At 43.0% G+C, this 106,986-nt stretch carries 85 protein-coding genes, 1 tRNA gene and 1 rRNA gene (1 of these 87 cut by a window edge); 55 read left to right on the plus strand and 32 right to left on the minus strand.

Annotated features, from left to right (window positions below; genetic code table 11):
• Position 1: 1 nt before the first annotated feature.
• The 6 genes from BET10_RS17285 to BET10_RS17310 all read left to right on the plus strand — a co-directional run bounded on the left by BET10_RS17285 (position 2) and on the right by BET10_RS17310 (position 12,184).
• Positions 2-2,824: a TonB-dependent receptor gene (locus tag BET10_RS17285; RefSeq protein WP_070986833.1), complete on the plus strand. Its 2,823-nt coding sequence runs from the start codon at positions 2-4 to the stop codon at positions 2,822-2,824.
• 78 nt (positions 2,825-2,902) lie between these two features.
• On the plus strand, positions 2,903-4,396 hold the full coding sequence (locus BET10_RS17290; protein WP_070986834.1) for a tryptophan halogenase family protein: 1,494 nt from the start codon (positions 2,903-2,905) through the stop codon (positions 4,394-4,396).
• A gap of 54 nt (positions 4,397-4,450) precedes the next feature.
• The gene (locus BET10_RS17295; protein WP_096348965.1) at positions 4,451-6,256 is read left to right on the plus strand and encodes a glycoside hydrolase family 13 protein; all 1,806 of its coding nucleotides are present in this window, start codon (positions 4,451-4,453) and stop codon (positions 6,254-6,256) included.
• A gap of 109 nt (positions 6,257-6,365) precedes the next feature.
• Positions 6,366-8,255 carry an alpha-amylase family glycosyl hydrolase gene (locus tag BET10_RS17300; protein WP_070986948.1) on the plus strand — a complete coding sequence of 630 codons (1,890 nt, stop codon included), beginning with the start codon at positions 6,366-6,368 and terminating at the stop codon, positions 8,253-8,255.
• Positions 8,256-8,257: 2 nt separating this feature from the next.
• Complete coding sequence (locus tag BET10_RS17305) at positions 8,258-9,751, plus strand: MFS transporter (protein WP_070986836.1); 1,494 nt, start codon at positions 8,258-8,260, stop codon at positions 9,749-9,751.
• A gap of 9 nt (positions 9,752-9,760) precedes the next feature.
• A complete protein-coding gene (locus BET10_RS17310) occupies positions 9,761-12,184 on the plus strand; it encodes a glycoside hydrolase family 15 protein (protein ID WP_070986837.1) in 2,424 nt (807 codons plus the stop codon).
• 72 nt (positions 12,185-12,256) lie between these two features.
• Here BET10_RS17310 and BET10_RS17315 read toward each other — a convergent pair whose 3' ends face one another.
• Complete coding sequence (locus tag BET10_RS17315) at positions 12,257-12,706, minus strand: YtoQ family protein (RefSeq protein ID WP_070986838.1); 450 nt, start codon at positions 12,704-12,706, stop codon at positions 12,257-12,259.
• A 222-nt stretch (positions 12,707-12,928) separates the two neighbouring features.
• On the opposite strand from BET10_RS17315, the gene BET10_RS17320 reads away from it, so the two are divergent.
• From BET10_RS17320 to BET10_RS17355, 7 genes are all read left to right on the plus strand, one after another.
• On the plus strand, positions 12,929-14,344 hold the full coding sequence (locus BET10_RS17320; protein WP_070986839.1) for an MATE family efflux transporter: 1,416 nt from the start codon (positions 12,929-12,931) through the stop codon (positions 14,342-14,344).
• Positions 14,345-14,852: 508 nt separating this feature from the next.
• The gene (vioA, locus tag BET10_RS17325) at positions 14,853-16,145 is read left to right on the plus strand and encodes a flavin-dependent violacein biosynthesis tryptophan-2 monooxygenase VioA (protein WP_070986840.1); all 1,293 of its coding nucleotides are present in this window, start codon (positions 14,853-14,855) and stop codon (positions 16,143-16,145) included.
• 47 nt (positions 16,146-16,192) lie between these two features.
• Entirely contained in the window at positions 16,193-19,228 is a 3,036-nt protein-coding gene (gene vioB, locus BET10_RS17330) for an iminophenyl-pyruvate dimer synthase VioB (protein WP_070986841.1), read from the plus strand.
• Positions 19,229-19,232: 4 nt separating this feature from the next.
• Positions 19,233-20,522 (plus strand): NADP-dependent violacein biosynthesis oxygenase VioC, encoded by a 1,290-nt coding sequence (gene vioC / locus BET10_RS17335; protein WP_070986842.1) that lies wholly within the window; start codon positions 19,233-19,235, stop codon positions 20,520-20,522.
• Positions 20,522-21,646 (plus strand): flavin-dependent violacein biosynthesis monooxygenase VioD, encoded by a 1,125-nt coding sequence (gene vioD, locus BET10_RS17340; protein WP_070986843.1) that lies wholly within the window; start codon positions 20,522-20,524, stop codon positions 21,644-21,646. Before vioC ends, vioD begins: the two co-directional genes overlap by 1 nt.
• 11 nt (positions 21,647-21,657) lie before the next feature.
• A complete protein-coding gene (gene vioE, locus BET10_RS17345) occupies positions 21,658-22,263 on the plus strand; it encodes a violacein biosynthesis enzyme VioE (RefSeq protein ID WP_070986844.1) in 606 nt (201 codons plus the stop codon).
• Between the two features lie 492 nt (positions 22,264-22,755).
• Complete coding sequence (locus tag BET10_RS17355) at positions 22,756-24,153, plus strand: pre-peptidase C-terminal domain-containing protein (RefSeq protein ID WP_070986846.1); 1,398 nt, start codon at positions 22,756-22,758, stop codon at positions 24,151-24,153.
• Between the two features lie 70 nt (positions 24,154-24,223).
• Here the strand turns inward: BET10_RS17355 and BET10_RS17360 are convergent, their stop codons facing one another.
• Entirely contained in the window at positions 24,224-25,243 is a 1,020-nt protein-coding gene (locus tag BET10_RS17360; RefSeq protein ID WP_070986847.1) for a LacI family DNA-binding transcriptional regulator, read from the minus strand.
• Between the two features lie 297 nt (positions 25,244-25,540).
• Between BET10_RS17360 and glk the strand changes: the two genes are divergently transcribed.
• From glk to BET10_RS17380, 4 genes are all read left to right on the plus strand, one after another.
• Positions 25,541-26,539, plus strand: coding sequence for a glucokinase (glk, locus tag BET10_RS17365; protein ID WP_070986848.1), 999 nt, complete (start codon positions 25,541-25,543; stop codon positions 26,537-26,539).
• Between the two features lie 21 nt (positions 26,540-26,560).
• A complete protein-coding gene (locus tag BET10_RS17370) occupies positions 26,561-27,574 on the plus strand; it encodes a LacI family DNA-binding transcriptional regulator (protein ID WP_070986849.1) in 1,014 nt (337 codons plus the stop codon).
• Positions 27,575-27,748: 174 nt separating this feature from the next.
• Positions 27,749-27,988 carry an HP1242/YdcH family protein gene (locus BET10_RS17375; RefSeq protein WP_070986850.1) on the plus strand — a complete coding sequence of 80 codons (240 nt, stop codon included), beginning with the start codon at positions 27,749-27,751 and terminating at the stop codon, positions 27,986-27,988.
• 227 nt (positions 27,989-28,215) lie between these two features.
• The gene (locus BET10_RS17380; protein ID WP_083330594.1) at positions 28,216-29,820 is read left to right on the plus strand and encodes a putative bifunctional diguanylate cyclase/phosphodiesterase; all 1,605 of its coding nucleotides are present in this window, start codon (positions 28,216-28,218) and stop codon (positions 29,818-29,820) included.
• A 62-nt stretch (positions 29,821-29,882) separates the two neighbouring features.
• Here the strand turns inward: BET10_RS17380 and BET10_RS17385 are convergent, their stop codons facing one another.
• A complete protein-coding gene (locus BET10_RS17385) occupies positions 29,883-30,854 on the minus strand; it encodes a LysR family transcriptional regulator (protein ID WP_070986851.1) in 972 nt (323 codons plus the stop codon).
• A gap of 122 nt (positions 30,855-30,976) precedes the next feature.
• Between BET10_RS17385 and BET10_RS17390 the strand changes: the two genes are divergently transcribed.
• From BET10_RS17390 to BET10_RS17405, 4 genes are all read left to right on the plus strand, one after another.
• The gene (locus BET10_RS17390) at positions 30,977-32,161 is read left to right on the plus strand and encodes an efflux RND transporter periplasmic adaptor subunit (protein ID WP_070986852.1); all 1,185 of its coding nucleotides are present in this window, start codon (positions 30,977-30,979) and stop codon (positions 32,159-32,161) included.
• Positions 32,162-32,164: 3 nt separating this feature from the next.
• Positions 32,165-35,332, plus strand: coding sequence for an efflux RND transporter permease subunit (locus BET10_RS17395; RefSeq protein ID WP_070986853.1), 3,168 nt, complete (start codon positions 32,165-32,167; stop codon positions 35,330-35,332).
• A 105-nt stretch (positions 35,333-35,437) separates the two neighbouring features.
• The gene (locus tag BET10_RS17400; RefSeq protein WP_170829174.1) at positions 35,438-36,433 is read left to right on the plus strand and encodes a zinc-binding dehydrogenase; all 996 of its coding nucleotides are present in this window, start codon (positions 35,438-35,440) and stop codon (positions 36,431-36,433) included.
• A gap of 283 nt (positions 36,434-36,716) precedes the next feature.
• The gene (locus tag BET10_RS17405) at positions 36,717-37,298 is read left to right on the plus strand and encodes an MlaC/ttg2D family ABC transporter substrate-binding protein (RefSeq protein WP_070986855.1); all 582 of its coding nucleotides are present in this window, start codon (positions 36,717-36,719) and stop codon (positions 37,296-37,298) included.
• Positions 37,299-37,359: 61 nt separating this feature from the next.
• Here BET10_RS17405 and BET10_RS17410 read toward each other — a convergent pair whose 3' ends face one another.
• Positions 37,360-38,160: a DUF2989 domain-containing protein gene (locus tag BET10_RS17410; protein WP_070986856.1), complete on the minus strand. Its 801-nt coding sequence runs from the start codon at positions 38,158-38,160 to the stop codon at positions 37,360-37,362.
• A 144-nt stretch (positions 38,161-38,304) separates the two neighbouring features.
• On the opposite strand from BET10_RS17410, the gene BET10_RS17415 reads away from it, so the two are divergent.
• The 6 genes from BET10_RS17415 to BET10_RS17440 all read left to right on the plus strand — a co-directional run bounded on the left by BET10_RS17415 (position 38,305) and on the right by BET10_RS17440 (position 46,195).
• Complete coding sequence (locus BET10_RS17415) at positions 38,305-39,750, plus strand: glyceraldehyde-3-phosphate dehydrogenase (RefSeq protein ID WP_070986857.1); 1,446 nt, start codon at positions 38,305-38,307, stop codon at positions 39,748-39,750.
• 162 nt (positions 39,751-39,912) lie between these two features.
• Positions 39,913-41,040: a M14 family metallopeptidase gene (locus BET10_RS17420; RefSeq protein ID WP_070986858.1), complete on the plus strand. Its 1,128-nt coding sequence runs from the start codon at positions 39,913-39,915 to the stop codon at positions 41,038-41,040.
• Between the two features lie 64 nt (positions 41,041-41,104).
• Positions 41,105-42,835, plus strand: coding sequence for an alanine/glycine:cation symporter family protein (locus BET10_RS17425; RefSeq protein WP_070986859.1), 1,731 nt, complete (start codon positions 41,105-41,107; stop codon positions 42,833-42,835).
• A gap of 78 nt (positions 42,836-42,913) precedes the next feature.
• Complete coding sequence (locus BET10_RS17430; RefSeq protein ID WP_070986952.1) at positions 42,914-43,240, plus strand: hypothetical protein; 327 nt, start codon at positions 42,914-42,916, stop codon at positions 43,238-43,240.
• 2 nt (positions 43,241-43,242) lie between these two features.
• Positions 43,243-43,524 (plus strand): YeaC family protein, encoded by a 282-nt coding sequence (locus tag BET10_RS17435; RefSeq protein WP_070986860.1) that lies wholly within the window; start codon positions 43,243-43,245, stop codon positions 43,522-43,524.
• A complete protein-coding gene (locus BET10_RS17440) occupies positions 43,514-46,195 on the plus strand; it encodes a DUF349 domain-containing protein (protein ID WP_070986861.1) in 2,682 nt (893 codons plus the stop codon). The genes BET10_RS17435 and BET10_RS17440 overlap by 11 nt, the downstream gene beginning before the upstream one ends.
• Positions 46,196-46,256: 61 nt before the next feature.
• Here BET10_RS17440 and BET10_RS17445 read toward each other — a convergent pair whose 3' ends face one another.
• Positions 46,257-48,623 carry a TonB-dependent receptor gene (locus BET10_RS17445; RefSeq protein WP_070986862.1) on the minus strand — a complete coding sequence of 789 codons (2,367 nt, stop codon included), beginning with the start codon at positions 48,621-48,623 and terminating at the stop codon, positions 46,257-46,259.
• Positions 48,624-48,897: 274 nt separating this feature from the next.
• Entirely contained in the window at positions 48,898-49,326 is a 429-nt protein-coding gene (locus BET10_RS17450) for an organic hydroperoxide resistance protein (protein WP_070986863.1), read from the minus strand.
• Between the two features lie 110 nt (positions 49,327-49,436).
• On the opposite strand from BET10_RS17450, the gene BET10_RS17455 reads away from it, so the two are divergent.
• The 3 genes from BET10_RS17455 (at position 49,437) to BET10_RS17465 (ending at position 52,586) form a co-directional block, all read left to right on the plus strand.
• Complete coding sequence (locus BET10_RS17455) at positions 49,437-49,865, plus strand: MarR family winged helix-turn-helix transcriptional regulator (RefSeq protein ID WP_070986864.1); 429 nt, start codon at positions 49,437-49,439, stop codon at positions 49,863-49,865.
• Positions 49,866-50,152: 287 nt separating this feature from the next.
• Complete coding sequence (locus tag BET10_RS17460; RefSeq protein WP_070986865.1) at positions 50,153-51,214, plus strand: hypothetical protein; 1,062 nt, start codon at positions 50,153-50,155, stop codon at positions 51,212-51,214.
• A 307-nt stretch (positions 51,215-51,521) separates the two neighbouring features.
• Positions 51,522-52,586, plus strand: a complete 1,065-nt coding sequence (locus BET10_RS17465; RefSeq protein ID WP_070986866.1) for a hypothetical protein — start codon at positions 51,522-51,524, stop codon at positions 52,584-52,586.
• 92 nt (positions 52,587-52,678) lie between these two features.
• Here the strand turns inward: BET10_RS17465 and BET10_RS17470 are convergent, their stop codons facing one another.
• On the minus strand, positions 52,679-53,584 hold the full coding sequence (locus BET10_RS17470; RefSeq protein ID WP_070986867.1) for a TIGR01777 family oxidoreductase: 906 nt from the start codon (positions 53,582-53,584) through the stop codon (positions 52,679-52,681).
• Between the two features lie 130 nt (positions 53,585-53,714).
• On the opposite strand from BET10_RS17470, the gene BET10_RS17475 reads away from it, so the two are divergent.
• Positions 53,715-54,734, plus strand: a complete 1,020-nt coding sequence (locus tag BET10_RS17475) for an AI-2E family transporter (RefSeq protein ID WP_070986868.1) — start codon at positions 53,715-53,717, stop codon at positions 54,732-54,734.
• Between the two features lie 8 nt (positions 54,735-54,742).
• Here BET10_RS17475 and BET10_RS17480 read toward each other — a convergent pair whose 3' ends face one another.
• The 5 genes from BET10_RS17480 to BET10_RS17500 all read right to left on the minus strand — a co-directional run bounded on the left by BET10_RS17480 (position 54,743) and on the right by BET10_RS17500 (position 57,773).
• Positions 54,743-55,153: a hypothetical protein gene (locus tag BET10_RS17480; RefSeq protein ID WP_070986869.1), complete on the minus strand. Its 411-nt coding sequence runs from the start codon at positions 55,151-55,153 to the stop codon at positions 54,743-54,745.
• Positions 55,140-56,480: an ATP-binding protein gene (locus tag BET10_RS17485; protein ID WP_070986870.1), complete on the minus strand. Its 1,341-nt coding sequence runs from the start codon at positions 56,478-56,480 to the stop codon at positions 55,140-55,142. Before BET10_RS17485 ends, BET10_RS17480 begins: the two co-directional genes overlap by 14 nt.
• On the minus strand, positions 56,474-57,148 hold the full coding sequence (locus BET10_RS17490; protein ID WP_070986871.1) for a response regulator transcription factor: 675 nt from the start codon (positions 57,146-57,148) through the stop codon (positions 56,474-56,476). Before BET10_RS17490 ends, BET10_RS17485 begins: the two co-directional genes overlap by 7 nt.
• 2 nt (positions 57,149-57,150) lie before the next feature.
• Entirely contained in the window at positions 57,151-57,396 is a 246-nt protein-coding gene (locus BET10_RS17495; protein WP_070986872.1) for a PepSY domain-containing protein, read from the minus strand.
• Positions 57,397-57,473: 77 nt separating this feature from the next.
• Entirely contained in the window at positions 57,474-57,773 is a 300-nt protein-coding gene (locus BET10_RS17500) for a YciI family protein (protein ID WP_070986873.1), read from the minus strand.
• Positions 57,774-57,946: 173 nt separating this feature from the next.
• On the opposite strand from BET10_RS17500, the gene BET10_RS17505 reads away from it, so the two are divergent.
• Positions 57,947-59,371, plus strand: coding sequence for a sodium-dependent transporter (locus tag BET10_RS17505; RefSeq protein WP_070986874.1), 1,425 nt, complete (start codon positions 57,947-57,949; stop codon positions 59,369-59,371).
• 81 nt (positions 59,372-59,452) lie between these two features.
• Here the strand turns inward: BET10_RS17505 and BET10_RS17510 are convergent, their stop codons facing one another.
• Both BET10_RS17510 and BET10_RS17515 read right to left on the minus strand, forming a co-directional pair.
• On the minus strand, positions 59,453-60,094 hold the full coding sequence (locus BET10_RS17510; RefSeq protein WP_070986953.1) for a CPBP family intramembrane glutamic endopeptidase: 642 nt from the start codon (positions 60,092-60,094) through the stop codon (positions 59,453-59,455).
• Between the two features lie 100 nt (positions 60,095-60,194).
• Entirely contained in the window at positions 60,195-60,782 is a 588-nt protein-coding gene (locus BET10_RS17515; RefSeq protein WP_070986875.1) for an inner membrane-spanning protein YciB, read from the minus strand.
• A 155-nt stretch (positions 60,783-60,937) separates the two neighbouring features.
• Here BET10_RS17515 and BET10_RS17520 point away from each other — a divergent pair, with 155 nt between their 5' ends.
• The gene (locus BET10_RS17520; RefSeq protein ID WP_070986876.1) at positions 60,938-61,222 is read left to right on the plus strand and encodes an HU family DNA-binding protein; all 285 of its coding nucleotides are present in this window, start codon (positions 60,938-60,940) and stop codon (positions 61,220-61,222) included.
• Here the strand turns inward: BET10_RS17520 and trpA are convergent.
• Genes trpA through BET10_RS17550 form a run of 6 tightly spaced genes read right to left on the minus strand, consistent with a single transcriptional unit; the run spans position 61,219 to position 67,753 of the window.
• Positions 61,219-62,025 (minus strand): tryptophan synthase subunit alpha, encoded by an 807-nt coding sequence (gene trpA / locus BET10_RS17525; protein WP_070986877.1) that lies wholly within the window; start codon positions 62,023-62,025, stop codon positions 61,219-61,221. The genes BET10_RS17520 and trpA overlap by 4 nt on opposite strands.
• Entirely contained in the window at positions 62,025-63,209 is a 1,185-nt protein-coding gene (gene trpB, locus BET10_RS17530; protein WP_070986954.1) for a tryptophan synthase subunit beta, read from the minus strand. The genes trpA and trpB overlap by 1 nt, the downstream gene beginning before the upstream one ends.
• Positions 63,210-63,216: 7 nt before the next feature.
• Positions 63,217-64,584: a bifunctional indole-3-glycerol-phosphate synthase TrpC/phosphoribosylanthranilate isomerase TrpF gene (trpCF, locus tag BET10_RS17535; RefSeq protein WP_070986878.1), complete on the minus strand. Its 1,368-nt coding sequence runs from the start codon at positions 64,582-64,584 to the stop codon at positions 63,217-63,219.
• Positions 64,577-65,584, minus strand: a complete 1,008-nt coding sequence (gene trpD / locus BET10_RS17540) for an anthranilate phosphoribosyltransferase (protein WP_070986879.1) — start codon at positions 65,582-65,584, stop codon at positions 64,577-64,579. Before trpD ends, trpCF begins: the two co-directional genes overlap by 8 nt.
• 8 nt (positions 65,585-65,592) lie before the next feature.
• Positions 65,593-66,183 (minus strand): aminodeoxychorismate/anthranilate synthase component II, encoded by a 591-nt coding sequence (locus BET10_RS17545; protein ID WP_070986880.1) that lies wholly within the window; start codon positions 66,181-66,183, stop codon positions 65,593-65,595.
• Positions 66,173-67,753 carry an anthranilate synthase component 1 gene (locus tag BET10_RS17550; RefSeq protein WP_070986881.1) on the minus strand — a complete coding sequence of 527 codons (1,581 nt, stop codon included), beginning with the start codon at positions 67,751-67,753 and terminating at the stop codon, positions 66,173-66,175. Before BET10_RS17550 ends, BET10_RS17545 begins: the two co-directional genes overlap by 11 nt.
• Before the next feature lie 433 nt (positions 67,754-68,186).
• Here BET10_RS17550 and rnm point away from each other — a divergent pair, with 433 nt between their 5' ends.
• The 5 genes from rnm to rluB are packed head-to-tail and all read left to right on the plus strand — an operon-like array spanning position 68,187 to position 71,964.
• Positions 68,187-69,035, plus strand: a complete 849-nt coding sequence (gene rnm, locus BET10_RS17555; RefSeq protein ID WP_070986882.1) for an RNase RNM — start codon at positions 68,187-68,189, stop codon at positions 69,033-69,035.
• A 1-nt stretch (position 69,036) separates the two neighbouring features.
• A complete protein-coding gene (locus BET10_RS17560) occupies positions 69,037-69,657 on the plus strand; it encodes an L-threonylcarbamoyladenylate synthase (RefSeq protein WP_070986883.1) in 621 nt (206 codons plus the stop codon).
• A 5-nt stretch (positions 69,658-69,662) separates the two neighbouring features.
• The gene (locus tag BET10_RS17565) at positions 69,663-70,466 is read left to right on the plus strand and encodes a segregation and condensation protein A (protein WP_070986884.1); all 804 of its coding nucleotides are present in this window, start codon (positions 69,663-69,665) and stop codon (positions 70,464-70,466) included.
• Between the two features lie 50 nt (positions 70,467-70,516).
• Positions 70,517-71,104 (plus strand): SMC-Scp complex subunit ScpB, encoded by a 588-nt coding sequence (scpB, locus tag BET10_RS17570; protein ID WP_070986885.1) that lies wholly within the window; start codon positions 70,517-70,519, stop codon positions 71,102-71,104.
• Positions 71,104-71,964: a 23S rRNA pseudouridine(2605) synthase RluB gene (rluB, locus tag BET10_RS17575; protein ID WP_070986886.1), complete on the plus strand. Its 861-nt coding sequence runs from the start codon at positions 71,104-71,106 to the stop codon at positions 71,962-71,964. Before scpB ends, rluB begins: the two co-directional genes overlap by 1 nt.
• 205 nt (positions 71,965-72,169) lie before the next feature.
• Here the strand turns inward: rluB and BET10_RS17580 are convergent, their stop codons facing one another.
• Complete coding sequence (locus tag BET10_RS17580) at positions 72,170-73,021, minus strand: hypothetical protein (protein ID WP_070986887.1); 852 nt, start codon at positions 73,019-73,021, stop codon at positions 72,170-72,172.
• A 162-nt stretch (positions 73,022-73,183) separates the two neighbouring features.
• On the opposite strand from BET10_RS17580, the gene BET10_RS17585 reads away from it, so the two are divergent.
• Positions 73,184-73,576: a tellurite resistance TerB family protein gene (locus BET10_RS17585; protein ID WP_070986888.1), complete on the plus strand. Its 393-nt coding sequence runs from the start codon at positions 73,184-73,186 to the stop codon at positions 73,574-73,576.
• A 25-nt stretch (positions 73,577-73,601) separates the two neighbouring features.
• Here BET10_RS17585 and BET10_RS17590 read toward each other — a convergent pair whose 3' ends face one another.
• Positions 73,602-73,922: a cupin domain-containing protein gene (locus BET10_RS17590; protein WP_070986889.1), complete on the minus strand. Its 321-nt coding sequence runs from the start codon at positions 73,920-73,922 to the stop codon at positions 73,602-73,604.
• Positions 73,923-74,092: 170 nt separating this feature from the next.
• On the opposite strand from BET10_RS17590, the gene BET10_RS17595 reads away from it, so the two are divergent.
• From BET10_RS17595 to metH, 3 genes are read left to right on the plus strand one after another with little or no spacing between them, the layout of a single operon-like run.
• The gene (locus tag BET10_RS17595) at positions 74,093-75,040 is read left to right on the plus strand and encodes a homoserine O-succinyltransferase (RefSeq protein ID WP_070986890.1); all 948 of its coding nucleotides are present in this window, start codon (positions 74,093-74,095) and stop codon (positions 75,038-75,040) included.
• A complete protein-coding gene (locus BET10_RS17600) occupies positions 75,030-76,085 on the plus strand; it encodes a homocysteine S-methyltransferase family protein (protein WP_070986891.1) in 1,056 nt (351 codons plus the stop codon). The genes BET10_RS17595 and BET10_RS17600 overlap by 11 nt, the downstream gene beginning before the upstream one ends.
• A 9-nt stretch (positions 76,086-76,094) precedes the next feature.
• Positions 76,095-78,725 (plus strand): methionine synthase, encoded by a 2,631-nt coding sequence (gene metH / locus BET10_RS17605; RefSeq protein WP_070986893.1) that lies wholly within the window; start codon positions 76,095-76,097, stop codon positions 78,723-78,725.
• Between the two features lie 92 nt (positions 78,726-78,817).
• On the opposite strand, the gene BET10_RS17610 is transcribed toward metH, so the two are convergent.
• Together BET10_RS17610 and BET10_RS17615 are read right to left on the minus strand one after the other, a co-directional pair.
• Positions 78,818-80,032, minus strand: coding sequence for an ABC transporter permease (locus BET10_RS17610; protein ID WP_070986895.1), 1,215 nt, complete (start codon positions 80,030-80,032; stop codon positions 78,818-78,820).
• 11 nt (positions 80,033-80,043) lie between these two features.
• Entirely contained in the window at positions 80,044-81,387 is a 1,344-nt protein-coding gene (locus BET10_RS17615; protein WP_070986897.1) for an ABC transporter permease, read from the minus strand.
• Positions 81,388-81,730: 343 nt separating this feature from the next.
• Between BET10_RS17615 and hrpB the strand changes: the two genes are divergently transcribed.
• The 10 genes from hrpB (at position 81,731) to BET10_RS17660 (ending at position 96,029) form a co-directional block, all read left to right on the plus strand.
• Positions 81,731-84,157 (plus strand): ATP-dependent helicase HrpB, encoded by a 2,427-nt coding sequence (gene hrpB, locus BET10_RS17620; RefSeq protein ID WP_070986899.1) that lies wholly within the window; start codon positions 81,731-81,733, stop codon positions 84,155-84,157.
• Positions 84,158-84,288: 131 nt separating this feature from the next.
• The gene (locus BET10_RS17625) at positions 84,289-85,491 is read left to right on the plus strand and encodes a hypothetical protein (RefSeq protein ID WP_070986901.1); all 1,203 of its coding nucleotides are present in this window, start codon (positions 84,289-84,291) and stop codon (positions 85,489-85,491) included.
• A gap of 277 nt (positions 85,492-85,768) precedes the next feature.
• Positions 85,769-88,492 (plus strand): leucine-rich repeat domain-containing protein, encoded by a 2,724-nt coding sequence (locus BET10_RS17630; protein ID WP_070986903.1) that lies wholly within the window; start codon positions 85,769-85,771, stop codon positions 88,490-88,492.
• A 302-nt stretch (positions 88,493-88,794) separates the two neighbouring features.
• Positions 88,795-88,953 (plus strand): hypothetical protein, encoded by a 159-nt coding sequence (locus BET10_RS21620; protein ID WP_158678175.1) that lies wholly within the window; start codon positions 88,795-88,797, stop codon positions 88,951-88,953.
• Positions 88,954-89,225: 272 nt separating this feature from the next.
• Positions 89,226-90,158 (plus strand): S41 family peptidase, encoded by a 933-nt coding sequence (locus tag BET10_RS17635; protein WP_070986905.1) that lies wholly within the window; start codon positions 89,226-89,228, stop codon positions 90,156-90,158.
• Positions 90,159-90,538: 380 nt separating this feature from the next.
• The gene (locus BET10_RS17640) at positions 90,539-91,273 is read left to right on the plus strand and encodes a glutaredoxin (protein WP_240503714.1); all 735 of its coding nucleotides are present in this window, start codon (positions 90,539-90,541) and stop codon (positions 91,271-91,273) included.
• Positions 91,274-91,549: 276 nt separating this feature from the next.
• The gene (locus tag BET10_RS17645) at positions 91,550-92,815 is read left to right on the plus strand and encodes a site-specific integrase (RefSeq protein WP_070986907.1); all 1,266 of its coding nucleotides are present in this window, start codon (positions 91,550-91,552) and stop codon (positions 92,813-92,815) included.
• Between the two features lie 81 nt (positions 92,816-92,896).
• Entirely contained in the window at positions 92,897-94,090 is a 1,194-nt protein-coding gene (locus BET10_RS17650) for a DUF262 domain-containing protein (protein WP_070986909.1), read from the plus strand.
• Positions 94,090-95,157: a DUF3696 domain-containing protein gene (locus tag BET10_RS17655; RefSeq protein ID WP_070986911.1), complete on the plus strand. Its 1,068-nt coding sequence runs from the start codon at positions 94,090-94,092 to the stop codon at positions 95,155-95,157. The genes BET10_RS17650 and BET10_RS17655 overlap by 1 nt, the downstream gene beginning before the upstream one ends.
• Positions 95,157-96,029 carry a hypothetical protein gene (locus BET10_RS17660; protein WP_070986913.1) on the plus strand — a complete coding sequence of 291 codons (873 nt, stop codon included), beginning with the start codon at positions 95,157-95,159 and terminating at the stop codon, positions 96,027-96,029. Before BET10_RS17655 ends, BET10_RS17660 begins: the two co-directional genes overlap by 1 nt.
• Positions 96,030-96,032: 3 nt before the next feature.
• On the opposite strand, the gene BET10_RS17665 is transcribed toward BET10_RS17660, so the two are convergent.
• The 5 genes from BET10_RS17665 to BET10_RS17690 all read right to left on the minus strand — a co-directional run bounded on the left by BET10_RS17665 (position 96,033) and on the right by BET10_RS17690 (position 100,196).
• A complete protein-coding gene (locus tag BET10_RS17665) occupies positions 96,033-96,914 on the minus strand; it encodes a site-specific integrase (RefSeq protein ID WP_070986914.1) in 882 nt (293 codons plus the stop codon).
• A complete protein-coding gene (locus tag BET10_RS17670; RefSeq protein WP_070986916.1) occupies positions 96,907-97,128 on the minus strand; it encodes a hypothetical protein in 222 nt (73 codons plus the stop codon). The genes BET10_RS17665 and BET10_RS17670 overlap by 8 nt, the downstream gene beginning before the upstream one ends.
• 668 nt (positions 97,129-97,796) lie before the next feature.
• Positions 97,797-98,159, minus strand: coding sequence for a hypothetical protein (locus BET10_RS17675; protein WP_070986918.1), 363 nt, complete (start codon positions 98,157-98,159; stop codon positions 97,797-97,799).
• Between the two features lie 44 nt (positions 98,160-98,203).
• A protein-coding gene (locus BET10_RS17680) for an IS3 family transposase (RefSeq protein WP_096348962.1) occupies positions 98,204-99,354 on the minus strand; the annotation gives its coding sequence in 2 pieces (ribosomal slippage) (positions 98,204-99,078 and positions 99,078-99,354; 1,152 coding nt in all).
• Positions 99,355-99,614: 260 nt separating this feature from the next.
• Positions 99,615-100,196, minus strand: coding sequence for a hypothetical protein (locus BET10_RS17690; RefSeq protein ID WP_070986923.1), 582 nt, complete (start codon positions 100,194-100,196; stop codon positions 99,615-99,617).
• A 352-nt stretch (positions 100,197-100,548) separates the two neighbouring features.
• On the opposite strand from BET10_RS17690, the gene BET10_RS17695 reads away from it, so the two are divergent.
• Positions 100,549-100,785 (plus strand): helix-turn-helix domain-containing protein, encoded by a 237-nt coding sequence (locus tag BET10_RS17695; RefSeq protein WP_070986925.1) that lies wholly within the window; start codon positions 100,549-100,551, stop codon positions 100,783-100,785.
• Positions 100,786-100,874: 89 nt separating this feature from the next.
• A complete protein-coding gene (locus tag BET10_RS17700) occupies positions 100,875-102,209 on the plus strand; it encodes a bifunctional DNA primase/polymerase (protein WP_139158558.1) in 1,335 nt (444 codons plus the stop codon).
• 164 nt (positions 102,210-102,373) lie between these two features.
• Here BET10_RS17700 and BET10_RS17705 read toward each other — a convergent pair whose 3' ends face one another.
• The 3 genes from BET10_RS17705 to BET10_RS17715 all read right to left on the minus strand — a co-directional run bounded on the left by BET10_RS17705 (position 102,374) and on the right by BET10_RS17715 (position 105,869).
• Complete coding sequence (locus BET10_RS17705; protein ID WP_139158557.1) at positions 102,374-103,684, minus strand: hypothetical protein; 1,311 nt, start codon at positions 103,682-103,684, stop codon at positions 102,374-102,376.
• A 568-nt stretch (positions 103,685-104,252) separates the two neighbouring features.
• Positions 104,253-104,329 (minus strand) — tRNA-Pro (locus BET10_RS17710).
• A gap of 121 nt (positions 104,330-104,450) precedes the next feature.
• Complete coding sequence (locus BET10_RS17715; RefSeq protein ID WP_070986931.1) at positions 104,451-105,869, minus strand: alanine/glycine:cation symporter family protein; 1,419 nt, start codon at positions 105,867-105,869, stop codon at positions 104,451-104,453.
• Positions 105,870-106,475: 606 nt separating this feature from the next.
• Here BET10_RS17715 and BET10_RS17720 point away from each other — a divergent pair.
• Positions 106,476-106,986: ribosomal RNA gene (locus BET10_RS17720) — 16S ribosomal RNA — on the plus strand; it runs 1,028 nt beyond the window's last position.

Here is a 106,986-nt window from a genome sequence, read left to right on the forward strand (position 1 = left end):
TATGTCTATGTTCAAACCAAGTATGTTAACACTGGCACTAATTGGTGCAGGTGTTGTTTCACACTCTGCGTATGCAGCTGAAGAAACTGCAAAAGCACAAGAAGATCAAAAAGTAGAAGTCATAGAAGTTAAAGGCTTTCGTGCCAGCGTTGTGGAATCAATCAACACTAAGCGCTTTTCTTCTGAAGTCGTTGAGTCAATTTCAGCTGAAGACATAGGTAAATTGCCTGATTCTTCAATTGCTGAATCAATTGCTCGTTTACCGGGTTTGACGGCACAACGTCTTGATGGTCGTGCCAGTAAAGTAAGCGTACGTGGTTTTGGTGAAGATGAGAGTGCCACCACTTTTAATGGTCGCGAACAAGTTTCAATCTCTGACAACCGTGGTGTAGAGTTTGACTTATATCCTTCAGAGGTTATGAGCGGCGTTACCGTTTACAAAACACCGAGTGCTAACCTAGAAGCGGAAGGTATTGCGGGTGTAATCGACATGCAAACCATTAAGCCATTGAGTGTTGATGAGCGTGTTTTCCAACTAAATACCATGTATGAAAAAACCAGCTTTGATAAGTTGAATCCAGATGGCGAAGACGCTGGTCTGCGTGGTACTTTCTCATATGTAGATAAATTTGCTGACGATACCATTGGTGTTGCATTGGCACTTACCACTATGACGTCACCAAACCAAGAAAAACGTTGGAATGCGTGGGGCTATCCTGAATTTGAAGCCGATGGTAAGCAATACTCCATTTTAGGGGGAGCAAAGCCATTTGTCCGTTCATCAACGCTTGAGCGTGACTCTGTAATGTTCGTTTTTGAAGCGGCACCAAGTGACAAACTATCTATGGTGTTTGATGCATTATACGTTGACTTCAAAGATGAAAAGATCCTACGTGGTATTGAAATCCCATTTGCATGGGGCCAAGGTTCAATTTCTGGTGAAACGGCAACCGTAGACGAAGCTTCTGGCTTTGTAACGAGTGCTATCACGCAAGGGCAACGTGTTGTTGTACGTAATGACTATGAAGACCGTGAAGCTGAGTTAAGTGCATTTGGTTTCAATACAAAATATAACGTAAATGACTCATTGACGCTTGAATTTGATGCAAGCCACTCGAGCGTAGAGAAGCAGATCTGGAGTTTAGAAAGCTACTCAGGCACGGGGCGTGGTAATGAGCGAGGCGTAGCAGATAACTTAGGTTATACATTTTCTGGTGGCAATACCGGTGCGCAATTCTCCCATGAATTAGATTACAGTGACTACGACTTAATCAAAATCGGTGGCCCATTATCTTGGGGTTGGAGTTCAGCACTTAACGAAAAGTATGGTGTTGTGGGTTCAGAAAACGACCAAGGTGAATACGAGTATCACCCATATGAAAACCAGCTACAAGATGGTTTTATCAACGCGCCCACTATTGAAGACGAATTAAACGCATTGAAACTTGCGGCAAAGCAAGCACTTGATAACGAATTTGTCAGCAGTGTTGAGTTTGGCTTGTCATATCGTGATAGAGAAAAGTCTAAAGTGTCAGAAGGTTACTTCATGACTGTTGCAGGTTTCTCTTACCCTGACAATCCTGGCATGCTAACTGTGCCAGAGCAATACCGATTAGGTAGTGCCAATTTAGACTTCATCGGCATGGGTGACATGATTGCCTACGATTCTCGCGCTATGGTTGCTGATGGTCAGTTTGATTTACTGGCAGAAAGCTTGACCAACCCTAGCCACGCAACGATGTCGTGGACGGTTCAAGAGCAGGTTACGGCCGCGTTTGTACAAGCAAATATCAATGCTGAAATCGCAGGTTTCCCTGTGACAGGTAACGCGGGTCTACGTTACGTAAAAACTGAGCAAACCGGTAAGGGTAATGCTTTCGACACTGTCGATGGCAAAGTGGTTACTACACCAACGCACGTTGAGCATGATTATTCTCACTTATTACCGAGCTTGAATTTGTCATTGGCAATTGATGAGATGCAAACCGTGCGTTTTGGTGCCGCGAAAACAATTTCTCGCCCACGTCTTGATGAGATGAATGCGTCAATCAGCGCTAAGTACAACCAGCGTCCTGATGAAAATGGTAATAACTGGGAAGTGTCAGGTGGTAACCCAACCCTTGAGCCAAAAGAAGCGATTGGTTTTGACTTAACTTATGAAAACTACTTCAGCGCAGAAGGCTACTTCTCAGTCGCGTTGTTCCATAAAGACTTAAAAGAATGGATCTTTGATGGAACTTACGAAATTGATATGACTGGCGTTGTTGACCCTGTATCAGGTGAGGTTCCGCCAAATGCGGGAGGTTCTGGTAAAGGTAAAGTCAATGGTGGCGGTGGCGACCTTTGGGGTTATGAGTTATCGGTTGCATTGCCGTTTAATATCTTCCACGATAGCTTAGAAGGCTTTGGTATTATTGCCAGCCACACTGGTGTGAAATCAGATATCGAAGACCCTAATGGTAACGATTATGAGCTACCGGGCTTGTCTGACCGTATTCAAAGCTTAACGTTCTACTATGAAAACCACGGTTTCCAAGCGCGTACGAGTATGCGTAAGCGTAGCGCATTTAAAGGTGACGTATACGGTTTAGGATTTAAAACCGTTCAGGTAGATATTTTAGGTGAAACTATTTGGGATGCGCAATTAGGCTATGACTTTGGTGAAGGTGGCTTCGAGCAGTTAGATGGACTGTCGGTAAGCTTACAAATTCAAAACATCACTGAAGAGCCGTTTACCGCGCTTTCGGGTGATAACGCACTACAAGTGCGTGATTACCAAGACTATGGCCGCACCTATATGTTAGGTTTAAGCTATAAGTTTTAATCGCTGACACGCGATAATGTAAAGCCCTTGTCTTAACCACAAGGGCTTTTTTGTATCAAGGTATGAAGAGGTTGTGTTATGTCTGCTCAACAGATTAAAAACGTTGTGATTGTTGGTGGGGGAACCGCCGGTTGGTTAAGTGCATCTTTTTTAGCCAAAGTGATGGGGAAGCTTATCAACATTACGGTGTTGGAGTCAGCGGACATAAGCACGGTGGGGGTGGGTGAGGCAACCATTCCACCGTTGCAACCGTTTAACAGCGCGATGGGCATTGATGAACAAGCATTTATTCGCGCAACCAAAGCAACCATTAAACTCGGCATTCAATTTGAAGGTTGGGGTACAGAAACGAGCAGCTATATGCACGCATTTGGGGCGATTGGTAAAGACTTCCCATTTTGCGAGTTTCATAACCACTGGCTGTACGCGCAGCAGCAGGGCATTGGTGACGATTTTTGGGATTACTCACTGAATTATCAAGCCGCAAAACACCATAAGTTCTCTAAGCTCAACGCCATCCCCGGTACCAAACTACCTGGCATTTCTTATGCCTATCATTTTGATGCAGGGCTATACGCCAAGTTTTTAGCCGCCCATGCAAAGCAACTTGGAGCATGCCATATTCAAGGCACGGTAGAGCGAGTTATTAAGGATGAGTCATCCGGTAATATCAGAGCACTTGAGCTCAAAGACGGACAGCAAGTAACCGGCGACTTATTTATTGATTGCACTGGTATGCACGCTCTACTGATCGACAAGGCCCTCAACAGCGGCTTTGAGGATTGGTCTCACTGGCTGCCCTGTGATAGTGCTTTAGCAGTGCCATGTGAACATGCCAGCACACACATTGCGCCCTACACTCGCTCCATAGCACATGAAGCGGGCTGGCAGTGGCAAATTCCCCTACAACATCGGGTCGGCAACGGTTTGGTCTATGCCAGTAAGCATATGAGCGATGAGCAGGCCAAAGACAAGCTACTGAGCAATTTACCCGGTAAGGCATTAGCAGAACCTAAGTTAATTCGTTTTAGAACAGGGCGACGGCTGACGCCTTGGCACAAAAACGTAGTGGCAATTGGACTCTCTAGTGGCTTTTTAGAACCGCTCGAATCAACCAGTATTCATTTAATTCAAACTGCCATTGTGCGCTTGGTTAAGTTGTTTCCTCACAATGGTATTGAGCAAAGCCAGGTCGCGCTATACAACCAGCAGTCGAAAACAGAGTTTGAGCGTATTCGCGACTTTATTATTTTACATTACAAACTCAATGAACGAAGAGATTCTGATTTTTGGCGTCAATGTGAAAGTATGAATATCCCTGAAAGTTTGCTGCAAAAAATTACCCTGTTTAAAGAAACGGGAAAGCTACTGCGTGAAGATGACGAATTATTTGCCGAAGTAGCATGGCAACAGGTATTCATCGGTCAGGGGCTAAAACCAAAACAACTACATCCGTTATTACATGCGCTGAGCGACCAACAAAGGATGGAGTTATTTAGCAGCCTCAAAACCTTAATCGAACAAACAGTAACAGCCATGCCTACCCACACACAATTTTTGACGGACCTCTAAGTTATGAAAGCGAGTCTTACAATTTTATATCTGCTGTTTGCAACGTGTTGTTTGATGCGTCACGAAGCGATAAACGCCTATCAAGTCGAACCACAAAATTGGTGGGTGGGTATGCAGCATCCAGCCTTGCAAATTATGGTTAGGCAGGTGAGCGTCGCCAATGCCAAGGTAAGCCTGCGTAGTTACGAAGGCGTTAAGTTGGTAGGGGTGGAGCGAGGAGACAGCGACAACTACGCTTTTATAAACTTGCATATTGATGAACATGCGCAAGCTGGTGAGTTGATTTTTGATATCATTTCTCAACACACAAGTGATGTGCTTCGCTACCCATTACACAGCCGTCAGCCTCAAAGTGCTGCGCGTCAAGGGTTCTCCAGTAAAGATATCATTTACTTAATCAATCCTGATAGGTTTGCCAATGGCAATCCAGACAATGACAGTGTCGCTGGTATGTTGGAAGGCCCACAGCCGGATTTTAAAGGAGGGCGTCACGGCGGAGACCTACAGGGGATTATCGACCGTCTGGATTACATAAAGGATATGGGGTTCACACAATTGTGGTTGACCCCAGTGCGTGAAAATAACATGAGTGAATATTCTTACCATGGCTATGCACTAACAGACTTTTATAAAATCGACCCCCGTATGGGGAGCAACGAGCAGTATCGCATCTTAACGCAAGCCGCAGCGAGTCGAGGGATTGGCGTGATCATGGATATGGTGCTTAATCACAGTGGCTTAAATCATTGGTGGGTTAAAGATAAACCAACCGCAGATTGGCTTAACTTTGCTGGTGAATTTAGCGGCACAAGCCATGCCAGACAAACAATTCAAGACCCCCACGCCAGTGAGTTTGATAAAAAGCAATTCAATGATGGCTGGTTTGTACCCACCATGCCGGATCTCAATCAGAGACAACCACTTTTGGCGACTTACCTCATACAAAATGCGATTTGGTGGGTAGAGTATGCCAACTTAAGCGGTATTCGTGTTGATACATATTCATATTCTGATAAAAGTTTTCTTGCCAAGTGGACCGAGCGTCTAATGAATGAATATCCCAACTTTAATATTGTTGGTGAAGAGTGGAGCACTAATCCCGCTATTACTTCCTACTGGCAGCGCGGCAAGGTCAATCAAGATGGCTACACCTCTGAGCTCGTGAGTGTGATGGACTTTTCATTACAAGCGTCGCTGGTTAAGGCTTTAAATGAAGCAGAAAGCTGGAACACAGGATGGATAAGAGTATATCAGTCCATAGCGAATGACTTTCTTTACCCAGACACAGGTAATTTGCTGACGTTTTTAGATAACCATGACATGAGCCGGATATTTACTGAGTTGGGTCAGGACTTGGACAAAACAAAACTAGCCATGACTTTGTTGCTAACTACTCGGGGTATTCCACAGATTTACTACGGCACTGAAGTATTGCTTGATAACACAGGCTCAAATGATCATGGTGATATCAGAATTGATTTTCCTGGCGGATTTCAAGGCCACAAGCACGATGCGGTGTCAGGCAAAGGGCTAAGCAAGGCGCAAAAAACAATGCAAAGCTATGTACAGCATCTGGCGCAATTAAGAAAAAAATACACCGCGCTGAGCGATGGCGAGCTGATACATTTTAGCCCTTATGATGGCGTATACAGCTATGTTCGACGTGCAAAGTCGCACAGCATTTTGGTGTTACTGAATAAGAACCAAGCGCCAGCAACAGTCAGCACGGCCCGTTATCAAGAAGTACTACAGGGGGTAAAAACCGCGCGGGATTTACTCACACACTCTCAGGTAGAGGTACTGGACAACATAGAAATACCGAAAATGAGTGCAAGGGTACTACTGCTAAAGCATGACTAGCATATGAATCCTTGTGGTGAATACGTATGCAGAAGGTTCAACCTCAGTTATAAGCCAAGGTAGACTGCAATAAGCCACATTATGACAACAACAAGTGACAACAAGTGCAATGAGAAATTTAAAATCTAAGGCTGTATTTAACACGCTAAGATATTGTGTATTGAGTGCGGCGTCGAGCGTGTTGATACTGGGCTGTTCCGAGCCACAGAAAAATACTCAGGCGAGTCATCAAAGCGAGCCTCAAAGCACTCAGGCAGCAGTGAGTAAGCCAGTTGTTTACCAAGTATTCACTCGTTTATTTGGAAATCAACAAACCACAAATGTGCCTTGGGGCACCGTAGAGCAAAATGGTGTGGGTAAGTTTGCTGACTTTACTCCAAAAGCTTTGCAAGAGATCAAAGCACTCGGTACAACCCATATTTGGTATACCGGAGTGTTACACCATGCATTGGTGACCGATCATAGCAAATTTGGTATCGCTGCTGATGACCCTGATGTTGTTAAAGGTCGCGCGGGTTCACCGTATGCCGTTAAAGACTATTACAACGTTAACCCAGACTTAGCACTAGACCCAAGTCAACGTTTGGCTGAGTTTGATGCTTTGATTACTCGCACTCATCAAGCGGGAATGAAAGTGATCATTGATATTGTGCCCAACCATGTTGCCCGTAACTATCAATCCATGTCGGCCCCCGATGGGGTTAAAGACTTTGGCGAAAATGATGATACAACGCGAACTTATGCACGGGATAACAACTTTTACTATGTGGTGGGCGAAGATTTTAAAGTGCCAGTGTCGCCAGATTACCAGCCTTTGGGGGGAGAGCCGCACGAGCAAAGTGATGGTCAATTTAGCGAGTCTCCTGCTAAATGGACTGGCAATGGCGCACGTGCAGCGCAGCCAGATATTAACGACTGGTACGAAACCGTTAAAGTGAATTACGGGGTGAAGCCCGACGGCAGTTATGATTTTCCTCGCCTACCTGCGGATTATGCACAGCGCGATATTCAGGCACACTATGAATTTTGGCAGCAACATGAATTACCTGATAGCTGGTATAAGTTTCGAGATATTGCCTATTTCTGGTTAAACCGAGGCGTTGATGGATTTCGCTACGATATGGCGGAAATGGTGCCTGTGGAGTTTTGGAGCTTTTTAAATGCTTCAATCAAAATGAAAAACCCACAAGCCTTTATTCTTGCTGAGGTGTATAACCCCGCGCTGTATCGTGACTATATCCAGCAAGGAAAAATGGATTACCTGTATGACAAAGTCGGTTTCTACGACAGCTTGAAAGCGCTAATGCAGCAAACAGGCCATGCGCAGGATGTTTTGGCAGCGCAGCACAGCGTTCAAGATATTGCCAAGCACATGCTGCACTTTTTAGAAAATCATGATGAACAACGTATTGCCAGTGCTGAATTTGCAGGGGATGCTCGTATGGGTAAGCCTGCAATGGTGGTGTCGCACTTGATCAGCAAAGCCCCGACTATGTTGTATTTTGGGCAAACGGTCGGTGAAGATGGCTCAGAAGATGCGGGTTTTGGTAAACCAAGCCGCACCAGCATTTTTGACTACATTGGTGTACCTGCCCATCAGGCATGGATGAATGGCGGTAAGTTTGATGGTGGTCAGTTGAGCCAAGCTCAGCAATCACTGCGTGCCTATTACGTTAAGCTGATGTCGCTTAGTACCTTACCAGTTGTGGTTGCTGGGAACTTACTGCCAGTGGTGGTTGATACTGATAATGCCCAAGCAAAGCAACGTGTAATGGCATTTGCTCGCCAATACGCAACACAAAGAATGGTGGTTGCCAGCAACTTTGATGCAAATCATTCACATACTGTCAGTTTAAGCTTGCCCAATGATTGGCAACAAAACAACAACACAACAGTACGTGATTTATTGGAAAACCATCCTGTGCAAACGATAGAAGATGGCCAAATTACGATTAATTTAGCTCCACGCGCAAGTGTGGTTTATTTACTTGAGGATTAGCCATGCAACAACAAAAACCGAACTTAAGCTTTTGGCAAATCTGGAATATGTGTTTTGGCTTTTTAGGTATTCAATTTGGCTTTGCACTGCAAAATGGTAACGTGAGCCGTATTTTTCAGACTTTAGGGGCATCGGTAGATGATATTCCTATCCTTTGGGTTGCCGCGCCATTAACAGGTTTGATAGTGCAGCCTATCGTCGGGTATTGGAGCGACAAAACATGGGGACGCTTAGGGCGTCGGCGACCATTCTTTTTCTATGGTGCTGTTTTAACAACGCTGTCGCTGTTTATTATGCCTAACTCGCCAACACTATGGATAGCTGCGGGTGTGCTGTGGATTATGGATGCATCCATTAACGTGACAATGGAACCTTTTCGAGCATTAGTTGGTGACAACCTTAACGAAAAACAGCGTGCTACAGGCTACTCAATGCAGAGCTTTTTTATCGGTGTGGGCGCCGTTGTAGCCTCAGCCCTGCCTTGGATGATGACCAACTGGTTTGATATTAGTAACACGGCCAGTGAGGGGCAAATTCCTGAATCTGTAAAATATGCATTTTATTTCGGTGGCGCTATTTTGTTTTTAGCGGTGGTATGGACCGTGATTAAAACCAAGGAGTATACCCCAGAGCAATTGGCTAGCTTCGACAGCGAAAGCAGCGATTTACCCTATAATAATGAGCCGCTTAGAGTGATTAACTTTGCAAAAGGTGCGTTGGTGTTTGCATTGCTAGGCGGTGGGCTACTAGGTTGCGTTGTTGCATTGGAACTAGAAAAAGAGCTGTATTTGCTGGCGGCATTATTACTGAGTTTCGCCTTGGTTCAGCTAGTTGCAGGCTTTTTACAGAATAAGCAACGTGTTAGTGGCGGTTTCTATCAGGTGATTTATGATGTGTTTACCATGCCAAAGACCATGCAACAATTAGCTGTTGTACAGTTTTTTAGCTGGTTTTCATTGTTTGCGATGTGGATCTATACCACCTCAGCGGTTACCAGCTTTCACTATGGGACTTCGGATGTAACCAGCAAGGCATATAACGATGGAGCTGACTGGGTCGGGGTACTGTTTGCTGCATATAACGGCTTCGCTGCACTTGCTGCCATCGCCATCCCAGTGATCGTCAAAAGAGTGGGTTTGGCTTGGGCGCATTGTTTGAATTTATTACTGGGTGCAGGCGCTTTGATAAGCTTTATGTTTATCCAACAACCGCACTTGCTATGGCTACCTATGATTGGAGTAGGGTTTGCATGGGCGTCGATCTTATCTTTGCCTTACGCGATGCTGAGCAACTCATTACCAAGCAATAAAATGGGAGTATTTATGGGGATTTTCAATTTCTTCATTGTTATTCCGCAACTATTAGCTGCCAGTATTTTAGGTCTTATTCTAAGACACCTGTTTGATAATCAACCTATCTATGCGTTGGTGATTGGGGGCGTATCACTAATTTTTGCCGCCGTATCTGTACTGCGCGTTAAAACGCAAACCGCCTAGGGGAAAGAAATGAGAAAAACGATAAACAAACTGACAATTGCATTACTGACTGCGGGGCTTGTAGGTTGCGGTAGCGCAACTTATAACGGCCAAACTGAAGTTGATGTGGTTGCACCGGGTGCGCCTGGAGACAAGCCATTTTGGGCCTATTCAGGCAAGACGGGGATTGGCACGTCTTATGAAGCATACCAAGATGGGCAATATAGCGATAAGGCGCACACCGGTGAGGTATCAAAAGTTTGGTTCTCTATCGCAAAAGGCATGATCACTGAGACCATGTTTGGGCTTATTCACCAAGCGCAGTTAAAAGACTTACAAATGGTGATCACAGGCACGGATGACTATGGCAACGCTTTTAGTGTTAAAGAAAGTGATGTTGATGCTTTTGAGGTCAGTGTAGATTATCTACATAAGGACTCTGCTGGTCGCCCACTGTCTTTGGCGTATAAAATTACCAGCAAAGACAAGTTGGGTCGCTTTGTTGTAGAAAAGCATGTATTTACGGACTCAGATGGGCAAAGTTTGTTTGTACGCACTCACGTTAACAGCGCCGTTAAGTCACCATTACAGTTGTATGTATCGGCGAATCCATACATCAATAACAATGGCGTGAATGACTTTGCAAAAGTAACTGAGCAAGGTTTGGTTGCCAATGAAGGCGATAGTTATCTCACCATGCAGGCACAAGGTGGCTTTGCTCAAGCCTCAGTAGGCTTTACTGGTAAAAGTGATAATTTGGCCTCATTAATGCAGCAGCAAAAGCTGGAAAACACTTACACCTCAACGGGAGAAACATCGGGTAACGTGAGTTTACTTGGCAAGTTAGGTGAGGTGAATCAGTCGGCACATTTTGATTTTGTATTAAGCTTTGGCAAGTCACAAGCTCAAAGTGCCAAGCAAGCAGAGCAGACGCTTGCAAAGGGCTATCAAGCGGTATTAGATGCCTATAATGGCGGTTGGGAAGCCTACCTATCGCAGTTAGCACCGTTGCAGCGATTAGCACAATTTAGCGCGGACCAAGGTAAATTACTCCATACCAGTGCCATGGTACTTAAGGCACAAGAAGATAAAACTCATGCAGGGGCTTTGATTGCGTCACTATCAAACCCGTGGGGAGATACGGTACCTGCGGTAGAAGGTTCGACCGGATACAAAGCCGTATGGGTAAGGGACTTTTATCAAGTTGCCATGGCATTTATGGCCATGGGTGATGCTCACACAGCCAAAACGGCGTTTGAGTATTTAGAAAAAGTACAAGTTAAAGACAGCACGCCAGGCAACCAAGGTGACACCGGTTGGTTTTTACAAAAAACACACGTGGATGGTGAGCTGGAGTGGGTTGGTGTACAGTTAGACCAAACCGCCATGCCGATTATGCTGGCGTGGAAGCTTTATCAGGCCAAAGTGTTAACGGAGCAAGAGCTCGGTTATTGGTATACCAAGATGCTTAAACCAGCAGCTGACTTTTTAGTACACGGTGGCAAGGCCAAGATCCTTTGGAATGATACGCAAATTACACCGCCAAGTACGCAGCAAGAGCGTTGGGAAGAGCAAAATGGTTACTCTCCTTCAACCACCGCAGCGGTGATCTCAGGTTTGGTAACGGCTTCTGAAATCGCCAAACGTAGCGGTGATATTGCAGCGGCTGAGCGCTATCTGGAAGTGGCTCAACAATATGATAAGCAAGTTGAAGCATTGATGTTTACCACTGAAGGTGTGCTCAAAGAGCAGGCGCAGAGTCAGGCCAGTGACGGACATTACTTCTTCAGAATTGGTCAAGACTCAAACCCAAACAGCAATAGTAAAATAAACAGCAATAATGGCCGTGAAGGGATGAATAAAAAAGCCATTATTGATGGCGGCTTCCTAGAGCTTGTACGATACGGTGTACGTGCAGCTGATGCACCGAGTATTTTGGCAACATTGCCAGAATATGAAGATGAAAGCATGGTTGATAACCTACGAGTAAAATACAGTTTTACTTTCGATGGTGTAGAGGGAAGTTACCCAGGCTATCGTCGTTATGGTAACGATGGTTACGGCGAAGATGAAGTGACGGGTAACAATTACGCGCAAGGTGGAAAAAATGCGCCAGGGCAGCGTGGTCGAGTATGGCCTTTCTTCACCGGAGAACGTGGTCATTATGAAATTGCAGCCGCATCACTGAGTAATAATCTGTCAACGCAAAAGGTGCAGCACATTAAACAAACCTATGTCAAAGGGATGGAGCTATTTGCTAATGAGGGAATGATGTTACCGGAGCAAGTATGGGATAACGTGGGTGTAAACCCTAAAGGCTATGAATTTGGAGAAGGAACAAATTCAGCGACCCCACTTGCTTGGACGCATGCAGAATACATTAAGCTGGTTCGCTCACTTGCTGATAAGCAGGTGTGGGATCACTACCCAGTAGTTGAACAAAAGCTTAAATAGTGTGACTAAAATTGTACGATAAAAAACAGCAGGCTTTGGCCTGCTTTTTTTATGCTGGCTGATTGCTTATGTTTAGCTGAGTTGATCTGATAATAGATACGCTAATATTTCGACAACCTGCTCTGGTGTGGTCGCCCAGGCTTGGGCCGAACCATCTACTTCTTTTAACGGGTGGATCAATGCCTCACTATGCAGTGTGATATAAGGTTTGTTTAGAGCAGCGCAGTAGCCTGCATCAAATGCGGCATTCCACTGCTTGTATTGCTCACCAAAACGGATCACCGCCAAATCGCATTGCTCAATAAGTGTTTTGGTGCGAATAGCGTTGATCTTTGCTGACTTATGGTCACGCCAAAAACCGTTTTGCTCCTGCCCAAGGCAATCGCCTGCGGCATCACTTGCTTCATGAATAGTCACAGCTGATGAAAACTTGATATCCAGACCGGCAGCTTTGCTACCTGTTATAATTTGTTCACGCCAATCGGTATGAATTTCTCCACAAAGGTATACTTTTAGTGTCACGTTTATCTCCGTTATGATGAAGTGCTCTGCTTGATAACAAACAGGGTAACGTGCTTAAGCTCATTCGCAAAATAAAGGCGTTACTTTTGGTAATGTGTGGTTTGAGCTGTTCATTTTGAGTTGGTCGATTGAAAGATCAATAAATTTCATAGCTGTTTAACATCGGTAACATTTCACCTTTACACTCCTTAGGTTTAGCTATACCTAAATTTAAGGATAATTATGAGCACTCCCTCATCAAGCATTGACGTAGAATTAAATCACGAGGACACACCACTACTTACCAGCAACATTGCCAAACAATTCGTACTGATAGCCATTCCAACGACACTCGGCATGGTGATCAATGGATTGTACAGTTTTGTCGACGCTATTTTCATTTCAAAGGGAATTGGCAGTCATGCTATGGCAGCGGTATCGGCAGTATTTCCAATTCAGATGTTGCTGATTGCCATCAGTACTATGCTAGGTAGTGGCATGGCCTCATTGATTTCTCGTTATCTGGGCGGTAATCGTCAGCAAGATGCTGATGTGGTCTTCAGTGCTTCATTTTTATTAGCTATCAGTATCTCTATTATTCTATCCTTACTCATATTTTTTAATTTGTCAGGTATTTTTGATTTTTTAAAAGTACCACAAGATCTTAGAGGGAACGCAACAGACTATATTACACCTATTGTATTATTTTGGACGATTGGTTTTACCAGTAATCAAATAACAGAAGGGTTTAGAGCGTCAGGTAACCCGAAAGCAATGATGCAAGTTCTATCCAGTGCGTCAATTTTAAATATCATTTTAGATGCGATATTTATATTTGGCTTTGGTTGGGGGGTTGCTGGCGCGGCTTGGGCAACGATTATTGCTATTCTTATGGCTTTGTTACTCGGAATTAAATTGCAAAAAAGTGGGCAAAGTAAGGTTCGCTTTAACACAGGGTATTTATTTAGCCCCATCAGAGTACATTTTAAAATTCTCAGCTTAGGGTTGCCTGTGTTGATGTCACATGGTGGGTTTTCTCTGACGTTAGCGGCGACTGTATATTCTATCTCTACCTTTTTTAGTGAACAGCCTGATTCGATTATTGCCGCACACGGCATTTTAGTGCGCTGCTTTATGTTTTTATTCTTACCAATTATAGGCATGATGATAGCGCTGCAAACTTTATCTGGTTTTAATTATGGTGCCGGTCAATACCAGCGGGTGCGCAGTGCTTACCTTGTCGCGATTTTTGCAAGTACGTTGTGGGGAGGATTGGTAACTTGGCTGTTGTGTTTTAACGCTGACTTACTCATTGTGCTGTTTACTAATGATGTGCAAGTTATAGCGTTAGGGTTAGACATTGCGAAAGTGTGCTTTGCAGGTTTTATCGCTGCAGGGTTTTGTATGATGTCTAGCGGGTTGTTCCAAGGTATGGGCCGTGCCATTCCTGCGACGTTTTTGGATGCTGCCAGAAACTATATTTTACTGTTCCCGCTCATGTATCTGTTACCCACTTACTTTTCCACAGATGACTTTTGGTTGGCATTCCCAATTGCCGATGTGACAGGCGGTATATTTGCTCTGCTGTTTTCACTGACAACTTTACAGTATTTGACGCATCGTGGAGATTTGCCACTAAAACATAAAAAATTCATATAATAATTTTAATTGCAAATATATGGACTCAGTATTGCCTAATATAATTTTATGACAATACTGATTTTCATTATTTTTCGCACTGATAACAACCTTCAAGCTTTTGTTTTTATTATGGTTGCTAAAGCCTATTATTAATTTCCTCTCTATTTATTCTGTTTTTTAATATTCGAATTGAAAATATTTATAATTGATGGTCTCTGAGAAAAACCCCACCTATTCATCTGGTTATGATTTCCTCTGGTTTTTTGGCGCAATAGTTTTTTGTTGTTGTGTTTATGTGTATTTAAGTATGTCAATAAACAGAATTTATCAATAATAAAATTCGGAAATTTAAACAGACTTAAAACTGCAAGATTTTTGAAACAGAAAAACCGTAACTTGCTTTTCCGACCAAAGGGGTAGGTTAATTGGTCTAATAATAATAGGTAAACAAAAACATAGATATAGAAGCAGTAAATACTATGAAGAATTAACAAATTATGGCTCAGAATCATCAAGGAATATAACGATGTCTAATATTAAACACTCAGTTTCAATTGTTGGAGCTGGCATCTCGGGTATCATGTGCGCGCTGACACTTGCTCGCTCACAAACCTGCAAAGGTTGGTCGATTAATGTTTATGAACAAAAATCAAGAGTGGGCGGACGAGCACACACTACCTTTATAAATGATCAATTCCTTGATCTTGGCGCGGGCAGATTTTGTTCTCAAATACATGTAAATGTTTATGACCTAGTGAAATCACTTAACCTAGAGTACGAAACGTTTCCTTTTACACAGTTGAAAACTTCACAGCCCATCCAAAAAGAGCTTAAGCAATTGCTCGATAATTTAAAGCCTTTGATTGCAGAGCATCGCAATGATTCGTTTAGTGACTTTTTATCTACCTATTTAGGGCCAAGCAAAGCGTCAGATGTGATTATGGCATTGGGCTATGATTCTCTTTCACTGCCTATCATTTCACCTTCCATTGCTTACGACATTATCGAAAAACACCCTGAAACTCAGGGGTTCTCTGAGAATGTGGGTTATCAATGGTTCAATCTTAAAGAAGGTTTTTCAGCGTTGACGCAGGCGCTATATGAGCAAGCATTACTACTGGGCGTAAACTTTCATTTTGATCAAGAACTAATCGCAATAGAGCACAGTACGGATAGCCATAACCTGATCCTTGAAGATCAGCTTGGTCAGCGACAAACTCTCTCTGATGGCTATAAAATTGTGACGTTGCCTCCTTCTAGAATGCAACAGCTAGATGGCGAATTCCCCAAGCGCTGGACTAACTATAGTTATGGTTCAAGCCCATTGTTTAAAGGGTTCTTCTTTTATACAGATTCATGGTGGCAAGGGTTAGGGTTGACTGACCATGTTGTAATTACCCGTAACCCAATTCGAAAGTTGTACTTTAAAGACAACAAATATGTGTTTTTCTACACAGATGGTGAAAACGCGCTTTACTGGCAAGATATGTACAACCAAGGCGAGCAGCATTATCTTCAAGCCGTCAGAAACTTTATTGCAGATGCATTGCATCAATCACCTGAATCTATTCCGGTTGCACACTCCCACATTCATAAATTCTGGACCCACGGTGTTGAGTTCTCAAAAGAATGTTGCCCAGAACATCCTTTCTATCTCACTTTAGGGGATGACAGCGTTATTTCTCTCTCTGATGCATACACACATCATTGCGGCTGGATGGAAGGGGGAGTTTTAGCGGGGAGGCATACCGCAGAGGCCATCATCAGCAAACAAAAAGCAACGAATCACGAACCTGAAAAAGAGGTGGCATACACATGATGATAAGAGCGTTTCAAATCAATACAAAAAAAATAAGTGAACGATAAATGAGTGTTCTAGATTTCCCACGAATACATTTTAAAGGCGTAGCAAGAGTTAACGTGCCAACGGCTAACCGCAATATCAATAATACCTTGGATATTGCAACGAATACGGTATTACATGAAGGTCAAGCAGTTGATGTTAAGATGCCTCCAAAGGCATATCATGAGTATTTACAGTCACTGGGGCCAAAAATTAACGCTCGAGGCGAAGTAGATGAAAATGGACAGTTTAACCTAGCATGTGGTTATAACATGATGGGGAACAACCACTTCTCATGGCATGATACACAAATTACGGCACTGCAAATTCGCCCAGGGGAGTGTTTACAGCATGATCCGTTGCTAGGCGGTACACTGAATCTTTGGGGCCACTATAATGAATATTTGCGAACCTCATTTAATCGTGCCCGCTGGGTCGACAATGACCCAACGCGAGCGGATTCTGCGCTGATATACGCCGGACAACTTACCGTTAGCGCACCAAACAGTGAAGCCAATACAGCGCATGTATTATCTGCTGATATAGATTGTACTCATGGAGTACGTTGGCTAAATCCAGGCTACATAGAGCAGGAGCAACCCCATGCTTTTGCAGCCGATCTCGCTGCTGCTCGACTTTTTCAATTTACCGTGAGTAAACATTCTAAAGACTTTCTTATCAACCAGTTGAACTTAGAGTCTGAATTTCTAGAACAGCTTAAATTGGCACTGGCGCAACCCGATGTAAAAGGGCTGGTAGTGCAATATTGTGTGAGTAATCTGTCGCCACCAACTCAGCCGAATATGCCAGTATTTTGCGATTTGCACGGCAGTATTGGGCTATGGCGTGAGCATGAAATGGCCACTTGTCCGGTGGGTAGAGTGTTACAACCTGACAACCAAGAGCATTTTTCAAATATCGTGCTGCAGGCTTCGCAGCATTGGTTGAGCCTGAATATGGCAATCAGTGTGGGTCATCAAGGTTATTTAGAGACTTTGCCGGTTGAGTCAGGCATGCCTGCGAAACTGGCCGACAAGGTATCACTTGGTGATCTGAAACTACAGAGTAAAGAGGGTCAAACGCTTGCGATAATTCCAGAGGCCTTGTACAAAAACAGTCTTGAGTGTGCTGGTATCATCGATATTCCAATAGAATTAAGTGTCTCGGATCTTGCCAACTTGTCGCTTAAATTGGTGAGCGATCAACATAGCTGGCATGAAGTGGATTGGTACGTTCAAGGGGAGCAGCACATTACCTATATGGAGTCGCCAAATCCTAAATCACAGCAAAAAAGTAACCAGCTCATAGATGTCTACAGTTATTTTCGAGGGGCTCCTCGGGCAATAAATAAGCTGGCGAGCCACAATTGCACAACGGATTTATTATATTGTGATGCGTTTGTTGAAACCGCTGACGATGGTCGTGGTCAGTTTTTAGTTGAAGCTTTATCTGCAGGCAGCGGACAAATCTTTTTAGGTGAGCAACATAGCCCAATACAGGTGCGTGTGCTCAGTGATGATTGGGCTTTATTGGATACGCCAGATGAGCAGGTTGACTATGACTTTTTGTATGAAAATGTCATGGCTTATTACGAGTTTATATACCCGTTTATGGCAGACAAAGTGTTTAGCATGGCGGATAAATGTAAGTGTGAAACATACGCGCGCTTAATGTGGCAGATGTGCGATCCCAACAACAAACACAAGAGCTATTACATGCCTAGCACGCGTGAGATGTCGCAGGCACAGTCTTATTTGTTCTTGAAATATCTTAGCAATGTTGAAAACTCGGCCATTCCTAAAACTTTGCCACCCTGTAACACAGAGTTAGCCATTACTGGCAAGATTAAAAATAAAGCTCAACTTATTCAGTCTCTTAGAGATGCGGTCGACCTCGAGCTATCTATCATGTTGCAGTATTTATATAGCGCATATTCGTTGCCAACTTATGCCTCTGGAGAGCAATTTGTTAAGGCGGGACGTTGGACTAATGAGCAACTAGAGCTTGTTAATGGCGGCTCTGATAGAAGGCATAACAGTGGTTGGCGAGGCGTGCTTTTGGAAATAGCACATGAAGAAATGATCCATTATCTGGTGGTCAATAACTTGTTAATGTCGCTGGGAGAGCCATTCTATGCGGGTGTGCCAGTCCTAGGTGAGCAGGCGCACAGTACTTTTGGTCTAGACACTGACTTCTCATTTGAGCCGTTCAGTGCACAGACGATGGCCAAATTTGTGCGCTTCGAGTGGCCGACTTTTATTCCGACTATTGGCCGTTCTATTGCTGATTTCTACGCAGATATAAAACAGGCTTTTGAAGAGCTGCCAGACCTTTATCCGCAAGGCAATATATACTCTGGTGGAGAACATCACCTGTTTTTGAATGAAGTGGTGAATCGTAATTATCCGGGTTATCAATTTGAGGTCTATAACCGTGAAACGGCATTGTTTGCGATTGAGTTTGTGACGGAACAAGGGGAAGGAGTGAGTGAGCAAACTGAGCAATTTGAGCTCAGTCACTTTAACCGCCTTCGTCAGATCTCTAAAGTGCTCAACCAGCAAGATGTGCCTTTTGAGGGAGCTTATCCGGTGCTTAAAAACCCGGTTTTCCAAGCGCGAGCTGGGTGTAATCTGGTTACTAACCCGCAAGCGCAATCGTTGATGAGATTTTACAAAGAATGTCACGAGTTGATGTTTCAAATCATGATGCATCATTTTGCGCAAACCCCAAAAGGCAGTTTACGCCGTTCTCGTTTAATGAATGCTGCAATAGACCTAATGACGGGAATTCTACGCCCGCTTTCGGTGCATTTGATGACCTTGCCCTCAGGTACACCGGGGCGCAATGCTGGGCCACCAGTGCCTGAACCTGTTGAGTCATCAATTGCAACTGACTATGCAAAAGGCTGCGCGCAATTATCGCAACGCTGCGCAGATTTGGCCGATATGGCAAGAAATTTAGATCTAATTCAAACACCTGACACGCAAATAGAGCTGCTGGAGTTTTTCCAACAACAAATGGCAGATCTTGCAACAGGAAATCTTTCAAGGGAAGGCTAATACAATGAAAAAAATAATCATCGTCGGCGGCGGTTTGGCAGGTGGCCTGACTGCTATTTATCTCGCAAGACGCGGCTATGAAGTACATATAATTGAGAAAAGAGGGAATCCGCTAGACAATCAAGCAGACTACATTGACCAAGTAAGCTCAAGAGCCATTGGTGTGAGCATGACGGTACGGGGTATCGAAGCGGTAGTCGCTGCGGGTATTCCTTTGCAAGAGTTACAAGCATGTGGGGTGCAAGTGTCGGGCATGGCGTTTTTCGTCAAAGGGCAGGCCAAAGTACGACAGTTACCGCCAATTGATAAATTACAGCCCTTATCGCTTAGCCGCAGTGCGTTTCAGGTTTTATTAAATAAGTATGCGCATCAAGCTGATGTGACATATCACTACCATCAACGGTGTGTTGAAGTCGATTTAGACAATGCCAGTATTTTAACCCAAGATGCGTCTGGCAACTTTGTGACTCACAAAGGGGACTTAATTATTGCCGCTGATGGGGCGCGTTCGAGTGTACGTGATGCGATGCAAACACACTGTCGTCGTTTTGAGTTCCATCAATCATTTTTTAAGCATGGCTACAAGACATTGGTGATCCCAGATGCGTCTAAGGTTGGACTGCGTAAAGATTTATTATACTTCTTTGGTATGGACTCAGGCGGAGAGTTCGCGGGTAGGGCGGCAACTATCCCCGATGGAAGTATCAGTTTTGCCGTGTGTTTACCTTACACAGGCCAGGTGAGTTTGCACAGCAAAGATAGCACCGCCATGCGAGCTTTTTTCGAAAAGTACTACTCAATGGTGCCAGACGATGTTCGTCAATCTTTATTCGAACAATTCATGGAAAAACCCAGCAATGATTTAATCAATGTTCGCTCGTCTACATTCCATTACAAAAACAAGGCGGTTCTAATCGGTGACTCTGCGCATGCCACCGCACCATTTTTGGGTCAGGGCATGAATATGGCGCTTGAAGATGCTTATGTTTTGGATCAGTTATTCGAAGAATATGAAGGCGATCAAGATGAGATTTTGCCCAAATTCACGCAGTTACGTAAGAAAGAGGCCGATGCGATGCAAGACATGGCGCGCGCTAACTATGAAGTGCTGTCTTGCTCTAATCCCATCTTTTTTATGCGAGCGCGTTTTGCTCGATACATGAATCAAAAATTTCCCGATCTCTATCCGCCAGATATGGCTGAAAAGCTGTATTTTACCTCTATGGCGTACAGCGAGCTTAGGGATGTTCAACAAAAACAAAATGTTTGGTACAAAATAGGGAGAATGAACTAATGAACATTTTAGTGATAGGCGCAGGTCCGGCTGGGTTAATGTTTGCAAGTCAAATTAAAAAGCTCAATCCGCAGTGGCATATCCGTATCATAGAAAAAAATAACCAAGAAGAGAGTGTTGGTTGGGGCGTTGTCCTACCCGGCAGAGCGCCTCATCATCCAGCCAATCCATTATCCTACTTGTTGGATCATGAAACCTTAGATGCGCAATATTTAGAAACCTTCAAACTGACGCATCACAATGATAGTGCGATGAAAAGTACTGGCGTGACATTGTGTGGTGCAGAAAGAAAATCAATGATCAAAGCGCTTCGTGAGCTTTGCCAAAGCCTTGATATCAACATTGAGTACGAGCAACCCGTGTTAGAAGAGGCGCAATTGGCCGCTGATCAATATGATCTTGTAGTGGTCTCGAATGGCATTAGCCACACCACACATTTTTATCGCGAAGCGCTTAAACCTAAGGTAGATTTTGGGAAAAACCGTTACATGTGGTACGGCACACCGCAGTTGTTTAACGAAATGAACCTTATTTTCAAAGCCCATTCAAGCGGCGTGTTTGTTGCTCACTCATACAAGTACTCCAGTAAAATGAGTACCTTTGTTGTTGAGTGTAGTGAACAGACATATCAAAAGTCTGGGTTGGACGATATGACACCTGAGCAAGCTGAGCAGTTCATTGCTGGCGTATTTAGCCAAGAACTTGATGCGCAGCCAGTCATTGCTCAGGCTGGTCTAAAATGGCGTCAGTTTATGACATTAAGCCATGAAAAAGCCTACGACGGTAACGTGGTGTTGCTAGGGGATGCATTGCAATCAGGTCATTTCTCAATAGGACATGGTACGACCATGGCGGTTGTTGGTGCGCAGTTGTTAGTCAAATCAGTACATGAGCATAGCCAAAATGTAGAGGTTGCGTTGCAAGACTTCAACCAACGTGTCATGCCTGTAATGAAGTTGTTCAGTCAACATGCCGAAATTAGCCGACTTTGGTTTGAAAGTGCAGAAGATAACATGCATCTGACAACCCCAGAGATTGCCCAAGCGTTTGCACAAAGACGTGCGTCATTACCTGCGCTGCCAGAGGCATTGGAAGCTGCACTCAAATACGCGTTGAAACGTTAAAAGGTATTACAATGGAACTGAATAAATTGGATAAAGTACCACCAAGACTCCCGAACAAGTGGAGTAGTAGTTATATCTCTTACTGGCAACCTATGTTGCCCGAAGATGATATTACCTCAGGTTACTGTTGGTTTGATTACACTAAAAACGTATGTCGTATTGATGGACTATTTAACCCTTGGAGCGAAGCACAAAAGGGGCATCGTTTATGGATGTCAGAAATTATGTATCCGAGCAGCAATGAATCCTTCAAGGCAAAAGTGGCTTACACGAGAGCACATACTAATATGCCTAGTGAATTTATTGAATCGGTTCTCAATGACGAAGTGGATGCCTGCCATGAGTTAATTTTAACTCAAGATGTGCTGATACAGTGCAATGCACAATTTATCGGTTTGCACGATGTATTAGGGCAATCCGCCGAGGCATGGACCTTCGAAAGGCCGCATGGCAAGGGGCCTGCAACTTATTATTTTGCAACGGGCACCAATCAGCTATTAAGAATGATCACAGGTGATCCTAACGTTCATGCGTCTGTTCGTGATTTTCCAAACTTTAATACGTTAGATATACCAGCGAGTACGTTTGACGTTACCAAATTAAAATCGCTCGAATAGGCGATTATTTGGTACTGAGAATGAGGCATGCCAACCATGTTAACCAACATGGTTGGTCATGAATACTGGGTCAGCAGCAAGCATTGAAATTAAAAATTAAATTGTTATTAATGCAACTATAATCGGTAATTTTTTAAAAGTAAGTAAAGACATCAAGGTGTTAATTGAATATTTTTCCACCTCTTTCTCGCCTGTTTTTGTAAATAAATTAAGATAATTGATAATAAATGTTGAAATGCAGGTTTTTGCGTGCCATATTTTTTGGGCGGATATTAACATCTGCTTAATCTTAATTTCTTCAACAATCATTTAGGAGACGTATATGTTTAAAGTTATCGTACTACGCCCTAGTGATCTGCATGAATGTTCGGTTGACTACCACTTGAGTGAGTGGTTCGACGAATAACCTCACCTGAATTTTAAAGCCTAACTATGCCCACATTTTCGTTGCGGCAGGAATAACTATAACTATTAAAATTCAGGTAAATTATTATGAAAAACAACATGAACATTCTATCTGCATCACTAGCAGCCTGTTTGCTTGCAAGCGCAAACAGCTACGCATGTCTAACTAATGAAATCGAATCAAATAATACTGAAAGCAGTGCCAATAGTGGCGTGTGTAGTAATACGCTAGTCACTGGAGAACTATCAAGAAACGATGTTGATTGGTTTTCTTTTGAAGTGACGCAAACAGGGACTATTGATATTTCATTGGACCATAGTAGCGGTGATGATTTTGACTGGTTCTTGTATCAAGAAACAGGCCCTGCGGTGGCCAGTAGAGAAACCAGCCAAGTGCCCGAGTCTGGCAGTTATCAAGCAACATCCACCGGCACGTATTATGTCAAGTTAACGCGTTATAGCGGTTCGGGTTGGTATGATCTAAACGTAAGCTTTGACGAAAATACCACACCACCTCCACCACCGAGTGGTAGTTGTAACTATGGCGCACGACCGTCAAAACCTGGCGCACTGAAAGCCTACATAGCTGGCAACAGTGCTGATACCTGTAATGTTCTGACCTCAGGCAACGGGGCAACCTTGTTGATGGGCGGTGGCACGGATGTAGACGCAGCTTTCAATCAACGAGTGACGCCACATGTTGGTACTGGCGCTGATGTGGTGGTGCTGCGCACATCGGGCACCGATGCGTATAACGATTATCTACTGGCACTTATGAATGCTGATTCAGTAGAAACCCTGATTGTTGACTCTATCAGCAAAGCTAACGACCCGTATGTAGAGTGGGCTATTCGCAGTGCGGAGTTTGTCTGGTTTGCAGGAGGAGACCAGTCCGATTACCTCAACCAATGGCAGGGTACAGCTGTACAAACGGCGGTTCAGCACGTGTTTGACAAAGGGGGCGTTGTGGGTGGTACTTCGGCTGGTATGGCATTGATGGCCGACAGCATCTATGACCCTGATGGTGTGCTTGGTGCGATTTCTAGTGAAGTGGTTACGGATTATTGTCATGAAACGCTTAACTTCAGTAGTACGTTTGTCTCTATTCCAATGCTAAGCAATGCCTTGACCGATACACATTTTGCTGAGCGAGATAGAATGGGTCGCGCGGCGGTATCATTGGCAAGGCACAGCAGTGCGCATTTCAACATTGCCGCAGATGAAGCGACTTCTATCTATATTACGGCAGATGGTAGTGGAGTTGTTGATGGCAGTGGGTCAATTTACATCCTCAAAGAAACGGCACAAACCCAAAGACTGGCGTTGGCATGTGGGCAGGCTGTTGAATATCAGGATATATTACGAGTGAAGCTGCAAAGCGGTGATAACTATAATGTTTATAGCCATACACACACAGGTTCAGAATTAATGATGTCAATTGATGGTAATTTAACGAACTTCTATCTGCCGACTAACCCTTACTAGGGTGGGTCCGGTATAACTTTTGTTTTAAAGCGCACAATTCAATATCTTGGGTTGTGCGCTTTTTACTGGCTTAGGTATTTCTGACGATAAGATTAGGTGGTAATAAAGTTGACTCTACTTCTTCACCACGGATCAAGCTAAGTAAGTTTGAGACCAGCATTTGTCCCGCCAAGGTTGTGTTCTGTTGTACTGTAGTGAGGGCAGGAGATACATAACTTGCTGCAGGTATGTTATCAAAGCCAACGACACGAACATCATTGGGCACCATAATACCGGCTTCTTGCAGTGCACGGATGGCACCGATGGCTATCAAATCACTGGCAGCAAATAGGGCATTAAAGTGAACGTTATTAGCGATGAGAGATTTAGTCGCATGATAACCAGAGTCTTGGGTAGAGATGGCATTGGCAATTTTGCGTTCATTCAGTTGTATGCCTTGTGCCAAAAATGTGTCTCTAAATCCTTGATAGCGAGCAAAAAACTCAGGGCTATGATGTGATGCATCACCTATGAAAGCACAATCTGTGCGTTTTTGTTCAATTAAATGCTGTGCGGCAAGTTGTCCACCGCCATAGTTGTCACAACTTACTGTTAAGTCGGGCCGGCCATCAACCTTAGCACCCCAACAAACAAATTTAGTGTTTTGTTCTAACAATTGTTGTAACCGAGACTGATAGTCCAAGTAATCGCCATAGCCGAGTAAAATTATACCGTCGGCGCGATGGCTATCTTCATAATCGGCGCGCCAATCTTGGCTGCTTGATTGAAAAGAGACTAACAAGTCATACCCTTCTTTGGCACAAGCGCGTGTAATACTGCCGAGCATACTTAAAAAGAAGGGATTGATTTGTGACTCATCCGTCGTCGGGTCTTCAAACAACAACAGCGCTAAAGTACTACTTTGCTGGGTACGTAAATTGCTGGCGTTTTTATCTACTTTGTAGTTTAGTTTTGCTGCCACCTCGTGCACTTTCCGTCGAGTTTCTTCATTGACCAAGGGGCTATTTCTCAGCGCACGCGAAACCGTGGACTGGGATACACCAGCGTAGTGGGCAATATCAAATGATGTTGCTTTACCTTTATGCTTCATTTTTGTACTCAACAGTAGTTAACTTGGTTATTGTCAGGATCTGAACAAATATTTCAACCAATTTCGCCATAATCATAAATTTTTTATTGCCACTTTCTGACACCGGTGTCATAATGTCGGTGTTTTATCATTTTGTTGTCAAAACGTATTGGCTGCCCAACTTGTGTGGGCAGCACTTTTTTACGTCAGTTAGCGTGCAAAATTAACTGAATGACCAATAGAAATACTTGCACTGGCAACCTGGGCTTGGTGCATAAAAATAAGCGCGTATCGCGCAATGACAAAAGAGAAAACAACATGACCCAGACAACAAGTTACCAACATCAAGATTTTGATCCGATTGTCGTTGCCGATATCGGTGGAACGAATGCAAGGTTTGCTATCGTCACTCATTATTGCCAGCAAACTCGTCAATTCGAAATACAACATCAGATCACTTACCCAAGTGCAGATTTCCAATCATTTGAAGCTGCTTTAACTCGCTTTCTAAGCCAATTACCGATAGATAGACCAAAAAGAGCATGTCTTGCAGTCGCAGGTCCAATTAAGTCGCAACAGGTTTATTTAACTAACCTTGGTTGGCATTTCGGTATCGCACCGCTCAAAGAGCAGATGCAATTTGACGAATTAGCGGTTATCAACGATTTTGCGGCTTTTGCCTACGCAGCACCGTACTTGGATACAAAACAGAACTTAATTATTAAGTCAGGTCAACCTGAACCAGACGCCAATATTGCGGTAATGGGACCGGGCACAGGTTTTGGCGCAGCGTGTTTAGCGCGAGACATAAATGGCAGTGCGGTGATGAGTTGTGAAGCAGGGCATATTAATCTGGCACCGGTGACAGCGCTTGATAGACAACTGCTTCATGCGCTGCGATCGAATTTACAACATGTGTCTATTGAGAGTGTATTCTCGGGCCCAGGCATCGCTCGTTTGTACCGTGCTATGGCCGAAGTAAAGGGCCATACCCCAATGGATCTAAATGCTTCACAAATCAGCCAGTTGGCACCGGAATGTGAAGTCTGTGATGCAACCTTGACACATTTTTGTGACTGGATGGGTAGCGTAGCGGGTGATTTAGCGCTGACCTTTGGTGCACTTGGCGGTGTATATATAGGTGGGGGGATTTTACCTCGCATGACAGATCGCTTATTATCAAGTCGATTTATTGAACGATTCACTGAGAAAGGGTTAATGTCACAGTACGTTGGACAGATCCCGGTGACTTTAGTAGTACAAGACAATATTCCTCTTATTGGTGCCGCCGCATGTTTGCATGAGCGACGCGCATAGCAAGAGGCTTGGAATAATTGCATGAAAAAAGTAACCATCAATAGTGTTGCAACTTACGCTGGCGTATCTAAAAAAACGGTTTCCAGAGTCCTTAACAATGAGCCTAACGTTAGCCCAGCAACACGTGAAAAAGTACTGAAAGTCTTTAAAGAGCTAGACTATACGCCAAACCCCATTGCTCGGGGATTGGCTAGAAATAGAAGCTTCATTATTGGCTGCTTGTACGATAACCCAAGTAAAAGTTACATAACTCGTGTACAAAGCGGCGCGTTGGAAGCTTGCCACAAGCATCACTATAACTTGCTAATTCATCCGTGTGAGCTGCGTGGTGAAGAGCTCATTGCCAATATTGAACACCTACTTACCACCTCAAGACTCGATGGTATGGTGCTAACGCCGCCATTTTCAGACTCACAAGAGCTCATTAATTTTCTGAAGAAAAAGAAAGTGCACTTTGCACGCGTTGCATCGGCTATCGATGATGCTGAGTCTATTTCTGTACGCAGCAATGATGAGCAAGGGGCTTACGAGATCACCGAGCATTTGATTGAATTGGGCCATAGCAATATCGCCTTTATCAAAGGTCACCCAGATCACAGCGCCACCGAACAGCGTTTCTGTGGTTATCAGCGCGCATTGGCCGAGCATAATATAACCTTTAATCCGAAACTAGTTGCCGAGGGTAACTTTAGTTATCACTCTGGTGCTGATAGTGCAAAGGAGATATTAGATCTGAACCCTAGGCCAAGTGCAGTGTTTGCGTCAAATGATTACATGGCAGCGGCGGTGTTAAAGCTCGCTACGCAAAGGCAATTAAAAGTGCCTGAAGATATTTCTATCGCCGGCTTTGATAATGCGCCAATTGCCCGCCATATCTGGCCGGGACTGACAACTATCGCACAACCGGTAGAAGAAATGACGCGTCAAGCAGTAGAGCAACTCATTTTGCAAATAAGCGATGAGCAAACGCCTGTTTATCAGGCCACGCTTGAAGCGAAACTCATTACCCGTGAGTCAACGGCAAACTATAAGTAAAGTATTCGATTTCAATTATTATACTTGCCCAAAAGCCCTGCACATAGCAGGGCTTTTTTTATGTTAATAGTCACGCAAACTTGTGTTGGATCAAGGATAACTTACTTGCTCAGGCGTACTGTAAGGCTATCAGCTAATGATAAGTGTATAACAACAGACAATAGGAATTGAATAATGAATATTGAGCGCCATAGTCTTGCTAAAGAGTTACCAGAGTTTAAAGATAAAATTCATGAGTTAAAAATGAAAGACCGTCATTTTGCTCGACTGTTTGAAGATTATCACAATGTCGATCATGAGGTTGTCCGCATCGAAGAAGGGGTAGAAAATACCTCTGATGAGTATTTAGAATCACTCAAAAAACAGCGTTTGCATTTAAAAGATCAGTTGTATCGTATCTTAAAGTGCGCATAAAGAAGTAAAGCCCAACCCACCGAAATAGTACCATAAGGCATATTTCAGGTGGGTTGGATAGATCGGTTTTATGCCAATATCTGGCATGTTTTTCTATCACACTCTATAGACATAACTCAAAAAACAATGGAAAAGCCATTCATCGACAAAGCTCAAAGCAGTTAAAAATCCGAGTGTAATATTTTCCACTATACTCTTAGTCATTGCTTTTATGATGGTGTACATATGTGGGATTGTTAGCGCTCATTCTTGTTATCACTGGAGTTACTGGGCTATGCCTATCTCTTCACTGGGCATATAAAATATGTCAGATTTCTCGTCAATTTGGTTGGCGCGTGTTATTTGGTTTAATCGTCTTTTTTATACTGGGCTATAGTGCATTTACGGCCTACTTATTTGAACGAGAACAAGTTGAGCTGCTCAACGTGGGTTTAGCGAGTATTCTGTTTTTTGGTTCAATCTTTGTTTTAATCGTCAATCATATGGCCCATCAAAGTTTAAAAGCACTGGCAAAACTTGTTGAAGATGAGCGCTTTCACGCGCAAACAGACTTCTTAACCAAGCTGAATAATCGAGAACATTGTGTTAATACCATAGAGACAAAAATTTCCCAAGGCCATGCCTTTGCCGTCATGTTGGTTGACCTAAATAATTTCAAACAAATTAATGATTCTGTGGGGCATTTGTTTGGAGACAAAGTACTGGTTGCCTTATCACAGAGACTGACAGAAGCGTTATCACCCGGCAGCACACTATTTCGCATGGGCGGAGATGAGTTTGTAATACTGATTGATGGCACCGAAGAAAGAACGATTTATGCGCAAAATAATGCACTTATTAAAGCGCTAGAGTACCCTTTGCAGATTGAAGATGTGGCTGTTGATGTACACTACAGCGCAGGTGTGAGCGCATATCATGGTGATGAACAAAGTGATTGTATTACCTTGTTACGTGAAGCCGATATTGCCATGTATAGTGCAAAACGTTCTCGCCAGTCTTTGGTGATATTTGATGATGTATTACACAAGGGGTGTGATCAGGAATTTCATATCTCAGCCGGCCTTAAAGAGGCATTTGCGCAACATACATTGAAAGTGTTTTATCAGCCAATGATTAAAGCGAAAAGTGCTGAAGTTCATGGTGTAGAAGCACAGGCTCGATGGCCACAGGCAAATGGTACCATTATGATGCCGGAACATTTTGTGCCTGTTGCAGAGAGTAGTAACTTAATTCGCCAGCTCAGCTTATTTGTAATAAAAAGAGTGTTTGCAGACTTACCAATATTACTGGCGTGTGATAAACATTTAGTGGTTCATATAAATCTATCCAGCCATGACTTTTTGAACAAAGAGCTAGTCAATCTGTTAGCGAGTTTGCTCAGTGGTAATCAAGTTGCAGCTAAGCATATCACCTTTGAATTGACAGAGAGCATGATGGTGGCCGATTTGGCGCAAACACAGGCATTAATTGAGGTGCTTATAGATATGGGGTTTGCGGTGAGTATCGGTGATTTCGGTACTGGCTTCTCTTCGTTTAAGTTACTTAAGGATCTGCCTGTATCGCAGATAAAAATCGACCGCTCGTTTATTGAGGGGTGCGTGAAAGATGAAAAAGCGCAGATCATTGTAGAAACAACCATGTTTATGGCTAAACGCCTTAAATGCTCAGTGGTGGCAGAGGGTGTAAATCATGACAAAGTGGCGAGTTATTTAACCAGTATCGAGTGCGACTATTTGCAAGGGTATAATATTTGTGAGGCGCTGCCATTGGATGAATGTATAAAATGGATCAAATCAAATGGTCTGGTCAAAAGTGTTTTAAAGAAATACTAATCATGTGCCTTACATCGTAGCGCTAGGCTTTGAAATGTAGTCCGATTGTCGTCTTTGTACCGCTAGAAAAGCGGTGCTTTTACTGGAGCTTGGAAGCCATACAATTTATCAAACTCAGGTATATTATTCTCCCAAATGGGCGTATCTTTGCCGATATATTCACGCATAGCATCAAAAAATAGCCGTGTTCTGACGGGTAAATCTCGATGCGGATAAACAGCATATAACGCAGAATAATCAGTTAACTTGACATCGGTCAGTAGCGGCACCAGTTGGCCATTGATAATTTCTTGATCAACCAAAAAGGCAGGCACAGTGCAAAAGGCTGTGTCAGAGAGCACCTTCATCATTAACAACTCACCATCGTTACTTCTAAAGATACTTTTAATCTGAATTTCTTGTGGCTCGTTGTGGTCATCTAGGTAATGTACGCCAGTAACCTTAAGGCCATCGCTTGCATAGCTAGCTGCTGGTAATCTGGCGAGATCTTGCATGGTTTTCGGTTCACCATAGGTTTCAATAAATTGTGAAGTAGCTAGAATTATGAGCCGATTTCGGGCTATTTTGCGGGCAATGAGGGTAGAGTCTTTTGGTTCACCAACGCGAAACGCCAGATCATAGCCTTCACCAACTATATCCACTAGCCTGTCCTCGAGTCGCAACTCAACCTCAACCTGCGGAAAGCGTTTTTGAAACTCGTTAACCACAGGCTGTACGTAGCGCCTACCGATAATCGTCGAACTGGTGATTTTCAACAACCCTTTGGGCTCGGTGTGGTAGTTCTCTGCAAGTAACTGAGTCTCACTGAGTAGCTTTCTAAGTTGCTGCGCCTTTTTTACCATTTCGGCGCCCGCAGCCGTCAACGAAAACGAGCGAGTGGTACGATTTAACAATCTAACACTGAGTTCATCTTCTAATTTACTGATTTGTTTAGAGATAACCGAACGGTCAATGTTCCTATTTTGAGCCGCCTTGGCAAAAGAGCCGCGTTCAACAACATCTAAAAACATTAATAAGCGTGTACTTGTGTCCATATTCAGTTTCTCTTAGATTTCTATTGGTGCCATTTTGGCATTAAATAATTTAAAAAACGATGCTTTTTTGGCTCTTTTCTGATCTATAGACTGTATTGCTATCAGTACTAGGAGATAAAACCATGAAAAAATCACTCGTGACAATAGCGATTCTGGGCTGCTTAGCCTATATGACAGGATGTAGTGAATCACATGCCGAGGCCCCAGCACAAAACGCCCAAGCATTTAAACAACCTATAGATGTTACTGCGGTAAAAGCATATCCAGTGCAATCTTGGTTTACTTATACCAGCCGCTTAGAGGCCGTTGATTTTGTGCAACTGAGGCCGCGAGTATCAGGAAACATTGCCGCGGTTAATTTCAAAGAAGGGCAAAGCGTGAATGAGGGTGATGTGTTATTTACCTTGGATCAGCGCCCTTTTGTGGTGAAAGTAGCTGAACTAGAAGCGCTATTAGCAAACGCCAAAGCGCAGTTGTCTCAGGCTGAACGCGATGTAAAAAGAGCGGCGCGCCTTTTGAAAACGAAATCTATTTCTCAAGAAGAAGTTGAGCAACGACGTTCTTTACTAAGCCAGTATCAGGCGAATGTGATGGCAACACAAGCTAAGCTCGATGCTGCTAAGTTAGATTTAACGTACAGCGAAGTTAAAGCCCCTATTAATGGTATTGTGTCTCGCGCTGAGTTGACCACAGGTAATACAGTCCAGGCAGGCACAAGTGTGTTAACGCATTTGGTATCCAATGACTTCGTTTATGCATATTTTGATATTAACGAGCGTACTTGGCACAAACAGTTCAATCAGTTGCGAGGCGATAAGCAAACGCAAGTCGTCATGCAAATGCTTGGAGACCAAGAGTTTGAACACAGTGGCGTTGTTGATTTTGTTGATAATCATATTAACCGTCAGACAGGTACGCTACGTGTCCGTGCTGTATTTGCTGCGACACAACAGTTAAAGCCTGGTGCATTTGTGCGTGTGCGCATTGCCGCTGAAGATGTTCAGCAACAGGTTCTGGTGCCTGAAAAAGCGATTGGTACGGATTTGAAAAATCGTTTTGTGTTGGTAACAGATGAGCAAAATGTCTTGCAGTATCGACCCGTTACGCTTGGCGAGCGTTATGGCGTTATGCGCGCAGTTGTTACGGGTTTAAAACCAGGAGATAAGATTGCAGTCAATGGTCCAGCCAGAGTTGGACCAGGCATGCCGATAGCACCACAAATGGTTGAGGTTGAACCTGATAGTAAGCTGCTGGTGATGAATGCTGCAAGCCAGACGTCGCTGTTGGTTGCCGAGCGAGGAGAATAAGGCATGTCTTTTTCTCATTTTTTCATCAAACGGCCCATATTTGCGGCGATGCTTTCTTTGGTCATTTTTATTGCTGGTGCTTTGAGTTTGTCTCAACTTCCAGTGAGTGAATATCCAGAAGTTGTACCGCCTACGGTCGTGGTATCCGCAAGTTATCCGGGTGCGAATCCGACTGTAATCGCAGAAACGGTGGCAACGCCTCTTGAGCAGGAAATCAATGGCACACAAAACATGCTGTATATGTTTTCTCAAGCGACCAGCGATGGACGTATGACACTGACAGTGACATTTGCGCTGGGCACGGATCTGGATAGAGCGCAGGTGCAAGTACAAAACCGCGTTAATAGCGCACTACCTCGCTTACCTCAAGAGGTACAGAGGCTTGGTGTTGTTGCTGAAAAGGCTTCGCCGGACTTGACGATGGTGGTACACCTTTACTCACCGACAAACAGTCACGATACCACCTATCTATCTAATTACGCCGATTTGTACGTTAAAGACGAAATTGCTCGTCTGCCTGGCGTTGGAGATGTACAGCTGTTTGGTGGTGGCAAGTACGCCATGAGGGTGTGGCTAAATCCTGATGCGCTGGCGGCGAATCAATTAACGGCGATGGATGTTGTTAAGGCATTACGGGAGCAAAACCAACAAGTTGCAGCTGGCAGTTTGGGGGCGCAACCAGCGGCGAATGAGTCTGAGTTTCAAGTTTTGCTTAATGTACGTGGCCGCCTTGGCAGTATAGAAGAGTTTGAACAGGTGGTTATTAAAGTAGGCGAGCAAGGCGCGCTTACTAGGCTAAAAGATGTCGCGCGTATAGAACTTGGCCAAGATAACTATTCACTGCGAGCTATGTTAAACGGCCAGCCCGCGCTTGCAATGCCTATCTTTCAACGACCCGGATCGAATGCGATTGAACTGTCCGATCAGGTTCGTCAGACGATGGCACGCTTGAGCGAATCTTTCCCTGAAGGCGTTGAATATGACATCGTGTACGATCCGACCGTGTTCGTGCGTGGTTCAATTGATGCCGTTATCACGACCTTGCTTGAAGCCATTGTGTTGGTCGTGCTCGTGGTGATCCTTTTCCTACAAACATGGCGTGCGTCGATTATTCCATTGATAGCCGTGCCGGTATCTCTAGTTGGTACATTCGCAGTGATGCAATGGTTGGGTGTGTCTATCAATACCTTATCGTTGTTTGGCTTAGTGCTGGCAATTGGTATCGTGGTTGATGATGCAATTGTTGTGGTTGAGAATGTTGAACGCAACATCGCCAATGGATTAAGTCCAGTGGAAGCCACTAAGCTGGCAATGAATGAAGTGACAGGGCCGATTATTGCCATTGCACTGGTATTGTGTGCGGTGTTTATTCCTACGGCGTTTATCACGGGGTTATCGGGGCAGTTTTATAAGCAATTTGCGCTGACTATTACTATTTCTACCATCATTTCAGCGATCAATTCACTGACCTTGTCGCCAGCGTTATCAGCCTTGTTACTAAAACCACATGGTAGCAAGCCGGATGGGTTAACACGCCTACTGGATAGGATATTTGGTCGCTGGGTCTTTGCGCCTTTTAATCGTTTTTTTGACAAAAGCAGCGAAGGGTATGAAAAGCTGGTTAAAAAGCTGATCAGAATGTCTGCTGTGGTTATGGTGCTGTATGTGGCGCTATTGGGGTCGACGGCTAAATTATTCGATGCTGTGCCAGGCGGTTTTATTCCAGCTCAGGATAAACAGTATTTGGTCGCAATCGCGCAATTACCTGATGCTGCGAGCTTAGATAGAACTGAAGCTGTAACAAGGCAAATGGAACAAATTGCATTGCAGGTGCCAGGCATTGCAAACACGGTGTCTTTTCCTGGGCTGTCAGTCAATGGCTTTACCAACAGCCCCAATGCTGCCATTGTGTTTACGCCGCTTGAAGACTTTACAAAGCGTAATGACCCAAGTTTATCTGCGATGGCAATTGCGATGGAACTTAACAAGCGCTTTAGCGCCATTGATGAAGCCTTTGTCGCTGTTTTTCCTCCGCCACCAATCCAAGGTTTGGGGACTACAGGGGGGTTTAAGTTGCAAATTGAAGACAGAGGCAATAAAGGATTTGAGGCGCTATTTAATACATTACAAACTGTAACCAATGAGGCAAGAAAAGACCCAGCGCTGACGGGGATGTTCTCAAGCTTTAGAATTCAGGTACCACAAATGGATATCGATATCGACAGAGAGCAGGCGCTGTTGCAAGGTATTCCGTTATCAGAGGTGTTTAACGCACTACAGGTATATATGGGTTCTTTGTACGTGAACGACTTCAACTTATTTGGTCGTACTTACCAAGTGACTGCGCAAGCTCAAGCACAAAGTCGTTTAGACCCTGAGCAGATATTAGCGCTAAAAGTGCGTAACGTAAGAGGTGATATGGTACCGTTGGGGTCTGTTTTAACCGCGACACCTACGACGGGACCGGATAGAGTGATGCATTACAATGGCTATCCAAGTGCTGAGCTAAACGGCAGTCCAGCTCCAGGGTTTAGCTCTGATCAAGCGCAGCAGGCAATGGAAGCGATATTAGCTAAGCACCTGCCCAATGATATGGCGTTTGAGTGGACTGATGTGACTTATCAGCAAATCTTAGCGGGCAATACCATGGTATATATTTTCCCGCTAGTGGTACTGCTGGTATTTATGGTACTGGCGGCACAGTACGAAAGCTTAAGGCTGCCATTGGCCATCATTTTGATAGTTCCAATGACTATCTTCTCAGCATTACTTGGTGTTTGGTGGATAGGCGGAGATAACAATATATTCACGCAAATAGCTCTAATCGTATTGGTTGCTTTGGCGTGTAAGAACGCCATTTTGATGGTTGAGTTTGCTAAAGAGCAAAATGATGATGGTCAAACAGCACTAGAGGCAATCATCACCGCTTGTAGACTGCGTCTTAGACCAATTTTGATGACCTCGATTGCGTTCACGGCTGGGGTTATTCCTTTGGTGCTAGCGTCAGGGGCGGGAGCTGAAATGCGTCATGCCATGGGGGTCGCAGTATTCTTTGGCATGTTGGGCGTAACGTTATTTGGATTGCTATTTACACCGGTGTTTTATATGTTGGTGAGTAGCAAAAGCGCTAAAAATGTAGCAAAGTCTAGCCAGATTTTGACACATGATTAACTTATAGTTGAGCTGTACAACAATGAATGTTCTAATAATTAAAACGGTTATTAGAACATTACATACAACTAATCAGCCTCCAAAATAGAAATGAATGAGAATCGCGTGACAACAATTCCTGAAACCATGAGCGGTATTTTACTTGCAGAGCCAGGTGTACACTTTCGTTTGCAGCAGGCTCAGTTAAGCACGCCAAAACCAACAGCACAGCAAGTGTTAGTGAAGGTGGAATACACAGGGCTAGGCAGCTTAGACGAGAAATTTGCCCAACAAGGTACGCCCTGTTGGCAGTATCCACGTGTATTTGGTTTTGATGCGGTTGGTACTGTGGTTGATGCGCCAAAAGGAATGCATCCAGAAGTTGGTACGCGAGTAATGTGGCACAATGATATCAGCACGCCAGGTGTGATGAGTGAATATGCCGCTGTGGCAAACTATGCCTTGGCAGTGGTGCCAGAACATGTTGACCCAATCGTTGCCGCTTGCTTGCCAACGCCGGGCATGACGGCGTTAATTGCCTTGCTAAAACTGCAGTTAGATGAAGGTGATTCCGTTTTCATTGAAGCAGGCCACACGTGCACTGGTCAGTTGGCAATTCAATTTGCTAAACAACAGGGGCTCATGGTGTTTAGTAATTGCCCACAAGGCCATCAAGAGCTTTTAAAAGAATTGGGCGCTGACGCAGTGTTCTCTGAGCAAGATGAAAATCTAGCCGACTTGATCCAGCGTCAATATGGATATGATGGTGTTCAGGGCGTTATTGATAGCAGCGGTCAACATACCAATGAGTTATTGTCGCTGTTGCAATTTTGCGGTCGAATCAGTTGTATTTCCGGTTTATCCCAGCTTGATGATGCGTTGTTGTTTAAAAAAGCACCAAATATTGGCGTGGTGTCTTTGCCAGGGGCTTGGCTGGCCAAGAGTATTTGTGCGCAGCAGCGTATGTCATTTCTAGGTAATATCTTGATGGAAAATCTTCAGCAAGAACGTTTACGTTTGCCAAAGCATGAACTTATCGCTTTTGAAAGCGATGAGATAGCGCGAGCGTTAAAACAAAGACAACACCTGCCAGGTACCTTCCAGAGCATAAAAGTAGCGTAGGTTCACTATGCTAACAGTCCTTTGCTAAGGCTTAGCTAAATAGTATCGGCTTTAGCAAAGCAAAGGCTGAGCGACACTTTTTCAATACTCCTTACAAATCCTAACATTTGTTCTTGCATGCCTTCGTTATAATGCACGCGAAACATTTTTGCGTGATGAATGGCAGCAATAAACGGAAATTTATTGGTGCTGATTTGGCATCAAGTATGTGCTTATTTGCATCTTTTTATGCATGAAATGTTTGCGTACCATATCGCCATATAAACATTTAGGACGTTTACTCATGAACAGATTAATTATCGTGTTAGCGATGCTGTTTTCAGCCTTTAGCTTTGCATCGGACACACCCTATCAGTTAATTACCAAAGTAGGTGACGAATTATTTACCGACATTAAAGCGGTTAACAAAGACGGCAAAGCTCAATCTGATGTTATGAAAAACATTGTACGTAGCCGCTTAATGCCACATATTGATGTGAAGTTTGTGTCATTTAAATTGCTGGGCAAGCATATAAAAGGCTTGCAACGAGCTGAAGCCGTTGAATTTATCAATGCGGTGGATAGCTACTTAGTAGCAACCTATGCCAACGCTTTGTTGCAGTACAAAGGGCAAAATGTACTGTTTGAAGAGTTGCCGCTTGGTGACAATGAATTTGCTACCGTAAAAGTGGTGATTAAAGAAATGTCAGGACCTGATATCGATATGCACTTTAAATTCAGACAATCGAAAGACGGTAGCTGGAAAGTCTACGATATGGTTGCAGAAGGTATTTCATTACTCAGTGCCAAGCAAAAAGAGATTATTACTCGCATTTCTGAAGTGGGTTTGGCTCAAGTAACACAAGAGCTAAAAAATAAGGCGTAACAGTTTTAACTTTCCGACTTTTAAAGTTAAAAGTTTAAGAGCAGCAATCGCTGCTCTTTTTTTAAAACTCTCTAGGTGACACAAAGGTACCTTCTTGAATGCTGGTATAGGTTTTTTGAGCTAAATCGTTGAGCGGATCTAGCGATTTACCAAGGCTGGTAATTTGATGTTCAATTGGAATAATATCAACACTATCAAAGCCTGATAGTTTTGCCACCTTAGCAAAGGTATAAGCATGCTTGTATTTTTCTTGCTTATAAAAAATACTCGTCAGTGTCTCGTATACTTCTGGAGCGGGTTGTTGACCTTTCTTATTCAACTCTAGAACGCGGTACAACAAGTCGACCGTTTTATCATCATCAATTTTGGCATAAAAGGTTGCCAAAAAGAGTTGAATCTCCGGATCATCTTTAACCACTTTTTGCTCTTGCATGTTGAGCAATTTATTTAGTGCTGCTCGATTGGCGTTGCGTGACCAATGGTAATACAGTAACCCAGGATGGGTAGTGTCTAATGTTTCTTTAAAAATACGATTAATTTCTTTAAGGCTTGTCAAATGACCATTGACGCGAGACGTGGTTTTTTCTTTTAGTTTTATGTGTTCAATTTTGGCCGCGAGGGAGACACATTTGTCATAGTCTTCGAATAGTTTAAGTAGTTGGTACTTATTTTCATCGGTTGGTTTTTTGTATTCATGATAACGCGCAATAATCACCTCCGCGCGCTCTTCTCTACAATGACTATCTGTGTTTAAGTCACTACAAAATCCAGGCGTTTCGTCGCACACTCGACTCAACGTAATGGCGTTATCACAGCCTGCCAATAGCAATACAGACAAGACAATAGATTGTCTTAATGCCATGAGGTTTCCTCTTGTCGTAATTTATTATTAGTATTCTAGCCCAATGAATTGATGAGTAACAGTGGAGAATCACGGCGGTTTAAATTAGAATACGTGTGCCCGATGGGGCTATCCGTTCAAAAAATTGTTTATTAGGCAGAAAAAATGACCTTATCTCACGAGCAAGAATATCAAAATAGCTGGCAAGAGCGCCAAGATTACGCAGAAAATATGCAACCAATTATTGGTCGCTTATATCGTAACTCTGGTATCGAAATCGCGGTTTATGGCCGTCCTTTGGTAAACACCAGTACCATCGACGTGATCAAAGCACACAAAACAGTTGCACGTTTTGAAGAGCGTAAACTGCGTTTGCGCGAAAGCTTCCCATTTTTAGAAGCTATCAGCAAAATGGACTTAGCACCAGCACGCATCGATTTAGGTAAATTAGCATACGGCTACATCTATAAAAATGCTGGTGAAGGCCGCTCAATCGAAGAATATCTTAACGCTGAGCTTGCAGAGCTAGTCAACAAAGGCGATGGTCAAAAGCCTCGCGACGTTGTGCTTTATGGTTTTGGCCGTATTGGTCGTTTATTAGCGCGCCTACTTATTGAACGTGGCGGCTCTCACGCTGATTTACGCCTACGTGCTATCGTTGTTCGTGGCGGTCGTGATGGTGACTTAGAAAAGCGTGCAAGCTTACTACGTCGTGACTCTATTCATGGTCCTTTCAACGGTTCAATCACAGTTGATCACGAAAAGAGTGCAATTAAAGCTAACGGTAACTACATTCAGGTTATTTACTCAAACTCTCCAGATGAAGTAGATTACACAAAATACGGCATTGAAAACGCGTTGATCGTTGACAACACCGGTATTTGGAAAGATGAAGATGGTCTTGGCTTGCACCTTAAATCAACAGGCGCAGCAAAAGTACTATTGACTGCACCTGCTAAAGGCGACATCAAAAACGTTGTTTACGGTGTAAACAATCAAGACATTAAGAGTGAAGACAAGATTGTATCAGCAGCAAGTTGTACAACTAACGCAATCACTCCTGTTCTAAAAGCTATTAATGATAAGTTTGGTATTAAGAATGGCCACGTAGAAACGGTTCACTCATACACCAATGACCAAAACTTGATCGACAACTATCACAAAGCAGAGCGTCGTGGTCGCAGTGCGGCATTGAACATGGTTATTACCTCAACTGGTGCTGCAAAAGCGGTTGCTAAGGCACTTCCGGAACTTGCGGGTAAGCTAACAGGTAACGCTATCCGCGTACCTACACCAAATGTTTCGATGGCAATCATTAACTTAAACCTAGAGACAGCGACTGACCGTGAAGAGTTAAACGAGTTTTTACGTAACACATCGCTTTACTCTGACTTACGCGATCAAATCGATTACACAGCGTCAACAGAAATCGTATCAACAGACTTAGTTGGTAGCCGTTATGCAGGCGTAGTAGATTCACAAGCAACAATTGTTGATGGTGATCGCGTTGTTCTTTACGTTTGGTATGACAACGAGTTTGGTTATAGCTGTCAGGTAGTGCGTGTTATGCGTGATATGGCAGAAGTATCATTCCCAAGTCTGCCTCGTTAATACGTTGATAGTCTTAAAAAGCCAGCATTTGCTGGCTTTTTTAGTTTTTGAACGTAGCAGGCTGTGATACTCTTGAGCGTATTACGTTACAGTCAGCTAACAAGAATTAACAGTGAAGTTCTCCCGCTCAAAATGAACGGGGTAAAACAATTAAGGTACATGATGAAGATCACCAGTAATTTTGACAGTGGTAATATCAAGGTGCTAGCGGCTAGCGAGCCTCTTGATATTCAGTTGGAAATTAATAAAGACAATGAATCCGATTTTTTTCAGTGGTTTCACTTTCGTTTAGAGAGCACACCATTTTTAGGTCACAAACTACATATTAATGGTCTTGAAAAGTCAGCTTATCCAGAAGGATGGGATGACTATCATGCGGTTGCATCATACGACCGTCAAACATGGTTTAGAGTGCCGAGTCATTATGAAGATGGCCGTTTAATTATTGATTTTGAACCTGAATTTTCACACACCTACTTTGCTTATTTCGCACCGTATAGTTATGAGCGTCACCTAGATTTATTATATTGGGCGCAAAGCCATGACATTTGCGCCATTGAAACACTGGGTGAAACACTAGATGGCCGTGACATTGGTCTACTTACTGTAGGGGAGCCTGAGGACGGTAAAAAGCAAATCTGGATCACCGCGCGTCAACACCCAGGTGAGACAATGGCTGAGTGGTTTGTTGAAGGTTTGTTACATAAGCTGTTAGATGATGAAGATCCGCATGCAGCTGCATTATTGTCAAAAGCCGTATTCCACATAGTGCCTAATATGAACCCAGATGGTAGTGTTCGAGGTCATCTACGCACGAATGCTGCAGGCGTTAACTTGAACCGTGAATGGCAAACACCAAGCTTAGAAAAATCTCCTGAAGTTTATCACGTGTTGAATAAAATGCATGAGACTGGCGTTGATATGTATCTAGACATTCACGGTGATGAAGCGCTACCGTACAATTTTGTGGCAGGTGGTGAAGGGATACCAAGTTATGATGCACGTATCAAAGAACTTGAAGATACTTTCAAAGCTGCACTATTGACGATTACGCCTGAGTTTCAAGATGAATTTGGCTATGACAAAGACGCTCCGGGTGAGGCAAACCTAACCGTTGCGTCCTGTGCTGTGGGTGAGGCATTTAAAACGTTAGCTTATACAGTTGAAATGCCGTTTAAGGATAATGCTAATTTGCCAGATCCTTACTATGGTTGGTCAGACAGACGTTCATACCAGTTTGGACAAGACACGCTCGCGGCGATTGTGAGTGTCGTAGATAAATTAAGATAATAATTAACCCAAAAAGCAACCGTTATTCGGTTGCTTTTTACGTATAACAACAAGAGGATGAGTCGTGGATGCATTTGGACAGTTTCTAGATTTTCTAGATAGCATTTTAGGGGGATCCGTTTGGTTCCCATATGTACTTTTAGGGGTAGGTTTATTCTTTACAATTTATCTCAAGTTCCCGCAAGTTCGCTACTTTAAGCATGCATGTAAAGTAGTAACGGGTAAGTTTGATAAAAAAAGTCACGAAGGGGATACCACTCACTTTCAGGCACTGGCAACGGCTTTGTCGGGTACTGTAGGTACGGGTAACATTGGTGGTGTGGCGTTGGCTATCTCTATCGGTGGTCCCGCAGCGTTGTTTTGGATGTGGATGACTGCATTTTTCGGTATGACGACCAAGTTTGTAGAGGTCACCTTATCTCATAAATACCGTGTCAAAACCGATGATGGCACAATGGCCGGTGGCCCTATGTATTATATGGACCGCCGTTTGAACATGAAGTGGTTGGCTATATTATTTGCCATAGCAACCGTGATCAGTTCATTTGGTACAGGAAACCTGCCGCAGATCAATAACATTGCGCAAGGTATGGAAGCAACCTTCGGCATTGAGCCTTGGCACACAGGTGGCGTGTTGTCGGTATTGTTGGCGTTGGTAATTCTAGGTGGGATCAAACGTATCGCTGCGATTACTTCTCGCATTGTGCCAATTATGGCAGCTATCTACATCGTGGGCGCGTTGGCAGTTATTTTGTTTAACATTGAAAATATCGCGCCGTCATTTGCTGCTGTATTCACCAATGCGTTCACAGGCTCTGCCGCAGCTGGTGGTTTCTTAGGTGCGTCATTTGCTTATGCCTTTAACCGAGGTGTAAACCGTGGTTTATTCTCCAATGAAGCCGGTCAGGGTTCTGCGCCAATTGCGCACGCATCTGCTAAGGCCGATGAGCCTGTTTCTGAAGGAATGGTATCTATTTTAGAACCTTTCATTGATACCATTATTATTTGTACACTCACTGGTTTAGTTATTTTGTCATCAGGCGTGTGGTCTGAAAAGTTTGATACTCAGTTTGAGCGCTCATCGATGACTATTCTCCATGGTAAGTACAGTGAAAATGACCCGCAGCAACGTCAGGAACTGTATCAATATCTCAACGGTGGTAAAGATCATTCGGTGCAGCCGTATACTGGCAATATAGAAGTGCTGCAGGGCAAGGCGCTAAGTGATGACTTTACGATTATTCATTCACGCTCGATTGGTGAAAACATTCGCTTCGGTATTACAGAGCGTCATGTTTACACAGGTACAGTGGAAGTGGACAAAGGTAAGCTGGTTGATGACAGCATCAGTATTCGTGGTGAATCTTTGGTTCACTCAGCTGAGCTGACAACCAAGGCCTTCACTCGTGGTTTCTTTGGTGAAAACGGTCAATATATCGTATCGATTGGTTTGTTGATGTTTGCATTTTCAACGGCGATTGCATGGTCATATTACGGTGACAGAGCCATGATCTATTTACTAGGCAGTCGTTCAGTCATGCCTTATCGAGTATTTTACGTGGCGGGCTTTTTCTGGGCGTCATTTGCTGATACCACACTCGTTTGGAAATTAGCAGCGGTGGCGATAGTGGTTATGACTCTACCAAACTTGTTTGGTATTTTCTTGCTGCGTAAAGAAATGAAAGACTCTGTAGATGATTACTGGCAGAAATTTAATCGTGAACACAAAGAACATGCATCTAGTGACCAAAAAAGTGACGATAAAAACAACATGCGCGTAAACGAGTCGAATTGAACAAAGACATTCGAATAGAAAACGAGTAAAATGGCGCCCACTATGGGCGCTTTTTTTGTAGCATTTGGAGAGTTATTTATGGCAATTGTACAATGTCCTGGTTGCAGCAAATCCATTTCAAATAAAACTAAGGTATGCCCGCATTGCCAACTGCAATTGGGTGAGCTGACTGAAGAACAGATTGAACGACTTGCGATAAAAAAACGTATCAGTAAACAACAAAAGTTTATGAATCATTCGTTTTTGGCATTGATTTTATTCCTTGGTGGCTTTTTATATATGTATTGGCACCAACCTGAGCCGGATTCGTTACAGATGATAGCGGCACAGGGAGCCATTGCTGTGGGCTGTGTGTGGTACTTGGTTAACCGAGTTGTGTTGATTTATTTGAAAAAGAAAAAGTAGCGATGAATATTGACAGTATAGTAAAAAGCTTAACACCAGAAGTGTACGAGCGTCTCCAGTATGGTGCTGCAACAGGCAAATGGCCAGATGGTACGCCGCTTAACGAGGCGCAAAAAGCCCAAACGGTGCAGTTAGTGATGCTATATCAGGCGAAAGTTGCTAAAAGTAATGAGCAATTTACCATTAATGAGCGCGGCGAAATGGTTCAAAAGTCAAAGCGTGAGTTACAACAAGAATTTAAAACCCAAAATGAAATAGCTAGGTTCAGTGAACATGATCTTTAAACACCTTTTTACGCCTAAATGGAAGCACCCAAAAACGGCAGTACGTTTGGCGGCAGTTGATAAATTAGATACAGGGAAAGACGCGGAGGTATTACAAACCTTAGCCTTGCAAGATAGCTCAACAGAGATCCGCAAGAAAGCATTGCACAAGGTTAATGATCTGGTGTTGTGGTGGCAAGCATATAAGCAGGACCAAAGCTTAAAAGAATTGGCAGAGCAGCAGATTTCCAGCGCAGTGCTTAACAAAAATGACGCACTGAGTGATGACATTCGTAGCGAGTATATCGACAAATACGCTCCGACCAAATTGCTTGAAAAGCTCGCTTTTTCAGAAGGTGAAATACAATTTAGAGTTAAACTGCTCAAACGTTTAGCAAACGCGAAGCTCATAGAGCGGGCTTTTAAAGAGGGCTGCGAGGCGGTACAAGTCGCGTTGTTACCTCTTACAGAGCAATATCAATTAGATAAAGCAGTTTTGAAAAGTGCGCAAGGTGAAGCGAAAACCGCTATTGAACAGCGAATTGAGCAGCAGAGGCTTGCCAAAGAAATGCCGCAACAGGTTGAGCAGCAAACCAAAATGGTGTTGGCGAAGCTGAACGCACTACGCGACAAGTTCGATTATCAGCAAGTTAATGAACAAGCGAAAGCGCTATTAAGTGAGTGGCAAGAGATTGAACTAAAATGGCTAGATGACGAAGCGATTAAGGCAGTTGATAAGAAGTTTACCAGCATCAACAAGAAGCTTGAACAGCACATCGCAAAGCAAAAGGCTGAGTTTGAGGCCGAGCAAGCTAAAATACAGGCAGAACAAGCTAAAGCAAATGAAATTAAATCAAGCATAGCTGCGATTGATGCGTTTGCACAGCAATTAGCTAAGGCAATTAGTGAGTTAGATGAGCAGCAAAGCAAGTCATTAGATGAACAGTTAACTCAACTAAGTAGTATGCTCGCTCAGAGCCAATTTGCGGACTGTAAAGAATTAGTAGAGCAGCGCAAGCGTATCGAAACCTTTGCTCAGCAGTTGACTCAGATACCAGAACTTATTGCGGCAAGCAAACAAATAAAAACGGCTTTGGAGGCACTAGAAGCTATCAAGCCTACTGACGAAAAAGAGCTGCTGGACAAAAGAGTGGCTGAGCAAAAATCAGCCTATGATGAATGTAAAGCTATTTTGCGTCAGCTTCCCGATGATCTTCAAAAGCAGGCATCTGAGCAATTACAAGCGTTAAGCAAACAGTTTAAACAAGGTATTGCACCGTTGTTGGATGAGCAACAAAACCACTTAAAGCAAGCTAGACGTAAAGGTAAAGACGTACAGCGTTTGATTGAGCAGGGACGTTTCAATGTTGCCTTTGGGGTGTTTAATGGTTTCTTGGAGCATTATCAACAACTGACTGAAAATAATCAGCAGAGTATCGAAAAGTTATACACGGGCTTGAACGAGTCGTTACAGGAAGTACGTGACTGGCAGAAATATGCAGCAACCCCTAAGCGTGGAGAACTGTTGACACAGGTTGATGAAATGCTCGCGCAAACAGATGTAGATCCGAAAAAACGCGCAGAAGAAGTTAAACTACTTCGTATTCGTTGGAATGAGCTGGGCCGTGTAGATACGGATGAAGAAAAGGCACAGGCACAGCAGTTTGATGAAAAAATTGAGCTGTTATTTGCTCCATGTCGTGAGTTTTTTGCCCAGCAAGAGCAACAGCGAGAAGAAGCAAAACAGGCTCGGGTTCAGATCATTGAGCAAATGAAAGTACTTGAGGCACAACAAGCAGATGCAGATAACTTTGACTGGCGTCAGTTTGAAAGCCAATTCAACCGTTTAGCAAAACAGTGGCGTACAGCTGGAAGCGTAGATGGTTCGGTATACAAGGCATTGAATGGCGACTATCGAGCAGTTTACAGTTCGGTTAACGAGCGTTTGAAGTCATATCATCAAGCCAACGCTAGGCTTAAACAACAGCTTGTGGAGCAGGCACAGCAGCAACTAGAATCTGAAGATCTGGCTGATGCATGTGAACAGCTAAAAGCACTACAAAAGCAGTGGCAAAATATTGGTTTTGCGGGCTCTAAGCAGGAACATACGCTTTGGCAGACGTTTAGAAAGCATAATGATGCAGTATTTTCTAAACACAGTGAGCAGTTTGAACTACAAAAGCAGCAACAATCTGAGCACGAAGTTGAGCAGCAGGCACAGTTGGACGCCTATGCCTCAAAGCTGCATGAAGCAGAGTCAGTTGAGGAGCTAGCTAAATTGGCAGCTGAGGTCTCAGCACTGGATTTAGTGCCCAGTTTGCGAAAGCTAAAAGCAGCTCTGTTGGATAAAATTGCTCAGTTGCAACAGCAATTAAAGGCGAAACAGGATAAGCAAAAGTATGTTGAACTTATAAACGCAATTGAAGCGGGTGAGTCGTTACCTACCACTTGGCAGCAGCCAAAGGGCACGACGGAGTTAGTTCCAGCACAGCTTATGCTTCGTTTAGAAATTTTGGCAGACGTGGAATCGCCACAAGAGATGAAAAAGCAGCGTATGGTTGAGCAGGTAGCAATGCTAGACGCTAAGCTTCAAGGTGAAGAAGTGAGCTTTGAGGTATGCCTAGCGCACTATTTGAGTGCAGCGCAGAGCGAGCTTGACACCGAACGGCTGTTAAGAGTTTTGAAAAAATAAACTCTATTTATAAAAAAATCCGATGCTAGCATCGGATTTTTTATGTCTAGGCAAGCGCCGCTTAGAAGAAAATATAATCTAAACGTACTGCCAATGTTCTGCCTGGTAAGAATTCAATGTATTTTTGTGCAGTTGCACTGTCACTTCTGCTTCTATCATTCTGATATTTAACTGTTTCTTTATCAAACACATTGTTCAGGTGCAAGCTAAGTTTAACGTTATCGTTTACTTCATATCGAGCCGATAAGTTGAACACTTGATACGCCGGCACATTGTCACCATCTTTGGTATTAAAGTGAGTTTTGTACTTACCGTAAGCACTGACATCTGCGCGAATAAACGCTGGACGGCCTCTAAACTCAAACTCTTGGTCAAGCGCAATGTAGGCGTTGTACTTAGGAACTAGCGCCATTTCATCGCCTTTACTTCCGCCAATGGATGCATTGTCTTCTGTTAACTCTGACTTGGTATAAGAAGCGTTAACAATGAGTGATAAGTCATCGGTTAGATTTGCGGTAGACTCAAATTCAAGGCCACGAGAGCGAGCGGCACCTGCGTTGGCTGTATAACTAAAGCCACAAGTGTCCATATAGATGTCAGTTTTGATGTCTGTCCAATCGATATTATAGATTGCAGAGCTAAAGCTGAAGCGGCCATCAAATAGTGACGCCTTAACACCTAACTCATAGTTATCGATTGCATCTGATGTATAACGGTCTTTTCTGTTTCCTGCTTTAGGGTCGTTAACACAGGCTTGTGCCAATGGTCCATTGTTACCGCCAGGTCGATAGCCCTCAGAATACAGAGCATATACAGAGTAATGCTTTTCAGGTCGCCATGAGGCACTTAGCTTATAGCGATTGCCATCTTCTTTACCTGAGGTAAGCGTCACGCTTTCTGACCATACACCTTCGGTCTCGGTATGACTGTAGTCCTCAAGGTCAAAACGACGCACACCCGCGTTGAGTTCAAACTCACCCAACTCTTGAGTTTGGAATGTGTAACTTACATCTGCAAACAAGGCTTGCTCTTCGTCCCAAGCGCTGTAGCGTCTTAAGTTCCAAATTTTTGCAGGGTCACTAAACTTATCTATACCCATTTGACGGGCATCAACTCCCCACCAATATTCAGCAGCCGCTGAAACTTTATCGCCAAGCTCTAGGTATTGCCATTGATAATCTGGTGTATTTGGCTCTTCGGTCTTATCGTAGAAGAAGCCCACAGTCCAACTTAATGGGCTATTCGCATCAAGGTTTTGTAACCTGAGTTCATGGGTGGTGCGCTCTTCTTCATCATGGGTGATGATCCATGTTTTAAACATGTCTGCCGCGTCTAGACGTGACCAATCATCCAGATAGTGGGTCTCATACTCGCGATAAGAGCCGGTGTAGGATAGCGATGCAATATCGGCGATGTTGTCGATATTAACGGCAACCGAGAACAAATCAAACTGCTCTTCTTCCCAGTAATCGAAAGTGTTGTATACAGAGTATTTATCTATTGCTCCGGTGACAAATTCACTACCTTGTACGCAACGAACGCGGCCCCAATTTGGGTTACATTCGTTCCAACTATGAGAGACGTCATAACCATACTTTGCGGTTGGATTATCTTTGTAATCCAAACTGAAGTAGCCACCTGGTTTCGAGGTATCACCTAAAGTAGTACCTTGAGGGTTGCGCTCATCTCTTACGTAAGCAAAGTTGATGGTAGTGCCATCTTGAGGTTGCCACAATAGCTGGGTACGTAAGAAACTGGTTTTTTCCTCGCGTTGTACACCCGTTGCTTTGTTTACCATAGGGCCCATGTCATTGGTAATATTACCGTTAACGCGCATCGCCAAGGTGTTTGAAATCAATGGAATATTAACACCTAAAGACATGCTGCTATCATAGCCATCAACGTCCTTTTCAGCCGCACCTTGCATTGTGCCAAATAGCTCAAACTCATCAAGACGAGGCTTGTTGGTGATCACGCGCACAGTTCCACCGATGGCGTTAGAGCCATAAAGTGTGCCCTGCGGGCCTCGCAAGATTTCAACACGTTCGATATCAGCCAGATTGGTAAATTCATAAGGGATATCATCGGTAAAAATGGCCGTTGTATCTGGTGTAGTATCATTACCTCCACTTAGACCACGCAGTATTAGCTCGCCTCGCGGTGCCGCAGCGCCTGCAAGTGTGCGGTAAATATCACTGGCGTCTAGGTAGTTTCGGTTGCTCATTTCAGCGGCAGAGATAGCTGAAACACTCATTGGGATTTCAAGGATAGTCTCAACTTTTTTACGAGACGTTACTGTAATAACTTCAAGTGATTGTTGATCTTCATTGGCACCAACATCAGCGGTAGCAATGGTGGGCATCATGGACAGAGAGCTAAAAATCGCAGTGCTGATCAAGCTCCTTTTAAGTAACTTATTATTATTCATACATTTTCCTTGTGAACAATATGGTGATTATTGCAAGGAACAGATTACGGTAGTTTCATTAAACAGACAATAATCTTTTGTTATATTTTTAGTTACAAGTAATTAGAAAATGCATACTAATTATATGGTTAGAACGATGTGCTTTATAGTGGGAAAATGGATGGTTGTTCAACCTATTGATAGTTAATAATATAATTTTAATTTCATAAGCTAAGGCCTCAAGCGAGTAAGAGGCCCAGTTGTTAGAGTGTTAACTTGGTTATTAACCCTTAAATTAATTAACAGTGAGTTCAACAGTTATGTTACCGCGAGTTGCATTCGAATATGGGCATACCTGATGTGCTTTTTCAACAAGCTGCTCGGCTTCTTCTTTTGGCATAGAAGGGATGGTAACGACCAGTTTTACTGCGATACCAAAGCCACCTTCGATGGCACCAATATCCACCTGCGAGTCAATTTTTGTATCCGTTGGTAGTGACTTTTTATTTTGCCCCGCAACAAACTTGAGCGCACCAATAAAGCACGCAGCATAACCGGCTGCGAATAATTGCTCTGGGTTGGTGCCCGGGCCATCGTCACCGCCAAGACCTTTAGGTGTTGACAGCTTCACGTTAAGGCGTGAATCATCTGATTTAGCTGTACCTTCGCGGCCACCAGTGGCTGTGGCATGTGCGCTGTAAGCGATAGATTGTAACTTATTCATAATGTGCTCCTTGTGCATTTGGAAATTAGTTTGCATGCAAAGTATATTCATTAAAATCAAATTTGCAAATACTTTGTGTGCAAAATAAAATGTACCCAGAGGTAAATACAATGAATGACAGCCAACTAAAACTAGAAAATCAGCTATGCCATCGGCTTTATATGGCGGCGAATGGTATTGTAAGAAGTTATCGGCCATTACTTGAGGCCATTGATTTAACCTACCCACAATATGTGGTGATGATGGCAATGTGGGAACATGAAAAATTGACCATTGCCAGCTTGCTTGAAAAAACAGCCATCGATGGTGGGGCAATGACTTTAATTTTAAAAAAGATGGTGGCCAAGTCGCTGTTGGATATAGTCAAAGATGAGCATGATAAACGCAAAAAATGGGTGACATTGACAGCCCAAGGACTACAACTCAAGTCTCAAGCCTTACAAATTCCACAGCAAATACGCTGCTGTTTTCCAAGTGTTAGTACGGAAGATTTGAAGCAACTAACACAGCTTTTAGACAAAATACTCGTTGATTTATAACGGTACCTCTATTGATGTGGTGAAGTTCATGAAAGACTTTTGGTTTGAGGTGGAGCTGAACTTCAATTTAGATCATAAAGACTTAGAGTCTTCGAAGTGCTATAAGCACAAGCGAGGTTTCGAATGACCTAAGGTTTAAGGCAAAAATGCTTGATGAAAGTTAAGAACTTTTATTTGAATACAACGCATAAGTTTTACATACTGAATGTTAATAAATTGGTAAGAGGTCTGAGGTGATGAGCAAGTTTCCGCTCTTGAAATGACCCTAACAATGGAGTGCGTTGTGTATGAAAAAGACTTATCTTGTGATAGCGGGGCTAGTTGCTGCGGTACTGCTGTGGTTTTTGTCTGGGGAGAAAAAAAACTTAGAAACAGAGCCTTACAGTAAGCCCAAAAATGATATGAACGTGCCCATTGTTGGGCAGTTCCCAGGCACTGTAACACAGCCAAAGACGCAGGTATCTGCGAAACCCGAGGCAACAGTACACACCTCTCGCCAGTTGAGTGAAGCGGCGCAGCATGTGGCAATACAATACGAGCAAACGCTCAAATACCCACCTTATTCTCAACCGTTAACCGAGCATGATGAAGATAGGCTCAATCCCAATCACTTCTATCCGGTGACGAGTATGGTTGAGGGAAGTGAGCAGCCGCTGAGTGTTAAGTTATCTAAGTATCGTTACGTATATCCAGAAGACATCCTCATAGAGGTGACAGGTCCAAATTTAAAGCAGGTAGAACTTAAGCTAGTTGATATTGATACCCAGCGGGAGTATGCCTCAACAACGTTACAAACTAGCCCCTTCGAAGGGCGCTTTAAAGGAGAAAAGCAATTTCCTCGTGCTCTGCAACTTGTGGCTAACGTGAAACTTGAAAACCAGAAAATCCCAGTAGTGGTGCAGTTTCAATATATGCAGCCTAGCGCTAAAATTGTTTCAGTGACTGATGTTTACCCTCAAAATGAAAATATGATCATTGAACTCAATCTTGCGGTGAGCAACCCCGGTATTTATCGGCTAAGAGCGAATTTATTCACAAGTGATGGGCAGCCTTTGGCGCATCTCGTAAGTAAGGAGAAACTGTCAAAAGGCTCACAAAGCATGATGTTAAAAGCACACTGGTCGGTACTTAGACCAAATACAGCGAACATGTTGTTGTCGGGGTTTGTCATTGAACGTATGTCACCGAGTCCTGCTGAGCCTGCAAGTTATGGCAACAGCGAGATAAAAACCTTTGAAATTAAAGATTTTGCATTCGATAGTTTGCAACAGCTACCTTACAACGCCTCTTCTGAAGAGCAACAAAGCTTAGAGTTTTTACGTCAGTTAGCCAGAGATGGAAACTTGTAGCTGACAAAAGTTTATCTAATTACTCGCAGTTAACTGCCAAAAATACCTTATTCACCTCCTTAAATTGCCATCTATGGTGGTTTTAGGAGGCTTTTCAGCAAAAAATCACTTTTTTAATATTAGCATATTTAATTGATTTCTTTGCTATTAATCTGTCAGCCTGCCATTTTTCGTTCATTTAAGAATCATTTTTGTAAATTTAATGTTGAATTTTGAGTTTTTGTTAAACATACTGAAATGACTCAGTGATACGAGGTCTGATGTCTGAGTTCATAAAGCAACTAATAATAAATACTCAGGAGTTTACATGAACAACAAATGCAGCAAGTTGAGCATAAAAGCCCTAGGCGCTTTTATACTGTGTGTACTGAGCAGTTTTGCAGCGCACAGTAATGAATATAAAACTATCTTGGTCCACGGTTTTCAGCCAGATCAACTCCTCAACCCAGGTGGGACAAATGTGGTCAGCGATGGTCAGTCATATTGGAAGTCGTTTTGGGGCAACAAAGCAGATGAGCGAATCGATTGGCCGTCATATGAGCGCCTAGAAGGCAAAATTGCGACACACTGGTTATGGCCAAAACTAAAACAATTTTCTCAGTCAAACCTATGTGAACCGGGATGCGTATTGCTAACGCATTCAACTGGGGACTTAGTTGCACGTTACATTATAGACAATCAGGCGAATTGGCTTGAAAATGCAGGTTTACAGCCACTGAATATCGTTGCGACTTTTGATATTGCAGGCGCAGGTGGGGGCAGTGAGTTGGCCGATACGGCGGTGAGTGCCTTAATGGGTGGTCACTTCTGGGATCCGCTGGTTGAGCACGCGATAAAGCTATGGCTGGGTAGCACAACGGTAGAAGCGTTAGGCATTTTGCATGATTTGAAAGTTAATAATGCGCGTAAAATAGCGCCGCAACCTTCGAGCCGTGCGCCACGTTTGCGATTTGTGGCAAACTCAAGTGACTTTTTGGGTGTGACCAGTCCGTTTCTAAAAGGCAGTGATGATGGTGTGGTAGCTTCTCATTCAGCATGTGGGGCGAGTAAAGCTGCAAAATTTGGTAGCTGCTCACAACAAGTTGCGATGGACGGTCAGTTGAGCGCACAAGATGACGCGGTCAGTGGCTTTATGCCATATCACTATCCGTTGATCATGGCGGATGGATACACTCATGGCACAATTCGTGAGGCGGGACACCATGGTAAAGTGACTATTGCACAAAACAACATTGACGTTGCTGGTAACAATGTGGGCTTTCAAACTTTTGATAAAAGTACTGGATTTTGGATCTTTAAAAAGCATTATCGCTACGTGAAAGACTCTGAAACGCTTGGCGTATCACAACTCATTAATAACGTACTTCCTTAGCATCCCCCGACCATAGAAACGACAGGCGTTAAAGGCTTGTCGTTTCTATTCAATAAAGTAATCTGTAATTTATGGATAGCGCTAATAAAGTGCTACCTGTCTCGCACTAGTAAGCTTGTGAAAGCATCGTTTATATCGCTAAACCTAAAGTGATAACCTGATTTTAGGACTCGCTTAGGTATTACAGCCTGCCCATATATGAGCAAATCAGCCATTTCACCAAACATCAGACGCAGTGCTTTTTCGGGCATTTTGAATACAGTTGGCCTATGTAAAACCTGTCCAAGTGCTTTGGTAAAGTCCAAATTGCTAACTGGTGAGGGGGCGGTAACATTAAATATACCGCTAAGCTCTTGATGTTTTAGTAAATATAAAATGATATGGACCATATCATCAATGTGGATCCAAGACATCATTTGCTCACCGCTAGCAAGTGGTCCGCCTAAACCAAACTTGAACGCAGGCAGCATTTTCTTTAATGCGCCACCGTGTTGGCTGAGCACAATGCCAGTGCGCAAAATGCATACTCTGGTTTGCTCACTTTGAGCACGTAAAGCGACGTCTTCCCACTGTTTACAAAGCTGATGACTAAATTCTTGGTACGGACGATGACAAGTTTCATCAATGACAACGTCATTTGGCTGTCGCCCATAAAATCCAACGGCACTGCCGGAGATTAAGGTGTGTGGAGGGGTTTGTGCAGCCGCTATTTTAGTAACCAGTTGCTCAGTGATATCTAATCTACTTTCACAAATAGCACGTTTTTGTTTTGCGCTCCAGCGTTTGTCAGCGATGGGCTCGCCCGCTAAATTAATCACGGCATCAAGGTTGTTAAAATCGACATGCCCTAACGTATCCACACAGGTTACACGACTTCTAAATTGCTGTTGAGCTTTGACTATATTTCGGGTTAATACGCTGACTTGATGTTTGTTGTACAAAAAGCGACATAGTTGGTCACCGATTAAACCCGTTGCGCCAGTTACCAATATATTCATAACACGGTGCTCTAAACCTATTCATATATCATTAGTGTAGGTAATTTACGGAAAATATTGAATAAAGATCAAAACGTTTTATTTTCAGCTAGATTCAATTACACTTTGAAAAAAATAATAAGGAATTCAAGTGTCTTCATTGTCTGGAATAAATAAGAGCCTCGTCGTACTTGCATCATTGGTAATAGTGCTAGCAGGCATAAAGTTAGCCAGTGATATTGTTGTTCCTTTTATACTCGCGGCCTTTATCGCCATTATTTGCAATCCACTGTTGAAGTTTTTTGCTCGCTTTAATATCCCAAAAGGGATAGCAATTATTTTAGTCATCGCACTTATTCTGGCGATTGGCACCAGCATAGCGGGTTTGGTCGGACAATCTGTAAACGATTTTTCTCAGCAGTTGCCAAACTACCGTGAGCAATTGCAAAGCAAATTTATCTGGCTGGTCGACGCGGCAGCACAACATAATATTTTGATAGATAAACAACAAATTATCGCTTTGTTTGACCCAGGTAAGATGATCGATATGGCTTCATCTATGCTGACGGGGTTAGGTGGGGTGATGGCAAATGTATTCTTGATTATTTTGACCGTGGTGTTCATGTTGTTTGAAGCACCAACCATTGCGAATAAGGTTCATTTGGCCCTAGACGATCCTGAAATGAAGCTAAAGCAAATAGACCGTTTCTTGGAGTCAATTAACTCTTATCTTGCGATAAAAACACTCGTATCTTTGGCGACAGGCTTGTGTGCGTCGCTGATGTTGTGGCTACTGAATATAGACTATTTTATTCTTTGGGGAGTCGTTGCTTTTTTTCTCAACTATATCCCCAACATTGGTTCTATTATCGCCGCGATACCAGCTGTTTTGTTGGCCCTGGTCACGCAGGGGCCGATTATAGCTGGCCTAGTAGCTGCAGGGTATGTCACGATTAATACAGTGATGGGTAATATTGTAGAGCCCAAATACATGGGACGTGGGTTAGGGTTGTCAGCATTGGTGGTATTTTTATCATTGATTTTCTGGGGGTGGTTGTTAGGGACCGTTGGCATGCTGCTTTCAGTGCCACTGACTATGGTGGTCAAAATCGCACTAGAAAATAGCGAAGATGGTCACTGGTTATCTACATTACTAGGTAGCGCAGAGTAGTGAATACGTTAGTAGGGTATCTGTAAATCTTCAATGTGCCGACGTAGCATTCGTACGGTACATTTTTTATGTACGATTGATGCCTTGATAGAGTTGGGCAAAGTATGTAAATAACGCCACTTACAGGTGTCCTCCATATATTGCTCCTGATATACAACAGCTCGTTTGATGATGGGCATCAATTGCGTATTACCTGTCTGCGCTTGGAGGATTTCTATGTCGTGAAGTAGTTTATTGATCCAACTTTGCTGATATCTTCGCAGCATATCAATATTGCTATCAAGGCATTGAATATAGATTTTAGAGTCAATAGGGTGGTAGCTCTCAAGCGCTGAGCAGTCGGTTAAGGAAACATCTGTTGGGTTTGCATTGGCAATCAGTGGCGATAGAAAAAAGGCCGCCGAGCTAATTTTTTTCATAATTGAATTCAATTAAAAACCTCGCACCTGAAAACTTAGAGCTTCCTATCTCCATTGTACCATGGTAAGAATTAACTAAGTCAGACACAATTGCCATCCCAACTCCGTGGCCAGCTTCATAAGTATCTAAACGGCTACCCCTTTTGAGTAACTCAGAGCGTTGGTGCTCCGGTATACCAGGGCCATCATCTTCTATTTCGAGCGCGAGGGTTTGGCTTTTATCAAAACGCACACAAATCTCTACACGTGTCTTACATGCTTTACATGCGTTGTCGATAATGTTGCCCAAAATCTCCATTAAATCTGTTTTATCACCCAAAAAGGCGATCTTTTCTGTGCACTGCGAATTAAAAGTGATGTCTTTATCATGATAGACCTTTTTCATCGCATTTAAAATTGAGTCGAGTACTGGTTTAATCAGTGTTTGCTTTTTCCAAGTGTCAGATGCACCGGTAGCAGCGCGTTTAAGCTGATGTTCTATCATGGCATTAATGCGGTCCAATTGCTCCTGAGCATCCTCATCATCAGCGAGTTTACTGGACTTTAATACTGCAAGCGGGGTTTTGAGAGCGTGCGCTAAATCACTTAAAGAAGCCCTATAACGTTCTTTCTGGCGACGTTGGGAGTCCAGAAGCAGATTTAAATCAGACTTGATGATTAATAGCTCTTTTGGATAGATACCTGTGATTTTTTCAATTTTACCAGCCTCAATCTCTTTAATTTCTTTGTCTAATCTTTGTAGTGGTCTTGCATTCCAGATAAAACCTATCGCCATCAAAGCCGCGATTATCACGCCCATAACCAGCATCCAGTTGATGAGGGTATTTCTAAACCCTGACATTAACTCAACCAGCGCTTTATTATCCCTTAGCAAAATGAATCGGGCGTGTTGAGAGTAATCTGCGTTTCCTAAAATCACGGTGAGACTGAGTTGCCAGTACTTTTGGTCACCATATTCAACAAGTTTAAATTCAGCGGCGCCAGCCTCAGAGTCATCAAATATTGGCGAGATAGAAAGATTCACGGCAGACTCGGAGTACCACACTAGGCTTTGCCCTTGATAAATGAGTGCAAAGGTATCTGAATTTATTCTGTTCAACTCTGGGGCAAGAATGGTGCGTGGCATTTCAATACCATCTTCTAGAAATTCTACTTCAGAGATCAAAGAGTACAGGTGTGCTTCGAGTGTTTTTTCTGTCGCGTCGACTAAGGATGCATGATATGCACGACCAATTGAGAAAAACAGAGCGGGTAGTGCTATTACAAGCACAAAGACAAGGATAAATCCTTGTCTTATTTTTAGGGAGATTTGTGCTGGTTTTACCACTGAGTTTTGAACCTGTATCCTCTACCACGTAAAGTTTCGACCGGGTTTAAAACACCATCTGGGTCAAGTTTCTTGCGCAGTCGCAATACAAATACTTCAATCACGTTCGAGTCCAAGTCAAAGTCTTGATCGTAGATGTGCTCGGTTAACTCAGATTTAGATATCACTTTCTGAGGGTTAACCATCATATATTCAAGAACCTTGTATTCGTAAGCGGTCAACGATAGCTCTTGATCGTTTACCCATACTTGCTGTGAGCGAGTATGAATTTTAATCGGTCCAATGCAGATCTCAGGGTTTGCCTGTCCAGCACTTCTGCGTATCAGTGCGTTACAGCGTGCAATCAGTTCTTCAACGTGAAACGGCTTGGTTAAATAATCATCTGCACCTGCATCCAAGCCTTCTACTTTATCTTGCCAGCGGTCACGTGCGGTTAAAATTAAAATCGGGATTTTAATACCAGCAGCTCTGGCACGTCTGATGATTTCAATACCATCAATTTTAGGTAAGCCTAAATCGATCACAGCCATGTCTAACGGGTATTCAGTTAAATGAAATAACCCGGATTCACCATCGTGGCATAAATCGATACTATATTTTTCTTTTTCAAGAGCCGAACGCAGATTTTCAGCCAACTGTACATCATCTTCGATTACTAAAATTCGCATTTCTAATCCTTCTTGACTGTCCCATTCTTTTTATCGACGCGGATATCTACAACACGGCCATCATCTCGTAAGATTCTGACTATATAATCGTCACTTTGTTCAGTAATCTTTAATGTTCTACCCTGACATTCAGCCAAAGCAAGCTCAACGGCTTGCTTTTTACTGATTGGTTCACCCTTGGGTGTTTGACCAAGCACTTGCGTGCATGTAAGGCAGGTAAAAAGCAGGAAACAAACTGACAATCGCATTCTACTAAGCTCCACGGGGCTTGGGTTGCTTAACACTTAACGTCACTCTACGACGAGCGTAATTAACCAAAACTGAACTAAGGCAATACTTTTTTGTACGGTTTTACAACACTATGCTCATAGACGCCCGCAGCAATATATGGATCGGCGCTTGCCCAAGCTTGAGCATCTGCTAAAGAATCAAATTGTGCAATTACCAACGAGCCCGTAAAACCTGCCTGGCCTGGGTCCTCGTTATCAATCGCAGGCAATGGCCCAGCTGCAAACAATCGGTTTTGCTCTTTGAGATCAGTTAAGCGAGCAAGGTGTTCTGGCCGAGTAGCGAGACGTTTTTCCAACGAGTTTTCAACGTCGGTAGAATAAATCATATACAGCATAGGAGCGAATCAAAGGTAAATTAAATAAACACTTATATTAGTCTGCTTTGCGTTGTCTTGTAAATGGCTTAGGGAATTTGTCTACCCCTTTATCCTTTTACACTTGAAAACCGCACGTCAAGGCTGGTAGAGTCGCTCGGATATTCCGAAAAAATAATAATAAGGTTTTCCGCATGAGTGCAAATCGTGAGCATTTTAGCTCTCGACTGGGTTTTATCTTAGCGGCCGCAGGATCTGCGGTTGGTATTGGTAACCTAGTTGGTTTTCCTGTGTCAGCGACAAAAAATGGCGGTGGCGCCTTTCTATTGGTTTATGCGTTGTTTGTTGCTTTTATTTGTTTACCCGTAATGATGGCTGAAATGGCCATGGGCCGTAAGGCACAAAAAGACCCATACGGAGCATACAAAGCACTTTCTGGTGGTGACAAGCGCTGGTCTATTGCCGGAGGGTTGTCTGTTTTGACGCCATTTATGATAGCCGTGTTCTACATGGTGATCACGGTGTGGATTTTTGGATATTTGGCACAAACGGCGCTGGGCAACTTAGATGCATTAGCGAATCCCAGCCATTTTGGGCAGTTTATTAATCAAACGAGTGTGTTCTGGTACATGTTGTTAGTGGGGGTTATTGTTAACTTGATCCTCGTAGGCGGTGTGAAACAGGGGATTGAAAAAGCGGCTAAGTTTTTAATGCCAACCTTGTTTGTACTTTTGATTGGTCTGGTTGCGTATGTTCTGACTCTTGATAACGCTATGGCAGGTGTGCGCTATTACATTGTGCCTGACTTTTCTAAAATGAATGCCAGCGTGCTTAATGGGGCGTTATCACAAGCATTCTTTTCGCTATCTTTGGGAATGGGTATTTTGATGACTTACGCGTCCTATATCTCTAAAAAGGATGACATTGTTGGTGGCGCGAAAATGGTAGCGATTACAGACTCATTGGTTGCATTTATTGCAGGCCTGATGGTGTTGCCTGCAATCTTTAGTTTTAATCCGGCTACTAATACTGATGAGCTATCAGAGTCATCTGTTTCTATGATATTCGAATTCTTACCCAAGATTTTACTCGCGCTACAAACGGATATTGGTTACGTGGGTGCATCTATCGTTGCTTTTATTTTCTTTTTGTTAGTGTTTTTTGCAGCGATCACCTCTTTGGTATCAATTGTTGAAGTACCCACTTCCGCTTTAATGGAAGAAAAAGGTGTTAGCCGTAAAATGGCATTACTTATTCTGGCAGTATCGACAGGCTTGTTAACAGTATTGTGTACTATGTCGTTTGGCATGGTCGAAGGGTTGACCAAGTTTGTTAGCTATGGTGGTAGTGATAAGAGCATGTTTGACTTAGTCTATGATGTTTTCTACGACACGATATTGCCACTTAACGGCCTTATGGTTTGTTTGTTTGTGATTTATCGTTGGAAGAAGGCGAATCTATCAGCAGAACTCGCACAGGGCTGTGAAAGCTATACTGGCAGTTTGGTGGAGAAGTACGTTAATTTCTCACTGTCTACTTTCATCCCAGTGGTACTGGTGGTGATCTTTGCTAACACAGTGGCTACCAAATTTTTTGCATTTAGCTTATTTGGATTTTAAACGCTATCACCTTAGTTAAGCCGGGCTAAGTCCCGGCTTTTTATGTCAGATTCCTATTGCCATAAAGACTGTTGCCACGCCCTAGAAGGTTACGCCAGAGTCTAAGTATTGCCCCAGTCCAAGTGTAAATATCCATAACCCCCATAAACTGTGCTCTAGCACACAAACCATCAGTGAACGGCTGTGAGCATAGGTGTATGAAAACAACAGGCCGCCCACGAATGACAAGGCGATAGCAACCCAGTTGTCGTAGACGCTATGAGCGAGTGCAAACACCGTAGCACTGAGTATGATACGCGAGCTTTTTTTCGGCAAAATGCGCTTGTAGCGGTGGAAGAAGTAACTTCTAAATATCAGCTCTTGTGGCAGTACCGACAGCAGTGGGTAGGCAACCAGCAAATACAGCCACTGCGTTGTAGAGTCAAGAGGAAAGGCAAACCAATGCTCTTGATTAAACATGCCATACAGCATGGCTGAAAAAAGTGCACCACTGAGAAATGTGGTAAATAAACGCCGTTTTATCGTCGAGAACTGCCCTAAACTGGTGAGTCTAAAGCGTTTAAAATGGGGGTCATTTAAGAGTAAAAAGCTACATATTATCATCAAGATAATAAGGGCAGGGAACAGCCAGTTGGCCAAATGATCACGAAATATATATGCCAAAGTTGGTAAACAAAAAAAGATTAAAAACAGTTCACACCAGCGGTATTGACTTGCGTTCAAGGACATTCTCGCTTTGCTTCGTTTTACAAAAACTATAGCAGCAAAAATGTCCTCAAAAGTGACATTCTTTAGAATATATGGCAGTTTTCTGTCGTTAGGGTCAGCCGTTGTCTTCAGGTAAGTATTTATAAATGCGCATCATGGTCAGCAAGATTGCCACAAAGGTGATGCCCATGAGCCCGAATACTTTAAAATTAACCCAAGTATCGAGTGAAAAGTTGTATGCCACATACAAATTAAGCGCTGAAATAAAGGCCAGTAGCATCATCCACATCAAGTTTAGTTGCTCATAGATTGATTTTGGGATCACAATGGGTGTGTTGTCGGTTTTATCACCCTGTTCTTTTTCGCTCACTGATTTAAGCAAGCCTAATAGTGCTTTTTCTACTAGATTCTTTTTAAAAACATATCGAGAAATCAGCAGTGATAGCGCTAAAATTGCATAAATGACAGTGGCTTTCCACATTATGAACTGTTCGTCTTGGAACAAAATTGTCATCCCACCAAGCACCAGTGCTATAGCAAAAAATACCCAGTGTCGGGTCGCGATATGACCACTTTGGAAATAGTGATAAGCCAGTTGGATCACAGAAGTGACAATAAGTACGCCTGTAGCCCAATAGATATCGACAAATTTATAAACGGCAAAAAATAATATTAACGGAAGATACTCAAGCAATGTAGCCATTTAGGTTACCTTTTTATTTGTAATGCCTTGGTTTTACCAAGTTCCGAGGGGAAGTTCAAGATTGACATTTGTAGGCTAACTCCTTAGCCTCTGCGCTTTTTACAAATGTGCAGCGGTATTGTTGCATAATTAGACAGTCCAGAAAGTGAGTAGTAATGAATAAATCTGAATTGATCACCACGATGTCTGCAAAGAGTGAGTTGAGTAAAAAGGATAGCCAAGCTGCGTTGAATAGCCTTTTAGCAATTATTCAAAAGCGCCTGTCAGAAGGGGATCAAATGCCGATTTCTGGGCTTGGTACATTTGCATTAAGTTACCATCCACAAAAAGCGGGCCGCAATCCACAAACGGGTGAAGCTATTATAATCGCAGGGGCGAATAAAGTGCAGTTTAAAGCGGCTAAGGCGCTAAAAGACGCCTTAGCCTCAGCAAGCAATTAGCGTACGGTTGCTTCTTTCATCTGTGAGACAAACGCCTGTATTTCGTCTAGCAGTTTACTAGGGTCATCGATGTTTTTTTCAATGATCTTAACCACAGCCGAACCAGAAATCGCGCCTGCAGCACCACAGTCAAGTGCTGCTTTAACGTGTTCCGGGGTAGAAATACCAAAGCCCAGCAAAGTAGGCGCAGCATGATATTCGCTCAACTTAGTGATGATTGAATCGGCTGGCATTTGCGCGCTGGTTTCTGTGCCTGTTACACCCGAGCGCGAAAGCAGATAGGTATAGCCCCGACCATAACTTGCACACTCTCTGAGCGTGTCATCATTGGCATTAGGAGTTGCAATAAATATTGGTTCAATGCCAACGTTTTGCGCCGCTCTTCGAAATGGTTTTGACTCAAGCAACGGCACATCGGCCACTAAGATAGAGTCGACACCTGCTTCTTTTGCTTGGCGATAAAAGGTTTCTATACCTTTGGCAAAAATGAGGTTTGAATACAACAACAACCCGATAGGGATATCGCTGTTGTATTGACGCACTTGTTTGATTATCTCAAGGCAATCCTCGGTATTGGTGTTATCTGCTAATGCACGAATATTGGCAGATTGAATTACGGGACCATCCGCGATAGGGTCTGAGAATGGGATGCCAAGCTCTAGGGCATCAGCGCCTCCATCAATAAGGCGTTTAATGATCTCAAGACTGAGCGCTTTGTTAGGATCGCCAATCGTAACGAATGGCACGAAGGCCCCTTGATTGTTTTCTGCTAGGGTACTAAACATCTGTGCGTAGCGACTCATTATAGCTCTCCTCGCTCATTTAAAACTTGATGTACATGGGCTAAATCTTTGTCGCCACGACCACTTAAATTGACCACAATGATAGTTTCTTCAGTTTGTTGCTCAGCATATTTCAGCGCGTATGCCAATGCATGACTAGATTCAAGCGCAGGAATTATTCCCTCATGCTTTGCCAGTGACTGGAATGCATCCAGTGCTTCGGTGTCAGTTATGGCAACATACTCAGCACGACCTGATTCATGTAAGTAGGCATGTTGAGGGCCAACCGCTGGGTAATCTAACCCAGCAGAAACTGAGTGTGACTCTTCTATTTGTCCATCGCCATTTTGCATGATGTAAGTATATGCACCATGTAGGATCCCTTTGGAGCCTTTGCACAGCGCAGCGCCGTGTTCTGCTGTATCTAGCCCTTTACCCGCAGGTTCAATGCCAATCAGCTTGACTCCTTCTTCTTTGATAAAGTCGCTAAACATACCAATCGCATTTGAGCCGCCGCCCACACACGCCATCACTACGTCAGGCAAGCGACCTTCAGCTTCAAGAATTTGTTGCTTAGCCTCTTCACCAATCATTTTTTGGAACTCACGAACAACGGTTGGGAAGGGGTGAGGACCCGCTGCCGTACCTAACAGGTAGTGCGCGGTTTTGTAGTTGGCTGACCAGTCACGCATTGCTTCGTTCACGGCGTCTTTAAGCGTACCAGAGCCCGCCGTAACAGGAATCACTTCAGCACCCATTAAACGCATTCTAAAGACATTGGGTTGTTGACGCTCTACGTCTTTTGCACCCATGTACACACGACATTTCAAGCCTAGCAAGGCACAAGCAAGCGCCGTTGCCACACCGTGTTGACCAGCGCCAGTCTCTGCAATAACTTCATTTTTGCCCATGCGTTTAGTCAATAATGCCTGACCTAACACCTGATTAGTTTTGTGGGCACCACCGTGTAGCAAGTCTTCACGTTTTAGATATAGTTTAACGTTAGGGTTGCGCACCAAGTTACGTGTCAATGTTAGTGGCGTAGGGCGGCCAGCATATTCATTGAGCAATTGTTGAAATTCTCTCAAAAACTCAGGGTCCTGCTGGGCTTTGTTAAATTCTTGCTCAAGCTGCTTGAGCGCTGGGACGAGTAACTCTGGGACAAACATGCCACCAAAGTCACCAAAATAAGCTGCGTTGTTCATTTCCACCTCAATAATTCCTAATGTTTGAAAAAGCGTTTTGTAATTTTTGCTGACATTTTTTACCAGGGCTTAACTCTACCCCAGAGTTCAAATCAACTCCTTGTGCACCCAGCTGGGTCGCAGCAAGTACGTTGTCGGGGTTTATGCCACCGGCAAGCATATAGTTATTGGCCACTTGAGAGCTTAATAATTGCCAGTCAAATTGAATGCCTGTACCGCCAAAACCCTCGTTGGTTTTGGTATCATAAAGGTGTTTATCAACACCTTGTATTGGGCTTGGTAATACATCACGAACACCTTGTGCTTTCCATATCTGGCAGGTGACTGGTAATTGACTACGTAAGGTAGCAATATATGTTTCGTCTTCTTGACCGTGTAATTGTACAGCACTGAGTTTAAGAACTTGAACATATTCAACGACCTGTTCAATATCGGCATTGACGAATACGCCTACATAGTGAAGCGGTGCGCTATCAATGACGGCTTTGGCACAGTCTAAGTCCACATATCTTGGTGATTTAGGATAGAAGATAAGCCCGCCGTAAAGCGCTCCGGCTTGATAGGCAGCTTGTGCATCCTGAGAGCGCGTCAAGCCGCATACCTTGTTCTCTCCTAGGATCAACTTTCGACAGGCGGCATCTAAGTTACGTTCCGCCATAAGCGAACTGCCAACCAAAAAGCCATCACACAATGGCGCTAAGCGTTTAACGTCTTGGTGAGTATAAATACCAGATTCTGAGATCACGATCTTGTCGTCTGGAATAAGCTTGCGTAGTTGCTCTGTGGTTGCTAAGTCTGTGCTCAAATCTCGCAGGTTGCGGTTATTGATACCGATGATTTGTGCATCAAGAGCGAGCGCTCGCTGTACTTCTTGTTCATTACTCACTTCGGTGAGCACGGCCATGTTAAGACCTTGAGCAAGTTGAGACAATTGCGCATATTGGGCATCATCTAACACAGATAGCATCAACAAGATGGCATCACCGCCATGTAAACGCGCCAAATAAACTTGGTATTCGTCGATAAAAAAATCTTTGCAGATCAGTGGTTGATCAACTCTTTGGCGAACATAGCTTAGGAAGTCAAAGCTACCTTGAAAATACTTTTCGTCAGTCAATACGCTAATGCAGCTGGCATAACGTTTATATACAGAAGTGATTTCATCAAGGTCAAAATGGTCTCGGATCAGCCCCTTAGATGGAGAAGCCTTTTTGCACTCTAAAATAAACTGTGTACCAAGGGTGGCCAGAGCGGCATAAAAGTCGCGTTGGCTAGGCTCCACCTTATGTATAAAATCTTCAAGTGGTAATGTGGCCTTTCTTTGTTCAAGTTCGACACGCTTATCGGCAACAATTTTTTCCAATACGTTAGCCATGATTACTTACCTCAACAATATCTGTGAGCTTTTGGTATGCTCTGCCCGATGCCAGTACTTCCAATACGTGTGCTGTGGCTTCTTTAAAGCTCTCTGCTTTTTGTTCCATCACCAAAAGCGCCGCCACATTCGCTGCAATCGCTGCGTTATGGGCATCTTTGCCTTGGCCTTTTAAAATATTCAAACTCGCTTTGGCGTTATACTCTGGCGTATCCCCTGCGATGTCTGCAAGCGAATAGTTTTCAAGGCCAAAGTCTTGCGCATTGAGGGTGTAGTGTGTCAGCTCGCCTTGATTAAGCTCAGTGACTTGAGTTTCACCGTGTAGTGCAATTTCGTCGGTGCCTGCGCCATGAACTATCATGGCTCTTTCTGTACCAAGCGTTTTTAGCGTTTCAGCCATAGGTGTGCAAAGCGCTGGATCGTAAACCCCAAGTAGCTGAACTTGCGGTGCTGCTGGGTTTGCCAAAGGGCCAAGAATGTTAAAAATAGTGCGCGTTTTGAGGGCTGTTCGCACTGGCATTGCGTGTTTAGTGCCTTGGTGATAGTTGGGCGCGAACAAAAAAGTAAAGCCAGTTTTGGTTAGACACTCACTGGCAACATCACCGCTCATATCTAAATTAATACCCAATGTTTTTAATAAGTCGGCCGAACCAGATTTACTAGATACGCTACGATTACCATGCTTAACCACATTGAGACCACATGCGGCGGCAACAATTGCTGCAGTGGTACTGACATTAATGGTGTTAGCGCCATCGCCGCCCGTACCACAACTATCTACACAGCGTAGTCCATTGTTATTAAAAGGCTTGGCATTGCTTCGCATTGCATTTGCTGCACCAGCTATTTCTTGGGCGCATTCACCTTTCATCTTTAATGCGATCAGTACCGCAGTTAACTCAATCTCACTGAGTTGGCCATGCATGATACTGTCAAACAGTGCACTGCTTTGTACAAAGTCCAGTGACTGTTTTGAAATTAACTTGTTGATGCTATCCATAGTAAATCCTACCGTGTTAAGTATGCGATGCTTTGCTGTAACAAGCGGGCACCATCCGGGGTTAAAATTGACTCGGGGTGAAATTGGTACCCAAGCACTCTATCTTCACTGTGGTATATCGCCATTGGGATATCTTGATAGCTTGCGATAACCTGTAAGCAATCAGGCACATAAGTTGCCATCAGTGAGTGGTAACGCGCCACAGGAAACTGCCTGCCCAATCCCTCAAAAACTGGGTGAGGCAGGGCATCTATAATTGAGGCTTTGCCATGTACGGTTTCTCCAGCATGGCCCACTTCGCCGCCATAGCTTTGGGTTAACGCCTGTTGGCCCAAGCAAATACCCAGCATCGGAAACTTTCCCTTACACAGTTCGATAAGCTCTAATAAACAACCTGCTTGTGCTGGATTACCAGGACCTGGAGAAAGCACCAGAATTACGGGTTGTTGTTCTTGACTCATTTTGTCAAAAATTCGTCTTGCACTGAGGTGGTTACGATACACAACAAGGTCCATACCAAGCAGTGTGAGCTCATCAACTAAGTTATAACTGAACGAATCAAAGTTATCTAAAAAGTAGACTTTTGCGTTAGTGTGCATTGGTCGCTCCCTGATATGTAGATTGTACCGCTTTGATCACAGCCTGTGCTTTGGCGCGTGTTTCATCGGCTTCAGCTTGTGGCACTGAGTCATACACAACCCCAGCGCCAGCCTGAACATAGGCAATATCATTTTTGACAAATGCAGAGCGGATCACGATACAAGAGTCCATCGCGCCGTCGCCTGTCAGGTAGCCAACAGCACCGCCATAACTACCACGGCGTCTTTGTTCTACTTCTCGAACCAATTGCGCCGCTTTCACTTTTGGTGCGCCGACTAAAGTGCCCATGTTCATACAGGCTTGATAAGCGTGCAGTGCGTCTAAGTCAGGTTTGAGCTGGCCGACGACACGTGATACCAAATGCATCACCTGTGAATAGCGGTCTACCTTTAGTAGCTCTTTAGCATGGCGAGTACCAGCTACGCTGATCCGAGCAATATCATTACGGGCCAAATCCACAAGCATTAAATGTTCTGCACGTTCTTTTTTGTCATTACGCAGATCAAGCTCAATGCGGCTGTCGAGATCAGGGTTGATACGGCCGTCGGCAAACTTGCCTCGAGCACGTGTGCCTGCAATTGGATACACTTCTACTTGGTTGCTGTCGACGCAATACTTCAGAGCTGACTCTGGTGATGCGCCAAACAACACGAAGTCCTGATCGTGCATATAAAACATATAAGGACTTGGGTTTTGTTGTTTGAGTTGTTGATAAGCTGCCAGAGGCTGCGCACACGGTAATGAGAAAGTACGAGAGGGTACTACCTGAAAAATATCGCCATCCACAATATTGTGTTTGAGCTGTGACACCTGTTCACAGAAGGTCTCATCATCAATATTTACGTGAACATCCGCTTGGCCTTCATTGGGGGCCGCAAAGTAGGGAGTCAATGCATCACAGTGCGCATTAAGCTCCTCAAGCTGTTTGCCTACCTCGAAGCAGTTAGCGTGCACGTCTGGGCCGTTAAACACGTTGCCAATTAATTCCGTAGTTTGCGCTTGATGATCGATAAGTACCAAGGTTTCCGCGAGATAAAACACATAATCAGGACAGGTGTTTTCCCCATTTGGTACATCTTGTAGCTGCTCAAAGTTGGCAACCATGTCATAAGCAAATACACCCCCTAAGAAAACAGATAGTGGCGTTTCAGAGTTACGTTTAATGCTATTTATGCAGGTACGCAATGCACTGAAGGCGTTGTCTGCTTTGAGCTTACTAAATTCGTCCAGCTCTTCGTCCAGACTTTGATATGTTAATGTCAACGTATCGTCATCAAGCATCGCTGTACAGTTGGCTACTTGTGCTTGTAAGAAGCTGAGCAACTGCTGGCCGTTATTTGATAATGCTTTAACAACGACTTGTTTGCCAATACATTCAATACGCATTGCCGCATCCGCAAGAATAATGCTTTTTACATTATCTTTTGAATCGATTTCTGCTGATTCTAACAACAGTGAGTTTTTCTTTCCCAGTGCAGCGTACAAAGACAAGGGGCTACTTATGTAGTCCCGTCTTTGCCGTATACTGGTCACTTCACCTGGTGTGGTAGTTATGTGACTAAATATCAAACCTCATTCCCCTTTAAAATAAAAAACCCCACTAACTTTTTAGGTTTAGCGGGGTCGTTCAAAAAGTTGCAACAATGCCGTCCCGCTAAGCCAGGCACCACCACCAAAAAGTTGTTTTTGCATTGTTGAACATAGTTTTCCCTGAAAATTAGATATAAAAAAACCCGCTTACATTGAGCGGGTTGATATTTTCGTTAAGACACAACGAATCACCCGCTTTTACGAGTGCCACCACCAAATGTTTTTGCTTACTGTTGTTATCATGGTTTTAGATTTTTTCGTTTACTTGTCTTTAGTGGGTACAGTAAACCGTACTGGTTCATATTCTGTCAACCCCTGCTTTGGCAAAAAGAAAAAATTTCACAGAAACGACACAAACAACAGTGATATACTGTGACCCTGATGACAGCAACTATTTAGATAAAGAGTTCAATTGATAAAATACGATTTACATAGCCATACCACTTTTTCTGATGGTCGTTTGAGCGTGGCTGAACTGCTTGAGCGCGCAACAGAAAAAGGCGTTGATGTACTGGCTATCACAGACCATGACACCACTGCTGCAATCTTACCTGCACAGCAATACATAGAGCAAAACGCACTTGCGCTGGAGTTGATTTCGGGAGTTGAAATTTCCACCAGATGGGAGAGCTTTGAGATCCATATTGTTGGGCTAGCGGTTGATATTCATCACCCCGAATTGGTTAAGTTGCTTGAGACGCAACAAGCGAAACGCCAAGCAAGGGCTGAGGAAATTGGCAGGCGGCTGGAAAAAAGAGGCTATGAGGGCATTTTTGACCGTGCCAAAGAACTGGCCGCAGAGGCCGAGATCACCCGAGCGCATTTTGCAGCTGCATTGGTAGAACGCGGTGTGGCAAAAAATATTCAGGGTGTATTTAAAAAGTTTTTAGCACGTAACAAAACGGGTTATGTGCCGAGCCAGTGGTGTGACATGGCAACCGCTATTGCTGCTATTAAAGCGGCTGGGGGAGTGAGTGTGTTGGCACATCCCGCACGCTACCAAATGTCGAGTAAATGGCTGCGTAAGTTGTTGAATGAGTTTAGCGCGTGTGGCGGTCAAGCGATGGAAGTGGCACAGCCTCAGCAGGCCCCTCCTGAGCGGCAGTTTTTGGGGCAGCTTAGTCGTGAATATAACCTGCTCGCCAGCCAAGGTTCTGACTTTCATTATCCAATGCCTTGGTTAGATTTAGGAAAAAATCTATACTTACCAAAAGATTGCCAAGGTGTTTGGCAGTTTTGGCAAGCAAACGAGGAGTGTTAGCATGAGCCAATTTTTTCATATTCATCCCGAGAATCCACAAGCAAGGCTCATTACACAGGCTGCTGAAATCATCATGCAAGGTGGAGTGGTGGTTTATCCTACCGACTCCGGCTATGCGATAGGTTGTAATATTGGTAACAAACAAGCCAAAGAACGTATTGAACGTATTCGTGGTATTGAAAAGCACCATAACTTTACGCTCATGTGCCGTGATTTATCTGAACTGGCGACCTATGCACGTGTTGATAATCAAATGTTTCGGCTTATAAAAAACAACACACCCGGGCCGTACACCTTTATTTTTAAAGGCACGAAAGAAGTGCCAAAGCGACTGCTAAACGACAAGAAAAAGACCATAGGTATTCGAGTCACTGATCATCCAATCACTACCGCTTTATTGGCCCAGTTGGGAGAGCCGTTGATGTCTTGTTCGTTGATTTTACCGAATGAGCAATTTACCGAATCGGACCCCGATGAGATAAGAATGCGGCTAGAAAAGCAAGTGGACCTGATTATCCACGGTGGCTTTTTGATAGAACAAGCTACCACCGTAATTGATTTGTCAGAAGACGACGTTGAGATTTTACGCGTGGGGTGTGGTGATACCTCTCCATTTGAGTAACCTTTGTGAATGATATTCCTCAACAACAAAAACTGCCACTGGCGTTTTTAAATGGCGAGGCGGTAGTTGATAAGCCTGAAGACCTCTACATTCCACCGGATGCGCTAGAGGTCATTTTAGAAACCTTTGAAGGCCCGCTGGACTTACTGCTATATCTCATCAAGCGCCACAAGTTAGATATTCTGCAACTTCCTATTTTGAGTATCACTGAACAGTATGTTGCGTATGTAGAGTTGATGAAAGATCTGCAACTTGAGCTCGCTGGCGAATATTTGGTGATGGCGGCGTTGTTGGCGCAAATTAAATCTCGTATGTTGTTGCCTGTGCATGAAGAATTGGAAGAAGAGGAAGACCCAAGAGCTGAATTAGTTAGGCGCTTGCAAGAATATGAGCAGTTTAAACAGGCTGCAGAGAATCTAGATGTGATCCCCCGAGTTGGGCGTGATATTTTTACCGCACACGCTTTGGTAGACGAATCGGCAGAACCTGAAACGTTGTTTCCTGATATTGCGCTTAAGGAGCTATTGCTTGCGTTGGGAGATGTAATGGCTAGGGCGAAAACCTTCGAACACCACCACATTAGTGCCGAAGCTTTGTCGACCCGAGAGCGAATGAGTCATATTCTACAGCATTTGTCTGAGCACAGTGGCCCATGTGAGTTAAATGCCTTTTTCACTGTGGAAGAGGGGCGCAGTGGTGTGGTTGTTACCTTTATTGCAATGTTGGAATTGATCAAAGAGCAATTGATAACCTGTTTACAAGTTACACCAGATAGCCAAATTTATTTGAGTTTGCAGCTACAAGAGTAGCGCAACCTCTGTCATAATAGACGTTTATGTGTTGATAAGGCTGCAAGTGTATGGCAACGCGTCGAATTAGCGATGAGCAACTGATAGAGCTGATAGAAGCAGCGATTTTTGTTGCAGACAAGCCGTTGTCAAAAAAGCGTCTAAAAGAAACTGTATTACAAGATATTTCAGTATCTAATGTCAGAATTGATAAAGCATTGGACAGTATTTCTGAACACTATCAAACACGTGGTATTCGCCTTGTTGAGGTTGCAACCGGTTTTAGATTTCAAGCATGTTCAAGCTTGAGCCCATGGTTAAGCAATTTATGGCAGGAAAAGGCCCCGAAATATTCCAGAGCAGCGCTTGAAACTCTCGCCTTGATAGCATATCGACAACCCATTACTCGGGGCGAGATAGAGCAAGTGCGGGGCGTGACGGTAAGCTCAAATATAATCAAGAGTTTACAAGAGCGAGAATGGATAAAAGTGGTGGGATATAAAGAAGTGCCGGGCAAGCCTGCACTGTATGCCACAACAAAGCAATTTTTAGATTATTTTTCTTTATCTGGCCTTAACATGTTGCCCAAATTACCAGAGCAACACAGCGTTAAAATTGACCAGATGTTGAACGATCCTTCTGTGAGAGAACCATCTTAATGAGTGAAAAGTTACAAAAAGTATTGGCCCGTGCGGGTGTGGGTTCACGCCGTGAAATGGAAAAGTACATAGAGTCTAACCGTGTAAGTGTGGACGGTAAGGTCGCAAAGTTAGGCGACCGTGTTGAAGAAAATGCGGTGATCCGTGTTGATGGACATGTGGTAAAAATTGAGCAAAAAGAAGATAGAATATGCCGAGTGATCATGTATCACAAGCCTGAAGGGGAGTTGTGTACACGCAAAGACCCAGAGGGTCGTCGCACGGTATTCGATCGCTTACCACGCTTAGATGGAGATCGTTGGATCGCGATTGGCCGTTTAGATATTAACACCTCAGGACTTTTATTATTCACCAACGATGGTGAATTGGCCAACCGCCTAATGCACCCAAAATATGAAGTAGAACGTGAATACTCGGCACGTGTGTTTGGCGAAGTCACCAATGAAACACTACGTAACCTAACCAAAGGTGTTGAACTGGATGATGGTCCTGCTAAGTTCTTGAAAATAAAGCCTATGGGTGGTGAAGGGATTAACAAATGGTTTAATGTGACGTTGACCGAAGGTCGCAACCGTGAAGTTCGTCGTTTGTGGCAATCTCAAGATGTTGAAGTATCGCGTCTTATCCGTATTCGCTACGGTAAGTTAGAGCTTAATAAACGTTTACCTCAGGGCGGCTGGGAAGAGCTTAAACTTGAAGATGTTAACTATCTGCGCAAGTCGGTGAAGCTGCGCAACGAAACGGAAACTAAGCTTTCAGTCATGCCTGAAAAGCGCAAAGATAAACGCGCCAAGATTAACCAAATCCGTAAGGCTGTTAAAAAGCACAATCAGCGTGTGCAAAAACCAAAAAAACGTTAATTCGTTGGCGCATTTTGCCGTTGAAAATGAATGAATCTCACTATGCGTAAGTTAACAGCACTCGTTTAAGGTGATGAGATTCTGAAACACATTCACAATGGCAAGACCGATTAGGAAGACCGCATTGTTCAAACAAACATGTCGTCTTCCTAACTAAAGTCATAGGCGCTTAAGCGAATGGCATTAACCATACTAAGTGGGATTTTTATTTTGGTGTTAATGGGCGCCAAGCTTCAACATGTGGATTAAAGAAGCCGCACTGTTTGTATGATTGCTCAATAAAGCCCGAAGCTCGTAACTGCTTGATACCAATTTGTAGCGCGTTGAAGGTGGCCTCACCGAGCGGATGAAGGCGTGATACAACAAAATGTCGGCTGTCTTGCAGTGGAACCTTGATACCTTCAATTGCAACAATTCTGTAGTCTACGCCCTTGTACTCAAAAGGCATGGTGTTATTGAATGACACCAACATGGTATCAATCCAACTTCGGCTGACCATCTTTGCCATCACTATCCAATCGGATTCTTCATGTAATTGTTTTGGGTTTAATGCAGACAATGTAACCCAGTCGGTATGCCAAGCTTGGCTTGAAATAACAGAAACCTGTGATAAGTCTTCGCCAATCTTGTGTTTGATGTCAGAAACGGATTTGGCGGAGGTATACAGGCCCGCAAAATACTCACCTTTACGAATAATTGCATCAGAAATGTATAACTGCTCAATGTGTTGTTGGGCTTCTTGATACCACAGCGTGTCGAAACTAACCAACAATAGTCCATCAACTAACAGTTTAATGTTTCGGGCATCATAGTTTCCCAGCTCAAACTTAAACTTAAGTTCCATGCCGCCGAGTTTGAGCGCTTTTTGTAATAATACAAACTCAACAACGTCTCTTTGACACAGTGGATGGTGAAAGTCATTCACAGTATCTATGGACTGATCCGCCAAAATAATTTGTGCGTAATTAAAAATATCTGCTTCGATAGTGATTGGGATGGTGACTGCCCGCACTGTGTTGATTTGTAATATAAAAAACAAGGTGCATAAACCTCGCATGCCACCTCCAAAATCGTCAGTACTTGCCTTAAGTGTAGCTCAACAGGGGATGTTGAGAGTTTTTAATGTGACATTTGGATTTTTGTCTAATATGGTAAAGAGAGCACGATGGTCATGACGTGATTATGTACCTCGGTTATTGACTTCAAGGAGCAAGGACTTATGAAATTCGAACAATTACTCAATCACTTTGACAGTGGCATTTGCGTTGAACAATTGCAAAAGGAATCATTACTGGACCTAGCGCTTCTGTTCGTGGCCGTTGATGGTCGCGTTTGTGAATCTGAACTACATTTTGTGAGAAAATGGGCAGCAACGCTAAATTGGAACTCAGCGGTCAGCCTTGATAATTACATCTCTGATATGGTTGGAAAGTGTGTACATGCGGTTAAAAGTGACGATATAGAAGCGTTTATTCAACACAGAATGAAATTTATCATTGACCAGCCCATGCGTGAGTTGGCCCTTAAGATAGTACACAAAGTGTGTGCTGCGGACGGTAAGATTGACCATCGCGAACAAGCTGCAATGGACTTCTTAGAAGCGCAGGTATAAATTCAGGCTTTTTGGCGGCTGTGGCCTAATCGCGATAAAAAATAGCGAGCCAGACGGTCGCCTCAGAAGTTGCTGTATGGCTTACGCGATGCTGAGTATGTGCAGGTATATTTAGAAAGTCGCCGCACTCTAGGCTATGTTTTTCACCGTTTTTGAACTCAACTGTACCACAGCCCGATAGCACCAAAACCCACTCATGTTCATCTTGATCATACCAAAATGAGTCCGGTGACGTTTGGCCGTAAGACACAATTCTCTCAATCCGAACGTCTTTAGCTGATAACAGATCTTCAAAGTGTTCTTTGCTTGTGTCCAACGGTAAATTTGCGAGCAAGTTTTCCAACATTATGTTGTCCTTAGGTTTTCTTTCTAAGTGATACCTTAGCGTTATGTGTTCAGCTTTTAAAGGTGAAGCTGAATCGACGATAAAAATATTTGGACGTCTATACATCTAGAGGTTGATATTTTTCGAATTCCATTCATAATGTCAGCTAAATCTATACTTGGGAGTAAGGTATGCCAATTACAGTAAAAGACGAATTACCCGCAATTGTTCGTTTGCGTCAAGAGAATGTATTCGTGATGCCAAAAAGTCGTGCACAGACCCAAGAAATCCGTCCAATGCGATTGGCGATATTAAATTTAATGCCAAACAAGGTTGAAACTGAGGTGCAATTCATCCGTTTACTGGCTAATACTCCATTACAGGTCCATGTAGACTTACTGCGTCTAGATACGCACCGCACGTCTGACAACTCTGAACAGCATTTAGATATGTTTTATCGCTATTTTTCAGATGTAAAAGATCAAAATTACGATGCGCTAATCATCACAGGCGCGCCATTGGCTCACTTAGAATATGAAGATGTGATCTACTGGCAAGAGTTACAGCAGTTTTTTGATTGGGCAGAGCACCACGTTACTTCTACCTTGTTTTCTTGCTGGGCGGCGCATGCTGGGTTATTTCATCATCATGGTTTGAAGCGTCAGATCAGAGCTGAAAAGCTAAGTGGTGTATTTAAGCATCAATGCTATTTTGAACATGGTGCACTGACTCGTGGCTTCGATGACGAATTTTTGGTACCTCATTCTCGTTTTGGCCACATTAGCCCAGAACAAATAGCCCAAAAAAGTGATCTTGTGGTACTGGCTGGCTCACCAACTGTCGGCGCTTATCTCATTAAGAATGTATCTGGAAGTCAGGTGTATATTACTGGTCATCCAGAATATGATGCGGATACTTTACTCAAAGAATACCAGCGAGACTTGGAAAAGTCAGCCGATGCCCCAAAACCCGAGAACTATTTTCCAAACGATGATGCATCGCAAAAGCCATCGAAAACATGGCAAAGTCATGCCTTTTTGTTATTCTCCAATTGGTTGAATTACTACGTTTACCAAACAACACCTTATGATATTAACCTCGTTAGCCAAGATGTAAGGACTAACAATTATGCCGAATAAACGCGCCGCCTTAACTGAGGCATTAAAACAACGTATTTTGATTTTGGATGGTGCAATGGGCACCATGATCCAACAATACAAACTGGAAGAACACGACTATCGAGGTGAGCGATTTAAAGATTGGCATGTGCTTGTCAAAGGCAATAACGATTTACTTAGCATTACTAAACCTGAGGTGATTGAACAAATACACCGTCAGTTTTTAGAAGCGGGTGCAGATATTATTGAAACCAACACTTTTAACGCGACCACAATTTCGATGGAAGACTATGACATGGCAAGCGTTAGTCGAGAAATTAATCTAGTGTCAGCCCAGTTGGCGCGCAAGTTGTGTGATGAGTTTACCACACGCAACCCAGATAAACTGCGTTATGTGGCGGGGGTGCTGGGGCCTACTTCTAAAACCTGCTCAATCTCACCAGATGTTAACGACCCAGGTTATCGCAACATTACTTTTGATCAGTTAGTTGACGCTTATATTGAGTCAACACTTGCGTTAATAGAAGGCGGTGTAGATTTAATTCTGATTGAAACCATCTTTGATACACTCAATGCAAAAGCCGCGTCATTTGCGGTTGAAGAAGCGTTTGAACGCGCAGGTGTAACGCTACCGGTCATGATCTCCGGTACCATTACTGATGCATCAGGGCGTACCTTGTCAGGACAAACAACCGAGGCATTTTATAACTCGATTCGTCATATTAAGCCTTTATCAATTGGTCTAAACTGTGCGTTAGGACCTGATTTGTTGCGTCAGTACGTTGTTGAGCTATCAAGGGTTTGCGAAACGTTTACTTCTGTTCACCCTAACGCTGGATTGCCGAATGAATTTGGTGAATATGACCTAGAAGCGCCTGAAATGGCGAAAGAAATCATTGACTGGGGTAAGGAAGGGTTAATCAATATTGTTGGTGGTTGCTGCGGCACAACGCCTGAGCACATCAAAGCGTTCGCTGATGGTCTTGCACAGGTTGCACCAAGGCGTTTGCCTGAGCTTGAAGTGCGCATGCGCTTAGCTGGTTTAGAAGCATGTAATTTGAATTAGGAAGTACTTATGACGCAACAATCTACAGCCATTTTTACAAACGTTGGTGAACGTACCAATGTCACTGGCTCTGCGCGTTTTAAGCGCCTGATACTAGAGGAAGAATACGAAACAGCTTTGGAAGTCGCCCGTGAACAAGTAGAAAACGGGGCGCAAGTGATTGATATCAACATGGATGAAGCTATGTTGGACTCAAAAGCGGCCATGGTGAAGTTTCTAAACCTGATTGCATCTGAGCCTGATATTTCACGTGTCCCTATTATGGTTGACTCCTCGAAATGGGAGGTGATAGAAGCGGGTCTAAAATGCATTCAAGGTAAGGCCATCGTCAACTCAATCTCCTTAAAAGAAGGTGAAGAGCCTTTTATTCGTCAAGCCAAAATTATCAAACGTTTTGGTGCAGCCGCTGTAGTAATGGCGTTTGACGAAGTAGGTCAAGCCGAAACTGCACAGCGTAAATTTGAAATATGTGAGCGCTCTTACCGTATATTGGTCGATCAAATTGGCTTTCCACCAGAGGACATTATATTTGATCCTAATATCTTTGCTGTAGCAACGGGGATAGAAGAGCACGATAATTATGCTGTTGAATTTATAGAAGGCACAAGGCGGATCAAAGCCGGATTACCTCATTGTAAGGTTTCGGGTGGGGTGTCAAATGTCTCCTTTTCATTCCGTGGTAACAACCCTGTGCGTGAAGCCATTCATTCGGTATTTCTGTATCACGCGATTCAAGCTGGCATGGATATGGGTATCGTTAATGCAGGTCAGCTTGCGGTATATGACGATATTCCTAAAGAGCTTCGAGACGCAGTTGAAGACGTTATTCTTAACAAAGATCCTCAGGCGGGTGAACGTTTAGTTGATCTTGCGCCAAAGTATTCAGGAATGGCGCAGGCTGCAAAAGTGGAAGACTTGGAGTGGCGTTCTTGGCCCGTTGCTAAGCGTTTGGAGCACGCCTTGGTTAAGGGCATTACCGAGTTTATTGACGAAGATACTGAAGCGTGTCGCTCAGGCATGGCAAAGCCCATAGAGGTTATTGAAGGGCCGTTGATGGATGGTATGAACGTCGTTGGTGACCTGTTTGGTGCAGGTAAAATGTTTTTACCTCAGGTTGTTAAATCAGCGCGTGTGATGAAGCGCGCTGTAGCCTACCTTGACCCTTTCATTGAAGCAGAAAAGCAAGAAGGTGAAACGAACGGCAAAATCATCATGGCAACGGTCAAAGGTGACGTGCATGATATTGGCAAGAACATTGTCGGGGTGGTGTTGCAGTGTAACAACTATGAAGTGGTTGACCTTGGGGTAATGGTGCCTGCGGAAAAGATTTTGCAAACCGCCATTGATGAAAACGCGGATGTGATTGGTTTATCTGGTTTGATCACGCCGTCACTGGATGAAATGGTACACGTTGCCAAAGAAATGAAGCGACGTGGCTTTGAGTTGCCATTGTTGATTGGTGGAGCAACCACCTCCAAAGCGCACACCGCGGTGAAAATCGAACCTCAATACGACAAAGGGGTTGTGTACGTAAACAATGCCAGCCGCGCAGTGGGCGTGGTCTCGAACTTATTGAGCAAGACGCAAAAAGCAGACTTTTTGACAAAAACAGCCCAAGAATATGTCAAAGTCAGGGAGCAACAAGCGCGCAAGAAGCCACGTTCAAAACCTGTTACTTTGCAACGTGCGCGAGACAATGCCATTAAGCTTGATTGGGACAACTACACTCCGCCAGTACCTAAAAAATTAGGCGTGACTGAGTTCACTGATGTGAGTATCAAAACACTTCGCCAATATATCGACTGGACGCCGTTTTTCATGACTTGGTCACTGGCGGGTAAATACCCCAGAATCCTGCATGACGAAATTGTGGGAGAGCAGGCACAAAGCCTATTTGAAGATGCCAATGCGATGCTGGATGAGTTTGAACAAACTGGGGCGCTAAAACCTTTGGGTGTCATAGGCTTATTCCCTGCTAACAGAGTGGGGGATGATATTGAGATCTACACCGATGAAACGCGTACTCAAGTACGCGCTTTATCTTGCCATCTACGCCAACAGACGGAAAAAACAGATTTTCCGAATTATTGTTTGGCAGATTATATCGCCCCTAAAGGGGTTGCTGACTACTTTGGTGCATTTGCGGTAACCGGAGGCTTGGAAGAAGATGATTTAGCTGCGGCGTTTGATGCTAAACACGACGATTACAACAAGATCATGGTTAAGGCGGTTGCTGATAGATTGGCAGAGGCGTTTGCGGAATATCTTCACGAACAAGTGCGCAAGCACTACTGGGGCTATGCTCCCGATGAAAGTCTAAGTAATGAAGAACTTATCCGTGAAAACTATCAAGGCATTCGTCCAGCGCCTGGCTATCCAGCCTGTCCTGAGCACACCGAGAAAAAGAAAATCTGGCAACTACTGGATACGCAACAGCGCATCGGTATGAAGCTAACCAGCTCATACGCCATGTGGCCCGGGGCGGCGGTTTCAGGTTGGTACTTCTCTCACCCTGAGTCAAAGTACTATGCGGTGGCAAGTATTCAAAGAGATCAAGTTGAAGACTATGCAAGGCGCACGGGAATGACCTTGTCAGAAGCTGAACGTTGGTTGTCACCAAACCTTGGCTACGAGGCGTAGCCGTTCTAATAGTTGCCATTAAACCTTAAAAAAGCGCTTGATTTAATCAAGCGCTTTTTTAATTTACTAACACACGAGGTTAGTTAGCACAGCTAGCCCATGCGAGTCACAATAGCGGGAGAGACCAAACTGGCTTGATAGACAGGTTGTAAAGTGGCGAGCTGTCCTATCCCTAACATAGCCAACGCGCCGACTATCAAGTAGTCACCAGGAATGGGTGGTAATTCAAATAACACCATTAAATAAGTGTTACAAATAAGCGATAACAGTACACCTATACCTATTCCCACACTCGTTACGATAAGGCTCTCAAGCATAAAGTAGCGCAATATTTGTGTGCGACTGGCACCAAGCGCACGACGCGTGCCAATTTGTTTCTTACGGGTGATGATGGTGTAGCGCACTTGGCCAAAAATCCCGAACGCGGTGACTGTGCTCAAAATAGCGACCAACACAATAAGCGTGACTACCACAGCAAAATCACTTTGATGGCTTTTGCTACGAGTTTGCTCAAACGCTGCCATATTATCCAGCCATCGACCGGGGGTTTGCAGTAATAGCTCTGAAACTTGCTGCATTGCTTGTTCGCGCATACCTGGGCGTGCCCTGACCATGTAAATCGGTTCTGAGTCAATATAGTTCCCACTGCTTAATACTGTGTGCCAGTTGTTTTTCCACCAGTTCCAAGCGCTGGGTAGTTTTTCAACGATGCCTACAACGGTGCAGGCATCCATTCCAGAATATATCGTACTCCCTAAAGCTTCTCGCCAGTCATCAGGGTAAAGCTTTTCCGCCAACGCTTTGGAAATAATGAGTTTTGGCATTCTCTGAGTATTGGTACTGGTGTGTTCATAGTAAAAAATATCACTGGGCTTGAACCATTCACCTGCAATAAGTTTTAGCCCAAAAGCTTCTAACGCATTGTAATCACCTTCGTAATAGCCGGCTCTTAGCAGCGCATCTTCTGGAGAAGGGGGGAGGCCTATCTGCGTTGTTGACCCCCAAGAAGTATAAGGAATGTCTGAAACGCTGGAAGCGACTTGTACGGCAGATAATTGATTAATACGCTCGATATCTTGTTTGATTAAGTTGGCAATTTCGCTTCTATCGCCTTGAATATTCGTGGTAAATGAAAAGGTATGCTTTTCCTCTAAGCCTGTACTAGTGTTTATGTTGTCCCACTTTTGTAATAGCATAAAAATTGTGTTCACTAGAATCGTCAAGGTGATTGAGATCTGTAAAACCAGAAGTAATGTCGGGGCCTTACGCTGATAAAGAGACTTTAGAATAGGCATAATGTCATTCATGATTATTGCTCCTACAAGCTCTTTAGTTGGCTGGAAGGTTGTACTTGCATTGCTCTGTAAATGGGCCAAAGGCCAAAAAGGCAACTAGATAATACCGCCAGTACGACAGTGACAATGATCAGTGTACTATTCATTTGCATGACACTTGCGTTGATAAAGTGAAACACGTTTTGCGCAGCTTTTAACCCCAATTGCGCCAGCAATAACCCTAACATACCGCCGAGTAAGCCTATAAGTGCTGTTTCACAGCCAAATTGAATGGCGATATCTTGTTTGCTGGCTCCGACTGCTCTGCGTAAACCAATCTCTCCCTTCTTGTTGTGGAACTTGTTTATCATCAAGCTCATACAATTGAGTAAACAAACAATCAAAAAGGCCGACGCAAGCCAAACTGCGACCTTACTGTTATCTGGGACGACTTCCTCACGGACTAGGTACTCTTCAACATTGCGTGTGTAGCTTGGTAAATCTCTTGGAAATCGACCAAGCTGTTTTTGTTGCGCATCATAGTCATGTAAAAAGCTTGTATAAGCTTGCCTGTCATTGGCATTGTTCAGCTCTACCCATAAAAACATCCAAACACATTCTGACTCTAAAATTGTTTGAAAGCTTGGATTCTCTGGTGCAATACCGCAATACATTGAAAAGCTACTGCTTAAATACAATTCATGATTAATCTTGGTTTTTATTGGTATGTATATATCCAATGGTTTTTTAAATGCGGAGGACGAATAAAAAAAGTATTTAGGCGTTGGGTTCCAGCTGTCTAAAACACCCGAGATAGTGAGTGAGTGTTGATCCATCAATAGTTGCTTGCCAACTGAATTTTCACCATTAAATAGCTTATCATTGAGCGCTTTGCTGATCACGACTGTAAACTCGCCGTTTTCGTCTGCACTGTCTAACCAAGGCGTTCCAAACAAGAATGGCACATTGAACATATCAAAGAAGTCGTTGGTCGTTGCATACATATACTGCATTTTTCCTTCCGACTTTGCTTGTGATGGCGTGCGAATGAGTGCCTTGTGATCCGCAATAAGCGTTTGCGACTTAACCAAATCGCTGCGTTTGTTTGCTTCGGTTATATTCACTGCATCGCGATAAGTGATCCTATGGGGCGCTTCTTCTTTGCCTTGGTGCTCACTGTAGGGCTGCTCTGAAAACCAACTGCTTAAATAAACAAGATGAAGTGTATCGGCTTTTTCTGGAATTGGATGTTTTGACATCATGTAGCTCACCGTGAAGGTGATCATTGTTATGGCAATTCCTATCGCAATAATAAGTACCATGAGAGAACTGAGCATAGGGGTTTTACGAATGCTGATCCATGCAAGTTTGAAATAATAATTAACCATGGTGCTCCTTAACACTCAGAGAAATAAAACATGAGCATTTGCACGTTACATCGTATAAGTTTGCCGACGGCTTGATCCTCATCACTTTTCCTTAAAAGTAGTCAAAGTTCCTTTTTCTGGATATAGGTACCTATCCGGACTCTTATTTTTACAAAAAAATAACCAAAAGTTAATCTAAATGTGTGATTTATTTATTTATACGGAAATTTTTATGAAAAAATAATCTTTTTCTTTAAAGATAGCAAGTTAGGCTATCGATTGTTGTCTCGTCTGAAAGAGTCATGGTTATACCTGTTTAGTCGTACATGTTAATATTAATAAAAAGATTATATCGAGTGCTATTGTGTTACCCATCGAAGCTATTTATGAGAAGTTAGTTGCTCAGTTGCAGCAACATAATACCGTGCTACTTCAGGCTCCACCTGGAGCCGGTAAATCCACATGGTTACCGCTTAATTTAATGAAAAATAACTGTTTTAAGCATATTGTGATGCTTGAGCCAAGACGGCTTGCGGCACGTAATATAGCGCAGTTTTTGGCGCAGCAACAAAATGAAGCACTAGGGCACAGTATTGGCCTGCGAATTCGCAACGAAGTCGCCGTATCGGAGCATACGCGATTAGAAATCGTTACAGAAGGTGTTTTAACAAAAATGCTACAATCGGATCCCGAACTGACTGGTATCGATTTGCTGATTTTTGATGAGTTTCACGAACGTTCTTTGGCTGCGGATACAGCGTTGGCGTTTGCGTTGGAAACGCAAGGAGTATTTAGAGACGATCTAAAAATTCTAGTGATGTCGGCAACGCTGGACAGCACGCGTTATCAAGCTTTTTTAGACTGCCCTGTAGTAGCATCGGATGGGCGCAGTTATCCCGTCAGTGAAATCTATCAGCCCTTGCGTGATGAAGCCAAATGGCTTGAAGCTATGCCTTCTTTGGTACTAAACGCACTACAACAGCAAACGGGAAGTGCACTGGTGTTCTTACCAGGGAAAAGGGAAATTAACTTTTTATATCAAAGTCTTGCTGATAAAGTGTCTGCAGACACGCAAGTTGTCACCTTGTTTGGTGAGCAGGACAAAGCCACACAACAAGCAGCGATAGCGCCAGCAAAAGATGGGTTACGTAAAGTGGTACTCACCACCAATGTCGCAGAAACCTCATTGACCATAGAAGGCATTCGCATTGTTGTAGACAGTGGCAAGCGCCGCGCTGCACAGTTCAATTTAAAAACTGGCGTAACGGAACTTGTAACGGTGTCGATCTCGCGCTCATCAGCGGTACAAAGGGCTGGTCGTGCGGGCAGGGTTGAAGCAGGGATCGTATATCGACTTGGATCACATGAGCAGTTTGAGCGCAGAGACAAACATGATGTGCCCGAGATCTTAAGTTCAGACATTGCCAGCCTAGTTCTTGAAGCTAAAGTCTGGGGTTCAGAGGTTGAACAACTACCTTTGTTAGATGTGCCATCATCTGGGGCATTACAGCAAGCTCATAGCTTACTTAGCATGCTCGAAGCAACTGATGAAACAGGAAAAGTGACAGAACTTGGTCGTAAAATGCACCAGTTTGGCACCGAACCGCGCCTCGCTCACATGCTTTTGAAAGCCACAGCGCTGGAGGCAGACAGCCCCGGCATTAGCCATTTAGCCTGTTACCTTGTTGCTTTGTTGGAAAGCAGAGCAAGTGGATCACCGGAACTCAGAGTGGCTCTTCAAAGTCAATTTGAGAAACCTCAAAAGTCGTTTACACAATCGTTAAGGCCATGGTTAAAGCGTTTAAAGATTAGTGAGCGCTCAATGCTTAGCTGTGAGTATTTGAGCTTGCTTGTTGCGCTGGCGTTCCCTGACAGATTAGCAAAACGCCGAGGGCAGGGGTTTGTATTGGCCAACGGCGCAGGCGTGAACAGTCATGAAACTCATTGGTTAGATTGTGACTACTTAGCCATTGCATCGTTAGGCGGACATAAAGGACAGCGTATTTTTAGCGCGACAGAGCTTAACGTTTCACTTTTACAACAAACGCTGCCACATTTATTTGAAGAAAAAGACATGTGTGAGTTTGATGAAAAGGCCGAGCGCTTTATACACGAACAACGCTTACAACTTGGCGCTTTGGTGATTGAATCTAAACCAAGCACGAAAACGCTGGATGTGCAGGCGCGAACACAAGCTTGGTTAAATTTAGTCGCCAAGCATGGCTTGACACTGTTTAATGACTATCAGCAAGTGCAACCGCTACTTAACCGTATGACACTGGCACAGCGCTTCTACCCTGAAGAGTTTGCAAACCTTGATGAAGCTGCGCTTTTAAATCGTATTGAAGATTGGTTAGCGCCTTACCTTGTTGATATCAAAAAGCTCGTAGAGTTAAAGAAGCTTGATTTGACCAGTGCTATTAAGGGCCTGCTGGATTGGCACCAACAACAGCGATTAGATGAAATTTTACCACCACGCATTCAAGTGCCTAGTGGCTCAAATATAAAGATTGAATACCCGCTTCAGGGGCCAGCTAAGTTATCGGTTAGAATGCAGGAGGTATATGGCCTGTTAGCCTCGCCCGTTTTGTGTAATGGCAAGTTGCCTTTATTGATGGAGCTGTTGTCTCCTGCCCATAGGCCACTACAGCTTACCCAAGATCTGGCTCACTTTTGGCAAACCAGTTACAAAGATGTACAAAAAGAGATGAAAGGGCGCTATCCCAAGCATTTTTGGCCAGATGACCCCGCGACGGCACAAGCAACAAACAAAGTAAAAAGCCGTATGTAGTAGGTGCAGGGGGAAGTCACCGTGCTTGTATTTTGCACAATCATGAACTCATGGTATTTTTAAGCAATAGAATCGGCACGGTGGCACATGATACAAACGGTGTACCGTGACTTTGTAAGAGGTTCAAGGACTTGATACTCACCAATAAAACCGCAGATCAAAGCAGCGTGCAGCGTGTTAGTGCGCAAGCAAAACAAACCAAGCAGCCAGCTCAAGGCCGCTACCTTGAAGACAACCGCGGGCTCGCCAATGGGTTATCTCAAGCGCCATTGCAATCAATGGCTAACTCCGGTGCAATTCAACGCAAAACGGTCATCGAAAATATTGGTCAGACCTGTAAGTATGGCCAAGCGAATAATGCCAAGTCGGTGACGGTTGGTCATACCATGCACGCTTGGCTTGACCCAGCCGACCCTGTAAGAGGGCAAAGTGCCAGCGTGAATGCATCTCAAGATGATTTAATGGCATGGATAAAGGGAGTTTACCCTTTGGCAAAGGGGGCCATGTCGGTAAAAGGGCATTTACTCAATGATAACTTGGGCGGTACGGCACTTGATAACAACCTCTACCCCATCTCAAAAGGTGCCAATGGCAAACACCTTTCAACCTCAGAAAATTATGTGAAAAATGAAGTTTGGAAGAACAAAAATGCCGTTAAATACTCAGTGGTTGTAGCGGGCTCAACCGACTACACCAGCGCAAATACTAATAATGCAAAGGCGACGTTTCAAGCCACAGTTCGCCCTTGGAAAGACGTAACAGACACCAGTAATGTAGGGGCGGTTGCCTACACTGCAAACATTACCTCCGATCTGGGAAGCCCAAAAGATAGAACTGCATCCGATGGCCAAGGCACGGCTTTGGATAATATTTCAGCGTATGGCTTAAAACCAAATAAAGCGCCTGCAAAATCTGTGGGAGATCTATCAAATGATGAAAAGCAACATCGCAAAGACCAGCCAGTCGGCTTGCAAATAGACTCACAATCTGGATATAAGGCACTTGATGCCACCGCCAGTGGTGACGGCTCAGATTCCCAAGTTTGGAAAAACGCTGAAGCGCAATTAAAAGACTCTCCCCAAGAGTTTGTTGAAGAGCACATGGATGATGTCACAAGAGATATAGCGACAACCGCAATTGAAGCGAAGTCGGATGTGTCGGATGCGCTTGCCCTAGCACATGAGGCAGGTATGCTAGTTGCGTTCTGGTCCGGGTTGCCAACAGTTATGTCGCAAGGAATAGAAAAAAACGAGTGGGCACTTAAGAAGTTAGAAGAAGGATTTAATGCATTCTTTATCGAAGAGCACGAAGACTTTCACCAAGATGCTGATTAGCGCGTATCGCATTGATCAATAGTGTTGTTTATAAAGCGACTGGCGTGATGAGAAGCGATTCTTGCTTGCCTAATAGCCAGGAACTATTTCTGAGCTTCGAAAAATCCAAATAAAATTCTCAAATAGCCAAAAGCGATAAAATTCAATAGGTTGTTGTAGTTAGTATTTCAAAAACATGTTGCTGAATAAAAATAATTGTAAAGATAAACACAATTTTCGTTCATGCTCTGTTAAAATACCGAAATTAGGACCTGTAAAAATTTGAGAAGAAAACACGATGTTAAAGACTTTTGGGGCTTACCCTATCATACCAGCTTTGCTGAGCTTGCTATTACTGGGATGCGGAGGAGGTGGAGGCGATACGAACACCAATGAGAATTTGCTAAATGGTGGTTCTAACCCAACTCAACCATCAGAGCCTTCACCTGCAAATAAAAGTCCCGTAATTGGTGAGATGGCTGATGTATCGGTAGCATCAGGTGCGGAAGTAGTAATTGAACCACAAGTGAGTGATGATGGGAGCATGATGAGTTTCTCATGGTCTCAGACATCAGGTGTCACTGTTACAGTGCAACATTTAGGTAAAAAAGCCTTGATTTTCACGGCACCTATTGTAGGTGAAGAAACGGTATTGACTTTTACATTGCAGGTAACAGACGACCGAGGTGCTCAAACATCGGCTAGTGTGCGTATTAATGTTGCAGCTTTAGAAGCTGACTCAGAGATAAATTTCGCTGATGCTGAACTTGCAAAGTGCTTTGCAGCGCAATCGCGAGATATGAAAACACAAACACTAGAGTGCGATGGCTATCGAATCAAAACTCTGGAAGGTATTTCTGCGCTCTCTAACTTAAAACGCTTAGTTATTAAAAATGCAGCGCTTGAAAGCCTAACCAGTTTAAATGGGTTATCACAGTTAGAAGTATTTCACCTCGATGAAGCCTTTCCAGTAGAACTGAACAGTCTTTATAATGTGTTAGATCAGCTGACAGGGCTCAAGAAATTTGTTTTAAGCACGCCACACAACAGCATTATTTCCAAGTTAGACTTTACTGGCCTGACTGAGCTTGAGTCTCTAAATATCAAGGATAACTCTACATCGCCCTACAGCTCACTGATTGAATTATCTCCTATCGATGTGGCTAACATGAAAGAGTTGTACCTTGACAAGGTTCAAATTGAAGAGAACACGTTGTCACAAATGGTAAACCTTGAGTCATTAATACTCAAAAGACCAGGAGCCACGGGATTACGTACGACCGCATTTTTAGAGAATATGAGCAAGTTGAAAGTGTTAGCGCTACAAGGCTATGGTGTATATTTTGGCGAAGAGATAGGCAAACTATCACAGCTCGAAAGGTTAACTTTGGACGACACAAATATTGATGATTTATCGTTTATTTCACAGCTCAATAAATTGACTGCGCTCACTATTTCAAAGCCATTTTATACAGACTTTGATTTTAATTGGCTAATTTCACCATCACTAAAAGAGTTGTCAATCAGTGATTTAGGCCTACTTAATATTGAAAAGCTGAGCAGCCTTACGGGACTTGAGACATTAGCTATTAAAACAAATTTAACTACTGTCGAGTTACCTGAGTTGTCTGCATTGACAAACCTTGTGAACTTAAATCTAACAGGATGGAGTCGCTTCCATAATTATGTATGGCTGGACACACTCCCAAGGAGTGTTGAAAATTTGACTGTGCGGGGTATCGATGACAGTGAAGAAGTTGCAAAAATGATAGCAAACCTATCAAATTTGAAGAGCTTAACAGTTGCTATGTATTATCCAAGCAACTTAATTACGCAATTAGCAGGCCATACGCAGCTAGAAAAACTAACCTTGTTTGGTGGTCAATACGATGGTGAACAGCTTGTATTACCTAATCTAAAAGAGCTTAATATTAGAGCGAGCGCTAGCGCTGGGTTTCCAGATATTGCCTCGTTGCCTAAGCTTGAATCGTTAAATCTATCTGATTATAAAATGTTAACCACACTAGAAAATTTAACTGTGAATAGCAACTTAAAAAGTGTTTCATTGTCCGGACTGGAATCTTTAACAAATTTGGATTATTTGGAACAGTTACCGCAATTACAGACGTTACACCTAGATAATTTGCAAGCGATAGAAGATTTTGAACAGGTCGGTAAGTTGACATCACTCACTGATCTGAAAGTAGAGTTCTCTAACGCTTATGATATGAGTCCAATAGCAAACTTAACTTTGTTAGAAAGCCTCTATTTGCGACAGTTTAAGTACTATCTTGACCTAGATAGTCTATTTGATATAAGTGGCCTCGACCGATTAAGCTTAAGCTCAGTTAAGACGAGCTGTGACGACTTGGATAAGTTGTCTTCTACAAGGGTTAGTATGGAGTATGAAAGTTGTTGGCAAGATGCGGTAGAGCCCAATTTAATTCCAGATCCTGTGCTAAAAGCATGTGTGATAAAAAGTGTTTACCGTGAGCGCCCAAACGTCACTAGCATCCATTGCGATAGCGATATTCAATCCCTAAAAGGTTTAGAGCAGCTGACAGGGTTAAAGGCTCTTAGTCTGTATAATGTCCACATGAATATATTAAGTGATGATGTTTTGGCGAGCCTTACCACGTTAGAGAGAGTTTTCATAAAGCGGCCATTAAGCACTGCCGTAACTAACTCACAATTACATGAAAACTTGTCGCGTTTTGCCGTAATCGATACAGATGAAAGTATGTCGGTTGATGTTGAACAGCTAAAGGTTCCCGCCAACGTGTATGATGTCAATTTCTCGAATACGCGATTGGTGAATTATGCTGCACTGGCCTCGAATACACGCTTGCAAGAGTTATATTTAGAAAATAGCGATGTATCAGATATCAGTGCGCTTTATTCTTTAAAACAACTAGGTACGCTTAATTTGATCGGCAATAACCGTGTAAACTGTGAACAAATCGATGAACTAAAAGCGTTAAACTCAGGCATAGATATCTCCTTACCTTATCACTGTTGGTAAATCTACGTACAGCTTCATCTTAATGATGGTGAAGCTGTATTACTTCTTCCTCACCATGGCGCAATGACAAATATTCCTCGTTAAATATGTCTAGCGCTGTCATTTTTGATGTATATGATAAAATTTCAATATAATAAATAACTTAAAAAACAATAGGCTAAAAATAACACAAAAATATTCAAGTGATTTGGCTTGAGATCTGTTGCTAATTTGAACACAGTGTTTAATTGATGAACGTTGTTGAATAATCACTCGTTTGTCATGACCAATACTTATTTTAATAATTTACAACAGGAAACAACATGAAACTCAAAAAAGTAAAATTAAAAGCGCTAAGCACAGACAAAAACTTAAATGCAAAACAAACCAAAGAAATCGCTGGCGGTACTTTCGCTTACAGCAAAGATTATGGTGCTTGCCACACAGGCGCTGCATATTGCCCAACAGCATATGTTTGCTAGAGTAAATCTCTAGCAAGACAAATAGGTGATGCAGAGGTTATACACATTAACCTTGTAGATTGAAGCAGCTCCCTTGGCTTGTTGTTATTGGCTGTGGATATTGCATCACCACCATAGCTGGGTTACCGCTACTTGCTTACGTTCCAAAGATAAACACCTACATGCCCTTGCGCTTAGGCGAAAAGCCCTTATATCTGTTTTAAATAAGTCACAAAGTCATCTTGCACCGTTAATCAACTCAGTGCAGATCTTCATCAACAAGGAAAGTAAACGTGCCTATCAAAGTGCTATCTGCCATATGGATTTTGGGTTGTCTGCTGTTGGGGAATGTATTGCAAGCCAATCAACTACCAGATGTGACGCATACTAACGCTGTAATCCACAACATTGCTCGGGCCGTGAATGACACTTACATTGACCCTGAAAAAGCAAAACATGCGGCAGACTTACTACAAACAAAATTGGCAGCCGGTGAGTTTAGTGCAAGTAATGAATACCACTGGTTTAAAACGCAAGTCAACAGCACACTTTATAGCGCAACAGGGGACAGTGGTTTTGAACTGATTCGCTCTTCACTTGGTGGAAGTGCCAACTCCCAACAGCACGGCCAAGCAAGTATTGAATCCAAGGTGCTCGACCACAACATTGGCTATGTTGAGATCTCGGGGAACTTTGCATTTTTAAAAAATAACGAAGTGATAGAGCGCTATTTTAGAGCACTGAATGATGTAGACGCGCTAATCATAGATTTGCGTTCGGTAGACGAGGGCAACCTATCGCTCACTAAAAAGATGCTGGGGTTCTTTGTCAGTCCTAACGAAACCGTGGGGCTGTTTTATTCCAGAGGTCGGATTGAAAAAATTACTGCAACAGGTACTGATAACTTTAAGCAATTTGAAGCACGTGTACCACTTTACATACTAACGTCCTCATTTGTGACAGGCCCTTGGGAATTGTTTAGCTACTCATTACAAGAAACCGAGCGCGCCGTGATTGTGGGAGAAGAAACATTAGGACTTGCTAGCATAGAAGCACTGATAAATGTGGGGGATAACCTGACGTTAGCCATGACCAGCGCAGTGATAACAGGCCGAAACCCATCCATGACGTGGAATGAAGAAGGCGTTGTGCCCGATTATCCAACAACAAGAGAAAGTGCACTTGAAAAGGCGCGCAGCCTTATTCAGCAAGCTACAGCATATTAGGTAGCAGCTCAGGCGCAGAGGCACAGCCAAAAGCCACGCAAATAACTATTCATACAATCGCTAGGAAAAGACCAGAGATTAGACGCTAAAGGCTTTTTGTTATCTAGTAACGACAAATCAGTTTTCCATATACCTGTTATCATTACTATGCCATGCTGTTTTCGCTGAGCGTTTTTACGTGTGAAGATATACTCATAGGTAAACCGTACGAACATCAGCGAGGCTAAGTTGAATGCTTTAACGTGGCAGCCATTTCTGTTGGCTGTTATTGTGTACAATAACTAAGCTTAGTTTTCGGCAAAATCGGTAGGCTTTACCTAATAGATTTAGTTGGTTGGTAATTTCTATCTAGGTTTGTCATGAAATAGGGAGAGCTGCCAATGAAAAACGCAACACTTTATCGAATGCATACCTCATCGCACATCTGCCCATTTGGTCTAAGGGCTAAAGATTTATTAGAGCGAGAAGGCTTCAAAGTCGATGACCAGTTGCTCAAATCAAGGGAGCAAACGGATGAGTTTAAAGCCGCCCATAATGTCGATACCACGCCACAGATATTTATTAACGACCAACAAATAGGTGGTTATGAAGCGCTACGCGAGCATTTAGGTAAGCCATCACATAAGGCAAAGAAAAATGTATATTGGCCGGTCATTTCAATATTTTTGGTCGCACTGTTGGTTACATTCGCCACACGATTCCCTTCGGATAATGCTAGAGAATGGGTGATGTCTTTTATTGGCTTTTCTATGCTTTTACTTGCAGTACAAAAGATAAGAGACATTCATAGTTTCACAAACTCCTTTATCACCTACGATGTGCTAGCTATGCGACATTTGAGATACGCATATATATACCCATACTTAGAGTTATACGCAGGTGTTTGCATGTTAACTGCTTTGCCCGCTATTTATTATGCACCCATTGCAATATTCATAGGACTTATTGGCGCAGTCTCAGTTTTTAAGGCCGTTTATCTTGATAAGCGAGAACTAAAATGTGCCTGTGTTGGTGGTGACACCGATGTGCCTTTGGGCTTTATATCTTTGACAGAGAATGTGGCTATGTTGGGCGCCGGAGTGTTTATGTTGATTATATTTTTAACCAAAAGTTAGGTGTGAAGCTATAACTAAAAGATTAGGGTAAGGAAAAGCTGGTCGGCATAGCAGGATTTGAACCTGCGACCCCTGACACCCCATAAAAGAATTGATTAGTTTTGATTATTTCAAAGTAGCTTTGATTAGATGTGTTCGGCTAATTTAACTTGATTTAAAACAACAGGATAAATAAATAATTGGTTTTGATTAGAAATGAGTAGAAGCAATGAGTTGTTTTTGTTTTCTGCTACATATATGCTGCATGTAGTTCATTTAGTGAGATTGGTGCTACATATGTCTACGATAAGAATGTTGCTTAGTGACTCTACGCTCAATAATGTTCCTGCTCAAATAAAGCGAATAAATGATACTAAGTTAAGTGGGTTTCACGCTCGTATAGGTAAAGCTTCAGGAAATAGTAAGCCCCGTATAGCGCTTTATTTAAATTACCGACTTGGTGGTGCAAAAGGCAAACAGCGTAATTACCTGTTAGGCTATTTTGGCGAACGAGATTTAAAAGAAGTCCGTAAAGAGGTAGAAAGCTTAAAAGGGCGAATCGCTGCGGGTGAAGACGTATACGAAATCAAACAGCTAAGCATCAAGCAACAATTTATTGAAGATCACTCGCCAACGGTGGAATTACTATTCTCAGAGTTCCTAGAGCGCTATATCAAGGTTAATCGCAAAGACCCTTTAGAAGTTGAGCGTATGTTTGAAAAAGACGTTCTGCCAGCGATTGGGGGCGTTAAATTAAAAGACATTACCCGCCGAGACATTTTAAGCAAAGTATTAGACCCAATCACCGACAGGGGAGCAGGCACTCAAGCCAACAAAACCCTTTCGATCCTTAAGCAGATGTTCGACTTTGCAGTTGAGCGTGACCTAATGCAGGGCAACCCCATTAGCACCGCTAAGAAAAAGAACGTTGGCGGTATTGAAAAGCCGCGTACACGCGCTCTTGAATTTGAAGAGCTGATACAAGTATTTGAACGCTTGCCTAAGCTCGGCGTAAGCACGCAAGTGATCTATGCCCTAAAGTTTATCGCCTTAACTGGTTGCAGACCGATAGAAGTGACTGGCGCGCAGTGGCAAGAATTCGACTTTGATAAAATGATTTGGACAATTCCCGCCGAGCGAGTAAAGCAAAACAAAGGCGGGGAGCGAATCCACAAAGTACCTATCACCCAAAATATGATCATTATGCTTGATGAACTACGCGCTTCATTCAGCTATTTAGGTTCAAAATACGTGTTTCCAAGTACCACCTGTACCACAAGCGCCGTGGGTGAACAGCCTATCGATAGGCACTCACTTTCAAGGGCAGTAAACCGAAAACAAAAAGAGCTAGGCGTTCCAAAGTTTGTCCCACATGACCTGCGTAGAACCATGGCGACTCGCTTAGGTGATGATGATATTGGCGCTGATCCGATAGTAGTTGAAAAGATACTTAACCACCAATTGCAAGGGATGCAAAAGGTTTATAACTTGCAGGAGTATATGGAGAAACGTTCAAAGCTCCTTTATAAATGGTCGACTAAATTTAACAAACATTTTTTCTAAAAGAGCTGGAGCCTGAAAGTTTGGTTTAACCCTAACTAAGCTGTATAGTTCATACAATTAATCTATGACGAAGTATTGAGTATGAATACAAATATTGACTATTTTCAAATCGATGAAGAAATCGCTGATGAGCGTTCATTTTCAGGAGTAGAACGTGAAATTACAAGTGATGAGTATATTGATACAGAGCCGTTTGATCCTAGTTCGATATCAATATCATCTAAAACAATTGCTTTAGACACTGTATTGAGACGGATAAAAAACAACACAATCAGACTTTCTCCTGATTTTCAGCGAAATTACGTTTGGGACATCGAGAGGAAGAGCCAACTCATAGAGTCTATGATTTTGAGAATACCACTACCTATGTTTTATGTATCTGAAGATAGGGAGGGTATTTGGGAAGTTGTAGATGGGCTCCAACGCTTGTCAACAATTAGAGATTTTATTTTAGGGCCAGACGGTGATGGTAAAGGGTTTGATTTGGCCAAATTGGAATTTTGGGGAAGTAAGTTAAACACTAGGAACTTTTTTAAGTTAGAGCAAGATCCAAAAGCGGCAAGAATTGTAAATAATATCTTAGAAACCGAGCTTAATTTTACGATTATAAACCCCGAAACTCCAGAAAAAGTGAAGCGGAATATCTTTAAGCGACTTAACACCGGGGGAATTCGCTTATCTGAACAAGAAATAAGACATGCTTTATACCAAGGGCACGCTACAGTGTTATTGAAAAAACTTGTGAAAACACAAGAGTATGAAGTGGCAACGCAAAATACTGTAAATGATTCCCGTATGGCAGGTCGAGAGTTGATTTTGAGGTTTATTGCATTCAATCTCATCGGTAGAGAGGAGTATACTGGCAACACAGATGATTACTTGTCATCTGCTATGCAATTATTAAATGGTGAAAAGCATTTAGAAAATGTGAACATTGATCCTGTGGACTTAGAAGAAAAGTTTAAGAAAGGCTTAATGAGAACGACTACAATCCTCGGAGAACATTCATTTCGTAAATCAAAATTGAGTGATAACAGGAAATCTCCTATAAATAAGTCGCTTTTTGAATTGTGGATTAATATGATGAGTAGTCTAAGCGATAGGGAATACTATGACTTGGTAGAAGATAGATCTTTATTTTTAGAGTCGTATTATAAGTTACTTGATTCAGAAGAGTTTGAGAATAGTATTAGCAGGCACGGCGCTAGTGTTGCAGGTGTAGGTTATAGGTGGAGAGCTTTACGAAAGCTAATCGATGGGACTTTGAATAAATAATGTTAAATAGTATTCATATAAAGTCATTTAAGTCTGTTGTAGATGAGAAGTTTTTAACTAAGAAGCTTACAGTCCTTACTGGCTTGAATAGTTCTGGAAAAAGCTCAATTATTCAAGCTCTAAGAATGGCTGTGAGAGCAGGGAAAGGGGCTTCACCTTATATTCGAGGCCTAGGAAATTTTCCCGAATTAAAAAGTGTATTTACACCACCAGGTGAAAGTATTTTATTTCATCTAACATTTGATGATGGCGACTTTATGTTGGGATTCAAAAAGGATACGTATTTCACGAATGGTGAGTTCCTTCCAAATCTCGAATATATAGGAGCTAATCGGCTTGGACCTTCATCGCATCTGCCGATATTTAAAGAAAAAGGCACCTCTTATTTTACGGTTGGGGAGCAGGGAGAATTTTGTGCTGACTTTTATAAGAATTTTGAACGAGTATCAGTTCATGAAAGGCTTAGGAAACAAGGAAAAGAGGGGGGGAGTAACTTATTGAGACACCAACTTCAACTTTGGATGGAAGAGATTTCGCCAAATGTGGAGTTTGATTTTACAAAAGAGCCGAAACACGATCTCTCACATATCGAAATTAATGGTTACAGGGCTGCGAATACCGGATTTGGTTTGTCATATAGTTTACCTATCGTACTAAGCTCATTGGTACTATCTGCTTCTGATGAGCTAGGAGAAATCACTAATAATACGGTAAGGACTTGGTTCGAGAAAAACAAAACACATACACCAATTTTTATAATCGAAAACCCTGAAGCACACATACACCCTAGCGGCCAGACTGCTCTTGGAAAGCTTCTTGCCAAAGCTGCGTCTTCTGGAATACAAGTTATTTTAGAAACACACTCAGATCATGTCATTGATGGTATTAGAATATCAGCAAAGAACAATGACATTGATAATACCGATATTATCATAAACTATTGCACGAAAGACGAAGATGGAAAAACAACTGTTGAAGCAATAGAGGTAAATAAAAAAGGAAAGTTATCTAGCTGGCCTGTGGGATTTTTTGATGAAAGTATAAAAAACCTTAGAGAGCTTACGTAATGGATTGTGAAGTTAATTTTGCTATAGAGAAAAGTAGCTTAACTAACGCTGTTGTTTGTCTTTTTGAGGACAAAACCAAGCTGGTTAGGTTACTTGATCTGATTGATGTAAGTAGCAAAAAATTCACGAAGGTATATTATTCTAAAAACTGGGGAGCTGAAACCGAAAATGGGATTAGCGTAAACGAAGTAATGTCGGACTCTAGGATATATGCAGATTCTGACTTACGAGATGAATATCTCCGCTTTTATGCTTTGCTAGATAAGTGTGATAGTGCTGATACTCGGAATGGGGACTTGTTAGGCCGAGAAGAAGTTAATAATATTAACTTTGGCTTGATTTGTAACGACTTATATCACAGTGATAATTTTATTTTAATCAAAGACCCAAGGAGTGCATTAAACTATATAAGAAATAGCTTTTGGAATAATAATTTTAGTGAAAATGACTTTTGGAAATTTGGCAGCGATTGCTTCCCTAGTTTATATTTCGATGAAAAGTGTAAGTTCAGAAGTTTAGGTGTTGAGCTAAGTCAGGATTTATACAAGTGGATTGTCGAAGTTTTAAGTTACTTGAATGATTTTGGGCAAGAAAAATATTTAGAATCACCAGGACAATTTATTAATCATGCCAGTTCAAATGGTGTCGACTTATCCCCTGAAAGCCCTAACACTAAAAGTAGTGCAAAGAAAATGAGGGAAAGGGATATTTCAATCAAAAGTCAGAGTGTTAGATGTGAATGGCATGCAAAGTATCTGCATGATAGGGGAAGAATACATTTTCATTTTGGCATTAATTTATTGCCTGAGATAACCCAAGAAACCAAAGGTAGGTTAATCGTTGGGATCTTTGCAAAACATTTAACGACCTAAAAGCTATCTTAAATATACAAGAGTAATCTCAGCCCTAAAGTGCCCCATCTCTTGCGAAACGGTCTCTAAGGCCGTTTCATATTTATACCCCAAGCTTTTCAGCTCAACCATCCGCTCTTGAGCATAACTATGCCTAAGACCATGTGCGCCAGTCGAAAATAACAGTGCGCGGTTTGACGCCTTAGAGAACGAATCAGACCACTTTTTACCGCCAGCGATATCATAGCGCTGAAGGTAGTTAATTTTTCTGTCTACCACTGTAATTGGTTGTGCTAAACGTTGTTGTTCTAGCTTATTGGCGAGTGTGGTTGGAATCAGCACATGGCGAATTAAGCCGCCTTTGCCTTGCACAGTATATAGCTCGCCGCTTCGACCATGCCATTTTGAATCTAGGGCAGGGCGTTTATCTGCACTTCGCTCCCTAGCTTTGGCAAGCGTTAAAAGCTCATGGGCGCGCAGGCCTGCGGCATAGGCGATTTGTGTAGCGAGTTGATGCTTTGCTGTTTGCCGATGTGAAATAGCTCTGGCTTGATCTTTAGTGTAAGCCCGAGAACGCTTGATTTCTTCTAAACATGACTTAACTCGATAGAGTGTTTCTTTTGGCTGTAGCTTACCGTTTAGTTGCATCATAGCTTGTATTGCTTGACGCTCCATATCTAGGGCTTTTTGGCCGACAATTTCAGCTCGGTACTCGAGATAAATGCGGGCTTGTTCAATGCTCATAGCTTGAATACCATTAATGCCTATATCTTTAGACCAGTTGGCAACCGTTTTTAGCGACTGCATATAATTTCTTGCAGTGCCTAAAGACTTTATGCGCTGTGCTTTAGTTAGCCCTTTAATAACATTCTTTGCTTGAGTATCAGCTTTGGCAAATTTAGGCATTTTTATCGAGCCACCGCTTAACGGTCGTCCATTGTACAACTATACCTCTCATAGCAAGCCAGCGTTGTAACTCAGCTTTAGTTGCACCCTCGTCATATAGTTTACAAAGTTGAGTGCGGTACTTATCAAGTTTGGATGATTTATGACGTTTACGGGCACGTAGTTTTGTTTGCGCTTTTAATAAAGCGACTTCAGTATTTGGGTTAAAAGTCATGCTTGTTCCTTGGTTGTAAGATTAACTGGCAACACAGTTGCTCAGCGGCACTAAAGCCTATTCGCCCCAGTTAAGCGCAACAGCGCAAGGCTCGGACTGATCTCGCCTAAAATAAAAACCTCAGATACGTGGAAGCGGCAGCAACTAAGCGCCGAATTTGAAAAGCGCCATAAATGTGGCGCGGCATGACATAAATATTAAAACAGTGAGGGTCCTCACTACGTGTTGTCGGCAGCTGAGCAGCGCCGTTTTTCTTCAATGCCCAAAGGGCTAAATCAAGTTTAGGTTAGCGTTAAATAAGGCAGCTTTCAATCTGCAAATAAAAATCTGCGTATAAGCTCAGTAAAACCAAGCCCCCCGCTATGAAGCGAGCGATTTGTCGCTTCGACATAGCGGGGGGCGTAGCCCCTTTTAAAAGAGGAGGAAATTGCTCATGATGCCTCGGTTAAAAGGGCTTGGTTTTATGCAAATTTGCAGGTGTATAAAAACTCATTTAGGCTCAGTGAAGTAGCGAGCGTTGGAGTAAAAGTATGGGTCCCGTTATTGTCGGTAATATCTTAATTCTGAGTTTGGTCGTGTTTTTTGCAGTGTTGTTTCACCGAGAGTTCGAAAAAATTAATAATAAGTAAACAGTTTGGCTGTTTGAACGGAAGATTTGTTTACTAGCTCTATTCTTTCCAATCATAGTCTATTTTTGGTGAGCAATTTCGAAAATCTAGTTTGTACATTGGGTTTCCAAATCCTCTTCTATCAGGTATTTCTAGTGCTCGCCCCTTATTTTTGAAGTTCGCTCTAGGGCCAAACACAATACCTTTTAAGCAGTCTTTTATATCAAGGTACTCAAATTCGTTTTCTGAAAATAAAGATGTGAACATAGTCGCTTGTGGGAATAGAAATAAACTTGCGCAAAGGGTATTTTTGTAATTTTCACTTTTGCTTTTATAGTGTGTACTTTCCTGAATTCTTTTCCCAAAGGTTCGATACCAATACTCACCAGGTAAGATAAAAACCACTACGATAATCACAAGCATTATGAAAGCGGTAATAGCACTGGCCCCTGTTCTGCACAACTAAATCAGGACACTTTTCTTAAGGAACTTAGTTCATACTCCGCTGGCGATAAATCACCATTAGCAGTATGCAATCTTTCTAAATTGTAATAGCGCATATACGCGGCTACGTCTGTTCTCATATATTCTCGTGTTGGCTGAGGCACTTTCAACAACCAATCATGCTTTAAGCTGCCGAAGAAGCGTTCTACAACAGCGTTATCCCAACAAGCACCCACATATCCCATGCTGGCCCGAATACCATAGCTCGCCAATAAATGGCGGTAACGTTTACTGGTGTATTGTGAACCCCGATCTGAATGGAACACTAAACCTATTGGTGGTTGGCGCAAGTTATACGCTTTTATCATCGCTTTACTTACTAAGTCTGTCGTCATGCGCTTATCGATGTGCCAACCGACGATTCGTCTGGAGTATAAATCCATTACTATTGCTAGGTACATCCAGCCTTCACCTGTTCTCAAGTACGTGACATCACCAGCCCAAACTTGATTTGCAGCTACAGGATTGAAGTTTTGATTCAATAAGTTATCAGCTACGCTATCACTGTGCTTGCGCTTCGTCCTCACCTTATAAGCAACCCGTTGCGTCACGGTTAAGCTAAGCTTTTTCATGAGCTGTTGAACTCCATAATTACTCACCTGAAAGCCCTCCTTGCATAACCGTTTCTTTAACTCTCGGTAACCCAAGCTATTTCGACTGTTTTTAAAAATAGCTTTGGCTCTTCGATATAGATTAAGCAGCTCAGGTGCAATGCGCTTCACAGGCCTATTTAGCCAAGCATAATAAGCGCTGCGACTCACACCTATTACTCTGCAAAGCTGCGTAACAGGAAATATCGACGAGAGTTGTTTTATCGTTTTAAACGCTATTTGGTTTCCTTTAGCAAGAGGGCACTGGCCTTTTTTAGGATTTCCTTTTCCATCCTAAGCTCTTTATTTTCCTTACGAAGTTTCAACAACTCAGCTCGCTCATCAGCATTTAAGCTTGGTCCAGATTGCTCTGCTTCAAGCTTAGCTTTCCAGTTGTATAGTAACTTATCTGTGATCCCTAAGGATGCTGCTGCTTTCGCAACGCTGTAACCTTGTTTAGTGACCAATGCCACTGCTTCTTGCTTAAACTCAGCTGGATAACTTCTATTTGTTCTTTTTGTCATTTTACACCTCGATATTTGGATTATATTCCATTATCAAAGTGTCCTGTATGATTAGAGCAGATCACCCTAAGAGCATCGTCGAAGATTGAAAGTCAAAACTTGGCATGTAGCGGATATGGGCATAGTAGATAGTAAAAATCGACCCACCAAGTAGTAATATTGATGACCAAAATATGGTGCCCTAGTTGTTATAAAAGTATTCCTTTAACTTATTGATATCCATTACTTTTTCCACGTTAAGTATCGTTGCTTATTGTGGGCTAACCCCAGTTCATCAAGTCTGCTTGCAGCCCAAAAGGTTGAAATAGTTTTTGGCCAAGAGGAAGCCCCGAGTATATTTCACCAATGCTCCTAGGAAAATGACTACAGCTAGCTCGTTCTAGTAACTCTCTTTCTAGGTATAGATTCGCAATATAAAGCCCCGCGAGAGACTCTAATACGTTACCGAGGTTGGCTTTGGGGAAGTGTTCTCTGCGTTCATGCTTTACGCTGTTATAGTTCGACCACCAAGCAGGGGATTTACCCTTTTCAAATGCTTTCCATGGGATGTATTGCAATTCGAACTCAAAGGACAGCACTTCCTCCGCTATCAGCCCTCGTTGATTTTCAACTATCCACTGACGATAAATATTTATATTTGCATTTTTCCCCTTTTTGGAGGGGCATATATCACATATTTCTTTGAGTACCACCTCAACTTCAGCACAAATTGCAAGATAGAGTTTGGCCAGCTCTATGGAGTATGTTTTGAAATTGTCAGGGGCAAAGTGTATGTAGCGAGACAAAGCGTATACATCTGATTCGAGCGAGAGATAATAGCGCCAATGTAGGTTTTGTTTCATGGTTTCCTTACGTAGCGCACATTTAGGGCTGAGTACCTTTATAGTGCACTGTCTGCTTATATTTATTTTATCCAATTATTTACACGGTTATCTTAAATTAGAAGACTAGTAAATTACTAGCGTAAAAGTTGCTTCTAACTTCTTGATATCTCACACTCAATCATTTATATTCACAAATGCGCACGTTTGCTGCGTTCCTGCGAAGGGAGTCACTTCGGTGACTGAAAACAGGCGCCTTTATGGCTGCCTTCAATACGTAAAGAGGAAGTGGATGTTGCTTATGCAATGTTCAGGCAATAATTTAATTAAAGAATAATGCCCTTCGCTCCTTTTAACGTATTGGAGGGCTGTCATGTCATCATCTCAAACCATTTCAGTTAAAGACTTAGCTGAGCTATTACAATTATCACCACGCACTATCCACAACCGAATTAGCGCTCAATCAAAAGCAATAGAAGCTGGTGAAAACCCAGAAAGCTACCAAGTACAGCGTTTAGCACCACCTTCGATAAAGTTAGGCAAATCACGTTTGTTTATACGGGAAACCGTTGAGCAATGGCTTGCTCGTTTTGAAGGGGTGAAGATGTAAGGAAGGCGAAAGGGGTTGCTTGACCGGCGATACCCCAACCGCACTTTACATCTTCAAATTATATGCTTGCCTTAATAGAAAGGCCACTCTTGTCGTGGCCAGAGTATGCTATTGCCTCACCAAAAGGTTTTTACGAGTTAATAGACTTTCATTCACCCAAATATGTGAGGGCACTTTTTAGTCATAACCACGAATCAGGTAAAAAGATCTTTTTATTGGGAAACCGAAAGTCCAGTAAGGTCACAGATTTAAAAACTTTTAAAAGAAAAACAACTAGGTATGTTCAAGGTGTATTGAATAGCAAAAGCGAAGCGGTTAACAATTACTATAGTCCAAATGAGTTTTATAGTTGGCCAAGAGCGATAAATTTGGCTCTTTTCAGGGCTAACTGGATTGATATTGATGTTACTGAAAAAGTTGACGCAACAAAGGTGCGAGAGCTTGAACATGACTTAATTGAAAAAGTTATTCAAATTTTAAAAAAGAATAAGATACCACCATTTACAGGCTATGTTTGCTCGGGTTCTGGCGGGATTCATTTATATTGGATTTACGCTCCTGTTGACGCTTCTCAAGTTAATAAAGAACTGTGGAAAGCGATAGCAAACATATTAATTGAAAGTTTACAAAGCATACGCTCGTTATGGTACATCGACAAGGCCGCATCAAAAAGGGCTTATGGAAATCTGCGTATACCAGGCTCTGTTCATGGGCGAACAGGTTTACAAGCAAGGTTTTTTGGCGGTGGCCCTAAGTACCAATTTGAAGAGCTACTAAACTATCTCAATTTGGAGTCATTAAGGGATAGCTTGAGATTAGAAAAAGAATTGGGAGTTGTTAGGTTGCCAATAGAACCTAAAAGCAATAAACCCAAACAACAAATTCAAAGGCGTTACGGTCACAACATTAAGGATTGGTGGTTCAAATGTATAAACACCCTTCAAATTCATTTTCGTAAGCAAGGCAAGGTTCCTAAAGGCAAACGTGATAAAACAGCATTCATTCTATTTGTTGCCTTGCAACATCTAAATAAAGACACAGCTTTTGAAAAGCTGGTAAAAATAAATGATGAGCTGATAGGTTTTTCACTCGAAGAGTTAGACGGACTGACAAAAACGGCAAAAAGCACTTTCTACAAATACAATAAAGAAACACTAGCTGAATACCTAGAAGACTTACTTTACTACCGTCCTGAATACTTGTGTACGACGCCCAAAGTTAAGCTATCAAGTGATGAAATAAAGCAAAGGCAGAAAAAAGCGGCCAAAGATACGGCTACTAAGAAGAGAAATAACTCTGAAGAGATCGTGCGAGAAGCTTTTAATGAATTGATAAATGAAACAGGCAAAAAGCCCACTCAGAGGCAAGTTGCGGAAAGGGCTGGGGTAGGGTTAAGAACTGTAAAGAGGTATTGGATTTGCTAAGGGTAAATACCGGAATTTTCAACTCAAAGTTTGATGTAATTCTCTTGTTCTGTCAGATATTGATAAATAGTACTTTATCAACTCTGACAGTCGCATAAGTGCCAAGCGTGAACATAGGTAACGCCTTATTAAGTTGAGTCGTAGGCGTAACTGAGATTGAGTTGTTAACTGTCTTTAGTTAGAAGAGCGTTCATTTCACGGTAAAACTCAATAGTTGATTGGGGCGATGAATGCCCCTCTATTGATGAGTACCATGATTGACCTATCTCGAAAATGTCAGCAATATATAGGGTCTTTTGTCGCCATTCATCGTTTCTTTCAGGTGCAAGTATTGGTAGCTGAATAGCAAATAAATTTAGTGGTGTAATATTACCAATAGCAAATTTTGCTTTTTCCCCTAGATCATATGCTTCAATAATTTCTAATATGGTCAAAGATCCTAAATGCTCAAAGCACATACTAAACAATTTTTCTTTAATCTCGAACGGCGCATCTTTAGATAATGGTGGTAAAATATGATCTTTGGGATGAATATTATTTTGAAGCATTACTCTCAAAGTCTTTAAAGCTAATTTTACAGTTTTTTCATTAAACGCCTCAAATACTGGAATCTGAGAAACAAATTGTTCCCAGCACATTAGTGCGTTAGCTGCAAGATTGTTATTGTCTACTAGACCATCAAAATTGTCTTTTTTCGCAGATAATGCTGAAAGGTAAAATTGCTTTTCCAATTTATCATTTGGCATTTTCTCAAGTTGAACTTCTGTAAAATCACATGCCCAGCCAAGAGCTGGTCGGTTAGCTGCATTTTCGATCATTTTACTTATTTCTGAAGATATCCTTTCAATGTTAGACCAATACATTTTAGGCCAATCTGATTGATTAATAATGCCATTTGTATTATGTAACGGAGAAGGAGAGATTGCGATATCAACTAAATCAGGTCTAGCTCGAACACCATCTAATCCAGTAAGGGCGATATAGAACATCATATTTTCGTTTACCCATTCGAAACGCTCCAAGTCTTTAGACGTAAGTTTGCGAGTATCGGTTGGAAAACCTCTTTCATTGATCCAGTCAAGTTGGTCTTGTTTAAGTTTACCTTTGGCAGTTTTCCAACTAGCATGGACAATAGCATTGCGAATATATTTTATTGCTAGATAATCTTCGAACACTTTAGCTTGAACATTGATCCCTTTCTCAACGAAAACCTCTCGCAGATTCTTTATACGATTTTCATTAGATATACCCGGAGCAAAGTATTCGTTCAAAATATTAAAGTTATCACGTTCACACCATCGTTCCAGCATAGCCTCTATGCTTCCTATCATCATAATAGAATAAATCCTGCAGAAAGAAGCGTTGCACAAATCGCTGTTTTCATTACGAAGAGGGTGTGTGAGTAGAGCTGTACGAGCTTCTTGTAGATGTATGAGATCATCAGAATATGTATCAGTAAATTCATCAATTTTCATTTGTATGCCTCGGACCACTAGTTTTAATGACTGAAAATTAGTAGCTTTATCAGAGGACATATTGCCTATTTTGGCAAGAATACATCCTTATTTTACCAGTTTCTATTATTAGCAAATGGTGTAACTTATTACCAGATATAAATATTGTGCTTTTTGAAGGTTATTTTAATGAGTGAGGAACAACAATAAACCTCTTTATTACTTCGTCAAATAACTCACCTGGCTGACCGTTTATCACTCAAACTTGCCTGTTAGGCTAAATCCCAGCCTAATTAATTAAAGTAAATGGTTCGGTATGAGCTACTACAATCAATAGTCAGTTAATTGGAAGCTTTGTATTTGAAAAGCTTTTATGCAACTTTATGATGAGGAAGGTAACAAAGGTGCCATTAGCTGTCTTCCTATATATCCCCCCCAATCAACACCCAATCTAACTCAAAAAATAGAAATTAAGTTAAGATAAATATGGTGCGATAAATGTGCGATATAGAGTTAGATGTTGCTGACGCTTAGTGCGAAAAATAGAAAGAAGAATTGATGTAACTTATTGACTAGGGAGAGGAAAAGCTGGTCGGCATAGCAGGATTTGAACCTGCGACCCCTGACACCCCATGACAGTGCGCTACCAAGCTGCGCTATATGCCGACTTGGGTGTAACTATACGGATATTTTTTTGAAAGGCAATAAGTAGTTGGTTTGTTTGGACATTAAATGAGCTTGTTAGGGTGCAACTGCCTGCTAAACAAGCAGTCACCCTTCTGGGGGCTTATTTAAACCAGATACCTTTTGGTAGGGTCTTTTTAAGCTCTGGGTGTTGATTAGCATCAAACACTGGGGTCTTTCCAGATTTAAGTTGTTGATTGTAATCTTTATAGAGCCAAATCACCGCGCCCGATAGCATAAACAGCGCAATAACGTTAACGATTGCCATCAGACCCATAGAAACATCCGCCATAGTCCAAATTACACCTAGCTCACCAACGGCGCCAAACATCACCATGCCCAGCACACATAGGCGGAAAATTGCCATACCGTGTTTATGATTATGTTCTAAGAACATCAAGTTGGTTTCGGCATAGGAGTAGTTGGCAACGATTGAAGTAAATGCAAAGAACAGAATCGCGATGGCAATAAAGGTTGCGCCCCAATCACCCACATGCTCAACCAAGGCGGCTTGCGTTAACGCAATACCAGTTACACCTGATTCAGGAACCAGTTGATTAGATAACAAGATCAAAGCGGCTGTAGCTGAACAGATAACAATGGTATCAACAAATACGCCCAGCATTTGCACATAACCTTGGGAAGCAGGGTGGTTAGGGTTAGGTGTTGCGGTTGCCGCGGCGTTTGCAGCGCTACCCATACCCGCTTCGTTCGAGAACAAGCCGCGTTTGATCCCCTGGATCATCGCTTGCATCACGGCATAGCCAATAGCGCCTGCACCTGCTTGTTCAAATCCAAAGGCACTGTTAATGATCTGCATAAATACATCTGGGAGTAAATCGTAGTTAATCGCGCTGATATAAAGGGCAACGAGCAAATAAGCCAAAGCCATAAAAGGCACGACTAATTCGGCAAACCGTGAAATGGTCTTTAGGCCACCAAATATAATAAAAGCAGAACCAATCACTAGAATGATGCCCATTATATATTTCGGTACGTCAAAGGCTACTTCAAACGCCGCTGCAATCGAATTGGCCTGTACTGCATTAAATACCAAACCAAAAGCGAGAATAAGGCATAAAGAGAACACCACCCCCATCCAACGTTTACCGAGTCCATACTCCATATAATAAGCAGGGCCACCACGGAAGTTTCCGTCTTCGTCTTTTGTTTTATATAGCTGGGCTAGGGTGCTTTCGGCAAAGCTGGTGGCCATACCGATTAAAGCGATAAGCCACATCCAAAAGGTTGCACCTGCGCCACCTAAATAGAGTGCAACCGCAACACCTGCCATGTTGCCTGTGCCAACTCGTGCTGCAAGTGATGTACAAAAAGCCTGAAAAGAGGAAATCCCCGTATCGGCACCACTACGGCTATTGGCCATCACTTTGACCATATATGGAAACTGTCGAAATTGAATAAAGCCCAAACGGAGTGTAAAGAATAAACCTGCTGCTATTAATAGATAGATGAGAACGTGTCCCCAAAGCAATCCACTAACAAAGTTTAAAATATCAGCCATAACTACAAAGCCTACTTATTATATGAACGGAAAATCTGGGCGGGTAATCTAGCACATATATATAGAAGAGTCTTTTAAAGGTCACAAAACGAAGGTTATCCACAGTTTTTTGTGGGTAACTTGTGTGAGTTTGGTGTGTAATTGTGTATAGGTAAAAAGGATTAAAAAAAGTGTCATTTTCTACAAAAACCGCTTGCGCTTTTTATTCGCCGCCCTATAATGCGACCCCACTGACACGGAGCGCTACGCTGAATAAGCAAAGCAACAACGGGTCAGCGTCGAGTAAAACTTAACTTTGCTTTTTCTTACCAAGAAAAACTTGAAATTAAGTGTTGACAAAAAATAGGGAATGCTTAGAATGCACACCCCTAGCGAGATGAAGCCAAGCGCTGAATCATCTCAACGTTCTTTAAAAATATGAAGCAATCATCTGTGTGGGCACTCGTACAGATTGAGTTCTAACAAAACATTTAGAGTCTCAATTGAACTGAGTGACCAACGGAATAAACATAGTTTATTCAGCACAGTCAATTCGTTCTTGGTAACAAGAACAAAATCAGAATTCAATGAGCGCCGTTTGAAGTTTACTTCAAACAAAAAAACTTTTAATTGAAGAGTTTGATCATGGCTCAGATTGAACGCTGGCGGCAGGCCTAACACATGCAAGTCGAGCGGAAACGAGAATAGCTTGCTATTCGGCGTCGAGCGGCGGACGGGTGAGTAATGCTTGGGAACATGCCTTTAGGTGGGGGACAACAGTTGGAAACGACTGCTAATACCGCATAATGTCTACGGACCAAAGTGGGGGACCTTCGGGCCTCACGCCTAAAGATTGGCCCAAGTGGGATTAGCTAGTTGGTGAGGTAATGGCTCACCAAGGCGACGATCCCTAGCTGGTTTGAGAGGATGATCAGCCACACTGGGACTGAGACACGGCCCAGACTCCTACGGGAGGCAGCAGTGGGGAATATTGCACAATGGGCGCAAGCCTGATGCAGCCATGCCGCGTGTGTGAAGAAGGCCTTCGGGTTGTAAAGCACTTTCAGTAAGGAGGAAAGGTTAAGTCTTAATACGGCTTAGCTGTGACGTTACTTACAGAAGAAGCACCGGCTAACTC

This window comes from Pseudoalteromonas amylolytica, from assembly GCF_001854605.1.
In the GTDB taxonomy this organism is placed as follows: domain Bacteria; phylum Pseudomonadota; class Gammaproteobacteria; order Enterobacterales; family Alteromonadaceae; genus Pseudoalteromonas; species Pseudoalteromonas amylolytica.

Bases quoted from the DNA above. Each gene is read 5' to 3' on its own strand.
- trpCF (WP_070986878.1), bottom strand. From the start codon at position 64,584: ATGGCTAACGTATTGGAAAAAATTGTTGCCGATAAGCGTGTCGAACTT.
- BET10_RS17595 (WP_070986890.1), top strand. From the start codon at position 74,093: ATGCCAATTACAGTAAAAGACGAATTACCCGCAATTGTTCGTTTGCGT.
- BET10_RS17650 (WP_070986909.1), top strand. From the start codon at position 92,897: ATGAATACAAATATTGACTATTTTCAAATCGATGAAGAAATCGCTGAT.
- BET10_RS17675 (WP_070986918.1), bottom strand. From the start codon at position 98,159: ATGCTTGTGATTATCGTAGTGGTTTTTATCTTACCTGGTGAGTATTGG.
- BET10_RS17310 (WP_070986837.1), top strand. From the start codon at position 9,761: ATGAGAAAAACGATAAACAAACTGACAATTGCATTACTGACTGCGGGG.
- BET10_RS17405 (WP_070986855.1), top strand. From the start codon at position 36,717: ATGAACAGATTAATTATCGTGTTAGCGATGCTGTTTTCAGCCTTTAGC.
- BET10_RS17290 (WP_070986834.1), top strand. From the start codon at position 2,903: ATGTCTGCTCAACAGATTAAAAACGTTGTGATTGTTGGTGGGGGAACC.
- BET10_RS17395 (WP_070986853.1), top strand. From the start codon at position 32,165: ATGTCTTTTTCTCATTTTTTCATCAAACGGCCCATATTTGCGGCGATG.
- BET10_RS17480 (WP_070986869.1), bottom strand. From the start codon at position 55,153: ATGAAAAAAATTAGCTCGGCGGCCTTTTTTCTATCGCCACTGATTGCC.
- BET10_RS17515 (WP_070986875.1), bottom strand. From the start codon at position 60,782: ATGGCTACATTGCTTGAGTATCTTCCGTTAATATTATTTTTTGCCGTT.
- vioB (WP_070986841.1), top strand. From the start codon at position 16,193: ATGAGTGTTCTAGATTTCCCACGAATACATTTTAAAGGCGTAGCAAGA.
- BET10_RS17645 (WP_070986907.1), top strand. From the start codon at position 91,550: ATGTCTACGATAAGAATGTTGCTTAGTGACTCTACGCTCAATAATGTT.
- BET10_RS17690 (WP_070986923.1), bottom strand. From the start codon at position 100,196: ATGAAACAAAACCTACATTGGCGCTATTATCTCTCGCTCGAATCAGAT.
- BET10_RS17520 (WP_070986876.1), top strand. From the start codon at position 60,938: ATGAATAAATCTGAATTGATCACCACGATGTCTGCAAAGAGTGAGTTG.
- BET10_RS17630 (WP_070986903.1), top strand. From the start codon at position 85,769: ATGTTAAAGACTTTTGGGGCTTACCCTATCATACCAGCTTTGCTGAGC.
- BET10_RS17500 (WP_070986873.1), bottom strand. From the start codon at position 57,773: ATGCTGTATATGATTTATTCTACCGACGTTGAAAACTCGTTGGAAAAA.
- vioC (WP_070986842.1), top strand. From the start codon at position 19,233: ATGAAAAAAATAATCATCGTCGGCGGCGGTTTGGCAGGTGGCCTGACT.
- BET10_RS17495 (WP_070986872.1), bottom strand. From the start codon at position 57,396: ATGCGATTGTCAGTTTGTTTCCTGCTTTTTACCTGCCTTACATGCACG.
- BET10_RS17585 (WP_070986888.1), top strand. From the start codon at position 73,184: ATGAAATTCGAACAATTACTCAATCACTTTGACAGTGGCATTTGCGTT.
- BET10_RS17640 (WP_240503714.1), top strand. From the start codon at position 90,539: ATGAAAAACGCAACACTTTATCGAATGCATACCTCATCGCACATCTGC.
- BET10_RS17285 (WP_070986833.1), top strand. From the start codon at position 2: ATGTCTATGTTCAAACCAAGTATGTTAACACTGGCACTAATTGGTGCA.
- vioD (WP_070986843.1), top strand. From the start codon at position 20,522: ATGAACATTTTAGTGATAGGCGCAGGTCCGGCTGGGTTAATGTTTGCA.
- BET10_RS17415 (WP_070986857.1), top strand. From the start codon at position 38,305: ATGACCTTATCTCACGAGCAAGAATATCAAAATAGCTGGCAAGAGCGC.
- trpD (WP_070986879.1), bottom strand. From the start codon at position 65,584: ATGGATAGCATCAACAAGTTAATTTCAAAACAGTCACTGGACTTTGTA.
- BET10_RS17360 (WP_070986847.1), bottom strand. From the start codon at position 25,243: ATGAAGCATAAAGGTAAAGCAACATCATTTGATATTGCCCACTACGCT.
- BET10_RS17385 (WP_070986851.1), bottom strand. From the start codon at position 30,854: ATGGACACAAGTACACGCTTATTAATGTTTTTAGATGTTGTTGAACGC.
- BET10_RS17580 (WP_070986887.1), bottom strand. From the start codon at position 73,021: ATGCGAGGTTTATGCACCTTGTTTTTTATATTACAAATCAACACAGTG.
- BET10_RS17305 (WP_070986836.1), top strand. From the start codon at position 8,258: ATGCAACAACAAAAACCGAACTTAAGCTTTTGGCAAATCTGGAATATG.
- BET10_RS17375 (WP_070986850.1), top strand. From the start codon at position 27,749: ATGAATATTGAGCGCCATAGTCTTGCTAAAGAGTTACCAGAGTTTAAA.
- BET10_RS21620 (WP_158678175.1), top strand. From the start codon at position 88,795: ATGAAACTCAAAAAAGTAAAATTAAAAGCGCTAAGCACAGACAAAAAC.
- glk (WP_070986848.1), top strand. From the start codon at position 25,541: ATGACCCAGACAACAAGTTACCAACATCAAGATTTTGATCCGATTGTC.
- trpB (WP_070986954.1), bottom strand. From the start codon at position 63,209: ATGAACAACGCAGCTTATTTTGGTGACTTTGGTGGCATGTTTGTCCCA.
- BET10_RS17660 (WP_070986913.1), top strand. From the start codon at position 95,157: ATGGATTGTGAAGTTAATTTTGCTATAGAGAAAAGTAGCTTAACTAAC.
- BET10_RS17435 (WP_070986860.1), top strand. From the start codon at position 43,243: ATGAATATTGACAGTATAGTAAAAAGCTTAACACCAGAAGTGTACGAG.
- BET10_RS17715 (WP_070986931.1), bottom strand. From the start codon at position 105,869: ATGGCTGATATTTTAAACTTTGTTAGTGGATTGCTTTGGGGACACGTT.
- BET10_RS17470 (WP_070986867.1), bottom strand. From the start codon at position 53,584: ATGAATATATTGGTAACTGGCGCAACGGGTTTAATCGGTGACCAACTA.
- BET10_RS17455 (WP_070986864.1), top strand. From the start codon at position 49,437: ATGAATGACAGCCAACTAAAACTAGAAAATCAGCTATGCCATCGGCTT.
- metH (WP_070986893.1), top strand. From the start codon at position 76,095: ATGACGCAACAATCTACAGCCATTTTTACAAACGTTGGTGAACGTACC.
- trpA (WP_070986877.1), bottom strand. From the start codon at position 62,025: ATGAGTCGCTACGCACAGATGTTTAGTACCCTAGCAGAAAACAATCAA.
- BET10_RS17560 (WP_070986883.1), top strand. From the start codon at position 69,037: ATGAGCCAATTTTTTCATATTCATCCCGAGAATCCACAAGCAAGGCTC.
- vioE (WP_070986844.1), top strand. From the start codon at position 21,658: ATGGAACTGAATAAATTGGATAAAGTACCACCAAGACTCCCGAACAAG.
- rluB (WP_070986886.1), top strand. From the start codon at position 71,104: ATGAGTGAAAAGTTACAAAAAGTATTGGCCCGTGCGGGTGTGGGTTCA.
- BET10_RS17615 (WP_070986897.1), bottom strand. From the start codon at position 81,387: ATGGTTAATTATTATTTCAAACTTGCATGGATCAGCATTCGTAAAACC.
- BET10_RS17465 (WP_070986866.1), top strand. From the start codon at position 51,522: ATGAACAACAAATGCAGCAAGTTGAGCATAAAAGCCCTAGGCGCTTTT.
- BET10_RS17490 (WP_070986871.1), bottom strand. From the start codon at position 57,148: ATGCGAATTTTAGTAATCGAAGATGATGTACAGTTGGCTGAAAATCTG.
- BET10_RS17600 (WP_070986891.1), top strand. From the start codon at position 75,030: ATGCCGAATAAACGCGCCGCCTTAACTGAGGCATTAAAACAACGTATT.
- BET10_RS17370 (WP_070986849.1), top strand. From the start codon at position 26,561: ATGAAAAAAGTAACCATCAATAGTGTTGCAACTTACGCTGGCGTATCT.
- BET10_RS17410 (WP_070986856.1), bottom strand. From the start codon at position 38,160: ATGGCATTAAGACAATCTATTGTCTTGTCTGTATTGCTATTGGCAGGC.
- BET10_RS17545 (WP_070986880.1), bottom strand. From the start codon at position 66,183: ATGCACACTAACGCAAAAGTCTACTTTTTAGATAACTTTGATTCGTTC.
- BET10_RS17610 (WP_070986895.1), bottom strand. From the start codon at position 80,032: ATGAATGACATTATGCCTATTCTAAAGTCTCTTTATCAGCGTAAGGCC.
- BET10_RS17390 (WP_070986852.1), top strand. From the start codon at position 30,977: ATGAAAAAATCACTCGTGACAATAGCGATTCTGGGCTGCTTAGCCTAT.
- BET10_RS17460 (WP_070986865.1), top strand. From the start codon at position 50,153: ATGAAAAAGACTTATCTTGTGATAGCGGGGCTAGTTGCTGCGGTACTG.
- BET10_RS17590 (WP_070986889.1), bottom strand. From the start codon at position 73,922: ATGTTGGAAAACTTGCTCGCAAATTTACCGTTGGACACAAGCAAAGAA.
- BET10_RS17440 (WP_070986861.1), top strand. From the start codon at position 43,514: ATGATCTTTAAACACCTTTTTACGCCTAAATGGAAGCACCCAAAAACG.
- BET10_RS17655 (WP_070986911.1), top strand. From the start codon at position 94,090: ATGTTAAATAGTATTCATATAAAGTCATTTAAGTCTGTTGTAGATGAG.
- BET10_RS17505 (WP_070986874.1), top strand. From the start codon at position 57,947: ATGAGTGCAAATCGTGAGCATTTTAGCTCTCGACTGGGTTTTATCTTA.
- BET10_RS17705 (WP_139158557.1), bottom strand. From the start codon at position 103,684: ATGAAAATTGATGAATTTACTGATACATATTCTGATGATCTCATACAT.
- BET10_RS17670 (WP_070986916.1), bottom strand. From the start codon at position 97,128: ATGACTTTTAACCCAAATACTGAAGTCGCTTTATTAAAAGCGCAAACA.
- BET10_RS17420 (WP_070986858.1), top strand. From the start codon at position 39,913: ATGAAGATCACCAGTAATTTTGACAGTGGTAATATCAAGGTGCTAGCG.
- BET10_RS17300 (WP_070986948.1), top strand. From the start codon at position 6,366: ATGAGAAATTTAAAATCTAAGGCTGTATTTAACACGCTAAGATATTGT.
- BET10_RS17355 (WP_070986846.1), top strand. From the start codon at position 22,756: ATGAAAAACAACATGAACATTCTATCTGCATCACTAGCAGCCTGTTTG.
- BET10_RS17320 (WP_070986839.1), top strand. From the start codon at position 12,929: ATGAGCACTCCCTCATCAAGCATTGACGTAGAATTAAATCACGAGGAC.
- vioA (WP_070986840.1), top strand. From the start codon at position 14,853: ATGTCTAATATTAAACACTCAGTTTCAATTGTTGGAGCTGGCATCTCG.
- BET10_RS17430 (WP_070986952.1), top strand. From the start codon at position 42,914: ATGGCAATTGTACAATGTCCTGGTTGCAGCAAATCCATTTCAAATAAA.
- scpB (WP_070986885.1), top strand. From the start codon at position 70,517: ATGGCAACGCGTCGAATTAGCGATGAGCAACTGATAGAGCTGATAGAA.
- BET10_RS17445 (WP_070986862.1), bottom strand. From the start codon at position 48,623: ATGAATAATAATAAGTTACTTAAAAGGAGCTTGATCAGCACTGCGATT.
- BET10_RS17450 (WP_070986863.1), bottom strand. From the start codon at position 49,326: ATGAATAAGTTACAATCTATCGCTTACAGCGCACATGCCACAGCCACT.
- BET10_RS17295 (WP_096348965.1), top strand. From the start codon at position 4,451: ATGCGTCACGAAGCGATAAACGCCTATCAAGTCGAACCACAAAATTGG.
- BET10_RS17695 (WP_070986925.1), top strand. From the start codon at position 100,549: ATGTCATCATCTCAAACCATTTCAGTTAAAGACTTAGCTGAGCTATTA.
- BET10_RS17665 (WP_070986914.1), bottom strand. From the start codon at position 96,914: ATGCCTAAATTTGCCAAAGCTGATACTCAAGCAAAGAATGTTATTAAA.